This is a genomic window from Sorangium sp. So ce834 (assembly GCF_051521425.1).
GTDB lineage: Bacteria > Myxococcota_A > Polyangia > Polyangiales > Polyangiaceae > Sorangium > Sorangium cellulosum_D.
The window spans coordinates 6,675,858-6,791,200 of record NZ_CP150351.1 but is presented as its reverse complement, the minus strand read 5'-3'; the positions used below and the strand labels follow the sequence as shown (position 1 = coordinate 6,791,200).

The 115,343-nt window shown below is 68.7% G+C and carries 59 protein-coding genes and 2 pseudogenes (2 of these 61 cut by a window edge); 43 read left to right on the top strand and 18 right to left on the bottom strand.

Annotated features, from left to right (window positions below):
• From WMF20_RS24385 to WMF20_RS24370, 4 genes are all read left to right on the top strand, one after another.
• A protein-coding gene (locus WMF20_RS24385; RefSeq protein ID WP_437616999.1) for a methyltransferase crosses the window boundary here: on the top strand, positions 1 to 823 show its 3' portion. The gene continues 332 nt to the left of window position 1, outside the view; the window shows 823 of its 1,155 coding nt (coding positions 333-1,155); its start codon lies beyond the left edge, outside the window; the stop codon is at positions 821 to 823.
• Positions 824 to 1,013: 190 nt separating this feature from the next.
• Positions 1,014 to 1,952, top strand: a complete 939-nt coding sequence (locus WMF20_RS24380) for a phytanoyl-CoA dioxygenase family protein (protein ID WP_437616998.1) — start codon at positions 1,014 to 1,016, stop codon at positions 1,950 to 1,952.
• Positions 1,953 to 1,979: 27 nt separating this feature from the next.
• Positions 1,980 to 3,500, top strand: a complete 1,521-nt coding sequence (locus WMF20_RS24375; RefSeq protein WP_437616997.1) for a tryptophan 7-halogenase — start codon at positions 1,980 to 1,982, stop codon at positions 3,498 to 3,500.
• A 32-nt stretch (positions 3,501 to 3,532) separates the two neighbouring features.
• Entirely contained in the window at positions 3,533 to 4,654 is a 1,122-nt protein-coding gene (locus tag WMF20_RS24370) for a cupin-like domain-containing protein (protein ID WP_437616996.1), read from the top strand.
• Between the two features lie 105 nt (positions 4,655 to 4,759).
• On the opposite strand, the gene WMF20_RS24365 is transcribed toward WMF20_RS24370, so the two are convergent.
• Complete coding sequence (locus WMF20_RS24365; protein WP_437616995.1) at positions 4,760 to 6,232, bottom strand: DUF6896 domain-containing protein; 1,473 nt, start codon at positions 6,230 to 6,232, stop codon at positions 4,760 to 4,762.
• Between the two features lie 306 nt (positions 6,233 to 6,538).
• Between WMF20_RS24365 and WMF20_RS24360 the strand changes: the two genes are divergently transcribed.
• Both WMF20_RS24360 and WMF20_RS24355 read left to right on the top strand, forming a co-directional pair.
• Positions 6,539 to 7,066, top strand: a complete 528-nt coding sequence (locus WMF20_RS24360) for an MOSC domain-containing protein (RefSeq protein WP_437616994.1) — start codon at positions 6,539 to 6,541, stop codon at positions 7,064 to 7,066.
• A gap of 312 nt (positions 7,067 to 7,378) precedes the next feature.
• Complete coding sequence (locus WMF20_RS24355) at positions 7,379 to 7,999, top strand: hypothetical protein (protein ID WP_437616993.1); 621 nt, start codon at positions 7,379 to 7,381, stop codon at positions 7,997 to 7,999.
• Positions 8,000 to 8,086: 87 nt separating this feature from the next.
• Here the strand turns inward: WMF20_RS24355 and WMF20_RS24350 are convergent, their stop codons facing one another.
• Together WMF20_RS24350 and WMF20_RS24345 are read right to left on the bottom strand one after the other, a co-directional pair.
• Entirely contained in the window at positions 8,087 to 8,518 is a 432-nt protein-coding gene (locus tag WMF20_RS24350) for a DUF6184 family natural product biosynthesis lipoprotein (RefSeq protein ID WP_437616992.1), read from the bottom strand.
• 434 nt (positions 8,519 to 8,952) lie between these two features.
• Positions 8,953 to 9,333, bottom strand: coding sequence for a sensory rhodopsin transducer (locus WMF20_RS24345; protein WP_437616991.1), 381 nt, complete (start codon positions 9,331 to 9,333; stop codon positions 8,953 to 8,955).
• A 437-nt stretch (positions 9,334 to 9,770) separates the two neighbouring features.
• On the opposite strand from WMF20_RS24345, the gene WMF20_RS24340 reads away from it, so the two are divergent.
• The 15 genes from WMF20_RS24340 to WMF20_RS24270 all read left to right on the top strand — a co-directional run bounded on the left by WMF20_RS24340 (position 9,771) and on the right by WMF20_RS24270 (position 24,941).
• Positions 9,771 to 10,220 (top strand): hypothetical protein, encoded by a 450-nt coding sequence (locus tag WMF20_RS24340; RefSeq protein ID WP_437616990.1) that lies wholly within the window; start codon positions 9,771 to 9,773, stop codon positions 10,218 to 10,220.
• 207 nt (positions 10,221 to 10,427) lie between these two features.
• A complete protein-coding gene (locus WMF20_RS24335) occupies positions 10,428 to 11,345 on the top strand; it encodes a cation diffusion facilitator family transporter (protein ID WP_437616989.1) in 918 nt (305 codons plus the stop codon).
• A gap of 232 nt (positions 11,346 to 11,577) precedes the next feature.
• The gene (locus tag WMF20_RS24330) at positions 11,578 to 12,144 is read left to right on the top strand and encodes a vitamin K epoxide reductase family protein (protein WP_437616988.1); all 567 of its coding nucleotides are present in this window, start codon (positions 11,578 to 11,580) and stop codon (positions 12,142 to 12,144) included.
• 237 nt (positions 12,145 to 12,381) lie between these two features.
• The gene (locus WMF20_RS24325) at positions 12,382 to 13,032 is read left to right on the top strand and encodes a cytochrome c3 family protein (protein ID WP_437616987.1); all 651 of its coding nucleotides are present in this window, start codon (positions 12,382 to 12,384) and stop codon (positions 13,030 to 13,032) included.
• A 20-nt stretch (positions 13,033 to 13,052) separates the two neighbouring features.
• A complete protein-coding gene (locus WMF20_RS24320) occupies positions 13,053 to 16,064 on the top strand; it encodes a 4Fe-4S dicluster domain-containing protein (protein ID WP_437616986.1) in 3,012 nt (1,003 codons plus the stop codon).
• 3 nt (positions 16,065 to 16,067) lie between these two features.
• On the top strand, positions 16,068 to 17,429 hold the full coding sequence (gene nrfD, locus WMF20_RS24315) for an NrfD/PsrC family molybdoenzyme membrane anchor subunit (RefSeq protein ID WP_437616985.1): 1,362 nt from the start codon (positions 16,068 to 16,070) through the stop codon (positions 17,427 to 17,429).
• Complete coding sequence (locus WMF20_RS24310) at positions 17,429 to 17,965, top strand: DUF3341 domain-containing protein (protein ID WP_437616984.1); 537 nt, start codon at positions 17,429 to 17,431, stop codon at positions 17,963 to 17,965. The genes nrfD and WMF20_RS24310 overlap by 1 nt, the downstream gene beginning before the upstream one ends.
• Positions 17,962 to 18,588: a c-type cytochrome gene (locus WMF20_RS24305; protein WP_437616983.1), complete on the top strand. Its 627-nt coding sequence runs from the start codon at positions 17,962 to 17,964 to the stop codon at positions 18,586 to 18,588. The genes WMF20_RS24310 and WMF20_RS24305 overlap by 4 nt, the downstream gene beginning before the upstream one ends.
• Complete coding sequence (locus WMF20_RS24300; protein ID WP_437616982.1) at positions 18,585 to 19,766, top strand: hypothetical protein; 1,182 nt, start codon at positions 18,585 to 18,587, stop codon at positions 19,764 to 19,766. The genes WMF20_RS24305 and WMF20_RS24300 overlap by 4 nt, the downstream gene beginning before the upstream one ends.
• The gene (locus tag WMF20_RS24295) at positions 19,763 to 20,134 is read left to right on the top strand and encodes a hypothetical protein (RefSeq protein WP_437616981.1); all 372 of its coding nucleotides are present in this window, start codon (positions 19,763 to 19,765) and stop codon (positions 20,132 to 20,134) included. Before WMF20_RS24300 ends, WMF20_RS24295 begins: the two co-directional genes overlap by 4 nt.
• The gene (locus WMF20_RS24290) at positions 20,131 to 21,084 is read left to right on the top strand and encodes an SCO family protein (protein WP_437616980.1); all 954 of its coding nucleotides are present in this window, start codon (positions 20,131 to 20,133) and stop codon (positions 21,082 to 21,084) included. Before WMF20_RS24295 ends, WMF20_RS24290 begins: the two co-directional genes overlap by 4 nt.
• Positions 21,081 to 22,244 (top strand): cytochrome c oxidase subunit II, encoded by a 1,164-nt coding sequence (coxB, locus tag WMF20_RS24285; protein ID WP_437616979.1) that lies wholly within the window; start codon positions 21,081 to 21,083, stop codon positions 22,242 to 22,244. Before WMF20_RS24290 ends, coxB begins: the two co-directional genes overlap by 4 nt.
• Positions 22,241 to 23,905 (top strand): cytochrome c oxidase subunit I, encoded by a 1,665-nt coding sequence (locus WMF20_RS24280; protein WP_437616978.1) that lies wholly within the window; start codon positions 22,241 to 22,243, stop codon positions 23,903 to 23,905. Before coxB ends, WMF20_RS24280 begins: the two co-directional genes overlap by 4 nt.
• Positions 23,880 to 24,518, top strand: a complete 639-nt coding sequence (locus WMF20_RS24275) for a cytochrome c oxidase subunit 3 family protein (RefSeq protein ID WP_061622245.1) — start codon at positions 23,880 to 23,882, stop codon at positions 24,516 to 24,518. Before WMF20_RS24280 ends, WMF20_RS24275 begins: the two co-directional genes overlap by 26 nt.
• Before the next feature lie 21 nt (positions 24,519 to 24,539).
• Positions 24,540 to 24,941 carry a cytochrome C oxidase subunit IV family protein gene (locus WMF20_RS24270; protein WP_437616977.1) on the top strand — a complete coding sequence of 134 codons (402 nt, stop codon included), beginning with the start codon at positions 24,540 to 24,542 and terminating at the stop codon, positions 24,939 to 24,941.
• A 32-nt stretch (positions 24,942 to 24,973) separates the two neighbouring features.
• On the opposite strand, the gene WMF20_RS24265 is transcribed toward WMF20_RS24270, so the two are convergent.
• Positions 24,974 to 25,303, bottom strand: a complete 330-nt coding sequence (locus WMF20_RS24265) for an SPW repeat domain-containing protein (RefSeq protein WP_129576561.1) — start codon at positions 25,301 to 25,303, stop codon at positions 24,974 to 24,976.
• Between the two features lie 299 nt (positions 25,304 to 25,602).
• Here WMF20_RS24265 and WMF20_RS24260 point away from each other — a divergent pair, with 299 nt between their 5' ends.
• Complete coding sequence (locus tag WMF20_RS24260; RefSeq protein ID WP_437616976.1) at positions 25,603 to 26,016, top strand: hypothetical protein; 414 nt, start codon at positions 25,603 to 25,605, stop codon at positions 26,014 to 26,016.
• Between the two features lie 75 nt (positions 26,017 to 26,091).
• Here the strand turns inward: WMF20_RS24260 and WMF20_RS24255 are convergent, their stop codons facing one another.
• Complete coding sequence (locus WMF20_RS24255; RefSeq protein WP_437616975.1) at positions 26,092 to 26,316, bottom strand: hypothetical protein; 225 nt, start codon at positions 26,314 to 26,316, stop codon at positions 26,092 to 26,094.
• 445 nt (positions 26,317 to 26,761) lie between these two features.
• Between WMF20_RS24255 and WMF20_RS24250 the strand changes: the two genes are divergently transcribed.
• On the top strand, positions 26,762 to 28,120 hold the full coding sequence (locus WMF20_RS24250; RefSeq protein ID WP_437616974.1) for a cation:dicarboxylate symporter family transporter: 1,359 nt from the start codon (positions 26,762 to 26,764) through the stop codon (positions 28,118 to 28,120).
• 32 nt (positions 28,121 to 28,152) lie between these two features.
• Here WMF20_RS24250 and WMF20_RS24245 read toward each other — a convergent pair whose 3' ends face one another.
• Both WMF20_RS24245 and WMF20_RS24240 read right to left on the bottom strand, forming a co-directional pair.
• A complete protein-coding gene (locus WMF20_RS24245) occupies positions 28,153 to 28,434 on the bottom strand; it encodes a hypothetical protein (RefSeq protein ID WP_437616973.1) in 282 nt (93 codons plus the stop codon).
• 55 nt (positions 28,435 to 28,489) lie between these two features.
• Complete coding sequence (locus tag WMF20_RS24240) at positions 28,490 to 28,909, bottom strand: FAD-binding oxidoreductase (RefSeq protein ID WP_437616972.1); 420 nt, start codon at positions 28,907 to 28,909, stop codon at positions 28,490 to 28,492.
• Between WMF20_RS24240 and WMF20_RS24235 the strand changes: the two genes are divergently transcribed.
• Positions 28,894 to 29,292 (top strand): phage holin family protein, encoded by a 399-nt coding sequence (locus WMF20_RS24235; RefSeq protein ID WP_437616971.1) that lies wholly within the window; start codon positions 28,894 to 28,896, stop codon positions 29,290 to 29,292. The genes WMF20_RS24240 and WMF20_RS24235 overlap by 16 nt on opposite strands.
• Before the next feature lie 30 nt (positions 29,293 to 29,322).
• Here the strand turns inward: WMF20_RS24235 and WMF20_RS24230 are convergent, their stop codons facing one another.
• The 6 genes and pseudogenes from WMF20_RS24230 to WMF20_RS24205 all read right to left on the bottom strand — a co-directional run.
• Positions 29,323 to 29,934 (bottom strand): hypothetical protein, encoded by a 612-nt coding sequence (locus tag WMF20_RS24230; protein WP_437616970.1) that lies wholly within the window; start codon positions 29,932 to 29,934, stop codon positions 29,323 to 29,325.
• 187 nt (positions 29,935 to 30,121) lie between these two features.
• Positions 30,122 to 31,159 carry an SDR family oxidoreductase gene (locus WMF20_RS24225; protein WP_437616969.1) on the bottom strand — a complete coding sequence of 346 codons (1,038 nt, stop codon included), beginning with the start codon at positions 31,157 to 31,159 and terminating at the stop codon, positions 30,122 to 30,124.
• Between the two features lie 58 nt (positions 31,160 to 31,217).
• Complete coding sequence (locus WMF20_RS24220) at positions 31,218 to 33,500, bottom strand: amylo-alpha-1,6-glucosidase (RefSeq protein ID WP_437616968.1); 2,283 nt, start codon at positions 33,498 to 33,500, stop codon at positions 31,218 to 31,220.
• Positions 33,501 to 33,608: 108 nt separating this feature from the next.
• Complete coding sequence (locus tag WMF20_RS24215) at positions 33,609 to 35,528, bottom strand: chloride channel protein (RefSeq protein ID WP_437616967.1); 1,920 nt, start codon at positions 35,526 to 35,528, stop codon at positions 33,609 to 33,611.
• Between the two features lie 196 nt (positions 35,529 to 35,724).
• Positions 35,725 to 38,394: a leucine--tRNA ligase gene (gene leuS, locus WMF20_RS24210; RefSeq protein WP_437616966.1), complete on the bottom strand. Its 2,670-nt coding sequence runs from the start codon at positions 38,392 to 38,394 to the stop codon at positions 35,725 to 35,727.
• A 196-nt stretch (positions 38,395 to 38,590) separates the two neighbouring features.
• Positions 38,591 to 38,842, bottom strand: a pseudogene (locus WMF20_RS24205) (Uma2 family endonuclease); the annotation flags it as partial.
• Positions 38,843 to 39,673: 831 nt separating this feature from the next.
• On the opposite strand from WMF20_RS24205, the gene WMF20_RS24200 reads away from it, so the two are divergent.
• From WMF20_RS24200 to WMF20_RS24130, 15 genes and pseudogenes are all read left to right on the top strand, one after another.
• Positions 39,674 to 40,450, top strand: a complete 777-nt coding sequence (locus WMF20_RS24200; RefSeq protein ID WP_165374161.1) for a class I SAM-dependent methyltransferase — start codon at positions 39,674 to 39,676, stop codon at positions 40,448 to 40,450.
• 918 nt (positions 40,451 to 41,368) lie between these two features.
• Entirely contained in the window at positions 41,369 to 48,208 is a 6,840-nt protein-coding gene (locus tag WMF20_RS24195) for an SDR family NAD(P)-dependent oxidoreductase (RefSeq protein WP_437616965.1), read from the top strand.
• Between the two features lie 140 nt (positions 48,209 to 48,348).
• Positions 48,349 to 51,996: pseudogene (locus WMF20_RS24190) on the top strand (type I polyketide synthase); the annotation flags it as partial.
• Between the two features lie 6 nt (positions 51,997 to 52,002).
• Positions 52,003 to 56,862: a MupA/Atu3671 family FMN-dependent luciferase-like monooxygenase gene (locus WMF20_RS24185; RefSeq protein WP_437616964.1), complete on the top strand. Its 4,860-nt coding sequence runs from the start codon at positions 52,003 to 52,005 to the stop codon at positions 56,860 to 56,862.
• Positions 56,863 to 56,873: 11 nt separating this feature from the next.
• Positions 56,874 to 58,280: a PfaD family polyunsaturated fatty acid/polyketide biosynthesis protein gene (locus tag WMF20_RS24180; protein WP_437616963.1), complete on the top strand. Its 1,407-nt coding sequence runs from the start codon at positions 56,874 to 56,876 to the stop codon at positions 58,278 to 58,280.
• Positions 58,277 to 59,263 (top strand): acyltransferase domain-containing protein, encoded by a 987-nt coding sequence (locus WMF20_RS24175; RefSeq protein ID WP_437616962.1) that lies wholly within the window; start codon positions 58,277 to 58,279, stop codon positions 59,261 to 59,263. The genes WMF20_RS24180 and WMF20_RS24175 overlap by 4 nt, the downstream gene beginning before the upstream one ends.
• A gap of 229 nt (positions 59,264 to 59,492) precedes the next feature.
• Complete coding sequence (gene fabD, locus WMF20_RS24170; RefSeq protein ID WP_437616961.1) at positions 59,493 to 60,347, top strand: ACP S-malonyltransferase; 855 nt, start codon at positions 59,493 to 59,495, stop codon at positions 60,345 to 60,347.
• Between the two features lie 84 nt (positions 60,348 to 60,431).
• On the top strand, positions 60,432 to 74,951 hold the full coding sequence (locus WMF20_RS24165) for an SDR family NAD(P)-dependent oxidoreductase (protein ID WP_437616960.1): 14,520 nt from the start codon (positions 60,432 to 60,434) through the stop codon (positions 74,949 to 74,951).
• Positions 74,952 to 75,074: 123 nt separating this feature from the next.
• A complete protein-coding gene (locus WMF20_RS24160; protein ID WP_437616959.1) occupies positions 75,075 to 83,219 on the top strand; it encodes an SDR family NAD(P)-dependent oxidoreductase in 8,145 nt (2,714 codons plus the stop codon).
• Between the two features lie 60 nt (positions 83,220 to 83,279).
• Entirely contained in the window at positions 83,280 to 91,388 is an 8,109-nt protein-coding gene (locus WMF20_RS24155; RefSeq protein WP_437616958.1) for an SDR family NAD(P)-dependent oxidoreductase, read from the top strand.
• A gap of 62 nt (positions 91,389 to 91,450) precedes the next feature.
• Entirely contained in the window at positions 91,451 to 92,335 is an 885-nt protein-coding gene (locus tag WMF20_RS24150) for an alpha/beta hydrolase (RefSeq protein ID WP_437616957.1), read from the top strand.
• A 60-nt stretch (positions 92,336 to 92,395) separates the two neighbouring features.
• Positions 92,396 to 93,211 carry a class I SAM-dependent methyltransferase gene (locus WMF20_RS24145; protein ID WP_129576540.1) on the top strand — a complete coding sequence of 272 codons (816 nt, stop codon included), beginning with the start codon at positions 92,396 to 92,398 and terminating at the stop codon, positions 93,209 to 93,211.
• Positions 93,212 to 93,593: 382 nt separating this feature from the next.
• Positions 93,594 to 94,091, top strand: coding sequence for a hypothetical protein (locus WMF20_RS24140; RefSeq protein ID WP_437616956.1), 498 nt, complete (start codon positions 93,594 to 93,596; stop codon positions 94,089 to 94,091).
• Positions 94,092 to 94,690: 599 nt separating this feature from the next.
• The gene (locus tag WMF20_RS24135) at positions 94,691 to 96,097 is read left to right on the top strand and encodes an MFS transporter (protein WP_437616955.1); all 1,407 of its coding nucleotides are present in this window, start codon (positions 94,691 to 94,693) and stop codon (positions 96,095 to 96,097) included.
• A 39-nt stretch (positions 96,098 to 96,136) separates the two neighbouring features.
• Positions 96,137 to 97,456, top strand: a complete 1,320-nt coding sequence (locus WMF20_RS24130) for a hypothetical protein (protein ID WP_437616954.1) — start codon at positions 96,137 to 96,139, stop codon at positions 97,454 to 97,456.
• Between the two features lie 91 nt (positions 97,457 to 97,547).
• Here WMF20_RS24130 and WMF20_RS24125 read toward each other — a convergent pair whose 3' ends face one another.
• The 5 genes from WMF20_RS24125 to WMF20_RS24105 form a co-directional block, all read right to left on the bottom strand.
• On the bottom strand, positions 97,548 to 100,685 hold the full coding sequence (locus WMF20_RS24125) for a multidrug efflux RND transporter permease subunit (protein WP_437616953.1): 3,138 nt from the start codon (positions 100,683 to 100,685) through the stop codon (positions 97,548 to 97,550).
• Between the two features lie 26 nt (positions 100,686 to 100,711).
• Positions 100,712 to 101,896 (bottom strand): efflux RND transporter periplasmic adaptor subunit, encoded by a 1,185-nt coding sequence (locus tag WMF20_RS24120; protein ID WP_437616952.1) that lies wholly within the window; start codon positions 101,894 to 101,896, stop codon positions 100,712 to 100,714.
• A 73-nt stretch (positions 101,897 to 101,969) separates the two neighbouring features.
• Positions 101,970 to 103,172 carry a hypothetical protein gene (locus WMF20_RS24115; protein ID WP_437616951.1) on the bottom strand — a complete coding sequence of 401 codons (1,203 nt, stop codon included), beginning with the start codon at positions 103,170 to 103,172 and terminating at the stop codon, positions 101,970 to 101,972.
• A gap of 21 nt (positions 103,173 to 103,193) precedes the next feature.
• The gene (locus tag WMF20_RS24110; RefSeq protein ID WP_129576533.1) at positions 103,194 to 103,385 is read right to left on the bottom strand and encodes a peptidoglycan-binding domain-containing protein; all 192 of its coding nucleotides are present in this window, start codon (positions 103,383 to 103,385) and stop codon (positions 103,194 to 103,196) included.
• Between the two features lie 209 nt (positions 103,386 to 103,594).
• Positions 103,595 to 103,780: a hypothetical protein gene (locus WMF20_RS24105; RefSeq protein WP_437616950.1), complete on the bottom strand. Its 186-nt coding sequence runs from the start codon at positions 103,778 to 103,780 to the stop codon at positions 103,595 to 103,597.
• Between the two features lie 676 nt (positions 103,781 to 104,456).
• On the opposite strand from WMF20_RS24105, the gene WMF20_RS24100 reads away from it, so the two are divergent.
• The 4 genes from WMF20_RS24100 to WMF20_RS24085 form a co-directional block, all read left to right on the top strand.
• On the top strand, positions 104,457 to 104,708 hold the full coding sequence (locus WMF20_RS24100; protein WP_437616949.1) for a hypothetical protein: 252 nt from the start codon (positions 104,457 to 104,459) through the stop codon (positions 104,706 to 104,708).
• A gap of 544 nt (positions 104,709 to 105,252) precedes the next feature.
• Positions 105,253 to 106,386: an alpha/beta hydrolase family esterase gene (locus tag WMF20_RS24095; protein WP_437616948.1), complete on the top strand. Its 1,134-nt coding sequence runs from the start codon at positions 105,253 to 105,255 to the stop codon at positions 106,384 to 106,386.
• A 308-nt stretch (positions 106,387 to 106,694) separates the two neighbouring features.
• Positions 106,695 to 107,504: a response regulator transcription factor gene (locus WMF20_RS24090; protein ID WP_437616947.1), complete on the top strand. Its 810-nt coding sequence runs from the start codon at positions 106,695 to 106,697 to the stop codon at positions 107,502 to 107,504.
• Positions 107,505 to 108,131: 627 nt separating this feature from the next.
• Positions 108,132 to 115,343 carry the 5' portion of an amino acid adenylation domain-containing protein gene (locus tag WMF20_RS24085; protein WP_437616946.1) on the top strand. The gene runs 3,939 nt beyond the window's last position, so the window shows 7,212 of its 11,151 coding nt (coding positions 1-7,212); it begins with the start codon at positions 108,132 to 108,134; its stop codon lies beyond the right edge, outside the window.

Below are 115,343 nucleotides of genomic sequence, written 5' to 3'. Positions count from 1 at the left end.
GGTGCGCGCGTGGGTCGAGCTCCTGGCTGCCGCGGGAGTCCTCGAGGGCCGCGACCATGGTCTGGCGCTCACCGAGGCCGCGCGGTTCTACCTCTATCCCGATAGCCCGTTCTTCGACAGCTCGCTGCCCGCCGCGTCGATCAGCCGCTCGCTCCTCCACACGCTGCGCTCGGGCAGCGCCGGCGGCTCCAAGGCGAAGTGGTCGGAAGGCAGCGCGCACCACGCCGCGCTGTGGGGACCGGCCATGCACCGCTTCTCGTTTCCGCTCGGCTTCGCGCTCGATGCCTCGGGTCTGCTCGCGGGCCGGCGTGCGATCCTCGATGTCGCCGGCGGCATCGGCTCGATGTGCGTCGCGCTCGCGCTCCGCGACCTCAGCCGGCAGCTCACGCTGCTCGAGCTGCCGGGGAGCGTGGACCTGGCGCGACAGCTGACCGACCGCTACGGCGTGGCCGATCGCGTGCGCTGCGTCGGCGGCGACATGTTCCAGGTCGCGTGGCCCGGCGGCTTCGACGCCGTCCTGTTCACCAACATCTTCCACGACTGGAACGACGAGCGCTGTCTCGAGCTGGCGCGGCGCGCCTACGCCAGCCTGAAGCCGGGTGGTCTTGTGCTCGTGCAAGAGGCGCTGCTCGACGAGGATAGGCCCGGGCCGCTGTGGACCGCCCACTTCTCGCTCATGATGGCGCTCGACATGGAGGCGCGTCAGTTTCGCCCCTCGCAGCTGCGCGACCTGCTTGCCGAGGCCGGCTTCGTCGATCTCCGCGTCATGCCGCTGCTCGGATACAACAGCTCGGTGGTCGGTGCCCGGCCAGTCACCGGCTGAGCCGTTCAGTCACGCGCGCTCTGAGGCAACAGGCTTGACGATCGGGAGTGTTGGCTTTATGCTGTCTCAGGCAGTCCGCATGCTAGCTGTTCTCCAATGGCAGCCCGGCGCGTGACTCGTCGCATCGCGATCGGCCGATCACCGGCATATGCGTGACGAGGCGCGTGCAGTGCGGACATGGACATGAAGAATGCTCGCCCACGACGTCCCGACCCATGCTCGCCTCGAAGACCTGGACTCCACCGGCTATGTGGTGGTGCGCTCGTTTCTGAACGACGCAGAAATCGCTCGGTTCGAAGCCGACTACGCGGCGAGTGCTGGGGTCGACACGTCGTACGGAGTCCGGCAAGTCTCTGCCGACGCACGAAGCGCAATCGACGACAAGCTGGCGGTCATGGCGCGCGCCGTCGCGGGCGCCAGCAGCGTGCGGGTCGACATCGCGTCGGTCTGCGCGTTCGGCAGCGCCTACTTCACGACCGAAGGCGAGATCGGGACGGCGTGGCACCAAGACGCGGTGTCGTACTTCGCCTACCAGAACCACCACGACTATCTGAATTTCTACGTGCCCATCGTGAAACCGGCGCGCGAACGGTCCAACCTTTGCGTGATTCCGTTCGATGCCTTTGCGGCGCGTAGCCCGGAGCTCGCCGCCCGGCTCCGCGGGCGCGGCGCGACGCGCTTCGTCGTGAAGGATGGCGCGACGATCGTCCACGACAACGACGCCGGCGGTACTCACGGCGTCCTGCCTTATGCGCTCGACGAGCTGGCCGTGACTCCGCAGCTCGGCCGCGGCGATCTTCTGCTGCTGCGAGGCGACGTGATCCACCGCACCGAGGACAAGGACACGCGCCGGGTGGCAGTTTCGATCCGGATGATGAACCGAGAGACCCGGGTCCGCCGCGCCGAGCTCGTCCGCGGCGGCTTCCTGAAGGCGATCGTGATGACCCATGGACGGCGCGACTTCAGGCGGCTCTTCGACTGCTTCGATGCCGCGGGGAAGGACGAGCTGACGATCGGAGAAATAGCGGGTTTCGAGGCCAGCGCGCGTCCGGCGCGAGCGACCTCGTTCGTCAGCTTCATGGCGTTCCTGATGTGGAACCGGATGCGCGAGCGCCTGGGGCTGTTCTAGCACCGCGTTCGACGAGAGGACTGGGCGATGACACAAGCGACAGTGCAACAAGACGAGCAATTCGACGTGATCGTTCTAGGCGGGGGGCCCGGTGGGTCGTCCGTCGCCTCGTTCGTCGCGATGCAGGGCCACAGCGTGCTCCTGCTCGAAAAGGAGAAGTTCCCGCGCCATCAGATTGGCGAGTCCCTCTTGCCCGCCACCACCTACGGTATCTGCGGCCTGCTCGGGATCAGGGACCGGATCGAGCGGGCCGGCTTCACGCGCAAGCAAGGCGGCACGTTTCGCTGGGGCAAGAGCCCCGAGCCGTGGACCTTCCGGTTCGCCGAGAATCCCCGCGTCCCCGGCGGCTATGCATTCCAGGTCGAGCGCAGCGTGTTCGACAAGATGCTGCTCGACGCCGCGCGCGAGAAGGGCGTCGATGTTCGCGAGGAGCATCCCGTGGTGCGCGTGGAACAGGAAGACGGTCGGTTCTCACGTGTGCGGTTCCGCGACGACCGTGGCAGCGAGCGAACCGCGACCGCGAAGTACATCGTCGACTCGGAGGGGCACCGCGGCCAGACCTACGCGCTGGTCGGAGAGCGAGTGTTCTCGCAGTTCTTCCAGAACGTGGCGCTCTACGGCTACTTCCACGATGGCAAGCGTTTGCCCGCGCCGAGCAGCGGCAACATCCTGTGCGCCGCGTTTCGCGACGGCTGGTTCTGGTACATCCCGCTGTCCGACCGGCTCACCAGCGTCGGCGCGGTCGTGTCCCGCGAGGCCGCGCAGCGGATCCAGGATGGGCCCGAGCAGGCGTTCCAGAGCTTCGTGGATTCCTGCCCGATCATCGCAGAGTACCTCGCGCCCGCCACGCGCGTGACCGAGGGCGTGTACGGCGAATTTCGTGTCCGCAAGGATTACTCGTACTGCAACACGCGATTCTGGAAGCCCGGCCTGGTTCTGATCGGAGATGCCGCCTGCTTCATCGATCCGGTGTTCTCGTCAGGCGTTCACCTGGCGACTTACTCGGCGCTCCTGGCGGCGCGGTCGATCAACAGCTGCCTCGCGGGTGACATCGACGAGCACGAGGCGTTCGAAGAGTTCGAGTTCCGCTACCGGCGAGAGTTCGGAAACTTCTACCAGTTCTTGCTGTCGTTCTACGACATGCATCAGGAAGCGGACTCGTACTTCTGGCAGGCGCGCAAAGTGCTCAACACCGGCGAGAGGGCCAACGACGCCTTCATCCGGTTGGTCGCGGGAGCATCGAGCGTCGACGAGCCGGTGTTCAACCACGCCGAGGACTATTTTCGCTCCCGGCAGGGCATGGGCGAGTGGTTCGAGGGCATGCTGAGCAACCAGCTTGCGATGCAGGTCGACGGCCTGCCCGGCCAGAGCGCGCCAGCGACGCTCGAGGCCGGTCTGAGCGCCGAGCACTTCATGGAAGGCTTCACGGCGGAGGTGCGCCAGATCCAGACGCAAGCGATGTTCGGCCACCGCCGAGCACGCGAGAGCTCGGTGCGACCCCAGGGCCTGATCCCTTCGACCGATGGCTTCGCCTGGCAACGCGGATAGCCGAGGCCCGCTGGTTCGACACGAGGCCACGCATGCAATCTCAACTACACACGAACCTGCACGACATCGTCCGTACGCTGCTGCCGTCGGTCGCCGACGAAAAGCCACAGACCGTCGTCCAGTTCACCGTTCGAGACCAGCGGCTGAGTGCTTATGTGGTCGTCGACCGGACCGAGCACGGCGAGACGCTTCGTGTCGAGGACGGTAAGCACGGTCGTCCCGATGCGAGCATCTTCCTGTCCACGGCGGACCTCGCCGACATCGCGAGCCTGGGCTGCGTCCGCGGCCCGGTCTCGATGACCGGCAGTCCGCCGCTGCTCAGCTCGTTCCGCGATCGGTTCATGTCGATCTCGCCCGCGGGCAAGGCACAGATCGAGGAGATCACCCGGAGCCAGGTCAGCGCGGAGGTCGACCGCATCAGCATCGCGGCGATCTCGCCGGCGGACTTCATCCAGCGCTACGCGATGGCAAGCCGCCCTGCCGTGATCGTCGACGCCATGCCCAAGCGGGACGCCTCTCCCTGGACGATCGAACGGATCCGCTCCGAGCTCGGCGATGCGTCGGTCGAGGTGCGCACCGGCAACTATGTCGCGGACATCTACAAGGAGACGATGCAGACCAAGGAGCTGCGCCTGGCCGAGTATCTGGCGTCCCACGGCGATGGCCTGGCTGACTCCGCGCAGGCCACCCCTCGTCCTTATGCCGCGAGCAATGGGGTTCCCTGGGACTGGCACCTCTGGCTCGATTATCCACCGTTCGTTCCAGAGGGCTTGTGTCAGTATGCAAAGTTCTGGATCGGCCCCGCCGGGACCACAACGCCCCTGCATCGCGATTGGCTCGACAACTTCCTATCGCAGCTGGTCGGCACCAAGCGGATCGCGCTCGTCTCGCCCCACCACGCCCCTCTGCTGTCACCGAGGGTCATTCATGCCGGGCTCGACTCGTGCAACACGGTCGATCCCTTCGAGCCACAGCATCAGGTCACCTCTACGTGTGATCCTGTGTTCGTCACGTTGAACGCCGGTGAGATGCTGTTCTTGCCTGCGGGGTGGTTCCACGACGTCCGGTCGACGTCGTTTTCGTTCTCGGTGAACTTCTTTCTGATGCGAATCCCCTACGCCGTTTGCCCGCCGGACTGGACGACCTTGCTGTAGCGGCGCGCGCAAGAACGTCGCGCGGGCATGTCAATCCTGGTTGTTCCTGGTTCGGGCAGCTCGATCAGTAGCAGAAGCAGGAGTGAACGAGGATTCCGCCCTGCGCTACCGCCGAGCGGCGGCCACGCGGCCGAGGGACGCGTACCGCCGGCGCAGCTCCTCCAGGCATGACGCCATCCACGAGGGCAGGTTCGTCTCGAGGATGTCCTCCATGGTGTAGACGCGCCGCCGCTCACCCCGCCAGTCGATCCACGCCTCGCGCGGCTCCGGATGGGGCTCCGGCGCGTTGCCTTCCACGGCGCGCAGGATGATCCGGGCCTCTCGGGATGAGGATCCCCCGAGGATCTCCAGGGCCTCCTCGGTCCCCAGGAGCGCGAGGCCTGCCGCGGCCTCCTGGCGGGCCAAGGGGATGTCCGAGCTCAGGACTTCGGCGAGGCGCTGCAGCCCTCGGCCGGGATCGAGCAGCGCCAGCATGTACGCGCTCTCGCCGGCTGCATGGCCGGCCGTCGTCGCGAGGAGCGTTGTCAGACGGCTGCGCAAGCTGCTGGACAGGGCGACCTCGACGGCGCTCTGGAGGGCCAGCCGGCAGGCCGTGGCGCGCACGTGAGGCTCGGGGGGGACCTCGCCGGTCGCGCGTTCGGCGACGTCGAGCAGAGGCTCGACGAAGCGAGGATCGCTCCAGTCCTCGATGATGTCGAGCGCGGCGCTCGTGACGCTGTCCAGTGGAGAGCGATTGAGCTGCGCGAGGACCGCTCCCTCTGCGTGCTGTCGACCCAGCCGGGCGAGGGCTCGCAGATCTGCCGCGTTGCCGGGCTCGTAGGGGCCGGAGAGCCGTGATATGCGCTCGGACACCTGCGCCTGCGCGGCTGCCCGGAGGCTCGCCGGCACCGCTAGCGACGCCAGCTCATGGGATGCCCGGACGAAATCTCCGAGGAGGACCGCCAGCCACGCACGCCGGAGCGGCGACTCGGACCGTGCGAGCTCTTCGAGGAGCGGCGCGAGGGCACCCGCGAGCGTCTGGCCGGAAGCGGTGAGCACGACGCGGCGCTCGCCCGTGATGAGCTTCAGCGCCTTGAGCGTGCGAAGGTCAGCCATCCACCAGGCCGCCGTACCTCCGGCGCCCTTCAACGGAGCCTCGATCCCCTCGGGCTCCGGGAGCGAATCGAGGTAGCTCTGGTAGAACCAGGGGTCGATCGAGTCCGCGCCGTTCTCGTCGATATCGACGTCGATCGCGGTGCCGTCGTCGTGTGTCAGGCAACAGCCGATCCCATGGAAGAAGTAGCTCCAGCCGTCCAGACCGGGGACCGGTCCCGCTTGGGGTCGGTCCATCGGAGCTCCGAGCGCGCCGTCGGTCGCGAGCCTCGCGAGGTCTCCATTCAGCTGCTGCTCCACGATCCGACCGACCCAGCGCTGGCGCGGGACGTGGCGATGTAGGGCGACGAGGAGCCACCTCGCCCACGGATCTCCGGGTAGCTCGACGCTGATATCGAGAGCAGCCCTAGCGATGCGCTCTGCGCTCTCCGGCTGCGCCTGCGCGGCCTGCGCGAGCGTCCGGCCGAGGGTATTCAGGCGGAGCATGGTGCGCGCAATCCTATCGCACTCCGCTGGATGGCGGCAAGCGCCGGTGTCCAGGCGCGCCTCATCCCGGTGTCGATCAGCAGCGATTACATCGTCGACGAGACCTGCTGGCGAGAGGGGGCCGAAACCCAGCTGGACGAGTCCCCGCCAGCCACTTCAGGGAAAGTGGATCGGGGGCGAGTGTTCGCCCTGTGTCGCCACTACCCGGGCGTTGTGCCCGAGAGCCTCTATCGCCCCGGGAGCGCCGTGGTCTATGCTCCTGGGAGCCGTGCCGGGCCCCGGGCCGCGCGTGGCATGCTCTCGCCCATGGCGCCGAAGGACACGTCGTCGATGACCCTGCGCGAGCGGCTCGCTCACGTGCCGCAGACGGGCCGCCTGGTCTGGATCGGCGTTCGCCCCGCGTATGGCGCGCCGATGATCGTGCTCCCCGAGGTCGAGCTCGTCGAAGGGCGCGGCGTCGCGGGCGATCGCGCGGCCGGCTCGGCCAGGGCGGGCGGCAAGCGGCAGGTCACGCTGATCCAGCACGAGCACCTGCCGGTCGTCGCGTCGCTCGTGGGGCGCGACGCAGTCACGCCCGAGCTCGTCCGGCGTAACCTCGTGGTCGCGGGGATCAACCTCGTCGCGTTGAAGGGGCTCCGCTTCGCGATCGGCGATGAGGTGGTGCTCGAGGGGACCGGGCCGTGCGAGCCGTGCTCGAAGATGGATGAGGCGCTCGGCGAGGGCGGGTTCCAGGCGATGCGCGGGCACGGCGGGATCACGGCGCGCGTGCTGCGCGCGGGGCGAGCGCGGGTGGGGGATGCGGTGCGCGTGGTCGCGGAAGACGAGGTCGCCTGAGAGCGATTGGCGGCGCGTCGAGTGTGCGGCGGCGGTGCAGGTAGATGCCGCACGATGGGGCGGCAACGCTACTGGGCTTCCGGGTCTCCGAGCGCTCCTTCTCCGGATTCGGGACCGAGTAGCTCCACCTCGCTCCAGAGCGCGTCGAGATCGAGTGAGAGTCCCTCTAGCCCGGACACACTGCCGACGATTCCGTCGGCTGCCGAGCGCGCTGACCGTACCTTTCGCGTCCTGCTCGTCGGTTCGGTTGGCCGGGGTGTTCGCCGGACGCGCGCCGGGGCCGCTGGTGCAGCGCATGCAGGGCGCGTTCACGTGGGATCTCGACGCCTCGCCGCGACGCTCTGCGCAAGCCTGAGCCTCGGCGCCTGCTCGTACACCTCGCCGGTGCTCGCTCCACCCGCGGACATCCGGCCGCCCGCCGCGGCCCAGCTCGAGCCGGACTCGCCGGAGGACGAGGCCGACGAGGCGCTCCGCCCGTTCCGCGACGCGATCGCCGCGTACTCGGAGGCCGTGCGGTGGGCGGAGGCGGCGCAGCGGCCGCGGCTGGAGAGCCTCGTGCGACTCGCGATCGTGCGGCTGGGCAAGGCGCTCGACAAGGTCCCTTTCGCGCACACGACGGCCGGCGTCTCCCAGATCGCCGGCAGACTCCAGAACGATGCGGTCTGGTTCGATGTCGCCGCCCGGTACGCGAGCTTCCGCGCGGCGACGGAGCACGCGCTCCGCGACGCGGCGTCGGGCATGGAGGCGCTCGCGGCCGGCCCGTACCGCGGATCGAGCAGCGTGTCCGCTGCCGTAGGGGAGTTTCGGGGGGAGGCGGCGCGCCTTCACCCCGCGGACCGTGTACCCGCGTCCGACCAGCAGATCCTGACCGCGCTGCGCGCAGCCGAGCGGGCGCTCATCGCGCTCTACACTGCGTTCGCCCGTGAGGAGTGAGCCTCTCTCGGGCGCAGCCGAGCGGCGGCGTGCCGGTGGTTCCCTCTTCGCAACCATGACCGGAGCCGCGCCCGGTCCGCGCAGCGGCTAGCGCGCGTCGCGGCAGAGATCGCTGGAGCGACAGGCGACGACCCGCCCGAGGGTGTCGAACGGATTGCCGCAGCCCTCATTGCGGATCCCCTCCAGACACTCGTTCAGCTGCTTGGCGTCGATGCCGCCTGGGCACTCGCCGAAGGTCAGCTCGTCGCGCCACTCGGATCGGATCTTGTTCGAGCACGCGTCCTTGCTCGAATACTCTCGGTCTTGTCCGATGTTGTTGCACCGCGCCTCGCGGTCGCACCGCGCCGCCACGATGCTATCGACGGCGCTGCCGACTGGCACCGGCGCCTCGCCTTGCGCGCCACCCGGGGTTTGCGCCTCCCCGCCTGACCGCTTTTCGCCGCCGCACGCCGCCGCGAGCAGGCTCATTCCCGACACCGAGATCAGGCCCACGACCAGTTTCCCAGCAATCTTTTGCATGGCTTCCCCTCCCTCACGACACGTCACATCAGAGATTCTCCGCTCGGCTCGTCGGTTCGACAGCCGGCGACGGCCACGAGCAGAACCGTCCCCGACCAGAACAGCCGCATGCGGGTTTCTCGCAACATGCCACGACATCCTTGCGACTAGCGTGCCTCCGCTCGTGCCGAGATCGGCTGTCCTGTGCGACGGCAATGTCCTGCGATCGGCCGGGCAGGATCGACCGACACGGGCGCCGGGCTGGAGGTGCCGCCACGGGCTCGAAATGCGCTGTGGCAGGCGCCTCCATGCCCGCTGCTGGGAACGCAGCGCCCGGCCAGCCTCGGGGCGACGCTGCGAACGGGAGATGCTCCCGGAGAGGCGCCGGGCACAGCCGAGCGCCGTCACCACCGTGCGCACTCGTGAGCTCCAGCTCCTCGGCATAGAAGACACCGTCACTCCCGGTCCGTGTAGGCGATCGTGCTGATCAGCGCGTTCTCCGCCTGACGCGAGTCGAGCCGGGTATGCTGCACGACGATGGGCACGTCCGATTCGATCACGCTGGCATAGTCCGTATCGCGCGGGATCGGCTCGGGGTCGGTCAGATCGTTGAACCGGACGTGCCGGGTGCGCCTCGCTGGAACGGTCACCCGGTACGGCCCGGCGGGGTCGCGGTCGCTGAAGTAGACGGTGATGGCGACCTGCGCGTCCCGGTCCGACGCATTCAACAGGCAGGCCGTCTCATGGCTCGTCATCTGCGGCTCAGGTCCGTTGCTCCGGCCTGGGATGTAGCCCTCTGCGATTGCCCAGCGCGTCCGCCCGATCGGCTTGTCCATGTGTCCTCCCTCCTGGCTCCTCTTTGGCAGCCTCCCTCTGCTGTCCAGGAGCGACGGCCTCTTCGCTCGACGCGCTCGGGGATCCATGGCTGAGAGTCCTCGCCGAGCGCTCCTCGCCGACCGGCGCGCTGAGCGCCGACGGGCTTTGAAAGCACGCGACCGGACACGGGATGCCGGCGCGACGAGGCCGCCCCGCGTCTGATCCCGATCGTGGCATCACGACGTCCGCCGACGCCTCGGCAGGCCGGCGTGAGCGCTGCGCGGTCATGGTCGTCCTCGCGTCACCGCCACCCGCCGATTCACATCCCACCGCGGCACGACGCTTGCTCAAACCGCGACGACACGGCCGGGCGGCTGTGGTACCGGCCAGCCCGGACGCGAGGCCCGAGAGGGACAGTGGGTCCGCCGTGAAGCAGAGAGGCGATCGAGGTGGTGAGATGAAACACGTTGACACGGGCCGACGAGTCGGCCGCCGGATAGGGCTCACGCTCGGTCTTCTCGCGAGCATGGCGCTCGCCGGCTGTGGCGGCCCGAGCGAGAAGACCGTGCAGGGCACGCGGCTCGCGCCCGGCGCCGATGCGCACGTCACCGCCGACGTCGACGCCGACGCCGCGACCACGCGGCTGGCGGTGGACGTCGTTCACCTCTCGCCGCCCGAGCGGATCGAGGCCGGCAGCGAGCGGTTCGTCGTCTGGCAGCGTCCGAGCTCCGAGTCCCCGTGGCTACGGGTCGGAGTGCTCGACTACAACGCTGCCAGCCGAAGAGGCAAGCTGGCCGAGACGACCGTGCCGCATGCCAACTTCGAGCTCCTCATCACCGTCGAGAAGCAGAGCAGCCCTCAGTCGCCATCGTCTGCCGCCGTCATCGGGCCGACGTCCGTCGGGTAACATCGCGCTATCAGCAGCGCTGAGCCCGCCAGCATGCCCCAGAGCCCTGCCTCGATCGCCTTCCCCATCATCCCTGCGCACTCCTCCAGCGACGGCCGCGTCTAGCGACGGTCGCGTCAAAGCAACCGCCGTGCCGGCGCGGCTCTACGTGCGCGACAGGAGAGCGTCCTGGCGCGGCCTGCGCATCGCTGGAAGGATCGGCGGAGCATGGCGAAAGAATCGAGGATCGCGATCTACGGCGCCATCGCGGCCAACGTGGCGATCGCGGCGGTCAAGTTCATCGCCGCCGCCGTGACCGGCAGCTCGGCGATGCTCTCCGAGGGCGTGCACTCCCTCGTCGATACCGCAGACGGGCTCCTCCTCCTGCTCGGCAAGCACCGGAGCGCCCGCCCGCCCGACGACGAGCATCCGTTCGGCCACGGCAAGGAGCTCTATTTCTGGACGCTGATCGTCGCCATCATGATCTTCGCCGCGGGCGGCGGCGTCTCGATCTACGAAGGGATCTTGCACCTCTTGCACCCGCGCCCGATCGAGGATCCGACGTGGAACTACGTTGTCCTCGGCGCAGCGGCCGTCTTCGAGGGGACGTCGCTCGCCATCTCGATCCACGAGTTCAAGAAGAAAGATGGACAGGGCTACGTCGCGGCGATGCGGTCCAGCAAGGACCCGACGACGTTCACGATCGTCCTGGAGGATTCCGCGGCGCTCGCCGGGCTCGCCATCGCCTTCCTCGGCGTCTGGCTCGGGCACCGCCTGGGAAACCCCTACCTCGACGGCGCGGCGTCGATCGGCATCGGCCTCGTGCTCGCCGCGGTCGCGGTCTTCCTCGCCAGCCAGAGCCGTGGACTCCTCGTAGGGGAGAGCGCGGACAGGGAGCTCCTCGCCGCGATCCGCGCGCTCGCCAGCGCAGATCCTGGCGTGTCGGCGGTGGGGCGGCCCCTGACGATGCACTTCGGTCCGCACGAAGTCCTGGTCGTGCTGCGCATCGAGTTCGACGCCGCGCTCACGGCGTCCGGGGTCGCGGAGGCGATCGAGCGCATCGAGACCCGGATACGGAGCGAGCGACCCGACGTGAAGCACATCTACGTCGAGGCCAGGTCGCTCCACCAGCGCGCGAGGGCGTGACGCGCCGTGGAGAGACCGCTCGCGGCCTCCGCCATCCTCCGCGGCGCCCGGGCTCGGGTAGCCCTCGCAGCAGGGCGCGCCTGGCGGGCAAACCGTGCAGACGTCGTCCTTCGACGCGAGGTACGCTGGTTGCAAGTTGTCACGCCGTATCGCGAGGTCCGGCAGCGCCGGAGCCCGGGCGGGCCGGGCGCACGAAGGCGCGGCGAGCGCGGGCTTCGAGGGGGGCGATGTCATGAGGAAGGGCAGGGCGCATGGGGCGATGCTCGGCGGGCGAGAGGACGGCTGGCGTCGCGGTCTCCCCGGCGCCGGCGCGCTGCGCGCCGCGCTCCAGCGCGGTCGCTCGCGCGATCTCGCCCGGCGCCGGCTCATCGCCGCCCTGTCCCTCACCGGCGGCGCCAGCATGGCGGTCGTCTCGCTGTTCCAGCTCGGGATCATCGAGCACCTGCCCGATCCTCCGCTTCCAGGGTTCGATTCGGCCAAGGTGACGAGCTCCGATATCGCGTTCGGGCTCACGATGCCGGACGCGCCGCTCGCGCTCACCAGCTTCGCGTCCAACCTGGCGCTGGCTGGCTGGGGAGGCGCCGAGCGCGCCAGGAACACCCCCTGGATCCCCGTCGCCGTGGCGGCCAAGGCGGCCGTCGAGGCGGCCGTGTCCGGATGGCTCCTCGTCCAGATGCGACGGCGGGAGAGGGCCTGGTGCGCGTACTGCCTGGTCGCCATGGCGGCCAACATGGCCGTGTTCGCGCTCTCGCTCCCGGAAGGGTGGGCGGCGCTGAGGAAGGCGCGAGCGCGCTCGTAACAGGGCCGTGCGGGCGCCGCGGCCATCGGTGGCCGGCGTGCACCCGCTCCGTCACGCCCCGGCCCGCGCCGCGGTGAGCTGCCGCGGACAGGGCGCGTACCGTGGACCCCGCACGCGCCGCGTCGACGGACATCCCCGGCGGCTCGCGCGGCGCGGCCGGCGCAACTCCGGCCCGCCGCCGGGCATCGACATCTCCCGCGAGCAAGGGCACTCCGCTCCTGCCCGCGTCCGCGAACGATGGCTGCGCTGTTTCCACCCTGGAGCAACTCCGTTTACCGCGTGGCGCTCGTCGGGCTCATCGCCTCGGCGGGCGGCGCCATCCTCGCGCTCATGATCTACGTCCGCACGCCGTGGAAGCGATACCAGTTCGAGCCCGTCGATCAGCCGGTGCAGTTCGATCACCGCCATCACGTGCAGGACGATGGCATCGATTGCGTCTACTGCCACACCACGGTGACCCGCTCGCCGACGGCGGGGATGCCGCCGACGGCCACGTGCATGGGGTGCCACAGCCAGATCTGGAATCAGAGCGTCATGCTCGAGCCCGTGCGGCGGAGCTGGTTCTCCGGCATGCCGATCCCGTGGAACCGGGTGAACTCCGTGCCCGACTTCGTTTATTTCAACCACGCGATTCACGTGAACAAGGGCGTGGGCTGCGTGAGCTGCCACGGGCGCGTGGACGAGATGGCGGCCGTCTACAAGGTGGCGCCGATGACGATGGGCTGGTGCCTGGAGTGCCATCGCCTGCCGGAGCCGCACCTGCGCCCGCTCTCCGCGATCACCGACATGCGCTGGGACCCGGGGGAGCGGAGGGACGAGCTCGGGGCGCAGCTCGCGAAGGAGTACGGGGTCCGGCGGCTCACGCACTGCACAGCGTGCCATCGATGAACGATGAACAGGGGATCTCCTTGAAAGACGCAGATGAGATGAAGGAATGGTGGCTAGAGGCGCTCGGGCCGGCGGGAGAGCGCGCGTCCTACAGGCTGCTGGCGCCGCTCATCGAGAGCCCGGAGCTCCGCGCGCTCGCCGCGGGCGAACCGCCCCGGGGCGTGGACGAGCCGGCGGGCGTCAGCCGCCGCGCGCTGCTCAAGCTGCTCGGCGCGAGCATGGCGCTCGCCGGCGTCGCGGGCTGCACCCCGCATGAGCCCGAGAAGATCCTGCCGTACAACGAGACCCCGCCCGGCGTCGTGCCGGGTCTCTCCCAGTCCTACGCGACGAGCATGGTGCTCGACGGGTATGCCATGGGCCTCCTCGCCAAGAGCTACGCGGGGCGGCCCATCAAGATCGAGGGCAACCCCGCGCACCCGGCGAGCCTCGGCGCGACCGGCGTCCACGAGCAGGCCTCGATCCTCTCGCTGTACGACCCGTACCGCGCGCGCGCGCCGACGCGCGGCGGCCAGGTCGCGTCGTGGGAGGCGCTCTCCGCGCGCTTCGGCGGCGACCGCGAGGACGGCGGCGCTGGCCTCCGCTTCGTCCTCCAGCCCACGAGCTCGCCCCTCATCGCCGCGCTGATCGAGCGCGTCCGGCGCAGGTTCCCCGGCGCGCGGTTCACCTTCTGGTCGCCCGTCCACGCCGAGCACGCGCTCGAAGGCGCGCGGGCGGCGCTCGGCCTCAGGCTCTTGCCTCAGCTCGACGTCGACCAGGCCGAGGTGATCCTCGCGCTGGACGCGGACTTCCTCGCGGACATGCCGTTCAGCGTGCGCTATGCGCGCGACTTCGCCTCGCGCCGCCGCCCCGCGAGCCCGGCGGCGGCCATGAGCCGCCTCTACGTCGCGGAGGCGATGTTCACGCCCACGGGGACGCTCGCCGACCACCGGCTCCGCGTGCGGCCCGCCGAGGTCGCGCGCGTCGCGGCCGGCGTCGCGGCGGAGCTCGTGCACGGCCTCGGCCTGCGCCCGCGCGGGATCACGGACGCCGACGCCGCCGCGCTGCGCGCGCTCCGCCCCCCGGACGGCGAGGGGCACGGCGCCTTCGTCCGGGCGCTCGCGCGCGATCTCGCGCGCGCGGGGGGCGCCGGCGTCGCCGTCGTCGGCGACGGCCAGCCACCCATCGTCCACGCCCTCGGGCACGTCATCAACGCCGCGCTCCGCAGCCGGGCGGCCTGGATGGTCGATCCTGTGCTGATCGACGCGGGCCCCTCCACGCAGAGCTTCTCCGAGCTCGTCGGCGAGCTCGGGCGCGGCGCGGTCGACACCTTGATCCTCCTCGACGTGAACCCCGTGTACGCCGCGCCGGCCGACGTCGATTTCGCGGGCCTCCTCGCGCGCGTGCCCACGAGCTTGAAGGCCGGGCTCTACGACGACGAGACCGCCCGCGCTTGCACGTGGTTCGTGCCGACCCGGCATTACCTCGAGTCGTGGGGGGACGCGCGGGCGTACGACGGGACGGTCTCGTTCGTGCAACCCCTCGTCCGGCCGCTGTTCGACGGCCGGGCGGTGCCCGAGCTGCTCGCCGTCTTCGCGGGGGACGAGCGCCCGGATCCCCGGCTGCTGCTGCGCGAGCACTGGCGCGGCGAGCGCGGAGAGGCGGATTTCGAGGCCTTCTGGGGCGAGGCATTGAAGCGCGGCTTCCTCCCTGACAGCGCCCGGCCGAGGCAGACACCGGATCTCGCGCCGGCCGATCTCGCCCAGGAGCTCGCGCGGCTCGCCGCCGCGCCGCGGCCGGCCGGCGGCGCGCTCGACGTGGCGTTCCTCAAATCGCCGTCGCTCCACGACGGCAGGTTCGCCAACAACCCCTGGCTGCAAGAGCTCCCGCGGCCGATCACCAGGCTCACCTGGGGCAACGCCGCCATGATGAGCGCGGCGACCGCGGCGCGGCTCGGCGTCGAGCGCGGCGATGTCGTCGAGCTCGCGCTGCGCGGCCGCACGATCGAGATCCCGGCCGTCGTCGTCCGCGGGCACGCCGACGACGTGATCAGCGTCGACCTCGGCTACGGGCGCGACGCCGGCGAGGAGGTCGCGCGCGGGGTGGGCGTGTCGGCGTATCGGATCCGCCCGTCCGACGCGCGGTGGTTCGCGGGGGGCCTCTCCGTGAGGAAGACCGGCGCCTCGGCCGCGCTCGCGCTGGCTCAGATCGAGCTGTCCCAGCACGACCGTCCCATCGCGCTCAGGAGGACGCTGCCGCAGTACCGTGAACAGCCCGGTTTCGCGGAGGAGCACAAGGGGCCGGTCCGCTCGATCCTGCCGGAGGTCCAGTACACCGGCGCGCAATGGGCGATGTCCATCGACATGTCGATCTGCACCGGGTGCTCCTCGTGCGTCGTGGCCTGTCAGGCCGAGAACAACGTCCTCGTCGTCGGCAAGGAGGAGGTGATGCACGGCCGCGAGATGCAGTGGTTGCGGATCGATCAGTACTTCGAGGGTGGAGGCGACGAGGTGAGCGTCGTCAACCAGCCGATGCTCTGCCAGCACTGCGAGAAGGCGCCGTGCGAGTACGTCTGTCCGGTGAACGCGACGGTCCACAGCCCCGACGGCCTCAACGAGATGATCTACAACCGATGCATCGGGACGCGCTTTTGCTCCAACAACTGCCCGTACAAGATCCGGCGGTTCAATTTCTTCGACTACAATGCCCACGTCCCGTACAACGCCGGCCTCCGCAGGCTCCAGCGCAACCCGGACGTCACCGTCCGCGCCCGCGGCGTCATGGAGAAATGCACGTACTGCGTGCAGCGGATCCGAGAGGCGGATATCCGCGCGCAGATCGAGCGGCGGCCGCTCCGGCCGGGCGAGGTGGTCACCGCCTGCCAGCAGGCCTGTCCGACCGGCGCGATCCAGTTCGGGTCGCTGGATCACGCGGATACCAAGATGGTCGCGTGGCGCAGGGAGCCGCGCGCGTACGCCGTGCTCCACGACCTCGGCACCCGGCCGCGGACGGAGTACCTCGCCAAGATCGAGAACCCGAACCCCGAGATTGAATGAGCCATGGCGGGCCCGCTCATCCTGGACGCACCGACCGACGATCAGCTGTCGAAGCAGCTCCTCGAGCCGGTATGGAAGCCGCGCTCCCGGCTCGGCTGGATGCTCGCGTTCGGGCTCGCGCTCGGCGGCACGGGCCTGCTCTTCCTCGCGATCACCTACACCGTCCTCACCGGGATCGGCGTGTGGGGCAACAACATCCCGGTCGCGTGGGCCTTCGCGATCACCAACTTCGTCTGGTGGATCGGGATCGGCCACGCCGGGACGTTCATCTCCGCGATCCTCCTCCTGCTCGAGCAGAAGTGGCGGACGAGCATCAACCGCTTCGCCGAGGCGATGACGCTCTTCGCGGTCGTCCAGGCCGGCCTCTTTCCGGTCCTCCACCTCGGCCGCCCCTGGTTCGCCTACTGGATCTTCCCGTACCCCGCGACGATGCAGGTGTGGCCGCAGTTCCGGAGCGCGCTGCCGTGGGACGCCGCCGCGATCGCGACCTACTTCACGGTGTCGCTCCTGTTCTGGTACATGGGCCTCGTCCCGGATCTGGCGGCGCTGCGCGATCACGCCCCGGGCCGCGTCCGGCGGGTGATCTACGGGCTCATGTCGTTCGGCTGGCACGGCGCGGCCGACCACTTCCGGCATTACAGGGTGCTGTACGGGCTGCTCGCGGGGCTCGCGACGCCCCTCGTCGTCTCGGTGCACTCGATCGTGAGCAGCGATTTCGCGATCGCCCTGGTCCCCGGCTGGCACTCGACGCTCTTTCCGCCGTTCTTCGTCGCGGGCGCGATCTTCTCCGGGTTCGCGATGGTGCTCACGCTGCTCATCCCGGTGCGGCGGATCTACGGGCTCCATAACGTCGTGACCGCGCGCCACCTCGACGATCTCGCGAAGATGACGCTCGTGACCGGCTGGATCGTCATCCTCTCGTACATCATCGAGAACTTCCTCGCCTGGTACAGCGGCTCGGCGTACGAGATGCATCAGTTTTTCCAGACGCGCCTGCGCGGCCCGAACAGCGCCGCCTACTGGGCCCAGCACGTCTGCAACGTGCTCGTCATCCAGCTCCTCTGGAGCGAGCGGATCCGGACGAGCCCCGTCGCGCTCTGGCTCATCTCCATCCTGGTCAACGTCGGGATGTGGAGCGAGCGGTTCACGCTCATCGTGATGTCGCTCGAGGAAGAATTCCTCCCGTCCAAGTGGCACGGCTATCGCCCGACCTGGGTGGACTGGAGCCTCTTCATCGGGTCAGGCGGCTTCTTCATGCTCCTGTTCCTGAGCTTTTTGCGCGTCTTTCCGTTCATCCCCGTCGCGGAGGTCAAGGAGCTCAACCATGAAGAGCTGGAGAAGGCTCGGGGCAAGGGGGGGCGCTGATGGAGACCGGAATGCTCGGCGAGTTCGATGACCCGGAGGCGATGCTCCATGCGATCCGAGAGCTCAAGCGGCGCGGCTACCGCCGGGTGGAAGCGTTCACGCCCTATCCGGTGAAGGGGCTCGACGAGGCGCTCGACCTCCCGCGCTCGAACCTCAACCGGATGGTGCTGCCCTTCGCGATCCTGGGGGTCGTGGGCGGCTACTTCGTCCAGTGGTTCTGCAACGCTTTCCACTATCCGCTGAACGTGGGCGGGCGCCCGCTGAACTCGGCGCCGGCGTTCATCCCGATCACGTTCGAGATGGGGGTGCTCTCCACCTCGATCTTCGGCGTGCTCATCGGCTTTTACCTGACGAGGCTGCCGAGGCTCTACCTCCCGCTCTTCGACGCCCCGGGCTTCGAGCGCGTCACGCTGGATCGGTTTCTGGTCGGGCTCGACGACACGGAACCTTCCTTCTCGAGCGCCCAGGCGGAGCGCGACCTCCTCGCGCTCGGCGCCCGGCGCGTCGTCGTCGCGAGGAGGCGCGAGGAGCCATGAGGGCCGGCGCCCCGGCTCGCCCCCTCGGGCGCGCGCTCGCGCCGTTCGCCCTCGTCCTGCTCGCCGGGTGCCGCGAGAAGGTGCTGCCCGAGCCGGACTTCGAGCGGATGATCCGCCAGGAGAAATACGGACTCTGGGAGCCGTGCGAGCACTTCGACGACGGCCGCGCGATGCAGCACCCGCCCGAGGGGACCGTCGCGCGCGGGCGCGTCACCGGGCCGCCCGGCTATCTCCAGGGCGTCCTCGACGGGGCGTACGTCACGGAGGTGCCGCTCTCGCTGACGGTCGATCTCGTGCAGCGCGGCCGGCAGCGCTTCGAGACCTTCTGCGCGCCGTGCCACGGGATCCTCGGCGACGGCAGCTCGCGCGTGGCGACGAACATGACGCTGCGCCCGCCGCCGTCGCTCGTCGGACCCGAGGCGCGGAGCTTCCCGCCGGGCAGGATCTACCAGGTCATCATCGAGGGCTACGGCCTGATGCCGCGCTACTCGGACGATCTGCCCGACATCGAAGAGCGCTGGGCCGTGGTCGCCTACGTGAAGGCGCTTCAGCTGAGCCGCGGAGTGGCCGCGGGCGCCCTCCCGCCCGCGCTCCGCGGCCGGGCAGAGCAGGAGCTGCGATGAACAGGGATGCCATCGAGTACAAGGGCGGCGCGACGATCGCGGCCTCGCTCGCGATCGCGGCGCTCGGCGCGGTCGCCGCGATCGTCGGCGGCTTCGTCGATCTCCGCCGGTTCTTCTTCTCGTACCTCGCCGCGTGGTCGTTCGCGGTGTTCCTGTCCGTGGGCGCGCTCGTCACGCTCCTCACCTGCAACGCCATGCGCGCGGGGTGGCCCACGGCGGTGCGCCGGCTCCTCGAGACGATGGTGGCGCCGCTGCCTCTGCTCGCGGCGCTCTCCGTGCCGATCCTGGTCGGCCTGGACACGCTGTACCCGTGGATGCACCCCGAGCGGATCGCCGGCGAGCACGCGCGGCGCATCCTCGAGCACAGGGCGCCCTACTTCAATCCAGGCTTCTTCGTCGTGCGCTCGGCGATCTACTTCGCGATCTGGATCGCCATCGCCCTCGTGCTCCGCCGGCGATCGTTCGCGCAGGACCGTGAGCCGAGGGCCGACGTCAAGGACGCGATGTATGGCCTGAGCGGCGCCACGCTGCCCGTCGTGGCGATCACGATCGTCTTCTCGTCGTTCGACTGGCTCATGTCCCTCGACGCGACCTGGTACTCGACGATGTTCCCGGTCTACGTGTTCGCGAGCGCCTTCGTGACCGCCGTCGGCGCGCTCACGGTCCTCTCGTATGCCGCGCAGACGTCCGGCTACCTCGCGAGGCTGAACGACTCGCACTATTACGCGCTCGGGCGGCTGCTCCTCGCGTTCACGATATTCTGGGCCTATGCGGCCTATTTCCAGTTCATGTTGATCTGGATCGCGAACAAGCCCGATGAGGTCGCCTTCTTCCTCGACCGCTGGGAAGGGCCCTGGCGGCCGACCTCCGTGCTCGTCGTCCTCACGCGGTTCGTCGTCCCGTTCCTGATCCTGATGTCGTACGCGATCAAGCGGCGCCCGCGCCAGCTCTCGTGGATGGCGCTCTGGGTCGTCGTCTCCGGCTATATCGACTTTCACTGGCTCGTGGTGCCGGCGACAGGGCGCCACGGGTTCGCCTATCACTGGCTCGACCTCGCGACCCTGTGCGTCGTGGGCGGCCTCTCGACCGCGTTCGCCGCGTGGCGGCTGCGAGGGCGGCCGGTGGTCCCGGTCCACGACCCGCGGCTCGAAGAGGCCTTTGCGTACCGGAGCCTATGATGTTCCGGCGCCGCCACATCGAGGTTCGCCAGGAGGAGGACACGCTCCCCTGGGGGCGCGTGATCCTCGCGTTCGCCGTCGTGCTCGCGATCGGCGGCGCGCTGACGCTCTGGGCCTGGCTCGCGATGCGGGCCCGCGAGGCGGATCTGCGGCCCTCCCTCGCGTTCCCCGAGAAGGATCTCGGGCCGCGGCGCGAGGTCAGCATGGTCCAGCAGTCGCTGTTCGACGAGGCGCGCCTGGGCCAGCAGCTCGTCGACGCGCAGCGCGCGGAGCTCCGCCGCTTCGGCGTCGTCGATCGGGAGAGGGGCATCGTGAGCATCCCGATCGACGACGCGATCGAGCTCATGGTGGCGGGGGGCGCGCGATGAGCCGGGCCGTCGCCGTGGCCCTCCTGCTGGCAGCCGGCCTCGTGTCGCGCCCGGGCGCCGCGTCCGAGCCCGAGCGCGCGCGCCCCGCGCTGGGCCCGTCCGCGGCCGACGCCGCGCCGGCGAGCGACGGCTCCGGCGCGGAGGAGCCGCCCGAAGGCGCCTTCCTGGAGCCCACGCGCGGGGTGGACATCGAGGAGCGCCTCGGCCGCCCGGTGGACCGCGAGCTCGCCTTCACCGACATGGACGGGCGGCGGGTGCGCCTCGGCGACTACTTCGCCGACGGCAAGCCCCTCCTCCTCGTCCTCGCGTACTACCGGTGCCCCGCGCTGTGCGGCCTCGTGCTGCGCGGCGCCGTCGAGGGGCTGAAGCTCCTCCCGTACCGGCTCGGCGAGCAGTTCCACGCGCTCACGGTCAGCTTCGACCCGCGCGAGCGCCCGGCGGCCGCCTCGCAGAAGCGCGCGGTCACGCTGTCCGAGCTCGGCGCGGACGCGCGGGCGCCGGAGTGGCCATTCCTCGTCGGCGACGAGGCGGCGACCCGCGCGCTCGCCGCGGACCTCGGGTTCCGCTACGCCTACGATCCGACGACCGATCAGTACGCCCACCCGGCGGCCATCTTCGTCCTGACGCCGGACGGGCGGATCTCCCGGTACCTGTACGGGACGGAGTTCTCGGCGCGCGATCTCCGGCTCGCGCTCCTGGAGGCGAGCCGCGGCGGTATCGGCACGATCGTCGATCGGGTGATCATGACCTGCTATCGCTTCGACCCGGCGAGCCGGAGATACGGTCCGTTCCTCCTCGGCTTCCTCCGGCTCGGAGCGGCGGCGATCCTGATCACGGTCGGCGGGCTGCTCGCCGTCCTGTGGCGGCGCGAGCGCCGGCGGCCAGGCGCTCGCACGAGCGCCGCGGTCGGCCGCGACGCCGCGGCCGACCGCCAGGGGAGGTCACCATGATCAACGAGCTCCTGCGCAAGCTCCTCTTTCTGCCCGGCCAGTGGTCGACGATCGCGTTCGACATCGACAAGCTGCATTACTTCGTGATCTCGGTGACGATGGCCGGCGCGACGCTCGTCGCCCTGTTCGCGGCCTACCTGATGATCCGGTACCGCAGGCGCCAGCGGGATGTTGAAGGCCCGTTCCCCGGAGCGACCGCGAGGCCTCCGCTCCTCCTCGAGGTCGGCATGGTGCTGGGCCTCATCGTCCTGTTCCTCGTCTGGTGGGTCATTGGAATGCGGCAGTATGCAGAGCTCCGCGTCGCCCCTGCGGACCCGGTCGTGGTGTACGTGACCGGGAAGCAGTGGATGTGGAAGTTCGCCTACCCGGAGGGCCCGAGCTCGGTGGCGACGCTGTATGTGCCGGCGCGTCGGCCGGTGAAGCTCGTCATGACGTCCCGGGACGTGATCCACAGCTTCTTCGTCCCCGATTTTCGCATCAAGTACGATGTCGTCCCCGGCCGCTACACCACGCTGTGGTTCGAGGCGACCGCGCCGGGCGCCTATCAGATCCTGTGCACCGAGTACTGCGGGACGAACCACTCCACCATGCGCGGCGAGGTGATCGCGCTCGAGCCCTCCGATTTCGCGCGGTGGCTCTCCGAGCGCGGGCGGGGCGCCGGTATCGCCGGACAGGAGTACACGCCGCCGTCGACGCCGGGCGAGGGGATCCCGCGCGAGCCGCTCAGCCTCGTCCGGCTGGGCGAGAACATCGCGGCCGAGGAGGGCTGCCTGCGCTGCCACACACCGGACGGGACACCGCACATCGGGCCGACCTGGGCCGGCCTCTACATGTCGGTCGTCCCGCTGGAGAGCGGCGGCGCCGCGGTCGCCGACGACGCGTACATCACCGAGTCGATGATGGATCCGCTCGCCCGGATCCACCGCGGCTACCAGCGGGTCATGCCCTCGTTCCTCGGCCGGCTCCAGCCGGCGCAGGTCGCCGCCATCGTCGAGTACATCCGGTCGTTGAGGGGCGTCGCGCCGGAGCCGGGCGCGCGGACGCCGCTGCCCGAAGGCCCGCCCTTCCTGCGCTCCGGCCCGGAGCGCCCCGCCCCGCTCCGCGGGGGGGCGCCGGTCGGCCCGATCGAGGGCGGCAAGCCCGGAGAGGAGCTCCGATGAGCACGGAAGCGTACGAATCTCTGCCCGACGCGCCGGCCGAGAGGTCCGAGCCCGACTACCTCCATGTCGACCGCGGGGTGACGGAGTGGCTCACGACCACGGATCACAAGCGGATCGGCCTCATGTTCTACGCCGTCATCGTCGTGATGCTCTTCCTCGGAGGCATATTCGCCCTCATCCTGCGGACCGAGCTCCTCACGCCCGAGCGGACCATCATCGACGCGGCGACCTACAACCGGATGTTCACGCTGCACGGCGTGATCATGGTCTGGCTGTTCATGATCCCGTCGATCCCCAACGCGTTCGGCAACTTCGTCCTGCCGATCATGCTCGGCGCCAAGGACCTCGCGTTCCCCCGGATCAACCTCGCGAGCTTCTACATCTACCTCCTCGGGGCGGCGATCGCGATGGGCGGCATGATCGCGGGCGGCACGGACACCGGCTGGACGTTCTACCCGACGTACAGCCTGAAGACGCCGATGACGCTGTTCCCGGTCGTCTTCGGCATCTTCATCGTCGGCGTCTCGTCCATCATGACGGCGGTCAACTTCATCGTGACCACGCACACGATGCGCGCCGAGGGGCTCACGTGGAGCCGCCTGCCGCTCTTCGTCTGGAGCACGTACGCGACGAGCATCATCCTGCTCTTCGCGACCCCGGTCCTCGGGCTCTCGATCCTGCTCATCGGCATCGACCACGTGACCGCGCTCGGGATGTTCGACCCCCGGTTCGGCGGCGATCCGGTCCTCTTCCAGCACCTCTTCTGGTTCTACTCCCACCCCGCCGTCTACATCATGATCCTGCCGGCGTTCGGCGTGGTGAGCGAGGTCGTCTGCACGTTCGCGCACAAGCGCCCCGCGTCCTACTGGGCGATCGCCATCTCGTCGCTCGGGATCGCGTTCGTGGGGTTCTGGACGTGGGGCCACCACATGTTCGTGGCGGGGATGAGCGAGTACGCCGCGGACGTCTTCGGCGTGCTCTCGATGTTCGTGGCCATCTTCTCGGCCATCAAGGTCTACACGTGGGTCGCGACGCTGTACAGGGGCTCGATCCACTTCAACACGCCGCTGCTCTACTTCATCGCCTTCCTCTTCCTGTTCGTCTTCGGGGGGATGACGGGCGTGGCCGTCGCCACGCAGTCGCTGGACGTGCACTGGCACGACACGTACTTCGTGGTGGCGCACTTCCACTTCATCATGGTGGGCGGGACGCTCACCATGTTCCTCGCGGCGGCGCACTACTGGTTTCCGAAGATGTTCGGGCGCCTCTACTCGGAGCGCGTCGGGCTCCTCTCGGCCGCGTCGGTGTTCCTCGGCTTCTTCTTGACCTTCTTCCCGCAGTTCCTCCTCGGGAACATGGGGATGCCCCGCCGCTATTACAGCTACCCGCCGCGCTACCAGTGGCTCCACGTGCTCTCGACCGGCGGCGCCTACCTGCTCGCCGCGGCGCTCGTGATCTCGCTCCTGAACCTCGTCATCGCGCTCAAGTGGGGCCGGAAGGCCGGGAGGAACCCCTGGGGCGGGCGCACGCTCGAGTGGATGACCGGCGAGCCCTTGCCGCCCAAGCACAACTTCCCGGTCGCGCCGCTCGTCCGCCGCGGCCCGTACGAGTTCCAGCTCTCCGAGGAGGACGCCCGTGCGACAACCACGCCCGCTGCGTGAGCAGTTCGAAGATCTCGAGAAGCAGACGCACGCGGCCCGCCTCGGGATGTGGTTGTTCCTCGGGAGCGAGGTGCTCCTCTTCACCGGGCTCTTCGCGCTGTACGCGGCGTACCGCGAGCTCTACCCGCGCGATTTCGCCGAGGCCATCGCGCACAACAACGTCGCGATCGGCACCACCATGACGCTCATCCTGATCGGCAGCAGCTTCACCGTCGCCATGGCGGTGCACGCCGTCCGCGCCTCCCACCCGCGGCGCGCCGCGCTGTTCCTCGCGGTGAGCGTGGCGATCGGGATCGTGTTCCTCGTGCTGAAAGGGATCGAGTACGCGCAGCACTTCCGCGAGGGCATCTTCCCGGCCGGCGCCTACCGCTTCGCGGAACTCCCGACGTTCGGCGCGCAGATGGCGTTCACGCTGTACTTCGCCATGACGGCGCTCCACGCCCTGCACGTCGTGGGCGGGGCCGGCCTCCTCACGGGGGTCGCGTGGGGGTGCTGGAAGGGCCGGTACTGGGCGTACGACCAGACGCCGGTGGAGCTCAGCGGCCTCTACTGGCACCTCGTGGACATCATGTGGATCTTCATCTGGCCGCTCCTCTACCTGACGCGCAAGTGACGGCACAGCCCGGAGACGACCATGCCGCAAGAGCACGTCGCGGAAAGCACGCCCTGGACCCGCTATCTCTGGACGCTGATGGCCCTCGTCGCCCTCACGCTCCTGTCGTTCGCGCTCTCGTTCCTGCGCACGGGGGCGTGGGAGATACCGATCGCGCTGCTCATCGCCGTGGTGAAGAGCCTGCTCGTGTTGCTCTTCTTCATGCACCTCGTGGAGCAGAAGTTCATCAACGCCTTCGCGATCATCGTGGCGGTGAGCTTCCTGGCGTTGCTCCTGTCGCTCGTGGTCGCCGACGTCGCGACGCGGCGCACGTTCCCGCCCGCGCCGCTGCCGGCCCTGTCGCCGCCGGCGCCGGCGCTGAGCCCGCCGGCGCCGGGCGGCTCCGCGGGGCCGCCGCCGGAGCCGCTGCCGGGCGGCCGGTGATCGATCCGCGCGGGCGCGGCGCCTCGGGCTTCCTACCCCCTCGCGCGGGTGGGGATGTGGCCGGGGATGAGGGAGGCGATGAAGATCGCGATCGCCACGAGCGCGTTGTTCCAGATCGTCCCCAGGCTGACCGTCGGGAGCGCCCAGCACGAGATGAAGAGCCACACCGCGAGGACCGTGTTGAGGTACCGCACCGCAGGGGCGAGCATGGCGGTGATCGCGAAGATCATGCAGAGCAGCCCGAGCACCCATGTGTTCGTCCGCTGCGCGTGGCTGTGCGGCCAGATGACGGCCGAGATGAGGAGCCAGAACCCGAGGACGACGTTCACGATGCGCGCCATGAGATTGCCAGCTCGAACCATGCTCCCTCCCACCTCCGATCATGGGACCGATCGGGTCGCCACGGATCGATAACGGGCGTCAGGAGACCGTCAATCGGCGAGCTCGTGAGCCAGGGCGACAGCCCGCCGACCGCGCCGGCGGGTCTCTGGCCTGCTGGTCGCCCTGCCGGCGGCGGCGATGGGCTTGCCTCCGCTCGGGCCGCGCGGGCGCGCGGCGCTCCGTGCGAAGCTGGAGACGCGGGACATCGCTCCATCGCCCCGCGCCCGGACGAGCGGCGCGAGCCACTTCTCGACGGCCGAGCGGGCACTAAGCTTCCGTCATGAGGCTCGGCGCACGGCTCACCACGCACACGTTCTCGGCCGGCGCCGCCGGCATCAGCTTCGTCGTCCAGCCGGTCCCGGGCTCGGACCAGCTGTTCGTCATTCCGATCCAGTACCTGCTCGCGGCGTCGCTCGCGAAGGAGCGAGGCGCGCCTCTCTCGAAGGCGGCGTGGTCCCAGGTCCACCAGCTCATCTGGGGCGGCGGCGCCCTTCGCCTCATGCTCGGCTTGACCCTGGGGCTGATCCCGCTGGCCGGCGCGTTCACGAACGCGATGACGGCGTTCCTCACGACCGAATATCTCGGGTACTACGTGGATAGAGCCCTCGACAACCCGGACAATCCGCCTCCGGCCCTGTCGATCCAGGATGTCTTGGACGCCATCACCTCCTTTTTCACCGGGCGAGCTCGGTAGGCAAGCGGTCCCTGGGTCGAGCCCACCCTGCGGCTCTCGGAGCCGAAGGGCGAGCTCCTCGGGAGCGACGCGGCGTCACCACCAGATTCGACGGCGCTTGCGGCCGGAGCGTATCGCGACCGCCGCCACCGCCCCCACGGCGAGCACGGTGACCGCGGCGGCCGCCGCGATGGCGACGCTCCGGGCCGTGTGCTCTGCCTCGCCCTTGATGCCGCCCCACCTCGCCTTGACCGTGACCAGGTCGCGCGCGAGCCGCTCCTTGCTGTGCTCGATCTGCTCGGCAGGCCCCGCGGGTACCACGGAACCTGCGCCGGCGCTGACGTGACCTCGCTCGCTGAGGGGACGGGCGACCCTCTCCGTGTCGAACCGGATTGCGCTGGATGGATCCATATGTCCCGCGCTGCAATCGCTGTTCCCCGCCGGCACATCGGCGTGCTCGCCGGCTCGCGCGGCGGCGCCGACGCTGTACTTCCATCGGATAGCCCACCCCATCGGACAGGCCGCCTCCTGACGGCGGGCGCCGTCGGCTCGCCGCACGGGTACGAGGCGCGCGCCGCGGACGGCTCGGCCGCGCTGGCGCTCCGGCGCGCTCGGCTGCTGGCGTCGGATGTGCAATGAGGCGCCCGCACGAAGCGAATGTCCCGATACGCGAGAATCTATGGATCGGCGTTTTCGTTTGGGGCGTCGTCCGGGCGTCCGCCGATCTCCGAGGCGACGCGCGCGCGGCATTCCCTGGGAGGGAATCATGACGATCCTCGCTCCGTTGGCTGACCCGCCCCGCGCAGATCGATTGCGGGAGCGGCTCAGGGCCTTGCTGCCCGTCGCGACGCTCCTCGCTCTCGCGCTCGGCCTGCTCGTGTCCGGCCGAGAGACCAGCGTCACGCGGTGGTCGACCCGCGCCATGGACGGTCTCCTGCGTTGGTACACCACGCTGGCGCCGGTCGTGATCTTCGTCGTCCTCGTGCCGACCTTCGTGAGCCTGCACCGGCAAGGGCGCCCGGGGCGGCTGCTCGCGTACATCATGGGCTGGCTCGCCCTCAAGCGTCTGGCAGCGTGCCTGTTCGGGGTCGTCGTCACCTGGCTCGTGTTCGGGCTCCCGCTGCTCCCCAGCCACAGCACGGGCGCGCCGTTCGAGGCCGCGCGCACCCTCTATAGCGCCTCGGGCCTGGTCATCTCGAGCCCGTGCTTCCTCGCCCTCTACGCCGGCATCGTGACGTCGTTCGCGGCCGTACGCGCGCCGCGGGTCGCCCGCGCGCTGGAGCGCGCCGCGGACGCCCTGGAGCGCGCTGGAGGCGCCGTGCAGTGCCTGGTCCCGCTCTTCATGTTCGGGCTCGGCGCCTATCTCCGCGGGCTGCCCGCGCAGCTCGCCGCGCAGGTGCACGAGGGGCCCCTCGCGCGCGCCTCGGCGGGGGCGCCCTCGCTCGGCGCCGGAGACCTCATGCTCTCCTACCTGCTCGTGTCCGGGGTCGTCGGCGCTGCCTGCCTCGTCTTCCATGCGGCGAGCCTGCTGAGGATGAAGGCCGCCGCCCCGGAGTTCTCGCTGCGCGACTATTTCGTCAACTACTGGCTCAAGGTCTATCCGCTGCTGTGGGCCTCGTGCAGCGAGGCGCTGGCGACGCCGCTCAACCTGCACCTCGTCCGCAAATGTTATCCGGCGGTGCCGCAGGAGCTCAGGCTCTTCGTGGTGGGACTCGGCGGTTGGCTCAACGTCAACGGCACGTTGATCTGCGTGTTCGTCATCGCGGGCGCTGCCGCCCGCGCGGTCGGTCATGAGATCTCGCTGCTCGAGCTCACGCTCGTGGTGCCGATCGTGTTTCTGCTCGGGTATGTCGTGCCCGGCATGCCGGGCGAGCTCGTCCTGTTCGCGACGCCGATCGGCGCCGCGCTGCACATCCCCGCGCGCCTGCTCCCGTCGTTCATCGCGCTCTACATCGGGTTCAACTTCGGCCTCCCGGACTCCTTCCGGTCGGGCCAGAACTCGACCGACAGCTGCGTGAGCGCCCTCCAGCTGCTCCGCACGCTGACGCGCCGCCGCGCGCGGGCCGCAGGATTGAGCGGCGCCCGCCCGCCCGGCGTTGTCGTGAAGGCAGCCGCGGGGCGCTGACCCCGGAGCGCGCGCCGACGTTGCCGGTGCCGCTAGGTCGCCCCCGCTTGCCGCGCCTGCTTCCGGTGGCGGAGGGCGATCCAGAGCCCGACGCCGTTGTTGATCACCAACGCAGCGTTCAGGGCGGTGAACACCCAGTTCTTCACGAGCAGGCTGTAGATGAAGTTCCCGGCCGTCCCGGCGATCGCGGCGACGAAGAAGATCAGCGTGTACTTCTCCGATTTGCCCTCCTCGCCCTTCCACTGCTTGTACGTCTGTGACCCGAAGGTCACGTGGAGCAGCAGCGAGCTGATCCAGCCCACGACATGCTTCATCGGCGCTTCCCCATCGGTTACCTGGCGAGCCCCGATCGGCGCGGTGCCGGCGCCCTCACGCGCCGCGCCGACGCTCGCCGCCGCGCGCCCGCGCGCTCCGCCCGAGCAGGCCGGCCGCCGTGAGCGCCGCCGCGGCCACGCCCGCCGCCGGGAGCCACCGGCCGCGCCGCGCGGGATCCCAGGCGGCCTTGAACCGGCGGAACGCCTCGATGAGCTCCTCGCCGTACATCTTCGGCAGGAACTGCGCGCGCGCCTGGCCGTCGCCGCGCTCGCCGGAGAACGAGCCGCCGTCGCGGACCCGCCGTGCGACATCCGTGCCGCACGCCGCGCCGCGCGCAGCGCGCGGCGTGCGCGGTACGTGCCACGGCTGCGCGTGCGAGCGGCCGGTGCCCGCGCGGGCGCAGGCGATGCATTCATGGGCGCGCCGGGCGCGCGCTCGCGCCGGCAGGGGGCGCTCGAATGCAATACCAGGCATCCACGGATCCATCACAGGCCGATCGCAGCTCGCAGGACCTCGCCGCCGATGCGATCCACGAGGCGAAGGAGCTCCTCGCCGCGGAGATCGCGCTCGCCAAGCGCGATCTCCGCCGGACGGCCGCGGCCCTCTCGCGCTCGGCGATCGCGTTCGGGGTCGCGGGCGTCGCGGCGCTCGCCGGCATCGACGCGCTGATGGTGTCGCTCGCCGTGGGGCAGCGCCGCAATCACCCGGCGCGCGGGGCGGCCGTGGGGCTCGGGCTGCTCGCGCTCGCGGCCGGCGCGGCGCTCGTCGGGCGGTCGGCGCTGCCCCGCAGCCCGCTGCCGATCGCCGAGCGCGTCGCGTCGGACATCGAGGATGTCGCCCGGCGCGTGGTGGGGTGAGGGATCTCGTGGGGGCGAGCGTCGCCCGGCTCAGCGCCGGAGCGCCGCCGCCGCCCGCCCCGAGACGGCGGAGCCGCTCACGACGACGACCGACCCCAGCGCGAGGAGGGCGACGAACGTGAGCACCAGGGGATAGATGCCGACCAGCGCGAGGATGCCGAGCACGATCGCGCCGGCGCCGACGAGCGACTGCAAGCCGGCCGCGGCCATCGACGCCTGACGAGCGAGGTGGGCGAGGTGCTGGTGCGCGCCGTGCGTGTCGAGCGCGCCCAGGTCCGCCGTCGCGCCGCCGCCGAGCAGCAGCGCGCCGCCGAAGACGATCACCGCGATCGAGGTCAGCGTCGCGGGGGCGAGGCCGAGGAGCGCGAGGATGCCGAGCACGACGCCGGCCGCGCCGCAGACGAGCTCGGCGCCCATGCCGCCGCCGAGCTCGGTGCGCGTGTCCCACTCGACGGGCGGCGCGGCGCGGCTCAGCGCGCCGAAGCGCGAGGCGATCGCGCCGCCCTGCGCGATCAGCGCGGCGCCGAAGACGATCGTGGCGATCGAGGTGAGCTCTCCTGGCAAGATCCCCGTCAGCCCGAGGATGGCGAGGACGATCGTCGCCGCGCCGCACAGCACCTCGGCGAGCGAGCCGCCGAGCACGACCTTCGGCGTCGTCTCCTCCTCTGGTCTGCGTCGCGCGCCCGACAGCGGCGTTATGTGGCTCTCCGGCTGTGCAAACCGTTCACGTTCTTCAGGTCCTGGTGTCTGCATCTGCATGATTCCCCCGTCCTGTGGTGAGGTCTCGTCGCGCTCACGCGCGCTCCGACTTGCATGTGCTGCGCCGGGCTCACGCGAGGAGGCGACGCCAGGGAGGGCTGCGCCGGGCCGCTGCGCGCCGCGCGGAGGCCCCGGCGAGGGCCGCCGCGCACAGCGCCACGGCGCCGAGCGACCAGCGGTGGAGGTCGAACCAGAGCTCCAGGCTCGAGGCCTTGGAGCGCCGGTCGAACGGGCCGTGCGCGCCGAAGTCCCGCGGCACGGGCGCCCACAGGTTGTCGACGCGATTCGGGTCCACGGGCTCATCGGTCATCTGCCGCGTGTACCCGACCTTCGCGAGCCAGTGATCGAGCAGCCCCGGGATGACGCGGTTCCCCCAGATCGCCTTGACCGTCGGGAAGCCGACCTTGATGTCGCGGCGGTCGTGGTGCGCGGCCCAGTAGAGCGCGTCGGCCGCCACCTCGGGCTGGAAGATCGGCGGGACCGGCTGTGGACTGTACGGGAGGCGCGACTTCGACCAGAGGAACTGCGGCGTGTTCATCGCCGGCAGGTGCACCATGCTCAGGCGCACGCGGCTCCCGTCGTGGATCAGCTCGCTCCGCAGCGACTCGGTGAAGCCCACGATGGCGTGCTTGGACGCGCAGTAGGCCGACTGCAGGGGGATGCTCCGGTAGGCCAGCGCGGAGCTCGCCTGCACGATGATCCCGCGGTCGCGGGGGAGCATCCGCGCGAGCGCCGCGAGCGTTCCGTGCACATACCCGAGGAAGTTGACCTTGAGAACGCGCTCGTACTCTTCGGGCCGCATCTCCTTCACGGGCGAGAAGACCGAGGTCATCGCGACGTTGATCCAGGCGTCGATCGGGCCGAAGCGCTGCTCGACCGCCGCGGCCGCGGCCTCGACCTGCGCGGGATCGGCGACGTCGGTCGGCAGGACGAGCGCGCTCGCCCCGGCGTCCTCCGCCTCGCGCCGCGCCTCCTCGAGCCCGTCGCGCCCGCGCGCGACCAGCCCGATGCGGGCGCCTTCGCGCGCGAACCGCCGCACCGTCGCGCGCCCCACGCCCGCTGACGCCCCCGTGATCACCACGACCTCCGGCCGCCTGGAATCGCCCATGCCCGTCGCCTCCCGCCTCGCCCGCGGCGTCAAGCAACGTGAATGCCACCTGGGCGTGTCACTTCCTCAAGCTCGACAGCACGTCCTTGATCCGCTCGGCCGGACCCGCCGTGAGCGACCAGGGGCTCGGCTGCCGCACGACGTGCAGGTCGCCTCGACGCTCGAGCACCTCGAACCGCGTCGTTCCCTGCTCGGTCCGGACGAACCGAAGCGCCACCACGGCCGTGCCCACATGGAGGTTCGAGAGGGTGATCTCGGGCAGCCACACCGGCAGCGCCGGGTCGACCAGCAGGAGGTCGAGCGGCGCGAACGGGTACAGCCCGAGCATCGCCTGGAGCATCGCGAACACGCTCGAGCAGGACCAGGCCTGCGGCCAGTTGGCCTTCGGGTACAGCGCGGGGAACGGGTGCTCCGCGTCGCGCGGGTGACCGCTCCAGCACTCGGGCAGCCGGTGGTGCTCGAACAGCGCCGCCGCCTCGAACACGGCGCGGCACAGGAGCGCCACGTGCCCGTGCAGGCCGTACCGCGCGAGCCCGAGCGCGATCGCGCCCTGATCGACGGGCCAGACCGTCCCCCGGTGATAGCTGTACGGATCGAACGCGGGGTGATCGGCCGAGAGCGTGCGGATACCCCAGCCGGAGAACATGTCCGCCGCGAACATGCGGATGGCGGTGGGCTCGGCGAGGGCCTTGTCCACGATCCCCGTCGCGAGGCAGAGCCCCGGATCCGAGCCGACCGAGCGGATCTGGCGCTTGTCCGGGCCGAGGCCCATCGCGAAGGTGCGCGCGTCGGGCATCCAGAAGGCGTCGTTGAACCGCCTCTGCAGCTCGAGCGCCTCGGCGAACAGCCGCCGCGCGTCGTCCTTGCGGCCGAACCAGAAGAGCAGCTCGGAGAGGCGCAGCTTCGACAGGAACACGAAGCCCTGCATCTCGCACGTCCCGATCGGCGGCCGCACCTGAGAGCCGTCGGCGTGGACGATGGCGTCGTCGGAGTCCTTCCAACCCTGGTTCTGGATCGACGCGCTCGAGCGGGGCTCGTACTCGTAGAACCCGTCGCCGTCGAGATCGCCCTCCTCGTCGATCCAGCGCATGGCCCTGAGCGCAGGCTCGATCAGGCGGCCGACGCGCTCGCGATCGCCGGTCCAGTGCCAGAGCTCCGAGGCGGCCACCGCGTAGAACATCGTCGAGGTCGCCGACGCGTACGTGCGCCCCAGCGGGTCGTAGTTGAGCTCCGAGAGCGCTCCGTCCCTGGCCTGATGCAGCATCCGATCGGGCTGCTCGTCGCGCCAGTCGTCGACGACGCGCCCCTGCCAGCGCGGGAGCACGAGCGCGGTGCCCGCGAGGATGTCGGTCGTCAGCGCGGCGGCCTGCGTGCCCGCGGCGAGCGGGTCGCGGCCGAAGAGCCCGATGTAGATCGGCAGTCCGGCGGCCACCGTCCACGAGCGCTCGTCCTGGTCGAACTCGTACATGCGGAGCGCGATGAGATCGCGCTTGGCTCGCTCGAGCACGGAGAAGACCGTATGCGAGAGCGTGTCGGCGCCCGGGACCGAGAAGGACGTCGCGCGGTGGTGGAAGGTGCCGCGCGCCACGTCGCGCGCGCTTCGCGTGCCGAAGAACGAGCGGCAGCCGGCGAGCAGCGGCAGCGGTTCGCCGCGGACCAGGGCGATCACGTCGACGCAACCGCGCCAGGTGCCATGGGGCTCGAGCTCGATCGAGAACCGGATCTCGCGGCCAGCGCAGGACGGGGGCGAGCCCGCGCTCCGGGCGCGTACGACGATCCCGGCGTCGAAGCGCGCGACGCCGGATTCTCCGGGGTGTTCATAGCGGTGCTCGGCGCGGTAGTCGCAGCGCAGCGCGCATCCGTGCTCGGCGGGCTCGAGCGCCCACCGGGCGTCGCCGCGCTGGAGGCGCGGGCCGTCCGTCTCCTCCGCGTCGGCGAAGTCGGCGTCGATCTCGAGCGCCAGCGTGAAGCGCACGCGCTCCTGCGTGAAGCTCGCGACGTCGATGTCCTCGTGGAAGCCGTCCCCCACGAAGCGCGACAGCCGCAGCTCGACGGTCCGCGGCGCCGCGCCGCCGCCCTCGGGCGGCGGGGCGATGTAGTAGCCGAGCCAGCTGTCCGGCTCGACGGCGGAGAGCGCGACGGGCGCCGGCGGCCTGCCGTCGATCAGGTGGCGGTAGAGGGAGAGGAGGCGGGTGTTGCGCACGAACAGGCCGATGTGCGGCTCGGGGGCGATCGAGCCGTCCGGACGCATGCACAGGACCGTCCGGTTCTGGCTGATGTACAGGGAGCCGGCGCGGGGCCTCAGCGTGGCCAGCGAGCCGAAGGGTCTCTCGAGCGACATGGTCACCTCCAGGCGAGCCCGGGGTGAGGACTGCCAGGGGCGTGCCAACCACGTGGACGCGCTCACGCCCAGCCGCTGGGCGGGCGCGGCGGCTCCTGCACCCGAGGCTCAGCCGAGCGCGATCGGTGTTTCGTCGGCGCGAGCGGGCCTCGTCGTCGCCTCCAGGTAGGCCTTTCCGATGTCGGCCTCGTCCACGAACCCGACGATCGCGCCCTCGCCGTCGACGACGGGGAGCTCGCGGACGCCGTGCGCCACCATCGCCTCGGTCGCCGTCCGCAGATCGTCGGTGACCGTCACGGCCACCGGCGGCTGCATCGCGTCGGCGGCCACGGTCATCCGCTCGAGGTCGTGCTCCACCGCGATGATCCGGAGCGACTCGGCGGTGATCATGCCGACCATCTTGCGCGACGGTTCGAGCACCGGGAACACCTCCTGCCAGCTCGCGTCGGCCGCCCGCCGGAGCATCTCGCGGGCCGGCGTCCCCGGCGCGAACGTCACGAGCGCGCGCCCGTCGATCATGATCTGCCGCACGCGGATGGTCTTGAGCACGTCGAGCGTCGGCATCGGGTGCGCGGGAGACTCGCGCTGGGTGGGGAGCTGCGCGTGGTAGAGCGAGTGCTTCCGCAGCGCGACGAAGGCGACGCCCTCGGCGAGCATCAGCGGGACCAGGAGGTCGTAGCTGCCGGCGAGCTCGCACACCATCACGAGGGAGCTCACCGGCACGTGCGCGACGCCGCCGTAGAAGGTGCCCATGCCCACGAGCGCGAAGGCGCCCGGGTCGATGCGCGGATCGCCGAGCAGGAGCGCCGCCGCGCGCCCGAACGCGCCGCCGAAGAGCCCGCCGATGACGAGCGACGGCGCGAAGTCGCCGGCGCACCCGCCGCTGCCGAGCGTGAGCGACGAGGCGACGATCTTGGCGGCGCAGAGCAGGAGCAGGAGCTCCACGCCGCGCCAGCCCGGGTGGAGCCACGTGGCGCCGGTGATCGCGACCTGGACGGCGCCGTACCCGCCGCCGAGCAGCCCGAGCCCTTGCCCGGGGCTCTCGATCCTGCGGCCGACGAACCAGAGGACGGGCACGCAGAAGAGGCCCAGCGCGAGCCCGCCGAGCCCCGGGCGCGCCCAGTGGGCGATGGGCAGGCGCGCCGCGATCGCCTTCACGCCGCCGAGGCACTTCAGGAAGCCGATCGCGACGAAGGCCAGGAGCAGCGCGAGCAGCGCGTAGAGCGGGAGGTGCGACGGGACGAACGCATACTTCGGCGCGTGCGCGAAGAGCGTCGACTCGCCGTAGAACGAGATGAAGACCGAGTAGGAGACCACGCTGGCGAGCAGCGCCGGGATCAGCGCCTCCGCCTCGAAGTCGTCGCGGTAGAGCACCTCGACGGCGAGCAGGGCGGCGCCGAGCGGCGTGCGGAAGATGGCGGACATCCCGGCCGCGACCCCCGCGAGCATCAGGATGCGGTGCTCGCGCCGGCCGACCGCGAGCCCGCGCCCCACGAGCGAGCCGAGCGCTCCTCCGACCTGCATGGTCGGCCCCTCGCGACCGCCGGCGCCGCCCGAGCCGAGCGTGAGGATCGACGCGAGCGCCTTGACCCACGCGACCCGCTTGCGCATCCGGCCGCCGTGGTGGTGGAAGGCCTGGATCATCGCGTCGCCGCCGCCGCCCGCGGCCTCGGGGGCGACGCGCCAGGTGAGGATGCCCCCGGCCAGCGCTCCGAGCGCCGGGATCAGCAGCAGCAGCCAGAGCCGGACGCTCCGGTGCTCGGGGCCGTCGCCGCCGAAGATCGCCTCGCCGTGGGCTCGAAGCCGCGCGTAGCCGGCGAGGCGGCCGAGGAGCAGCTCCTCGACGAGCTCGAGGGCGCCGAAGAAGAGCACCGCGACGAGGCCCGCGATGGCCCCGACGAGCACGGCATGCAGGATCGTGCGCCCGACGAGCCGGAGATCGAGGGGTGCGACCTCCGAGATGAGCGCGGAGAACGGGCGCCGCCGTCGCACCACGCCGGCGCGCTCTGCTGGGAATGGTTCCGTCACGGCGATGGTCATGATCGCGTCCGGGCGCGGGCGCAACGAGGTTGAGGCAGTCCGGTGCACGCTGAGCGCGCCGCTCAGCCCGCCGCTCTGCCGGACGCGGTGAGTTGCGGGTCCTTATGCTCGCCCGCAGCTGACGTCGCTCGGCGGGGCGGTGAAGCCGCGCTCCGTGGAAGATGTGCTGCGGTCGGTGACCTCCTCACACGATGAAGTTGAGGATCCGTCCCGCGACATACACCACCTTCTTCGGCGTCTTCTCCGCGAGCTGGTTCGCGATCGCCGCGTCCGAGCGCGCCGCGTCCAGCGCGGTGGCCTCGTCCGCCGTCCTCGCAATACGGATTCGCCCCCGGACCTTGCCGTTGATCTGCACGGCGATCTCGACGTCGTCCTCCCGCGTCGCGACAGCATCGAACGCCGGCCAGGGGCGCGACAGCAGAAACCCGCGTCCCCCCAGGGTCGCCCAGAGCTCGTCGGCGAGGTGGGGCGCGAACGGGGAGAGCAGGTGGACCAAGAGCTCCGCCGACTCGCGCAGCGCCGCGAGGACGCCCGGCGCCGCGGGGCGCTCGGCCGCCGCGGCCGTGGCGGGGACGAGCTCGTTGACGAGCTCCATCATCGCGGCGACGGCGGTATTGAACTGGCGCCGCTCCTCGAGGTCGTGCGTCACCCGCTGCACGGTCTGATGGAGCTTGCGCCGGAGCGCCGCCGCGTCGGGAGACGTGCCCGGCTCGCCCGCCGGCAGCGACGCGATGTCCCGGACCAGCCGGAAGACGCGGGCGAGGAACCTATGCACCCCCTCGATGCCCGTATCCGACCAGGCGAGCTCCATCTCGGGAGGCGAGGCGAAGAGCATGAAGACGCGCACCGTGTCCGCGCCGTATTTGGCGACCATCGCGTCCGGATCGACGACGTTCTTCTTCGACTTCGACATCTTCTCGACGCGCCCGGTCTCGACCGTCATCCCCTCGCAGCCCGGCGCGAGGCACTTGCCGTCGGCGCCGACCTCCTCGGGGAAGAGCCACACGGACGCGCCCTTCGCGTCCCTGATGAAGCGGGTCTGCATCGTGACCATTCCCTGCGTGAGCAACCGCTTGAACGGCTCGCGCGGGGTATGCTCGGGGAGGAAGCCAAGGTCGATGAGCACCTTGTGGAAGAACCGGGCATAGAGCAGGTGCATGACCGCATGCTCCACGCCGCCGATGTACTGGTCGACAGGCATCCACTCGGCGGCCACCCGCGGATCGACCGGCCCGCGGTCGTAGCGCGGCGACGTGTAGCGGAGGAAGTACCAGCTCGACTCCCAGAACGTGTCGAACGTGTCGGTCTCGCGCCGCGCCGGCTTCGAGGGATCGCGCGGGTCGCGGGCGCTCACGAACGCTTCGTGGCGCGCGAGCGGCGAGCCGCCCTCGCCCGTGAAGCTCACGTCGCGCGGCAAGACGACCGGCAGCTCGCCCTCGGGCACGGCCAACACCGCGCCGTCCTGTCCGTAGACGACGGGGATCGGACAGCCCCAATAGCGCTGGCGGGAGATGAGCCAGTCGCGGAGGCGATAGCTGACGGTCTCCTCTCCGAGGCCTGCCGCGGCGAGCTTCGCCACGACCTTCGCCTTGCCCTCCTCGCTCGGCGTCCCGGAGAGATCGCCGGAGGCAACCATCGTCCCGGCCCCGGTGTACGCGTCCTTCATCGTGGCTGGGTCGAGCGGCGGCTCGCCGTCGGGCTGGATGACCACGGCGATCGGCAGCCCGTGGAGGCGCGCAAACGCGAAGTCGCGCGTGTCGTGCGCCGGCACCGCCATCACCGCGCCCGTCCCGTACCCCATGAGCACGAACGAGCCAGTCCAGATAGGGACGCGCGCGCCCGTGAGCGGGTGCACGGCGTAAAAGCCGGTGAACACGCCCTCCTTCGACGCCACGTCCGAGCCGCGCTCGCGCTCGGCCAAGCGGGCGGCCTCTTCGACGAACGCGGCCACCTTCGCGTCGCGCTTCCCCGCTTCGCGCGCGATCGGGTGCTCCGGCGCGACCGTCAGGAACGTCACGCCGTTGAGCGTGTCAGGCCGGGTCGTGAACACATCGACGTGCGCGAGCGCGCCCGCGCCTCCCTCGATCGTGAACCTCACGCGCGCGCCGACGCTCTTGCCGATCCAGTCCTTCTGCATCTTGAGGACTTTGTCGGGCCACCCGCCCACGAGCGACTCGATGCCCTTGAGGAGCTCGTCGGCGTACGAGGTGATCCGCAAGAACCACTGATCGAGCTCGCGCTGAGCGACCCCGGTCCCGCACCGCCAGCAGCCGCCGTCCTCGACCTGCTCGTTGGCGAGCACCGTCTCGCACCGAGGGCACCAGTTGGCGACCGCCGACTTCTTGTAAGCGAGGCCCGCCTGGAGCATCCGCGTGAAGACGAGCTGCTCCCAGCGGTAATAGTCGGGCTCGCACGTCGCGACCTCGCGGGACCAGTCGTACGAAAAGCCGAGCGGCTGCAGCTGCGCCTTCATCGTCGCGATGTTCTGAAGCGTCCAGTCGGCGGGGTGCTTGCCCCGCTCGATCGCGGCGTTCTCCGCCGGCATGCCGAACGCATCCCACCCCATCGGGTGCAGGACGTGATAGCCGCGCATCCGATGGAAGCGGGCGAGTACGTCGCCGATGGAGTAGTTGCGGACGTGCCCCATGTGAATGCGCCCGCTCGGGTACGGGAGCATCTCGAGCACGTAGTACTTCTTCGAGGCCCGGTCGCCCGGATCGGCGACCTCGAACAGCTTCTCGGCGTCCCAGCGCGCGCGCCACCCGGGCTCGATCCGCGAGGGCTCGTAGCGGGCGCGTCGGTCGCCGTCCGCCGGCGCGAGGGCAGTGAACGATGAGGAGCTCGGCGCTGTCATGGCGGGCGACCTTATCACGCCGGACGGGGCGACCGCAGCTGCGAACCGAGCGCGGCGCGTGCGCGCGCGGCGCCCCCTTTTTCACAGCCTCAGCCGTCACCAACGACGAATGGCACCAGGTGGGCCAGGTCAAGCTGGGTAACGTCCGCGAAGCGCAGGCTGGTGAACCGGACGAACCTCGCAGCACGCAATACCAGCGCACCCCGAAGGACGTGTACTCGTGGAGCTTCTCGACACGGTCCCGTCGTGCGTCCAGCGGGGTAGGAGAGACCACCTCGACCATGATGCCGGGCGGAGCGTTGATCGTCCCGCGCCGATGCCGCTTGCGACTCCGAGGCATGTACGCCGAGGCGTCGGGCTTCCGGCCAGAGACCGCGCTCACGGCGTACTTCGCTTCGGAGCCCAGCACGAGCCCGCCCTGCGGGATGAGCCAGCTCTCGCTGATCACGTCATCACGGCAGCACTGGCCACCGGCCGCGACAAACCGTCGTCTAGGCCTCGGATGCGGAGAATCGCGTCTGCGGCGATTCGACGGACGAGCATCGACATCCGCGGCCGCTTCCCGAGCAAGCTGGCGTAGGCGCTCGATCTCCGCCGGGCGGTCGAGGTGCGCCACGCCCAGCGCGGTCCGATCCCCGCGGCGCCCGGGGTCGAATCCCCCGCACGCGCCGCAGCGCGGGTGGCCCCGGGTACGGCGGCTCGACCTCGAGCTGCGCCGGCCGCGGGAAGGCAGAAGCGAAGCTGTGCCCGATGGAGACGTTGACGTGACGGCCTGTCGCGACGGGCTGCAGCGGGAGCTCGTAGCCCTGACGACAGAAACCCTGCTCCCAGCCTCCACCGGAGGATAGTCCACGTAGGGACATTTGATGTATCAGTAATTTTACACCAATGACGGCCAGTTGAAATATCGCCCAAGAGCGATCCACCGCTCCGCCTACAAAAACCAACAAATCCAACGCGATTGCTCGGTTGTGTGACATTACCTACGTCACGCTGCGTAAGGTGTCGAGCGGCAGCTGCGGCTCGACTGAGACGAGCCTTTCCCTCCGGTCAGGAATTCGTGGTGGACAGAACCTGGCATTTCTCGCCAAGATGGCGAGCGTCAATCCGTGCCGCGAATGTCGCCCGAGGGCACCGGGGATCTGCTGTGCGTCTGGTTCGTTCATCTCCCCTCGTGAGCCGGAGGACCCTGGTGTGATGAGGCATCGCGCCTCGTACGAAAGACTGGAAGATGAGAACAGTCAGATATCCATTTTTGACGAATCCGTTCGGCTTTCCGATGACCTCGATCGACGAGGAGGATATCGATCCAGCTTACGCGGAATTCTTGGACCGTGAGCTCCCGCGCCTTCACGCCAAGGAAATCGACCGCCCGGTGCTCGATTTCGTGCTGGACAGCGTCGCGCGTCCGGAGGGGCTGGTGATGGAGTTCGGTGTGTTCTCCGGCACGACCGTAAATAGGATCGCCGACGCCTGTCCGGACGAGAGAGTGTTTGGTTTCGACAGCTTCGAGGGCTTTCCAGAGGCGTGGGGCATCATCAGCAAGGAAGCGTCGAAGCAGTTCTTCAGTAGGCGTCCTCCCGAGGTGCGAAAAAACGTCACGCTCGTCGAGGGCTGGTTCGATCGAACGCTCCCGGAATTCCTGAAAGAGCATCCTCAGCAATGCTCGCTCGTTCACATCGACTGTGACCTGTATGTGTCGACTGCCACCGTCCTCGAGTCGCTCCGCTCGCGAATCGTACCGGGGACCGTTCTCGTCTTCGACGAGATGGTCAACATGGGGGCCCAAAGCGCGCTTCACGAAATGAAGGCATGGTGGGAGTTCGTTCGAGACTCGAAGATTCAATTCGAATGGCTCTGCCTCGGCTACGACTGCGGCGTCGTCTTTCAGTCGGATGCACGCGACACAGAGGATGCTCCCGAGGAACTCGCGTCCGCCGCGGGCCAGGCGCAGGGGGCGGGCGTCCAAGCGTTCGTCGAGACCTTGCATCGCACTCGCCGGCGATTCAATTTACCCCGCGGGCTCAAGGTCGCTGGGGCTGTGAAGGTTCACTGACGGCGAAGGGGTGCGTCTGCCGGCGCGAGCCGGCGTGCGATCGCGTCAACTTGATGCCACAGCGCCTGAGTGGCCACCATCCAGCCGATGGCGATGCATGATGCGCTCCTGTCGCGCCAGGAGCAGGTGATCGAGATGCTTGTTCGACGCGACTTTGATCGCGAAATCGAGATGGTGGCGTCCGCCGCGAATCGACGCGAGCGGCCGCCATCGCCTCGGCCGGCGGCTACATCGGCGACTTCTACACTCTGAAGTGACGGCATTCACGGCTCGCCTACATGAGCCCGATCCAGCTCGAAGCGAAGACCTACGTCCCCGCGCTCGCGGCAAAGTGAGACTGTCCGCGCAAGCGGGGGAGGACCATGGACCATTTCTTGCGAGCACGGGTGCGTCATTCTTGGCGCGCGCCGAAGCATTGGCACGGAAGGGGGAGGTGATGGTGCACTTTTTGATAGCTGCTGCACCAGTTCGTCCCTCTTGACTGCCGGACGTTCCCTGGTAAAGTGGCCTACCAACGACGAAGGCGACCATCTAGCGATGGCCGCCTGCATGGTCTGGATGACTTAAGGAAGTCACGTGATCGTTGCGCGTTTGAAAAATATCTAGGCTGGTCGGGCTTGTGCGCTTGCCGGTGCCGCTTGCCGGTGCCGCATGGCGCGGAGGGCAGGGCACATGAGGAGTGTACCAAAGCCCGGCCAGCGCCCGCCCTGACATTACGGCGTCGCGCAGGCGTGCAACTCATCGGACTTATTGGGTTGTTGGTCACTGTGGCATGGATTGCAAGATGTGAGCAAAATCGCGCACTTGCGCGATGCGCGTGACGCACGTGGTGCTAAATCGACGTCGATGAGGCTTTCCGAATCATGCGAAGGCTGGGGGTCGACGTAGCATCTACATCGACCAGAGGGGGCAGACTTCGTGGGCAAGTCTTCTCATTTATCGTGCCAGACCGGTTCCTCAGATGACCCATCATTCCTGGGAGCGGCGGCGTCCCGCGTTCATGAGCTCATGGCTGAGCGGCACGCCCCCCCGGATCTCACGGCTTCTGTCGAAAAACGGCTCTCCGGGCTGAACGCCCTCGCAGAGCTTGCACTGCTCGAATACCTGAAAGGCTGTGGAATACTGCTGTCCGCCGGAGAGGAGCATCAGATGGGCTCGCTCTGGCGTACTCTCGGGATCATCGATAAATATCATCGACTCTTCGAAGCCTCGCTGCACATGCTTCGTCGCAGGGGGTGGATCCACCTCGACGAGGGGCGGATCCAGACGACCGCGAGGTTGCCGCCGGGTGACGCCCGGGCGGTCGCGCGGCTGCTGGCGGAGAAGAAGAGCGATCTTCTTCGAGGGTTCCCCGAGCTCAAGCCCCACGTCCAGCTCCTCGATCAGAGCGGGGCCTCCTGTTCCAGGCTCTTCGGCGGAGAGATCTCCGCCACCGAGGTGCTCTTTCCGGGCTCGTCGCTCGCGCTCCTCGAGCCAGTCTACGCCGAGTCGCCTGGGGCGTCGCATTTCAACCGCGTCCTTCTCGTGGCGCTCAGAGCTGGCGTCGAGCTGTGGTGCAATCGTAACAGAGGACAGAAGATCAGGATCTTGGAGCTCGGCGCCGGGACAGGCGCGACGAGCGCCATGCTCGTCGAGGGGCTCGAGGAGCTCGCAGATGTCGTCGAGTACACCTACACCGACGTATCCCTCGCGTTCCTGGATCACGGGCGGAAGCGGCTCTCCGCTCGCTACCCGTTCGTCAAGTTCGAGCTCCTGGACATAGACAAGGACTTCCTGCGACAGGGCCTCGCGCGTCACAGCTTTCATGTGGTGATCGCCTCGAACGTCCTCCACGTCTGCTTGAAGCTCAAGGAGACGCTGCGGCGCATCAGGGGCGTTCTGGTCCCGGGCGGATGCCTGATGCTGAATGAAGCCACTCAATTCAGCGCCTTCCTGACCATGACATTCGGCTTCCTGGATGGCTGGTGGCGGTACCAGGATCCGGAGGTCCGGCTGCCGCACGCTCCGCTGTTGAGCCCATCGATGTGGCGCTCCCTGCTGGACGGGGAGGGCTTCCCCTGCTGCATGAGCTTCGGTCTCCCCGGTCAGGAAGACGAGGCCAGCCTCCCGCAGGCGGTCCTCATCGCGGAGCGTGACGCGCGTGCCGACCGGGCGGAGGAGGGGCCCATCGCCGAAGATTCGGTATGCGGCGGCGGCGACGAGAGCTCGGCCTCGGGGCCGGCGCGACCTGGCGATCGAGCACGGCCTACGGCGGCCAAGAGGGCGCGCGTCGCCGCGCTGGAAGCGCTGCTCCGCCGGCGGACCGCGGAGGTGCTCCACATGGATCCCTCGGAGCTCGCCGCAGATCAGGCGTTCGCCGAGGCCGGCGTGGACTCGATCATTGCGATCGAGCTGGTGAACAACGTCAACTCGGAGCTCGAGGTCGAGCTGAAGGCGATCGATCTGTTCGACTACGGCTCGATCTCCAGGCTTGCTGAGCATATTGCGATCTCATGGCCCGAGCCGGGCTCGAGCGACGGCGAGAAAGAAGACGGGCGGGGGGCCCCGCCACCGCCGGTGGACTCGAGAGCGCCGTTCGGCGGCTCGCCCGTGGCGGCAGAGGCGCCCGCGAAGGCGGGCCAGAGGGCCGCGCTCGAGGCCTCAGAGCCGCGCCCCGAGCTGGGCGTATTCAACGGTTCGGCGCCCGCGGCGGCGGAGGCGCCCGCGAAGGCCGGCCGAGAGACCGCGCCTCGGACGCGGGAGCCGCATGCTCGTGTAGACCTGGGAGCGCTCGTCGGCTCAGCGGCCAGAGCGGCAGAGGTGCCCGCGGCGAGCCGGGAGGCCGCGCCCCCCGCCCGGGCGCGGCGTGTGGATCCGAGCGCGCTGTTCGGCGGCCCGGCTTGCGCAGCGCAGGCGAACGCGGCCACGAGCCAGGTGGCAGCGTTCCGGAGCCCCTCGCGACCTGACGGGGACAGAGCGACCGAGGCGGACTCTCCCGCGGCCGCGGGCGCCGTCGCGATCATCGGGATGTCTTGCCGCTTTCCGGGCGCCGACGACCCGGGGGCGTTTTGGGACAACCTCGCGCGGGGGGCGGACTCGATCCGAGCGCTTCCGGCGGAGAGGAGGACGCTGCAGCAGTGGCCGAGCGACGACCGGGACCTGCGCAGCGCCGGCATCGGCTATTGCGGTGGCTTCCTGAGCGGCATCGATGAGTTCGATCCATCGTTCTTCAACATCTCCCCCCTCGAGGCGCAGCTGATGGACCCGCAGCAGCGTCTGCTGCTGCAAGAAGCCTGGAAGGCCCTGGAGAACGCAGGATACGACCCTGAGGACCTCGCCGGCGGACGCTGCGGCGTCTTCGTCGGCGCCAAGGCAGGGGGCTACCTGGACCCGCTCCGGGCCGCGCGAGAGGAGGCCGGGACCTTCCTGCTGTCGGGAAACGCCGTTGGCATGCTCGCCGCCCGGATCTCGTATTTCTTGGACCTGAAGGGGCCCTGCCTGGTGGTGGACACCGAGTGTTCCTCGTCCCTCGTGGCGCTGCATCTGGCCCGCGAGAGCATCCTCCGGGGAGAGTGCGAGCTCGCCGTCGCCGCAGGCGCCTACCTGCTCGGTGGGCCCCAGTCGCACCTGGTGCTCGACGCGGCGCAGATCCTCTCTCCCAGCGGCCGCTGCAGGACCTTCGACGACTCCGCGGATGGTGCCGCGGTAGGAGAGGGCGTCGGGGTCGTTGTTCTCAAGCCGCTGGACAGGGCGGTTGCCGACGGCGACCACATCTATGCCGTCATCCTCGGCTCGGCGATCAATCACGACGGGCGGTCGAACGGGATTACGGCGCCTGCCAGCACCTCGCAGACAGCCCTGCAGGCAGAGGTGTACCGCCAGGCCAAGGCGAACCCGCAGACGATAACCTACGTCGAGGCCCATGGCACGGGGACGAAGCTGGGTGACCCTATCGAGATCCAGTCGCTGACCAGGTCCTTCAGGATGTGGACCGAGGCGAGGCAGTTCTGCGCGATTGGCTCCGTCAAGACCAACATCGGGCATACCATGACCGCGGCCGGGATCGCCGGGGTCATCAAGGTCTCGCTCGCCTTCGAGCATCGGCAGATCCCTCCCTCGCTGCACTTCACGCGCGAGAACAGGTTCCTGAGCTTGACGGAGACCCCGTTTTACGTGCAGACGAGCCTCGCCGACTGGGCGACGCCTCCAGGCGTTCGCCGCCGCGCCGCCATCAACTCGTTCGGCGCGAGCGGGACCAACGCCCACCTGCTCCTCGAGGAGGCGCCGCCGTCGACCGCGGCGCCGAGGAAGCCGAGGGAGCCGTGGTCGATCATCCCGCTGTCCGCCAAGACCCGAGAGGCGCTGCAGCGTCGATGCGAGGGTCTCCTGCGCTGGCTAGAACACGAGGAAGGGCGGCACGATCTGCACGATATCGGCTATACGCTCTCCGTCGGCCGGAGCCATTTCAACGTGAGGGAGGCGCTCGTCGCGCAGGACGTCGCAGATCTGGCCGCGCAGCTGCGCGGCCTCCTGCGCCAGCAGCGCGTCTCCGGCGACCGCCCGCTGCCCGGCGTGGGGCCCGAGTCGCGCTCCGCGGGCGAGGCTCGGGCAGAGGAGCTCACCCGCGCCCTGCGCGCCGAGGCGCCCGGCGCGGGAATGCCGCGCCGGGAAGGGTTGCTCGAGCTGGCGGAGCTCTACGCGCAGGGGGTCGACATCGACTGGCGGCAGATGTACGGACGAGGAGGGGGGCGACGTCTCGCGCTGCCCAGCTATCCATTCGCCAGCGAGCGCTACTGGCACGAGCTCAGACCTCGCCCTGAGGAGCGCCGTGCTATCGCCGACGCTGCGCCGGTGCAATCCTTCCTGGGTCAAGGAGCGCCGGGAGGCGGGGGCCTGTCCTTCACGAGGGTGATCGACGCGGACGACCCCGCGCTCGCCGACCACGTCATCCATGCGCGGAAGGTGCTGCCCGGCGTCATCCTGATCGAGATGGCCCGCGCCGCCGGCGCCGCCTCGCTGGGCGCGACAAGCCCGCTCACGATCCAGAACTTCGTCTGGAGCCGCCCGGTCCTCGTGGGCTCCTCGCCGCGACCGCTGAAGATAACCACCTCCGGAGATCGCCGCGCCGTCAATGTCGAGATCCGCTCCGAGGGCGATGAGGAGCCGGTGCTTCACGCGTCAGGGACCTTGGCGCCCTCGCGTCTCCAGGAGCCGGTGGAGGAGCCGTTGCAGCTCGATCAGATCCGGCGTCGCTGCACGCGCCGGATGGGTGGCGAGGAGCTCTATCGCCTGCTCGAGGAGAAGAGCTTCCACTACGGTCCCCGCTTCCGGGTCATCGCCGAGCTCTTCTACGGTGACCGGGAGGTCCTAGCGAGCATCGATGCATCCGAGGTGAGCTGGCCGTCACTCCCCGCGGGCGCCATCCATCCATCCATCGTGGAGGGGGCCCTCCAGGCGGCAGCGTGCTTGACCTCCAGCGAGAGCGCGGGGTCGTTGGGGGCTTACCTGCCGTGGACGCTGAGGGAAATGCGGGTCCTCGCGGTACCTCACGGCCGCTGTTACGCGTACGCGCGCGCGCTGGAGCCCTCTTCCGACATGCGGACGAGGAGGTTTGACGTCCTGATCGCCGATCCCGAAGGGCGACCGTTCGTGATCCTGCGTGAGTTCTGCGTCATGGCTGCGCGGCTCGACGAGCGTGAGACGGACGACCAAGGCGCCGGGCGTGCGCCGCGGCCGGGGAGCGCAGCGGCCCTGTCGTACCATCGCTCCGCGTGGGTCGCGACCGCACTACCCTCCGGCGACGCGCAGGTGCTGGCGGGCGGCGCGGTCGTGCTGGATAGCCATGCCCGGCGCTGGAGCACGCTCCGGAGGATCCTGGGGAGCAGCGCGGCCGTACCCGGAGGAGGGCTCGTCCTGGTGCTCCCCGGCGAGCGGTTCCGGGCGCTCGGGGACATGAGGTTCGAGATCGATCCTACGAGCTTCGACGACTACGGCGCCCTGCTGACGGAGCTGGAGAGGCTCGGGATCCGACCCAGGCACTTCCTACACCTGTGGAGCTGGGACGCGCCGCCGCTCGATTACCAGTCCGGCGCGCAGCTCGCTCATCAGCCGGGCGAGCTCCAGCGGCAGCTCTCCACCGGGCTGTACAGCCTCTTCTATCTCAGCAAGGCGCTCATCGCGCGACGCCCAGTCGAGGTGACCAGCCTGCTGACATTGTATCGATGCAGCGAAGAGGAGGTCCCGCCGCACCTCGCCGCGATCACGGGGTTCTTGCGGAGCTTGCGCCATGAACATCCGTTGATCCGCGGCAAGCTGGTCGAGGTCGCGCGGCGCAGCGACGGTGTATCGCCGGACCTCCTGGAGATCCTCGGGAACGAACACCTCCAGGGCGCCGAGCAAGACACCGAGGTCCGGTACGACGCGCGCGGTGAGCGGTGGGGCCGCAGACAGCAGAGGATCGAGCCACCGGACGAGAGCGCTGCGCGCGCTCAGACGGCGAGCGGCGCCCTCAGGCGGGGAGGCGTCTATCTCGTCGTGGGAGGGACGGGGGGCCTGGGGTACGCCCTGAGCCGTCACCTGGCTCGCAACTATCATGCCAAGCTCGTTCTCGTCGGCCGCTCTGCTCCCGGGGAGGCGTCGCGGCGAGCCGTCGAGGCGCTGCGTGCTCTCGGAGGCCAGGCGCTCTACGTACAGGCCGATGTCGCGAGCTACCCGGCGGTCCAGCGGGCAGTGGAGCAGGCGCGCGCCCGCTTCCACGGGATCAGCGGGGTCATCCACGCAGCCGGGGTGATCCGGGACAATTACATCGTGCGGAAGAGCGCCGAGGAGATCGACGCCGTGCTGGCACCGAAGGTGCTGGGGGCCATCCACCTCGACGCCGCGACGGCCCAGGATCAACTGGACCTGTTCGTGATGTTCTCGTCGATAGCGTCCTTCTTCGGGAGCCCTGGTCAGAGCGACTACGCGGCTGCCAACGCGTTCATGGATTCCTACGCCGCGATGCGCGCCCACTGGGTACGCCAGGGCACGCGGCGCGGCCAGACGGTGTCAATCAACTGGCCCCTGTGGGAGGCCGGGGGGATGGGGCTCTCGCCCGAGGTTCGCGAGCATATCATCCAGACGACCGGTCTGGCAGCGCTTCCAACCGAACAGGGCTTGGAGGCCTTCGAGGCAGTCCTCCGCACCGGCCTGTCGCAGGCGGCCGTGCTCTTCGGGGACGATGCGCAGGCAGCGCCGGCCAATCCGCCCACGACCGCGGGCGATGGAGCCGTCGGTGCGCCGGTCCGCAGCGCGACTGTCGAGCTGCGAACGCACGTCGAGGAGTATCTGAAGGAGATCATCGCGCGCACGACCAAGCTGCCCACCCACCGAATCGACGCACGCGACACCATGGAGCGATTCGGCCTGGACTCGATCTTGACCCTGAAAGTCATCGCCGAGGTCGAGCGCGATTTCGGGGAGCAGCCGAAGACGCTGCTGTTCGAGCACCCGACGATCGCGTCGCTCGCGAGCTACCTCATGGACGTCCAGGGGGCCCGGGCCCGGGAGCTCGCCGCACGGCGCGCCGGGGAGCGCCTAGGCGAGGGCCCGAGGGCCGAAGCAGAGCTCCGGAAGGGCAGGTCCGAAGCGGACGGCGACCGCTCCCCGAGCGTCGCGCAGCTCCTCGACCACCTGCGCGGGCACCGGCGCGACTTGCGGCGCCACGTCGAGGGCCTGCCCGAGGCCGTGATCGACGAGCTCCTCCAGCACCTGCTCCTCGACAGCATCGCAGTCCAATAGGCCGCCTGCGTGCGGCGATGTCATCGAACGCCTCCTCTGAGGCAGACGGTAGCTGCGGATCCAAATCGATGAAGAACATGTCCTTGGAGCAAAAGCGGGAACTCCTCCTTCGCCTCATTCAAGGGGAGAACGCTGCGACTCCGGCGAAGCCGAGCGGGCCCGACGATGTCGCGATCATCGGCCTGAGCGGCCGCTATCCGATGGCGGACGACATCGACGCGTTCTGGAAGAACCTCCGCGCCGGACGCGACTGCATCACGGAGATCCCCCGCGGACGCTGGGATCACGCTCTGTATTACGACGCCGAACCAGGTAAACCGCGGAAGGCCTACGCGAAGTGGGGAGGCTTCATCGACGACGTCGACAAGTTCGATCCGCTGTTGTTCAACATCCCTCCCAAGGACGCCGGCCTGATCGACCCGCAGGAGCGCCTCTTCCTGGAGATCGTCTGGGAAGCCTTCGAGGACGCCGGGATCACCCGTGCCTCCCTTCACGAGCGCGGAGCCGCGCCGCCGGTCGGCGTCTTCGTGGGCGTGATGTACAGCGAGTACCATCTCCTGCCAGGGGGCTCGGATGGCTCCCGGGAGAGCGTGCTCACGCCGTCCTACGCGTCGATCGCGAACCGTGTGTCCTATTTCTTCGGCCTCGGCGGGCCTTCCATCGCCCTCGATACCATGTGCTCCTCCTCGTTGACCGCGATCCACCTGGCCTGCGAGAGCCTGAGATCGGGAGGGTGTGAGCTCGCGGTCGCCGGGGGAGTCAACCTCTCGCTCCACCCGAACAAGTATCTCTCCCTCTGCGAGTACCGGTTTGCATCGAGCGACGGCAGGTGCCGGAGCTTCGGCGACGGCGGCGACGGCTACGTGCCGGGTGAGGGCGTGGGCGCTGTCCTGCTGAAGCCGCTGAGCGCGGCCGTGCGGGACGGCGATCCGATCTACGGAGTCATCAAGGGGACAGGAGTCAATCATGGCGGCAGAACGCAAGGGTACACCGTCCCCAATCCGCTGGCCCAAGCGTCTCTGATCTCCGGGGTGCTCGACGCGGCGGATGTGGACCCGCGGACGATCTCCTACGTCGAGGCTCACGGGACGGGGACTTCCCTCGGGGATCCCATCGAGATCGCCGGGCTGTCCCGGGTGTTCTCCGGGGTCGATCCCGAGCGGCAGGTGCGCATTGGCTCCGTCAAGTCGAACGTCGGCCACCTCGAGGCGGCAGCCGGCATCGCGGCGATGACGAAGGTGCTCTTGCTCTTTAAGAACAAGCAGCTCGTCCCGTCGCTTCACTCCGACGTGCTGAACCCGAACCTCGCTCTGGCGAATACGCCCTTCCGAGTGCAGCAGCACCTCGAGCCCTGGCCTCAGCCGCAGGTGGTCGACGGCGGGGTCGTCAAGACGTACCCACGCCGCGCCGGCATCAGCTCGTTCGGCGCTGGCGGCGCGAACGCGTTCCTGCTCGTGGAGGAGTGTCTCCCGGCGCAAGGGACGGAGCCGAGCCCGGACGGCGAGGACGATGGACCCGAAATCGTGGTGCTCTCTGCCAGGAACGAGGAGCGTCTCAACGCCAGCGTGCGCCGGCTGAAGAACTTTTTGGAGACCGGAGGGGCGGAGGCGCCCCGGACGAGCTCGGGCGCCAGAGCGGCGGATGCCGCGCTCCGTCTGCGCGACGTCGCCCACACGCTGCAGGTCGGCAGGGAGGCCATGGAGGTCCGGCTCGCGTGCGTCGTGAGGAGCCTTGAGGAGCTGACGAGGAAGCTGGGGCAGTTCCTCGATGGTGCGGGCGAGCGGAGCGTTGAGGAGGTCTATTTCCGTGACGCGCGCCGGGATGGTGAGGGCGCGCCGCGGCCCCTCCGGCACGACGAGCAAGCACCGTTCGCCGCATGGGCACGGAACGGCGATTTCAGGAGCTTGGCACACAGCTGGGTCGCCGGCGCCGAGATCGACTGGCGCCGGGTGTGGGACCGGCCGCGAGGACGGCGCATCTCCCTGCCGAAGTATCCATTCGAGAGGAGGCGCTGCTGGCTGACCGCCCCCCCGCCAGCGCCGCCGGAGAGGGACGCGCCCCAGCCTGCCGCGGAGCCGCGCAGCGAGCGGTCCACGGCGCGGGCGATGTTCGTCCGGCAGACATGGCTGGAGCAAGTGCACGCGCCTGGTTCCGGTCGCAGCGACGCGCTCGGCGAGCTCCTCGGCCGGGAGCGCAGCGCCCTGCTGCTCTTCGGCCGGGCTCCTTCCGAGCTCGACGCGCTCAAAGCGTGGTTGTCTGCGTCGGGAATAGAGAGCAGGGCGGCCATCCTCCTCATCCTACCGGGTACACGCTACCGCGAGCTCTCCCCTGAAATGGTCGAGATCGACCCGGACAGCCCGCAGGACTACGAGAGGCTCGCGGGAGGGCTCTCCGATCGGGGGGCCGCTCCGACGGTCGTCGCCTTCCTCTGGGGCCTGTCTCTCGGACACGCAGACGTGCCCGACGAACGAGGCGCCGTTGCATCGAAGCTGGCGGACGCGCTGCGTTACGGCGTGAGATCCGTCTTCTTCATGGCCAGGGCCATCTTCGCCCGCTATCCGAGCGAGCCGGTCAGGATGGCCTACTGCTCCCCGGGAGGCGGGGAGATGCTCGACGTCGTCTCGTCCCATCACCAGGCGGTGGGGGCGTTCTTGCGCTCCGCGGCCCAGGAGCATCCCAGGCTCGTCTTCAGGTCGATCTGGATGGGGGACGACCCGAGCGATGCCCGCGCGGCCATCGGCGCCGCGATGACGGAGCTCGCGTCCTCCGAGCCGGCGGCGTCTGCAGAGGTGCTCCTCAAGGGCGGTCGGCGCTGGCTTCGGGCTCTAGTGCGGCAGCCGGACGAGCGCGTGGACGCGGCCGGAGCGGCGCCCGGTGCCACCGTGTTCAAACGCGGCAGCAACTATCTCCTGTCCGGAGGCCTGGGGGCGCTCGGGCCAGCATTCGTCAGGCACCTCGTCGAGCGCTACGACGCTCGGGTGTTCCTGCTCGGGAGGAGGTCCCTCGGCGCGGCCGACCTCGAGCGGCTCCTCGGCCCGATCTCCCGGTCGCCCAGCGTCGAGTACCATCGCGTCGATATCAACGACTTCGCCGCGCTGCGGAGGTGCTTCGCCGAGATCCGCGAGCAGCGCGGTCCGTTGCGCGGCGTGCTTCATCTGGCGAGATCAGTCGAAGACAGGATGATCTTCATGAAGGATCCGGCCTCGTTCGAGAGGGTGATCGAGGCGAAGCTCTTCGGTACCATCAATCTGGACCAGGTCACCAAGGCGGAGAACCTGGATTTCTTCGTCATGTTCTCGTCGATGGCCTCCATCACCGGACTCGGAGGTGCCTCCGATTACGCCTTCTCTTGCGCCTTCCAGAACGGATTTGCAGAGATGAGGAGCCGCCTTGTCGAGCGTGGGATCCGCTCCGGCGTGTCGCTCGCGCTGTCGTGGCCGCAGTGGGAGCAGGACGCCTTCCTCGACCCCGCGAAGCAGGCGCGGCTCAGGGCGGCGGGCTTCGAGCTGCTGGACGCCGAGCGCGGCATCGCCGTGCTCGAGAGGGCGCTTGCCTCGGGCCGCCCCTCCGTGAGCGTTGCCTACGGGGACGAGGAGAAGCTCTCGCATCTGCTCGGCGTTGCAGAAGAAAATCGAGTCGAGGCGAGCGGCGCCGACCGTCAGATCAGCGCCTCGAAGGCTCCTCGCGCGCCGAGCAGAGAAGAGATGCAGGGCTGGTCCGATGCGCAGCTGGACAGTTACCTGAAACGCTTGCTTGCCGAAGCCGCTTACGAGAGCCACGCGAGGTGATCGGTGATGAGAGCGGATGACGTCACAGGTCGAGAGATCCGAGAGAAGATCCGCGCCGCCTTCGGCGAGCTTCTGGCGATCGAGGCATCGTCCATCGATGCCTATGACGACTTCGCCAAGTTCGGCATGAGCTCGCTCGACGCCCTCAAGATCGCCGAGCGGCTGCAGTCCGATCTCGGCGCGCGCGTCGCTCCCAAGATGTTCTTCGATCATCCCAACATCGCCGAACTCGCGCGGGTCATCTCCCGGGAGGCGAATGTGCCGAGCGCGCCGCGACCGCCGGACGACCCCGGGGGCGCGGTCGAGGGGCGCGACGCCAAAATCGAGGCCATACTCCGGCTGATCGAGGCGCGAAAGCGACCGGGGCCGCCCGACGCTCCTCCTCCCGGCGATCAGGTGAGCCTCGCTGCCAGGATGAGGTTCAGCCTGCTGTTCTTCTCCGACAGGGGCAGCGCGCACCGAGACGCGAAGTACGATCTGATCACGTCGGCGGCGAAGTTCGCAGACCGGCACGGGTTCGAGGCCATCTGGATGCCTGAGAGGCACTTCCACCCTTTCGGCGGGATCTACCCGAACCCGTCGGTGCTGGCCGCCCACCTGGCGGGCATCACCGAGAACGTCCGCCTCCGCGCGGGTAGCGTCGTCCTCCCGCTGGAGCACCCGGCGCGGGTCGTCGAGGCATGGTCGATGGTGGACAACCTCTCCCGCGGCCGCGTCGATCTCGCCGTCGCGAGCGGTTGGAACCCGAACGATTTCGTCCTGTCCCCCCAGACGTTCAAGGATCGACGCGACATCTGGCTGGAGAGGATATCCGTCGTCCAGAAGCTCTGGCGCGGCGAGCCGGTGAGCTTCCCGAACGGGAGCGGCGTGCCGACGGAGATCGTCACCTATCCGAGGCCGATCCAGAGCGATCTGAACATCTGGCTCACGGCCACCAGCAAGCCGGAGTCCTTCTTGGCCGCGGGCAGGGCCGGCCTGCACGTCCTCACGATGCTCCAGGGCTCGACACCGGAAGAGCTGGCCGAGAAGGTACGCGCCTATCGGAAAGCCAGGCAGGAGGCGGGGTACGACCCGAGCAGCGGGATCGTGACCTTGATGCTGCACACATTCATTCACGAGGACGCAGAGTACGTACGTCGGAAGGTACAGGCTCCGTTCGTCGACTACATCCTCAGCGCCATCGACGCGCACACGCGCACCTTGGCGCGCCCTGAAGAGGTTACGCAATCACAGCGCGAGCAGCTCGCACAGTACTCCTACGAGCGTTACTCCAGGGTCGCTTCCTTGCTGGGCACACCGGCAGAGTGCCTGGACAGGTTGGAGAAGTTTGAGTCGATCGGCGTAAACGAGGTGGCGTGCCTCGTCGACTTCGGCGTGGAACCGGACGCTGTCCTCGATGGCCTACCCCATATCGCCGAGCTCAGGAGGAGCTATATGGATCGGCGCGGCCGGACCGGGGAGCGCGCGCCGCCGACGCTCGATTCGTCCCGGCGGCCCGCCGGCCTCGCTCCGGAGCCGCGGGGCGGCGCGGCGACGCAGCAACGGGAGGCGGGCGGCTGTCGCGGTGCGGAGCCGTCGGCCGGGGAGCCTAGGTCGAGCCCTGCGGCCGCCACCTCGCCCACTGAGGCATCGCGCAGGGCCTCAACGACCGCGAGGTCGCGCGGCGCCCTGCCTGGCGCCTCTCCTGAGCAGGTCGCATCGCCGACGGCCGGTGAGCCGATCGCCATCATCGGGGTCGCTGGACGCTTCCCGGGCTCTCCCATGCTTCAGGACTTCTGGCACAACCTCCGCCAAGGGAGAGAGCTGACCTCCTATGCTCCCGGCGACAGGCTGATCGGCCGGCGCGGATGGCCAAACCAGCGGGTCGGGTACCTCTCCGATGTGATGTGCTTCGATCCTCTCGCGTTCGGTATCTCGCCGCGAGAGGCGGAATACATGGACCCGCATCACCGCGTCTTCCTGGAGACGGCCTGGGCGGCCGTCGAGGATGCTGGGTATGATCCGTCCGCGCTCTCGGGGAGCTCGACCGGCGTCTTCGTCGCCGTCTACAATCATGATTATATGGAGGCGCTCCTGGACAGCGGGGGCGACCTGGAGGCCCACGGCGTCGTCGGCGTGGTCCACTCGATGCTTCCAAATCGCATCTCGTACCTCCTCAACCTCTCCGGGCCGAGCGAGGTGGTCGACACTGCCTGCTCGAGCTCTCTGGTGGCCATCCACCGCGCGGTGAGGGCGCTGCGCTCTGGGGAGTGCGACATGGCGATCGCGGGAGGGGTCAGCCTGCTGCTCACCCCCTCTCGGCTCGCGGGCCTCGCGAAGCTCGGGATCCTCGCCGAGGACGGGCGGTGCAGAGCGTTCGACAGGTCCGCCACGGGGCAGGTCATGGGCGAGGGCGCCGGAGCCGTCCTGCTCAAGCCCCTGGCCAAGGCTCGGCGCGACGGAGACGCCGTCTACGGCGTCCTGCGTGGCTCAGCCGTGAACCATCACGGGCGGCTCTCGGGATCGCTGATGACCCCGAGCGCGGAGGCTCAGGCCGACGTCATCGCGAGGGCGCTCCGAGACGCTGGCATCCCTCGCGACTCAATCACTTACATCGAGGCGCACGGGGCCGGAGGCGTGGGCGACCTCGCCGAGCTCAGCGCGTTCAGCCGGGTGTTTTGCGGGACACCCGAAGGGGGCGCGCGCCGCGCGCCATGCGCCGTGGGCTCGCTGAAGCCGAACATCGGGTTTCTCGAGGCGGCGGGAGGGATCGCCAGCCTCATCAAGGTCCTCCTCTGCTTCGCGCACCGAACCATCCCGCCTCTGATCAACTTCGATGAGTGTCCGCCAGGGGTTGATCTCGCCAGCGGACCGCTGTTCATGCCGAGGAGCGCCCAGCCGTGGGGCGGAGCGAGCGGCGGACAGGGGCTGGACCCTCCTCGAAGGGCATGCGTCCATGCCTATGGTCTGGGCGGCGTGAACGCACACCTCGTCCTCGAGGAGCCTCCGCCTGTTGAGGTTGAGGTCGGACATGCCGCGAAGGACGGGGAGGAGCGCAGCGAGCTCATCGTGCTTTCTGCCAGGACAGACGAGCGGTTACTGGCTTACGTACAGCGGCTGCTGAGCCATCTCGAGGCCGCGACGGGACCCGAGGCCCCCGCCCCGTGCCCGTCGCTGGGGGACATCGCCTATACGCTTCAGGTGGGTCGGCCGGCGTTCGAGGTCCGCCTGGCGTTGATAGCGGACAGCGTCTCCGAGCTGAAGAGCACGCTCAAGGCGGTGCTCGATGGAGGGGAGAGCGGCCGTGTCCTTCGGGGCTACGTCCGAGGCCCTCAGACACGGTTCACCGGTCTGGGGGACCATCCGAAATTCAGAGAGCTCGTCAGGTCGCTCAAGGCAGACGGCGAGCTGGACGAGCTCGCGCGCCTGTGGGTCGAGGGGTTCGCCATCGCCTGGAGCGAGCTCCACCAGGGCCGACATCGGAGGCGCACTCGATTGCCCACCTACCCGTTCGCTCGGCACCGATATGGCATCCCTGTGGTCCGCTCGCTGGGCGACACCCCGCCGGGGCAGAGCGACGGACGAGATATCTCGACCGAGCGTGAGACCCAGCTCTCCAATGGATCAACGCACACGCCGGGGTGCCTCGAGGAGCCCGTCTCTCAGGTTGAGGCGGAGGTCATGGCCATCCTCACGGATGTCCTCAAGATCTCGCCCCACGATCTCGAGCCCGATCGGCAGCTCAGCGAGTATGGCATCGACTCCATGCTTGGTCTCGAGGTGATGAAGCGCATCCAGGACGCATTCGGCCCCCAGATGCCGACCACGGCGATCGTGGAGCATGCGACGGGCGCGAGCCTGATCAAATACATCGCCCGCGAGGCCGCACCCAGGCCCCGCGTCCGCCGCCCTCACGAGGCTGTTCCAGCGACCCCGGCGGTTCTGGGCGATGGCGTCGCACCTCCTGCGCTGGCGAGCGTGCAGGCGGCCGTATCGGCGATGGCTCCCGGCGCGAAATCGCTCCTGACCGCCGTTCGCTCGACCGGGGCGCGGCGGCGGTCGTTCTGGATCCACGGCTCACCGGGCATCGTCGCGTGGGTCAACAGCTTGGCGCATGCGCTGGGGGAGGATTACCCGGTCTATGCCCTCCAGGCGAGCGGCCTCAGAGAGGGGGAGGCGCCGCTCGCCACGGTGCCTGAGCTCGCTTCCCGCTACATCGACGAGATCCGTCGGGTGCAGCGATCAGGTCCATACATCCTAGGGGGATACTCCTTTGGAGGCATGGTGGCCTTCGAGATGGCGCATCAGATGCTCGAGCGGGGCGAAGCTGTCTCGCACCTCATTCTGCTGGACTCCTACGCCCCGGGGTCGAAGATCCTCGACGCCGCCCTCGCGACGATGGACGCTCCACGCAGGCTCCTTCTGTGCGGGAGCATCCTCTGCGCGCTCTGCGGCTGTCAGGCGCTCCCTTCGTTCGAAAGTCTCATGGCGGAAGGATCCGGCGATGCGGTGGCCGGTGCTGTCGCTCATATGCTCCGGAGCGGACAATCCCAGCTGGCGCCGGGTGAGCTGCGGGTGCTGCTCGAGAGGATGGCAAACGTGCTCGATGTGCACCTGAAGGCCGAACGGCAATACAGAGCGCGGTGCTATTTAGATCCGGACATCAAGGTGGCGCTCTTCCGTGCTCGAGAGCCGCTCAGCGCAAGCGAGAGCCCCTTCGCATCGCCAGGGGCACACCTGCCGGACGCCGATCACGCGGAGGTCTGGTCACGGCTGTTCACAGGGGGCCTCACGCTCTTCAACAGCAACTGCGATCATTTATCCCTGATGCAGAGGCCGTACATCGATGATGTGGTCGCGCATCTATCGAGGTGGATCGATGGCTAGCGTCACCGCTCATGAACGTTGAGAGCTCCCGGATGACGACGGAACATCGGAGGCCTTCGGCTCGGATTACCCCGGAGCGGCTGGGAGATCCGGGATTCCAGAAGACGTACCGAGTGAAGTATAGCTATACGGCAGGCGCAATGTACAAGGGCATCTCGTCCGTCGCGCTCGTCGTGCGGATGGGGAAGAGTATGCTCCTCAGCTTCTTCGGGACAGGGGGTCTGAGCCTCCAGGAGACCGAGGCAGGGATACTGAGAATACAAAGCGAGCTGAGCGATGGCCAGCCCTATGGAATGAATTTTCTGGCAGATCCGGATGATCCGGAGCGTGAGATCGCGAGGGCGAACCTGTACCTGAAGCACGGTGTACGGAACATCGAGGCCTCCGCATTCACGCAGATATCGCCCGGCCTGGTGCGGTACCGCGTCTCAACCCTCGCGGAGAATCCGGATTCCAGCATCCATGTCCCGAACAGGATCATCGCGAAGCTCTCCCATCCCAAGGTCGCGGAGGCCTTCCTCAGCCCACCGCCGGAGAAGCTCCTCGCCCAGCTCGTCTCGGCGTCGCTCATCACCGACCAGCACGCGTCGATGGCCAGGAGAATCCCCATGGCGGACGACATATGCGTGGAGGCGGATTCGGGAGGGCACACCGACAAGGGCGTCGGCTGGGTGTTGCTGCCTGCGATCATGCACCAGCGAGATGAAGCTCGCGCGAAGCACGGCTACCAGAGCCGGGTTCGCGTGGGGCTCGCGGGCGGTATAGGCACGCCGCAGGCGGCCGCCGGCGCGTTCGCCCTCGGCGCAGACTTCATCGGCACCGGCTCGATCAATCAGTGTACGGTGGAGGCGGGGACGAGCGATCTCGTGAAGGAACTGCTGCAGGATATGGACATCCATGATACCGCGATGATCCCTGCTGGTGATATGTTTGAGCTCGGTGCGAGGGCGCAGGTCCTCCGGAAGGGGCTGCTGTTCCCGGGCCGTGCGAACCGGCTGTACGACCTGTGGCGCCATCATCAGAGCCTCGACGAGCTGGATGAGAGGACGAGGGCAGAGCTCGAAAAAAACTATTTCAAGCGGAGCCTGGAGCAGGTCTACGAGGACGTGAAAGCGTACCACCTCCAGAGGCGACCCGAGGAGATCCACCGGGCCGAGCGGGACCCGAAGCACAAGATGGCGCTGGTGTTCAAGTGGTACTTCGCCCACACCTCGAACCTGGCTCTGCGCGGCGTCGCGGAGCGCAAGGTGGACTTCCAGATTCACTGTGGCCCAGCCCTCGGCTCGTTCAACAGGTGGGTCAGAGGAACTCGGCATGAGAGCTGGCGCAACCGCCACGTCGACGATCTCGCCGAGATGCTGATGCAGCAGGCGGCCGCCGCGCTCGAGCAACGCCTCTACGCGTGCTCGGTGGAGTGACGCACGTGGAGGCGCGGAGGTCGCTGGTGCTCATGGCCGGCGGGCAGGGCTGCCAGTACTATCACATGGCTGCCGAGCTCTACCAGAAGCACAGCACGTTCAGGAGGGCGATGCAGGAGGGCGACCGCATCGCGCACCGGATGCTCCGGACCTCCATTTTGGACGTGATCTACGACGAGCGCAGGAGTCGCCTCGACACCTTCGACGATATCCAGTTCACGCACCCGGCGATACTCATTGTGCAGCACAGCTTCGGTCGGATGATCCTAGATTGGGGCGTACGACCGGCTCATGTCCTGGGATATAGCCTGGGTGAGCTCGTGGTGAATAGCCTCGCCGGCGCGGTGTCCCTGGAAGACGCCATCTTCGCGGCCGTCATCCAGGCCGAGCTGGTGGCGAAGCGGTGTCCTGTGGGCGGGATGATGGCCGTGCTGGGATCACCGCGGCTCCTCGAGGCGCACGACGAGGTGTTCTCTGGCTGTAGCCTTGCCTGTATCAACTTCGACGGCCACTTTGTGGTCGCTGGACGCAAGCGAGAGCTACATCGGGCGGCTGACCTCCTCGCCACGATGTCGATCTCTACCCAGGTGCTGCCGGTGAATTATGCGTTCCATACCTCGATGATGACGCCGGCGCGAGAGGACCTCGAGCTGCTGTTCGATGCGATACGCTACGCTCGACCCGCGACCTCCGTGATCTCGTCGAATCTCGCCGGTCCAGCGCCGGGGATAGGCGGAGAGCACTTCTGGCAGGTAGCTCGGGGACCGGTGATGTTCGGCAAGACCATCGACTGGTTGGAGTCGAGAGGGCCCCACCTCTACGTTGACCTGAGCCCCAGCGGTACGCTCGCCGCGTTCGCGAAGCGCATCCTCGGCGACAGCGCCAGTGAGTCGGCCGTCCTTCCGTCCCTGACGATGTATGGGCGAGATTGCGATCGAGTCAGAGAGCTCATGAGCGCATTGAAGGAGCTTGGAGCGGCATGAGCTCAAGCAGAGACAGCTGCTTTAGTGGGAACACACGTCGGACGATGGATGCAGATTGAGAGAGGGGCGTGTCGCCAATGTTCACCGACAGTAAGAAGGCAGTCGAAGGCACCGGCCGCAGAGCACGCAAGGGCGGTCGGGCGTCCGAGGCGAGCCGCGCGGCGCGGTCGCCTGCAAGGCCGTCCATCCTCGCTGCAAGCGGTCGTGCGCCGTCGACCGGGGGGGAAGCATGACGACCATCTACGTTTTCCCCGGGCAAGGCTCGCAGCGGGTCGGGATGGCGGCCGACCTGTTTCCGGAGTTCCCAGAGCTGGTCAGGGAGGCGGATACGGAGCTTGGGTACTCCATCGTGGAGCTTTGCACGAAGAACCCAGATCGCCGCCTCGGAAAGACCCAGTACACCCAGCCGGCGATATATGTGGCGAACGCCCTCCATTATTTCAAGCTGCTGAGAGAGACGCGGGAGCGACCACATTATGTCGCTGGGCATAGCGTCGGCGAGTACAACGCGCTGCTCGCCGCGAACGTCTTCGACTTCCGCACAGGGCTTCGGCTCATCAAGGAGCGCGGTGAATTGATGTCTCAGGTCGTGGGCGGATCCATGGCGGCGGTCGTAGGCCTGACGCTGCCGAAGGTCGAGGCGGTCCTGCGGGAGTCCGGATACAAGGGCATCGACGTAGCGAACATCAACGCGACGGATCAGATCGTGATCGCTGGACCACGCTCGGAGATCGAGTGCGCTGAGCGCGTGTTCCTCGACGCCGGAGCTGCTCGGTTCTTGATCCTGAACGTGAGCGGTGCGTTCCACTCGCGATACATGAAACGGGTCAAGGATGGGTTTCAGGCGTTTCTCGACGGATTTCGCTTCTCGTGCCCGCAGATCCCCGTCGTGGCAAACACGACCGCTGTACCGTATCCCGAGCGAGACGTGGAGATCAAGAGCAGCCTCGCGATGCAGGTCGTCAGCTCCGTCCGCTGGAAAGAGACCATCGAGTACTTCCTGGCGTTGCCGAAGCCCGAGTTCCGCGAGGTGGGCGCAAGCCTGGTCCTGACGAAGCTCATCCAGCAGATGCAGCGCAACTAGGAAGAGCCTTGGCGCGCGCAGCGATCTCATCGGCGGTCCCGCGCGGCTGAACATCGACGCCTACATTGATGTCGCAGGGTTATCATGAACAGCCACAGTGAAGCCGCGGTCGGTCAGCAGCAATCGAGTGTAGCACGTGGAGAGCTGAGAGGCTTCCTCCTCTCGGGGGTCCAGGAGATCCTGTCGCACAAGCTCGGTCGAGATTCGTTGAGCATCGGCGCAGACACGACTTTCCTGGAGCTCGGCGTCGACTCGTCGCTCAGCGTCGACTTCCTGGCGGCGCTCAATGAGAGGTTCGGTCTCTCGCTCGGCGTGGAGGCGATCTTCGACTACATACGAGTGATGGATTTCGTCGAGCACGTCGTCGACTCGTGCGGCGACGTGCTCGGCCTGCGCCAACGCGCCGGCGGCCAGGGTGCGTCAGGGCGGAAGGCGAGCGCGCTGGAGAGGGCGATCCACGACGCGCCGCCCGCGTCCCAGGGCATCGAGGGCGTGAAGGCACCTGGCCTGGCGCGCGATGCCGAGGACGCGGCCGCGGGGGAGGCGGTCGACGATCTCGCGATCGTTGGCCTGAGCGTGAGGTTTCCCGGGTCAGAGGGCGCGAACGAGTTCTGGAGCAACCTGTACGGCGGCCGCTGCTGCGTCCGCGAGGTCGCGGACGCGGAGCATCGCGCCCAGGATCTGGCCCGCGGCGCTGCCTCATTCCCGAAGGCGATGGCGCTCCTCGAGGGGATCGATCTCTTCGACGCCGAGTTCTTCGGCATTTCGCCGGACGAGGCGTCGGCCATGGATCCTCAGCAGAGGATCGTGCTGGAGGAGGCGTGGCGCACGATCGAGGACGCCGGCTACGCGCCCGAAGCGCTCGCCGGTCGCTCCGGCGGGGTCTTCATAGGGGTGATGGGACAGGATTACAGCGAGCTGCAGGGGCCGGAGGCGACCGAGCGCAGCCTGGTCGGAAACGCGGCGTCGTTCATCGCTGGAAGGGTCGCCGACTTCCTCGACCTCAAGGGAACCAGCCTATCGATCGACGCGGCGTGCTCGTCGACGCTCGTCGCGCTCCACCAGGCATGCTCCGCTGTCAGGAGCGGAGATCTCGATTTCGCCCTCGTCGGCGGGGTCTCGCTCTGCCTGACCGAGCGGTCTTATCTCGCCATGCAGCGAGCTGCCATGCTGTCCGCCTCGGGGCAGTGCCGTCCGTTCGACGACCGCGCTGACGGGTTCGTCCCGGGGGAAGGCGCCGGGATGATCATGGTGAAGCGGCTCACCGCGGCGATCGCGGACCGGGACAACATCTACGCCGTGATCAAAGGAATTGGAGTTGGCCAGACAGGGCGCACGAACGGGGTCACGGCGCCCAGCTCGCGCTCGCAGGCGGCCCTCCAGAAGCGGGTACACGAGGCGGCGAGGATCGACCCTGCGACCATCTCCTACGTCGAAGCTCATGGCAGCGGGACGAGGATCGGCGACGCCATCGAGCTGGCGGCGCTCACGGAGACGTTCCGTGGCGATACGAAGGGATCTGGCTCCTGTGCGATCGGCTCAGTGAAGGCGAACATCGGGCACCTGTCCGGTGCGGCGGGGATGGCGTCCCTGGCTAAGGTCCTGCTGTGCATGAGGAGAGCGAGCCTCGTCCCGAGCCTCAACTTTTCCCGGCTCAACGGGCTCATCGACCTGGAGAGCGGTCCGTTCTACGTGAACACGAGCGCGAGAGAGTGGTCGACGACGAACGGCGTGCCGCGGAGAGCTGCAATCAACTCGTTCGGCTTCAGCGGCACGAATTGCTACGCGGTGCTCGAGGAGTATTCGCCGACGCGAGAGAGCGCACAGCATCAGCCTGCGGGCAACCACATCATCACTGTGTCGGCAAGGAGCGAGCCAGCGCTTCACCGAGCGCTGGCCCGGCTCCGGGACTGGTTGAGGATTGCGCCCGCGCACGTCTGCCTGGCAGACGTTGCGTACACGCTGAACTGCGGGCGCAAGCACTTCCCATGTCGCCGAAGCTTTGTGGCCGATGGAGCCGTCGACCTCCTGACCCAAGTCGACTCGGCTCTGGCGCAGGGTCATGACGATCGCGGGCCGGCAGCGGGCGCGATGCCAACGCCGAGCGAGCGTCACGCAGCCATGGACGAAGCCGCGCGGCGGATCCTGGAGGACCTCGCGGCGGCCGGGGGCGCTGCCAGCGCGTCCAAGCAGAAGCTCGTGGCGCTCGCGGAGGCCTACGACGCCGGGGCGAGCGTCGACTGGCATCGCCTCTATCGAGATCAGAAGGTAAAGAAAGTATCTCTTCCCACATATCCGTTCATCCGGTCACGCTTCTGGCACGGGCGCGCCGCATGGCCAGAGATCAGGGCCGCTTTGCGCGCCGAGGCTGGCGATGGCCGAGGTGGCTGCGGGGGCGAGCTCGTCGAGACGCACGCCGCCTTCATGGAGCTCGAGCGTCACGCTCGTGACCTCCTGCTCTGGTCCTTTCAGCAGAAGCGCCTATTGCTAAAAGCAGGCGAGCGCCACACGAAGGCGGAGCTGCAGCGCGTGTTGCGCATTCGTGCGGGCTATGAGCGGCTATATGAGGCGCTTCTGGAGATCCTGCTGCGAGAGCGGTGGATCAGCCTGAGCCAGGACGAGATCGTGGCCACGGCGGCCGTGGAGGACACTGCGCTGAGACGACGGTTGCGCGACGTCTCCGTGGCAGCGCCTGAGCTGCTGCGATCGAGCCCGGGTACCGCCCCTTACGTCGCCCTGCTGCGCGGTTGCCTGGGTAGGCTCTGGGAGATCATGTCAGGTGAGGACGACGTTATGAGCGTCTTGTTCCCGGACGGGTCTCTGGCGCTCCTCACAGCGGCATACGCGGCTAACCGACTCGCCATCTACTCCAATGAACAGCTCGCCGAGGAGGTGGGCGCGGCGGTAGAAGAGCGTTTGCTGTCGCGCCCCGGTACGCAGAAGCTCCGGATCCTCGAGATTGGCGCAGGGACCGGGGCCACATCGCGACACGTCCTCGATAGGTTGGCGCGTCATCGGGATTCGGTCGAATTTTGGTACACTGACGTCTCACCCTTCTTCACACGGCAGGGGGCTGGCGCCTTCGGGGATCAGTTTCAGTTCGTGACCTTCAGGGAGCTCGATATCGAGAGGGACATCGCCGCACAAGGGCTCGATCGGCATTACTTCGATATCGTGATCGCGACGAACGTCTTGCACGCCACGGCGCTGATCCACCGCACGCTCGACCAGGTCCATGAGCTGCTGAAGCCCGGCGGCTTGCTCGCCCTCTGTGAGCTCACGAAGCGCGCCGACTTCTTGACCTTGATCTTCGGCTTGACGAGCGGCTGGTGGTCGTTCGAGGACGGTGAGCACAGGATCGAGCATAGCCCCCTCCTTGAAGCAGCTTCCTGGGCAGCGATCCTGCGTGAGTGCGGATTTGGGCGGGTCACGGAGCTCGGCCGTCCGCCGGGTGACGGCGAGCGCGTGTTCTCGCAGACCGTCATGCTAGCGAGCGCGACCGTGATCCAGGACAGGCGGGGAGCACCGGCGGAGTTGACCGCGAGGTCGAGGGCGGAGCCGGAGGGAGCGCGTCGATGGCCGGCCGCGGCCGGAGACCTGTACGATGCCGTGGTGGAGCGAATCGTATCGCATGTCGCGAGCGCGACGATGGTGCCGAGAGAGCGCATCGATCCGCAGAGGAGGTTCGCGGACTACGGTCTGAAGTCCAAGACGGGCATCCTCATGGTAGAGAGGCTCGCGAGGGAGCTTCAGGTTCCGCTCAAAGCGATCGATCTGTTCAACTATCCCGCGATCGGCGACCTGGCTCGCTACATCAGCTCGGAGCACAGCGACAGGATTCTTGCGCGTGGCGCCCTGCCGGAGTCCGCCGGCCACTCCGCCTCCACGCTGGGGGCGGCCGTGCGGGCCGCTCGCGCCGACCCGAGAGACGCGAACCCGGGCTCGCGCGACGCGCGAGGGGCCCTGGACATGGCCGTGATAGGCATGTCAGGCAGGTTCCCCGGGGCGAACAACGTACGAGAGCTCTGGAGCAACCTCGCGGCTGGGCGCAGCTGTATCACCACGTTCCCAGACGCCCGGCGCTACAAGAGCAGCCTCTGCGTCGGTGATGGCGAGGGCGGAGTCCCGGACCGTGGTGGATACCTGGACGACGTGAGCCTCTTTGATCCCTTGTTCTTTCATATGTCCGGGGTCGAGGCCGAGCTGACGGACCCTCAGCACAGGCTATTCCTGGAAGAGTGCTGGAAAGCGATCGAAGATGCTGGGTACAATCCGCGCGATTTCTCCGAGCGGAAGCTCGGCGTCTTTGTCGGTGCAGGTGCGGGAGACTACCGAGAGCGGCTGCGGGAAAATGGGCTCCACAGCGAGTCCCATGCGCTCGTCGGCAATGAAGCGTCGATCCTGGCGTCTAGGATCGCATATTTCCTGAACGCGAAGGGGCCGTGCCTGGCCGTCGATACGGCCTGTTCGTCGTCGCTGGTCGCGGTCCACCTGGCCTGCCAGAGCCTGGCTTCGGGCGAGAGCGAGGTTGCCATCGCAGGCGGTGCGTTCATCATGACGACGCTGAGCTACCATGCCAGCTGGGCGAAGGCTGGCATGCTCGCGCGCGACGGCCGGTGCAAGGCGTTCGACGACAGCGCGGACGGGTTCGTCCCGGGCGAGGCGGTAGCGGCGATCGTCCTGAAGCCCCTGGCCAGGGCGGTGGATGACGGGGACTTCATCTACGGGGTGATCAAGGCGTCGGGAGTGAACCAGGACGGCAAGACCAACGGCATCACTGCGCCGAGCGGGCTGTCGCAGGCAGCGCTGATCAACGATGTTTACGAGCGAGCGTCGATCGCCGCTGACAGCATCAACTACATCGAGGCACATGGCACCGGAACGAGGCTCGGCGACCCGATCGAGGTGGACGCTCTCTCGAGTGTCTTCCGGAAGCAAACGTCGGAGAGCCGGTACTGCGGCATCGGATCCGTGAAGACCAATGTGGGGCATACGATATTCGCAGCGGGCCTCGTGGGCGTCATCAAGGTCTTGCTGGCGCTCAGGCACGGCAAGATCCCCCCGAGCCTCAATATTGCACGAGAAAACACGGAGATCGACTTCGCACAGTCTCCGTTCTACGTGGCTCGTGAACTGTCGGATTGGGCCCCGCGCGGTGGCTCCCCGAGACGGGCGGCTGTTAGCTCGTTCGGTATCAGCGGTACCAACGCTCATCTCGTCGTGGAGGAGGCGCCGCCGGCGGCGGCCACGAGCGCCGGCGAACGCCGTGGCTGGTTTCTCGTCGCGCTCTCAGGGAAGACCGATGACGCTCTCCGGGCGCGGCGCGACGAGCTGGTCGCGTGGCTGGACGAGAACGGCCGGATCGCCGGCATCGAGGACGTGAGCTATACATTGAACGTAGGCCGCAGCCACTTCTCGAGGCGCGAGGCATACGTCGCGGTCAGCCTCGAGGATCTCGCTGAGCAGCTCCGGTCCGCGTCCAGGCTGCCGGAGCGCGGCCCAGGTCGCGGCGAAGCGCCCGGCCGGGGCCACGAGCGAGAACGAGAGCTCGACGAGAGGGCCGCGGGCATCGTCGATGAGCTGAGGCGAATGGACCCCGGAGCGGCGGACGCGCGCAAAGAGCAGCTGTCGGCGCTCGCCGAGCTCTATGTCACAGGCGCCTCGATCTCATGGCAGGCTCTCTATGCTGGTGGCCCGCACCGGAGGCTACAGCTGCCCGGATACCCATTCGCTCGGGAGAGCTACTGGGTTCCTGAGCGGCGGAACGTAAATACTGCTGACCGCAATCCGGCAGTGTGGCCCGAGCTGGCTGCGCCGGCGGGGGACGAACGAACCCGCCCGCGGCCGCCAAGGAGGAACAGCTTCGAGGTCGGAGGCATGGGCGCGGCACAGACGAAGTACTACAGGCCCGTATGGATCGAGGCGCCTGTTTCAGATCGGGACCTCGAGCTGGGTCTAGGGTCGGTCGTGATCTTCGATCGCACCCGCGCGCGATTCGATCTGCTGAAGAAGCAGCTGCGCGGGCAGGAGCGGGTCAAAGTCATCTGGATACGCCCGGGCGAACGATTTCGCGATCTTGGAGATGGCGTTTACGAAGTCAACCCGCGAGAAGGCCAAGATTTCGAAGTGCTTCTCCGTGCTCTGTCGGTAGATGTCCCATCCGTGCACACGGTATTGCATTGCTGGAACACGGACGTCCAGTCGACGAGCTGGGAGCGCGTTGAGGACCCGCTTGCCATAGCCAAGGCGGTGGACGAGGAGCTGGAGACCGGCGCTTACACGATACTCCGTCTGACGAGGGCCCTGCTGGCTCAGAAACGGCGTGGCAAGACGCACATCATCAGCCTGTACCAGTGCGATAATGCATCCTCCCGGCCGCACGAAGCGGCCATGGCGGCGTTCGCCAAGAGCCTGCGTGTGGAGGAAAGCTTGATGACTCACAAGGTCGTTGCCATTGAGCGCGACGGTGAGGACAGCGCTGACAGGGACGTTCGCGTGCTCCTGAGCGAGATCGGCGCCGGTGATGAGACAGATGTCATCTACCGAAGGGGCTCGCGGTGGACGCGCAGCTTCGAGGAGATCGATCGCGCTTTCGTCGCTGGCCGCGCCGCGGCTGACGGCATCCGGCTGAAGAGGGGCGGAGTCTGTATAATCACGGGTGGAGCGGGTGAGCTCGGCCTGCTCGTGGGCGAATACCTGATGAGGAGGTTCGAGGCGCGTCTCGTCCTGGTCGGACGCTCGCATGTCTCGCAGCTGTCGCTCGATAAGCGGAGGAGGCTGAGCGAGCTCGATAGACTGGGAACTGTGGTCTACCAGAGGGCAGACGTGAGGCGGCTCGACGAGCTGTGCGGGGTCGTCGAGGAGGCTCGCCGTCGCTTTGGTCATGTCGACGGCGTCATCCATGCAGCAGGGGTTCTGCGCGACGGCCTCGTCGCAATGAAGCAGGACGACGTGTTCAAAGAGGTGGTCGAGACGAAGCTGAAGGGAGCGCTGTTCCTGGATGCCCTCACGGCGAGGGACGAGCTCGATGTGTTCATCATGTTCTCATCGCTGGCGTCGATCGTCGGAAACGAGGGGCAGAGCGATCACGGCGTCGCGAACGCCTTCCTGGATCGATTTGCCGAGCTGAGGGCGGATCTCGTCCGAGCTCGGCACAGATTCGGTCAGACCTTGTCCGCGAGCTGGCCTCTGTGGGCCGAGGGCGGGACTGTCCTATCCGCGGAGCAGCTGAAGTTCCTCTTCACGCAGATGGGCATGGTCCCCATGCCCAGTCAGGACGGCCTTGGTGCGTTGGCGGACGTCCTCCGCCTCGGCCGCGAGTCCGTCGCTGTGTTTCACGGTGATGCGGCCCCGTTTGAACGCCTCCTTCGATCCACGGACGCCGCATGTCCCCCGAGAGCCGCTGGGGCAGACAATGGAGATAAAATGCTGGAGAGCACCATTGATTACGTCAAGAAGCTCATCTGCGGGGAGCTCCGGCTGCCGCCGCAGACCGTGAGCCACCGCGAGGTTCTCGAGACCTACGGCGTGGACTCCCTCGTCATCAGGAAGCTGACCGCAGCTCTCGAGAAGGCTTTCGGGCCGCTGCCGAAGAGCTTGCTGTTCGAATACAAGACAATTGAGGATCTGTCGGCGTATCTCGTGACGAATTGCGAATCGGAGCTGAAGCGGCTGTTGTTGATCCAGGAGCCGGCTGTAGCGAGGACGCCCGACCATAAGCCCGAGCGGACGAGCGAGGCTTCAGCTATGGCGCAAGATCCAGGGCGGAGCGTCGCGCCGTCCGTCCTCTGTCCGAAGCTTCATAGCGATGGGAGCGGCGCGAACGAGGGCGCTCGATATCCGATCGCGATCGTCGGTATCAGCGGCCGGTTCCCGATGGCCGATAACCTCGACGCCTTCTGGAAGAATCTGGCGGAAGGCAAGGACTGCGTCACCAGGGTTCCCAGGGAGCGCTGGGACAGCGAGCAGGTCTACGATGCCACGGGTGCCCGCGACGACAGGACCGACTGTAACTTCGGCGGCTTTCTGGACGGCTACGACGAGTTCGATCCTCTGCTGTTCAACGTATCGCCATCCGAGGCGCGGACGATGGATCCACAGGAGCGCCTGCTACTGCAGGCGGTCTGGTCAGCGCTCGAGGATGCCGGCTACACGAGGGAGCGGCTGAATCTCAAGGTCAAGAGCCATGGACACAAGGGCGTTGGCACCTACATCGGAGTCACATCGGGGACGTACCAGCTGGTCGGCCTCGACGCGTGGCGTAGCCAATCTGGCGGCATGGTGCTCCCCGAGGGAGCGTACTGGACCGTAGCGAACCGCGTGTCGTATACGCTCGGATTCACGGGGCCGAGCATGCCCGTGGACACGGCGTGCTCGTCGTCCCTCGTGGCGATGCACCTCGCCTGCGAGGCGATTCGCAGCGGTGAGTGTGGCGCGGCCGTGGTGGGAGGTGTGAACCTCTATTTACATCCATATCGGTACGTCGTGCTGAGCCAGCGGCGGTTGCTCTCGAGGAGCGGCCGGTGCTGTAGCTTCGGCGACGGGGCTGACGGCTTCGTCCCCGGTGAGGCTGTCGGAGCGGTATTGCTCAAACCGCTGCGCGACGCGATCGCGGACGGCGATCACATCTATGGCGTCGTCAAGGCGACGGCGGTCGGTTACGCTGGCAGGACGAACGGGTACGCCGCGCCGGACCCGCAGGCGTATGCGAGGGTGGCGAGCGAGGCAATCGCGAGGGCCGGTATAGACCCGAGGACCATCAGCTATATCGAGGCCCAGGCCGTAGGGTCCGATCTGGGCGATTCGATAGAGGTCGCAGGTCTGACCGCGGCGTTCCGGCGTTCCACGGATGACGTCGGCTTCTGCGCGATCGGGTCGCTCAAGCCGAACATCGGACACGCTGAGTCCGCGGCGGACATCGCGAAGCTCGCAAAGGTGCTGCTGCAACTGAAGCACGGCACCCTTGCGCCGACCATCGTGCCGCCGAACTTGAGCTCGTCTATCGACTTTGCAACTACGCCGTTCGTCGTTCAGGGCAAGCTGAGCCCATGGTCCAGCTCGGGCGTCGATGCGGAGAGGACCGCGCCTCGACATCCGAGGAGGGCGGCGATAAGCTCGCTTGGAGGAGGCGGCGCGCTGGCGCACCTCATCGTCGAGGAGTGGGTCGGTGAGGACGAGCCCGGCTCACGCGGTGAGCGAGCGCCTGCAGGCGCGCAGCTGATCGTCCTCTCTGCACGGACTCCAGAGGCGCTCAGGCAGGCAGCCGAGAACCTCGCCGCGTTTCTGGAGGAGGACCTCCCTCGCGAGAGGGACGGGGGCGACGGCGCCACGCTGCGCGACATCTCCTACACCTTGATGGTGGGGCGCGAGGCGATGAGCGAGCGCCTGGCCGTCGTCGCGAGCACCAAGAGAGAGCTCGCCGACTCGCTGCGCGCCTTCCTCCACGGATCGAGCGACAGGTCGAATTACGTCCGCGGCAAGGCCGATGCGAGGATCCGGAACGGTGAGCCGCCGGTGCGCCCGAGCGGGGACCTGAGGCCGCTCGCGGCGTGGTGGTGTCTCGGCGGGGAGGTGGAATGGGACGCGATGATCAGCGGTGGCAACGTCAAGCGGATATCGCTGCCCACGTACCCGTTCGCGAAGGAGCGCTACTGGCTCGTCGATCGGGTCGGAGAGCATGACCGGGGCCTCCCGCTGGCAGGCGGCTCGGAGGTCGTGGCCGATTACTACAATACGGCGACGCACATCTTTCGAGCTCAGGACCGCTATCTGAGATACATCACCCTAGCTCCGCTCCCGGCGGTCATCGATGACTTCTCCTGGCTCGTGACGTTCTCTCGGCCTGAGTCGCGGCCCGAGTACCTGAAGATGGTCGTCGAAAAACAGGAGGAGCTGAGGCGAACTCTGTTCTGGAACGTCGACTTCAGCAAGGTGCATTCGTTCCTCGACATCGGTTGCGGCCTCGGCACAGATCTGGTGGAAATCGCCGAGAGCTATGTTCATGTGCGAGGCGATGGTTATACGATCGCTCGAAGGCAGTTCGATTTTGCCAGTCAGGACATAAGGGATCGTGGGTTGTCGGATCGTGTCCATGTTCATCTCCGCGACAGCTCCCAAGATCCGTTTCCGGGGCAGTATGATCTGATATACGGAATCGAGGTCTGCCATCATGTCAAGAACAAGGAAGGGCTCTACTCGAACATCGCGAGTCACCTGAGGCTGGGCGGCCTTCTGAACCTGGCGGACACCATCGCGCGCACGTCAGGGGATATCAATAGCGAGGAGGTTGGCTCCTATTCACCCACGGAAATCCGGTATAGTCGGCTCCTGGCGACGAACGCGCTCGAGGTCATCGAGTGCATCGACGTGAGCGAGGAGATCGCCAACTTCCTGGAGGACGCCAGGTTCGAGGAGAACCTGGCGCTCCTCGGCGCCGATCACACTCATCGCGGCTCGGCCGGCGCTGCGGAGCACCGTGCATGGAACAACTACGGGAAGGCGCTGCGGATGGGCCTGGTCGCGTATGTGCTGCTCAGCGCGCGAAAGGTGGATCCGAGGTCCAATCTCGATGCGGTCTACGAGAGAAATCTCCGCAAAATCCAGGCGCCCCGTCGCTATGCGGATACCCCGAAAGGCGCGCCGTACCTGCGATCGACCTCGGCGCCCCGCACGGCAGCCGATCTGCCGGACTCCGCCGGTCGTCCGAATGGGGCCGACCAGCGGCCGCATCAGCACGCCGCGCCTCATGGAGAGGCCGCGGAGCGCCGAGGCGATCAGCGGCGGGAGGGCGGCGACGAACGGTCGAACCAGCGGGCGCGCTGCGAGCGTCTGGAGCAGCGGATCAGCAGCATCGTGTCGGAGGTGCTCGAGCTACGCATCCAGGAGATCGAGCCCGAGGCGCGGTTCGCCGACTATGGCGTTGATTCACTGCGCGGCCTCCGCCTCGTAGAGGTGGTGAACCGGAGATTCGGTCTGCACCTGCCGATGGAGGTCATCTTCGACCACTCCAGCATCAGAGACCTGTCTGCGTACCTCCTGTCTCAGCACCAGATAGAGATGTCCGACGTCCGGCAGGAGGGGCCGGCGCCGTCAGAGCGAGCGCGAGCCGGGGCAAGCTCGCACGGGGTGGGCGAGGCAAAGCAGCCCACCGCGGCGGCGCATGCAGCGCCGCCGCGCGCCGAAGGCGCCCAGGCTGGCGCGTCGGGCGGAGTCGCGGTGATCGGGATCGCGTGCCGGTTTCCTGGGGCTCGGAGCAGGAGCGAGTTCTGGACGAACCTGACCGCCGGCGTCGATGCTGCCAGGGAGGTCCCCGCGGACCGCTGGGACCCGGACAGCATCTATGATCCGGATCCCAATGCGCCCGGGAAGAGCTACAGCAAGTGGGGGTGCTTTCTGGACGGTGCGTTCGAGTTCGACTCCCTCTTCTTCAACATCTCGCCGAAAGAAGCGACGCTCATGGACCCCCAACAAAGACTGCTGCTCCAGCAGTGCTGGCACGCGCTCGAGGACGCCGGATACAGCGGCGAGTCGACCAGGGGGCTCAAGTGCGGGGTCTTCGTCGGCGTGGCCGGCAATCCGTATCATCCCCTGTCCGAGTCAAACGAGAGCGCGCTGAGCGATGGCCACGAGCTGCTGGGTCACTCTCCAGCGATCCTGGCGTCCAGGATCTCGTACTTCCTGGACCTCAAGGGGCCGGCGATCGCGGTGGATACGGCGTGCTCTTCATCGCTGGTCGCCCTCCACCTGGCTCAGGAACAGATCCGCTCTGGCCAGATGAAGATGGCGCTCGTCGGGGGCGTCACGCTCTACCTTGACCCTCGGACCTTCATCTCCTTGAGCAAGCTCGGGCTGCTGTCTTCGACCGGCAAGTGCAGGCCCTTCGACGAGCAGGCCGATGGCGTCGTGGTAGGCGAAGGGGTCGGCGTGATCTTGATCAAGGACCTGGCGCAAGCGCTGGCTGACGGTGACTCGATCTATGGAGTGATCAAGGGCTCCGCGATCAACCAGGACGGCAGGACGAACGGCATCACTGCGCCGAGTAAGGCGTCCCAGGTCGAGCTGGAGCTGGAGACCTACCGCGCCTGCGGCATCTCTCCCGAGACCATCAGCTACGTCGAGGCGCATGGAACCGGGACCCGGCTCGGGGATCCAATCGAGGTCAACGCCCTGATCGACTCGTTTCGCTCGTTCACCGACAAGAGGCAATTCTGCGCGCTCGGCTCGGTGAAGGGGAACATCGGCCATACCACGGCCGCCGCGGGCATGGCTGGGCTGATCAAGATCCTCTCGTCGTTCGAGCACCGACAGATCCCTCCGAGCCTCAACTTTGATTCATTGAACCGCCACATTGATCTCGCCGCGAGCCCGTTCTTCGTCAACACGGAGCTGCGAGACTGGATCGCTCCGGCAGGCTCGCCGCGGCGGGCCGCCTTGAGCTCCTTCGGATGGAGCGGAACGAACGCACATGTGGTGGTCGAGGAGGTCCCTACGCGCGCCGCGGCGGTGCGGCGCCGCGATGTTGGGCGCTTCCTGATCGTCGTGTCGGGGAAGACCAAGACGGCGGCGCTCTGCAGGATCGCCGAGCTCAAGGGCTGGCTCACGAAGGGGGACCCAGGCGTCGATCTGGGCGATGTTGCGTACACCCTCAGCGTCGGGCGGAGCCATTTCCGTTATAGGGTCGGCATCGTAGTGAAGGACATCGACGAGCTGGCGTCGAAGGTGTCGGAGCTCCGCGCGGGCCAGGTCCCTGGCGGCTGCGTCACCAACCTCGACTCGGAGAGCCAACGAGGTGCGGATCCAGAGCTCAGGCAGCTCGCTCATCAGATGATTGCAGACCTGGCCGCGGCCGGAGCGACCTCGCAGCCGAACTACGCCGACCGCCTGCTCGCCCTGGCCGACCTGTACGTGAAGGGCTACGAGATCGACTGGCTTTCACTGTACGCAGGGCGAGGCTATCGCAGGGTTCACCTCCCCGGCTACCCGTTCGCGAGAGACGTCTATCACATCCCGACGGACGGCAGGGCCGTCAAGGAGGCCGGCTTCGATCCTCATCGTCTCGACCAGATGATCGATGAGGCCACCGTCCGGCGACGGGAGCTGATCCTCAAAAAGAAGATCGGTGCGCAGGACTCGTTGGCCCGGGACCACGTCGTGAGCGGCAGGATGGTACTGCCGATCTCGGTCGGCTGGTCGATGGCGATGGCCGCGGATCGACGGGAGCGGCCTGGTGTGCGAGGAGGCGTGGGGCGCCTGCGCGGCGTCACGTTCTTGGCGCCGCTCGTGGTCGAGAGGGACGGCGTCGAGGTGGAGATGAGCATCGACGCCGTCGACGGCTGGTCACGCTACGAGATCAGGGGCACGTCTGGAGTGGCGCCGGTCGTGCATTCGCGAGGTGAGCTGTACCTGGGTGGAGGCGAGCAAGAGGTACACGCGGACACTGTGGATCTGAACGGGCTGCTCTCCGAGTCTGGAACCATGCTGCGCGCGAGCGATGCCTACGCGGCGTTCGAGGGGATGGGCCTGACGTACGGAGGCTCCTATCGGCTCGTCGAGTGGGTCAGGTTGTACGAGTGGGGCGCCCTCGGGCGACTCGCGACCGAGCACGACGCGCGGCGAGGGAGCGGGAGTTCGGCGCTCGAATCCAGGATCGTGGACGCGGCGCTTCAGGTCGCGATGCTGATGAGGCGTGACACCGGGCACGAACAGCACCTGATCCAGCCGTTCTCGGTCGACGGCGTGGAGATCAGCGCGAGCTTGCAGGCCGCGCGCTACGTCTGCGCCAGGATCGTGAGCGACGATGGGCGCGGGTTCAAGGTCGACGTGATCGCCGTCGACGAGTCCGGCAAGGCGCTGTTGCGGGTGTCAGGGCTCCGGGCGCTGAAGGTCGGCGCCGCCGAACGCGGCGACCCGCGCACCAACGGCATGAGAGCGAGGAGCGCGACAGGGGCGCGGTCCGAGGCTCGATCGAGCGCCCCGTCGTCGCCGCCGCCCGCGGAACCGGCGGCGCGCGCGACGCACGACGCAGAGGACGAGCAGCTCGCGGCCCCTCCTCGTCGGGATCCAGACGTCGGCGCAGCGCCGACGCCCGAGGCCGCGTCCCGCGCGCGGATGCTCGTCTTGGTCCAAGATGAGATCCGCAAGCACCTCGGAGACTGCATCGGCGTCGATCCGCTGCAACTGCACCTCGATGAGGCGTTCTCGGACTATGGAGTTGACTCGATCGTCGCGATGGACCTCGTCAAGCGGATCAATGACGCCATGGGCATCCAGCTCAAAGTGACCTCTATCTTCGATTATTCCGAGATTGGCGATCTGGCGAGGCATATCCTGGCGTCCTACGAGGTGGAGCTCTCCCGCGGCCTCGGGAGGGGCGGGGCCACCGAGGGGCGAGCGGCAGGGAGCGCGTCGAGGTCGGGCCGGGCTGCCCCGCTCGACCAAGGGCGCACGGAGAGCGGCGCCGAGCTGACGCCGCGCGACGCGACCGGCTCCTGCGCGCTCAAGAGGTCGAGCTCGCCCGACGCAGATCTGCTGAGCCTGCTCGATCGCGTTGAGTCGAGGGAGCTGAGCGTCGACGACGCGATAGCGCGATTGGAGTTGCTGAGCTGACGGCCAACGGGTCCAGGCACGCTGAGCGGCGATCCAGTCGGCTCGTGGGCCTGGGGTCGGACCGGCTGAGAGAGCGATTTCGGTTGTCAACCGGGGCGGACCGGGCCGAGGAGAAATGAGATCATGAGGAACGTCATCGCCGAGCAAGCGCGCAGGGAGACACTCGAGAAGCTGGCGAGGCGTGAGATCGACGCCGCGCAGGCGCTGTCGATGCTCCAGGCGTTGCGGCGAGGAGAGCAAGGGACGGGCGCCCATGAAGCATCGGGCATCCCCGGGGATCGTATCGCCATCATCGGCATGTCGAGCAGGTTTCCAGGGGCGAATGACTACAACGAGTTCTGGCAGAACCTCGCCCAGGGACGGAGCTCCATCGGGGAGGTGCCAGCGGACCGCTGGCGTGTAGATGAACACTTCGGTGACCATGTCGATGAGGCGAAGCGGGTCCGCAGCAAGTGGGGTGGATTCTTGTCGGATGTCGACAAGTTTGACCCGCTGTTCTTCAGAATGTCCGGCAGAGAGGCGGAGCGCAGCGACCCGCAGCACAGGCTCTTCCTCGAGGAGTGCTGGAAGGCCATCGAGGACGCGGGTTACAATCCAGAGGTCCTCTCGGCGAGGAGGGTCGGAGTCTTCGCTGGAGCGAATTCGGGTGATTATATACATAGAATCCTGGAGAGTGAGCTCGGACTGGATGCATTGAGCTCGGTCGGGAATACCGCGTCTCTGCTGTCTTCGCGTATCGCCTACTACCTGAACCTGAAGGGCCCGAGCGTCACGGTCGATACCGCGTGCTCCTCATCCCTCGTCGCCGTCCACCTCGGTTGCCAGAGCATCCTCACGGGCGAAAACGAGCTCGTCCTTGCGGGAGGAGTTTTTGTCAGCACGACGGCGCTATTCTACATCATGTGTAGCAGGACGGGGATGCTGTCTCCCAAGGGGCGCTGCAGTGCCTTTGACGCAAGCGCCGACGGATTCGTGCTCGGCGAAGGCGTGGGCGTGGTCCTGCTCAAGCGGCTCGATGCCGCTGTGCGAGACGGGGATCACATCTATGGCGTCATCAGAGCTTCCGGGATAAACCAGGACGGGAAGACGAACGGGATCACCGCGCCATGCACCCTTTCGCAGACCGAGCTGGAGCTGGACGTCTACCGGAAGGCAGGCATCAGCGCGGCCGACATCACCTATGTCGAGGCTCACGGTACGGGGACGAAGCTCGGCGATCCCATCGAGATCGAGGCGCTCACGAACGCGTTCCGCGCGCACACCGACAAGGTCTCGTACTGTGCCGTCGGATCCGTGAAGACGAACGTGGGACACGGTGCGTTCTCCGCTGGAATGGCCGGCCTCGTCAAGGTTCTCCTGTGCCTGAAGCATAAGCAGCTCGTGCCGAGCCTGAATTTTCACGTTCTCAATCCGCATATTGGGCTCGAACATAGCCCGTTTTTCGTGAACACGGAGCTCAGGGCGTGGGAGACAGCCGGCAGGCGACCCCGCCTCGCGGCCTTGAGCTCTTTCGGATGGAGCGGCACGAACGCCCACCTCGTCGTGGAAGAGTGGCCGGACTCGGGTGTCCCCGCAGCAGTAGCGGAGGCTCCAGCGCCGTGCTTGATCGTCGTGTCTGCTGCGAGCAGATCGGCCTTGATGAGCCGCTGCCGCGACCTCGCGAAACACTGCCGAGGGGACGGGGCCCGGCTCTCGCTCAGAGATGTCGCGTACACGCTCGCCGTCGGGCGTGCTCATCACGCATGGCGGGTCGCTCTTGTCGTGACGACACGAGAGGAGCTGATCGATGAGCTGGAGGGCATTCTGAGGGCAGACGGTCGAACGTCGCCCGGGAGGATCTCGGCGGACGCATCGCCTGCGGCGGTGTCGTCGGCCAGCGAGCTCATACGAGCGCTGAAGCAGGGCGCGACCGCCGCGCCGGAGCTCCGCGATCGGTTGCTGCGGCTCGCCGAGCTGTACACCTCGGGGTGCAGCGTTGAGTGGAGCGCGCTCTACCGAGGAGAGGCGCGGCGACGCGTGCCGCTGCCGGCGTATCCGTTCGCGAGGGAGAGCTACTGGCTGCCGGTCGCCGGAGGTGGCCGCCGGACGGATGCAGCGGTCGAGACGACCTCGGGGAGGCACGCGCTGCTCGAGAGAACCGCCGTGAACGAGCGCGGGGGGGAGTTCAGCGCGGTCCTGCTGCCGAGCACCGATCTGGTGCGGGACCATGTGGTCTCGGGCCAGCGTCTGCTTCCAGCGGCGGGGGCCATCGAGATGGTGGTGGCCGCCGCTGCACCCGTCAGGAGGAGCGCCCCGGGCTATAAAATCAGGCGCGTCACGTGGCTCGTCCCGATGGCGGTCGGCGAAGCTGGCCTGAAGATACGAGGCACGATCTCCGCGGCGTCGGAGGGCTATCGTTACGAGCTCTCCAGCGAGAGCAACGGTGAGCGCGCCGTACACTCGCGCGGAGAGCTGTGCGTATCCGGGATGAACGGCGCGGGGGCGCACGAGCGAGTGAACCTGTCGGAGGTGCGCTCGCGGTGTCAGAGGAGCCTTTCAAAGGTCGATATTTACGCCGCGTACAGGAGCCGTGGCGTCGAGTACGGCGCGCAGCTACAGGTCCTGGACGCCGTCTGGGTGGGCGATGGCGAGGCCCTGGGGAGGCTCGCGCCGGTGGAGCCGACCGCTGCCGGGTACCACCTGGATCCTCGGATGGTGGACGGGGCGTTGCAAACCGCGGGCATGAGCGTGGATTGGGGGGAGGACGGGAGGGTGATGGTGCCGTTCTCCGCCGAGGAGGTGGAGATCGCGGCGCCGCTGGAGGCGAGCGCGTACGTCTACGTGCAATGCCGAGAAGGCAGCCGAGAGAGTCAGACGGCGCGCTTCGACGTCACGGTCCTCGACGAAGAAGGGGGCGCGCTCCTGAAGATCAATGATGTGTGTGCAAGGGCGCTCTCCACCGGGCGCAGCCACCGGGAATCCTCGGAGGCGAAGCCGGAGAGGCGACTGATGGACGAGCTGACGTACTATCGCCCTGTATGGCGGAAGGCCGCGCTGCGGGGCGGCCAGCAGGATGGATCGAGCGACGGCAGCGTGCTCGTCTGCCATCATGGCTTCGACCTGGGGCTCCCCGCTCGGCTGGCGGAGCGCCATCGCGGAGCGGAGTGCGTCCGTGTTCTTCTGGGCAAATCGTTCAGAGAGCTCGCCGGGCAGGGGTTCGAGATCGACCACAGGGCGAGGATCGACTACGAAGGGCTGCTCGCGAGGCTGGGGCGGATCTCGACGATCTACTTCCTCGGTGGACTCCAGGACGCGTCCGCTTCCCCGATGAGCCTGGAAGCTCTGGAGTCGATGCAGCAGCTCGGCGTCATGTCTCTGCTCCGCCTCACGCAGGCGTTGGGCGGAAGGGGTGAGATGGGCCGGGGGTTGTCCTTGAAGGTCGTCACGAACGACGTGTACCGTGTCGTATCGTCCGACGAGGCGCAGCCCATCCAGAGCTCCGTGCTCGCTCTGGCCAGGGTTGTCTCGCGCGAGTACCCGAGGGCCCGCGTGAGCGCGATCGACCTGTGCGCCCGCGAGCTCGAGGGCACGTCGCCAACCAAGGGCGAGCTCGTGCGCTGGCTGTCCGACGAGCGACCGGAGGCGCCGGCCTCGCTGGTCGCCTATAGGCGGGGACGTCGCTACCGGCAAGGGATCGAGCGCATCGAGATCCGACCGACCAGGCTCGAGGATGTGCCGCTGCGACATCGCGGGGTTTACGTGATCATCGGCGGTGCCGGGGGGATCGGGCGGGTCGTGAGCCAGTACCTCGCAGAGACGGTTCGGGCCCGCGTGGCGATCATCGGCAGGAGCGAGCTCGACCGCGAGAGGCAGGAGCAGCTCGATCGCATCGTGCAAGCAGGGGGCGAGGCGATGTACCTGCAGGCGGACGCGACCGAGCTCCGCTCCATGGACGCCGCAGTCGCCGAGGTGAAGGAGCGATGGGGGAGCATGCACGGAGTGATCTACTCTGCGCTCGTGCTCCGGGACAGCTCGATCGCGCGGATGGAGGAGTCGTCGTTCCGAGCTGCGTTGGATCCGAAGGTGAAGGCCAGCGTCATCTTGGGACGGCTGCTGCAACATGAGCCTCTGGACTGGTTGACCTTCTTCTCGTCCGGGAACTCGCTCACCTGCAGCGCTGGGCAGTCCAATTACGTAGCTGGTTGTGCGTTTCAGGACGCCTTTGCCGAGCACTTGAGAGACCTGGTGCGGTGGCCGGTGAAGGTAATCAACTGGGGCTACTGGGGGCAGGTCGGCGTCGTTGCGTCGGCCAGGTACGCGAAGGAGATGACGAGGATGGGCGTCGGCTCGATCTCCTGCGAGGAGGGGCTGGACGCCCTCGGCCGCGTCCTCCATGGCCGGGTCAATCAGGTGATGCCGATCAAGGCTGCAGCAAGCCTCCTTGAGAGCCTTGGCGTGAATCTCGCGGAGACGGCGCTTTGCTTGCCGGAGTCGGCGTCGGTCATCGGCGACGTGGTCGGGCGGCTCCGGGCTCACGTGAGCTCGTTGATGGGCGGGGCGGACGGGCGCCTGGAAGGGCTCGAGGAGGTGGAGGCGTGGGGGCGCGACACCCTCTTGGTCGCGCTCCAGGGGATGGGAGCCTTGAAGAGGGCGCATGAGGTATATGACGAGCGGGATTTTGCGCGGAAGATCGGCGCCGTCGAGCCTCACGAGAAGCTCTGTGGCGTGCTGTGCGCCATGCTGGAGCGGCACGGCGTGATCTCGCGGGTGGACGGACAGATCAGGTCGTCGGCCATCCTCGACGACGAGACGTTCGTGCGACGGCTTCACAGCCTGCCAGAGAGACGCAGGCAGCTCGAGGAGAGATATCGCGAGCTGGTGCCTCATCTGGCGCTCCTCTCGAGCTGCCTGAGCTCCTATGGCGACGTCCTGCGAGGAGAGAAGCCGCCCACCGATGTTCTTTTCCCGGGCTCGTCATTGCATCTGGTGGAGAGCGTGTACAAGGGTAATCGACGCGCAGATTACTTCAACGATCTCACCGCAGAGGCCGTCGAACAGCTCATGCGGGCGAAGCTGAGCAAGGGGGAGCCGGCCCGCGGGGAGCGGATCAAGATCCTCGAGATTGGCTCCGGGACCGGCGGGACGAGCGCACCGGTCCTGAAGAAGCTGGCGCGATACCGCGAGCTCGTCCAGTACTACTACACGGATATTTCCCTGGCTTTCACGAGGCACGGAGAGCGCGTTTATGGACGTCTTTACGACTTCGTGAAGTTCAAGACCCTGAACATCGAGAAGGACATCGAAGCGCAGGGCTACGCCGTGGGCGAGTTCGACGTCATCGTCGCCGCGAACGTGATCCACGCCACGCAGCGGATGGATGCCACGCTGGAACGGGTGAAGAAGCTCATGAAGGCGAACGGCGTGCTCGTGCTGAACGAAGGGACGCTGGAGCAGGACTTCGCTACGCTCACGTTCGGCCTGACGCCGGGGTGGTGGGCCTACGAAGACGCGGAGGAACGGTCGGGATCCGGGCCGCTGATCACCGTCGAAAAGTGGCGACGGCTGCTCGAGGAAGGAGGCTTTCGGCGGTTCGCCGCGTTCGGTACGCCGAGCGCGAGGGGCGAACAGGAGGACGCGCAGCACGTGATGCTGGCCGAGAGCGACGGCGTCGTGATCCGCCGCGCGTCGAGCGGCGGAGACAGCGCATCGGCGGGGCAGGGCGGCGCGGAGCGACGCCCCTCCGGCGAGGGCGCCGCGCCGGCGCCTGCGCAGCCGCCGGACGCGAGCGCTGCGTCGAGGCCGAGCCCGCCGCGAGCTGCGGAGCCGGAGCGCCGGCCGACCTCGGCGGCGGCTGCACCCGTGGCTCTGGAGCCAGGGACCGGCTCACCCCGAGGGCGGGAGCTCCACGACGCCGCGCGCCGGTACCTTCAGCGGGTCTTCTCCGAGGTGCTCCGGGTGCAGTACTCGGACATTGACCCAGAGCAGCCCTTCGAGAGGTACGGTGTCGACTCGCTCGTGGCGATGTCGGTTGTCGAGCGCTTGCAGGCGGACTTCGGCCCCCTGCCTGCGACAGTCCTGTTCGAGTTCCTGTCGCTCGACGCGCTCGCTGATTACCTGATCCAGACTCGTCGAGAGAACCTCGTCGCCTGCCTGGGGGCGAGCGGGCTGCCACCCGCCGCCGCGGCGTCGGAGGAATCAGGTAGCCGGGAGGTCAGGCCTGGTCGCTCGCCCGCCAGCGCCGTGGAGGGCGGGCGTAGGCTCGTGTCGGACCCGGCTCGTCAGGACATCGCCGTCGTCGGGATGGCTTGCCGCTACCCCGGAGCCGAGGATCACGAGGAGTTCTGGAGGAACATCAGAGGGGGAAGGGACTGCATCACGGACGTGCCCCCGCGGCGCAGGCCGCTCGGGTTCGGAGGCGCGGAGCGCGGGGAGTGGGGCGGCTTCATCGACGGCATCGACTCGTTCGACCCCACATTCTTCAACATCTCGCCCCTCGAAGCGGAGCTGATGGATCCCCAGGAGCGCATTTTTCTGGAGACGGCGTGGCGGACGATCGAGGATGCAGGGTACAGCAGGAGGAGCCTGGTCGCCGCGGGGGATGATATCGGCGTGTTCGTCGGCGTCATGTACGGCGAATACCAGTGCCTCGGGGCCAAAGAGTGGGCGCGCGGCAACGAGGTCGAGGCGAGATCGGCCTACTGGTCGATCGCGAACCGCGTCTCGTATCACTTCGGCTTTCAGGGGCCGAGCATGGCCGTCGACACGGCTTGCTCCTCGTCGCTGACGGCGATCCATCTGGCCTGCGAGAGCATCAGAAGGGGCGAGTGCGTCGCGGCGGTCGCGGGCGGGATTAACCTGATCATGCAATCCGAGCACTACGAGTTCCTTCGGCGAGCGCAGATGCTGGCGCCCGACGGACGGTGCCGGTCGTTCGGCGAGCATGCTCAGGGGCTCGTGCCGGGCGAAGGGGTCGGAGCCGTACTGCTCAGGCCGCTGGACCTCGCGCGCCAGCACGGCGATCACATCTATGGCGTGATCAGGGGCACCGCGGTCAACCACGGCGGCAAGACGAGCGGGTACACGGTGCCCAACCCGAACGCTCACGCACGGCTGATCTCGAAGGCGTTGAGGTCGGCAGGCGTGCATCCCAGAACGATCACGTATCTGGAGGCGCACGGAACGGGGACGGCGCTCGGAGATCCCATCGAGATCGCGGGGCTGTCGAAGGCGTTTGCACAGCTCACGCTGGAGCGTCAATTTTGCGCGATCGGCTCTGTGAAGTCCAACATCGGGCACCTCGAGGCCGCCGCTGGCATCGCGGGCGTGTCGAAAATCTTGATGCAGATGAAGTACGGCGAGCTGGCTCCCTCGTTGCATGCAGGACGGGGCAACGCCGGGATCGATTTCTCCAGCACTCCCTTCAAGCTCCAGCGCGAGCTGGGGGAGTGGCAGAGGCCACGCGCGCAGGTCGATGGTCGGGAGGAGGTCCATGCTCGGCGGGCTGGAATCAGCTCCTTCGGCGCCGGTGGCGCGAACGCCCACGCGATCCTGGAGGAGTACGACGACGAGGATCCGGTGGATGACTCGATCCGGGAGCGCTGCGATCCGGAGCTCGTCATCCTGTCCGCGCGCACCAGGCCGGCGCTCCAAACGAGAGCAGCGCAGCTCAAGGACTACCTGGAGCGCCACGCGGACGCCGCGGGTGCGGGGCAGCCGCCGGGGAGGAGGCCCGCGAGGCTTCGGGACGTGGCTCATACCCTGCGCGTTGGAAGGGAGGCCATGGAGTTTCGCCTGGCCGTCGTCGCGCGCGACAAGGCGGACCTGCTTCGCAAGCTGATCGGATATCTGGGCGGCATCGATGAAAACTCCGGCATCTACTATGGACAAGCTCAGGCGAGGAATCGGCGCGGCACGCGCGACGCCGAGGATCGGCCGAGCTTGGCCCGCCACCTGCTCGACGAGGGGAGGCTCGAGGAGCTGGCCAAGCTCTGGGTCAGTGGGATCGAGCTCGACTGGGACGCCGTGTATCCGAGGGGCAATAGGCGGCGGGTTTCCCTGCCCGCCTACCCGTTCGCTGGAAAGTGCTACTGGATCCAAGCCCGAGGTGAGGGCGCTCCGCGTGGTCTAAAGGCGCGCGACGGACAGCGGCGGAGCGAGCCGCCGTGCGGCACCGAAGCGAGGGGTGGGGCCGGGGACGGTGACGGAGCGTTGGAAGAAGTCCTCAGCAGGCTCGCCGAAGGCGAGCTGACCATGGACGAGGTGGCTCGTCGGCTGCAGGTCGAGGCGTGACGTCCTGTCGGTGGCTCAGCGGAAAGATCATCCTTTGCGAGGCGGCGTAGAGCAATGGACATGAAAAGCATACTTCTCGCGGTGAAGACTGGGAAGCTCAGCCCTCGCGAGGCGGCCGCGTTCATCAAGCGATTTCGATCGCAGGCCGCGGACGAGCGCGCGCCGGGCGGAGGCTCGTCGCCGCCGCGCCAGGCGGCGTCGTCCGGGAGAGGCGACGCTCAGCCCTCCAGGGCGCTGTCGCCGCTCGACCCGGCGGGTGCGCAGCACGCAGCGCGAGCCCGCCTCCAGCGGATCGTCAGGGACGTGCTTCGGCTCGACGAGGACGTGGATCCCGATCGGCCATTCTCCGAGCTGGGCGTGGACTCCATCATCGCGATGCAGGTCGCTAGCGAGGTCAACGCCCAGCTGTCCACGAAGCTCAGGGCGACCGATCTCTATAGCTACCCCAGCGTCGGCGAGCTCGCCTCCCTCGTTCTGGAGAAATTCCGAGACGAGGTGCTGGAGAGGTGCCTGGGGAGTGAAGACCCAGCGGCTCCCCCGACGGTGGATCGGAGCGCCTCCGACGCAGAGGGGGCCGCGCTGCGGCACGTCGACCGGGTGCCGGGTAGCGGGCGCGGGGGCGCAGCGCGCGCGGCGTCCGGCGCCGCGGCCGACGCGCCGCCAGCCGGGATCGCCGTCATCGGCATCTCCGGCCGGTTCCCCGGCGCCGCGGATCTCGACCAGTTCTGGGACGTCCTCGCGAAGGGAGTCGACTGCATCCAGGACGTGCCGGTCGTTCGCTCCACCTTGACCACGGGCAAGGCGCCGAGCGGCGGCGCCGGGGGCTCTGACAGACCACGCTGGGGCGGGATCCTGTCGGACGTGGACATGTTCGACCCCCTCTTCTTCAACATCTCACCCCGCGAGGCAGAGCTGATGGATCCTCAGCAGAGGATCTTCCTCGAGGAGGCGTGGAGAGCGATCGAGGACGCCGGTTACTCCGACAGATCGATCGATAAGCGGTGCGGGGTGTTCGTCGGAGTGGCTCCCTCCTACTACCTGCCGGCGCCGGCGAGCAGCATGGAGGTGATGGGCAGCTCCAACGCGATCCTGCCTGCCAGGCTCTCCTACTTTCTGGATCTCAAGGGACCGGCCGTCGCGGTCGACACCGCCTGCTCTTCCTCCCTGGTGGCGATGCATCTCGCCTGCCAGAGCATCTTGAGCGGCGAGTCGAAGATGGCCATCGCCGGTGGCGTCTCGTGTACGCTGATCAGGCCGCAGGCCCACTCCTTCCTGGTGGACGCTGGGATGCTCTCGCCGAGCGGCAAGTGCCACGTCTTCGATCGCAAGGCGGACGGGTTCGTACCTGCCGAGGGCGTCGGGGTGATTGTGCTGAAGCGCTTGGACGACGCGCTCCGAGATGGCGACCATATCTACGGCGTCATCAAGGGATCGGCGCTGAATGAAGACGGCAGGACCAACGGCATCACCGCTCCCAGCGGCCGCTCGCAGTCAGCCCTGGAGTGCGAGGTATACGCGCGAAGCGCCATCGATCCGAGCACGATCACCTATGTGGAAGCTCACGGTACGGGGACGAGGCTCGGGGATCCGATCGAGGTCGAGGCGCTCACGGACGCGTTCCGCAAGTTCACCGACGAGAAGCAATTTTGCGCCCTGGGCTCCGTCAAGAGCAACATCGGCCATGCGCTCGCAGCGGCCGGCGTGGCTGGCGTGCTGAAGGTGCTGCTCGCTCTCGACAGGAAGCAGATCCCGCCGAGCCTGCATTTCGACGAGGCGAACGAGAACATCGACCTCTCGAACACGCCGTTCTTCGTGTGCCAAGAGCTCCGAGAGTGGCGGGTCGAGCGTGGCGGCGCCCGGAGGGCCGCCGTGAGCTCCTTCGGCTTCAGCGGCACGAACGCGCACCTCGTCGTCGAGGAGGCGCCGTCCATGCAGCACGAGGCCACGAGACGGCAGAGGGTACCTTGCTTCCTGATCACGCTGTCCGCGAAGCGCGAAGAGGCGCTGCGCAGGCGCTGCGCGGAGCTCAGGCGGTGGATCGAGGGGACAGGCACGGGTGAAGACGTCTTCGACGTGAGCTTCACGCTGAACGCCGGGCGCAGCCATTTCCCCTTGAGGCGGGCGTTCGTCGTGGAGGACACCACGGAGCTGGTGGAGGCGCTCCGGCGGGGCGAGGCGGAGCGAGCCCCGGCGCCCGGGGGCTCGCAGGTCGCGCAGGAGGACCTCGCTCCGCCGGCGATGGCAGCGCTCGGCCGACGCCTCCTGGATGAGCTCCACGGAGCCGCGCTCGACCGGGAGTCCTACAAGGAAAAGCTGAAGGCGCTCGCCGACCTGTATGTCGCGGGGTACGACGTCGACTGGGACCGGTTCTACGCAGGGCAACGTGGGCGCCGCGTGAGGATGCCTACCTACCCGTTCGCTGCAGAGCGCTTCTGGCACGAGGCCCCGGGCGACCTCGAGCGGGGTGGCCGCGGACGCGGCGCGGCGAGCGGTGGACAGGGGCTACACCCGCTGCTCGACCGCAACGAGTCGACCTTCGAGGAGCAGGTCTTCAAGAAGACCTTCGACGGGAGCGAGCTCGTCCTGGAGCACCACGTCGTGGCCGGCGACAAGGTGCTACCGGGGGCCGCCTACCTGGAGATGGCGAGGGCCGCCGCGGCGGCCTCGGACCCGGGACGGCCGGTGAGCCGGATCAAGAACTTCGTCTGGAGCAGGCCCATCGTCGTCAAGGACGCGAACGTCAATGTCGATATCAGGCTGAAGCGGAGAGCGGCGGGGATCGACGTGCAGATCTCCGCGGATGGGCCCAGGACCAGCCTGGCCAACGGCCAGGGAGTGGTGGTATATCAGACGGCGGGCGAGCATGACGGGAGGGCTGAATCGCCGCGCGTCGACATCGCGCCGATCAAGTCTCGCTGCGACGTTCACGAGGAGGAGGCTCGGATCTACTCCGAGCTCAAGCGCGCGGGCTTCGCGTATGGCGAAGGGTTCCGTGGCATCCGGGAGTGGTGGAGCAACGAGGCCGAGGCGCTCTCGAGGATCGAGCTGTCGGACGACGTATGGCGCTGCTTCCCGCCGGAGGCGCTGCATCCGGCGATCCTGGACTGTGCCGTGCAGACGGTCGCCGCGCTGGGTCGCCGCAGCGGGGTGAACGAACAGCACTTGCCCTTCTCGGTCGCAGAGCTCCGTCTCGTCGGGCCGCTGGGGCGCCGCGTCTACGCCCACGTCAAGCGCTGCGAGGGAGGGGAGCAGCGGAGCGGCCAGCGGTACGACGTCTGGATCCTCGATGAGCAAGGCCGCTTGCTGGTGGAGCTGCGAGAGTTCCTGCTCCGCTCGGTGTCCCGCGGCGGGGAGAGGAGCACGAAGCCGCTCGCCAGGGCGGCGGCGAGCTCCGCGAGCTGGGAGCGCATCTACTATCGTCCGATCTGGTCGGAGTCACTCCTGAGGGAGGGGAGCGGTCAGCGAGGGCGCTTCGATCCGTCTGGGTCGCTGCTCCTCCTCGCGGACGGTAAGGAGGGCGCGGGCGAGCTGTCGACTGCAGCGCGAGCGCTCCTTGGGACCTCTTGCCGGGTCATCGTCGTGAACCACGGAGACCGATTCCAGCGCTGCCGGGAGGACGTATACGAGATCGACCCCCGGGCGCCGCGGGAGTACGATCTACTCGTCCAAGACCTGAGCAAGCAGGGGGCTCCGCCGCGCGGCGCCGTTCACCTCTGGGGTTGGGGGGCCGCTCCCCTGGATGTGCATTCCGCCGCCGATGCCGCGATCCTGGAGGAGTCGCTGGACGAGCAGCTACGCCTCGGGATATTGGCGATCTTCGGCCTCGGCAAGGCGCTCATGCGCCTCGGCGGTGACGCGGTGCGGCTGGTCAGCGTCTATCCAGGCGGCAGAGGCGCGGTGCCTATCCTGTCCATGCTGGGTGGGTTCGCTCGCAGCGTGAAGAGGGAGAACTCGAAGCATTCCTACAGGGCCGTCGAGGTCGACGACGCGCGGGTCGATCTGAGAGGGGCGCTGGAGATCGGCGTGGAGGAGCTCATGGTTCCAGAGGACGGCGACGTCGAGATCCGCCGTCGCGCTGGCCGGAGGGAGGTGCGGCGCTTCGAGGAGGTGCGCGACGAGCGAGGCAAAGACATCGCCCGCAGCACGCAGACGCCGTTCAAGCCGCGGGGGGGCGTCTACCTGATCAGCGGCGGAGGCGGCGGGATCGGGCGGATCGTCGCTAGGCACCTCGCGGAGGCCTACAGCGCCCGGCTGGTCCTCGTGGGCCGGTCGGCGCCGACCCGGGACATGCACGCCGAGATCGAAGCGCTGCGGCGCCTGGGGGGAGACGCGTGCTACCTGCAGGGCGACGTCGCGGTCCGCGCGCAGATGGCGGAGGTCGTCGCGCAGGCGCGCAGGCGCTTCGGCGAGATCAACGGCGTGCTCCACGCGGCAGGCGTCGTGAAGGACGCGCTCGTGGCCGAAAAGACGTGGGGCTCCATGCAGGAAGTCCTGCGGGCAAAGGTCCTCGGCACGATCAACCTCGACGCCGTGACCAGCGCCGAGCCGCTCGACTTCTTCACGATGTTCTCCTCCCTCTCATCCGTCATCGGGAACACCGGCCAGGCTGACTATGCGGCCGGCAACAGCTTCATGGACCATTTCGCCGCCGCGAGGAGCGCGTGGGTTGCGGCGGGCCTCCGGCGCGGGAGCACCGTGTCGGTCAACTGGCCGCTCTGGGAGAGCGGGGGCATGCGGCCGCCCGAGGAGCTGTTGCGGAGCTGGGGTATCCGGCCCCTCACCGCGGAGGAGGGCGTGGACGTCCTCGCGGACGCGCTCCGTCGGGGAGAGGCGCAGGTCATCGTCGTCCAAGGGGAGCGGACCAAGATCGCGCGCGAGCTGGGGAGGACCCCGGGGCCCGCGGACGACAGCCTGAGAGCCGCAGATGGAGAGCGCGCGAGCGATGGCGAGGCTCGGGCGCGCGTCCAGGAGACGTTGCTGGTGGCCGTGAAGGACATCCTGAAGGTCAGAGAAGGGGATGTGTCCATGGACCAGCATATGAGCGAGTACGGCTTCGACTCCATCTCGCTCACGGCGTTCGCGAGTCGCATCAACGACGTGTACGATGTCAAGCTGACGCCGGCTGTCCTGTTCGGGCACAGGTCGCTCGGGAGCGTCCTCGATCATATGTGGAAAGAGTACGGAGAGCGGCTCAGGAGCTACCACGAGGAGCTCGGTCTGCCTCCGCCCCCGGGCGAGGGTGGGGAGGATGGGAGCGCGAGCGCGCCTCATGAGGATCGAGCCGGACACCTGGTGACCACAGGCGGGGACGAGCGCCAGCGCTCACGTAGACAGGCCGAATCCGCACCGGACGATGATGACATCGCGATCATCGGGCTCAGCGCCGTCCTCCCTCAGTCGCCCGATCTCGAGAGGTTCTGGAGCAACCTGGAGAAGGGACGGGATCTGGTGACGGAGATCCCTCCGACCCGCTTCGACTGGAAGAGGTGCTACGGGGATCTCGACGCAGCGGGCAACATCACCTGGTCGAGGTGGGCGGGCCTGATGTCGGACATCGACAGGTTCGATGCCGGATTCTTCAACATCTCGCCCCGCGAGTCCGAGCTCATGGACCCGCAGCAGCGGATCTTCCTGGAGGCGGTCTGGGGGACCATCGAGAATGCGGGCTACGCGCCGTCCAGCCTCTCTGGCTCGAGCGTGGGGGTGTTCGTGGGGACGTCGACCAACGACTACGGTCAGCTGCTGGCCGAGTTCGCGGACGGCGGAGGGCATGCCCTCACAGGCATCGCGCCCTGCATGATCGCAAACAGAATCTCGTACATGCTCAACCTCCGCGGGCCGAGCGAGGCGATCGATACAGCCTGCTCCAGCTCCCTCGCAGCCCTCCACCATGCCATCAGAGCCATCCGTCTGGGCGAGTGTGACGCGGCGCTCGCTGGAGGAGTCAACGTCATACTCAGACCGATGCCCTTCGTCGCCTTCAGCAAGGCGGGGATGCTGTCACCGGACGGCAGGTGCAAGGTGCTCGACAGGAAGGCCAACGGGTACGTTCGCGGGGAAGGGGCGGGCGTCGTCCTGCTGAAGCCGCTCCGCAAGGCCCTCGCGGACGATGATACCATCCACGCCGTCATCAAGAGCACGGCGCTGAACCACGGTGGTCGGGCCAACCAGCTCACCGCGCCCAACCCTGGCGCACAGGCGGACGTCATCGTCGCGGCGCACGAGCGAGCCAAGGTGGATCCGAGGACGGTCGGCTACATCGAGCTCCACGGGACGGGCACCTCGATCGGAGATCCGATCGAGATCAACGGCCTCAAGGAGGCGTTCAGGCTGCTCGCGGCGCGGTCCGGCGGCAGCGCGCCATGGAGCACGGGGGCGCCTTTCTGCGGGCTGGGCTCCGTCAAGAGCAACATCGGTCACCTGGAGCCCGCAGCCGGGATCGCAGGCCTGATGAAGGTGGTGCTCGCGCTGAAGAACAAGCGGATCCCCGCGACGATCCACTTCGAAGAGCTGAATCCCTACATCGAGCTCGACGGCTCTCCCTTCTATGTCGTGGACCGGACCACGGACTGGCAGCCGCCCCGCGGGGACGCAGGCGAACCTCTGCCTCGGCGCGCGGGGATCAGCTCGTTCGGCTTCGGCGGCGTCAATGTCCACGCCGTCGTCGAGGAGGCACCCCGTCGAGGGGACGCGCCCCGACCCGAGAGCGGTCCGGAGGCCGTGATCCTGTCCGCAAAGAGCCAAGATCGGCTCCTGGAATACGCACGCCGACTGCTCGAGTTCCTGACGCGACGCGAGGAGTCCGGCGAGCAGCAGCCGTCGCTGGGAGACATCGCGTACACCTACCAGGTCGGTCGGGACTCGATGGAGTTCCGCTTGGCGCTGGTGGTGAGCTCTCGGCGCGAGCTCATCGACAAGCTGAGGCATCTGGTCGTGGATGCGCAGCGCGAGAGCGGCGTCTACCTCGGCGGTGGGCGTGGCGGCGACAAGCCGGCGAACCGTGGCTCGATGGACGGGTCGACGCTCCGGGAGTTGGTCGGGAGCGGCGAGCTGGCACGCGTGGCCGAGCTCTGGGCGCAGGGGTTGGACGTCGATTGGCGCCTGCTCTTCCCGGGCAGGCGCCGGATCCGGGTGCCCCTCCCAGGCAACCCGTTCATGGGACGGCGGCATTGGTACTCGGCGACGAGCGCGTCGACGGAAGCTGCTGGGGGAAGCCTGGAGCGTGGCTGGACGCGCGAGGAGGCCGCTCCTGGCACAGGCAAGGTCGTGCTCTCCAGACCAGCGGAGGCGGCGCTCCAGCCCGCCGCGGGCCAGCTCCAGGCTCGGAGATCGCCGGCCGTCGATTCCATGGCGCTGCTCGGCGATGTCGCCTCGGCGTGGAGGGAGCTCGACGCGCGAGGCGAGCTCAAGCGGATACGCAACGTCACCTGGTGGACCCCGCGCGATGCCGCCGAGGTGGACAAGGAGCTGATCGAGATCGAGATGTCTGCGTCGGGCGCGATCTGCACCCTCTGTACGGAGCGCGGCGGGAAGTCCGCCGTCCATCTGACGGCCGAGCTGCTCCACGGGCACGGAGGCGAGGGCGACACACCCTACGTCGACGTCTCGCTCGCCGAGGCCCGCTGCGTTCGGCGGCTGAGCGGCGACGATATCTACGCTGGGCTGCGAGCCGCGCTGGAGCATGGAGCTCGGCCTCGCTTGCTGCAGCAGATCTCCGCGGGCGAGGACGAGGCTGTTGGAACGCTCGCCGTGACGACGCAACAGGGATCTACCGCAGGCCTGAGCGCCCTGCAGGCGGTGCTCCATGCCGCCCAGGCGGTGTGGCTCGGCGAGGAGGGGACGTTCCTTCCTCGAGAGCTCGCCGAGCTGGAGATCTTGAGCGATGAGGGGCGAGCCTGCTACGTGTATCTGCTCCGGAAAGCGAGCGAGGGGGCCGATGACGCCGGGTACAACTTCGCCATCATGGACGAGTCCGGCGGCGTGATGCTGAAGGGGATCGGGCTGCGGGTCGGGCGGGCGCGCGGGGAGGCGTCGCTGGCACCGGAGCGCGGCGCGACGAGCGGCCCATGGACCTATCCCGTGACCGCGAGCCCAGCGGCGCGCGTCGCGTCGAGGGGCGGCGCCGCTGCGCGCGCTGCACGCGGGCCGCTCCAGGTCGAGCAGGACTGAGCGGAGAGCACGCCGCGATCGAGTTCACCGGGGATCAGCAGCACAGGGCCGAAGAGCAGCGAATGAGCATCCAGCGGACACTCATCACGTCGGTCTCAAGCGGCTCCGGCGCCTCGATGCTGGAGATTTTGACGCAGTCGCCCGAGCCGCCGGAGCGGAGGCCTCCGCTGCTCTTCGTACACGGGTCGTTTCACGGGGCGTGGTGCTGGTCCGAGCGCTTCATGCCGTATTTCGCGGAGCGGGGGTACAGGACGTTCGCCCTCAGCCTGCGCGGCCATGGCGGGAGCGAAGGGAGCGGCGACCTCGACGCCTATGCCCTCGAGGACTATGTCGACGATGTCGGTGCAGCGGCAGCGAGCCTCGAGGAGCCCCCTGTCCTCGTGGGGCACTCGCTGGGGGGCGCGATCGTGCAGAAGTACATGACCAGATCGGATCGGCGCTGTCGGGGCGCTGTCCTCATGGCATCCCCGCCGCCGCAGGGCGCCTCGACCGCCGCCGTGCTCTGCGCGCTGGCCCATCCGCTCGTCTACGGCAGGCTGGTCGCCTTCAATGCAGGGTGGAGCGCCCGCGCTCCGAGGGATCTCTTCTTCTCGAAGCGCATGGATCGCGCGAAGGCAGACGCCTGCATCGGGCGCTTCCGGCGCCAGTCACGCCGCGTCTTTGCAGATTTCAAATATTTTCATATCGACGCCCCCGGCGAGCCCAGCCTGCCCATGTTGGTCGTGTGCGCCAGAGGAGACAAGTTCCTGAGCCTGACGAGCGCGCACGAGACGGCTCGTTTCTACGGGGGAGCCATCAGGGTGATCTCCGGGCCCGCGCACGACATGATGCTCGATGACGGGTGGCAGCTTGCGGCGGGGGAAATAGCAAGCTGGTTGAGCGCCGTCGAGGAGCGCGGAGGCTTCGACCCCGGGCCGCGGCGCGCGGACGGGGGACAGCCGGGCTAGACGGCAGGCGAGAGGGGGCATGCCTGTAGACCGCTGTGAGAAACGAGAGAGCACTTACCTATGACACTGTCGGGTTCATACCAGGTCAACCAGGTTTCGGTCCATGTCGACGTGGAGCTTCAGCGCTTGCGCGCGCAGGTCGACCTATTCTGGGCGAAGGAGCTTCAGCGTTACATCGCGCACGGGCTCCGGGATGGAATGTCCATCGTCGATGCCGGGAGCGGCCCCGGCTATTTCACCTCGAAGCTGCTGCACCGGTTCCCGGGATCTCACGTGACGGCGATCGAGCAGGACCCGGTGATGACCGAGCGGGCGACGGCGTACTGGAAGGAGCAGGGCCTGGCGCGCGCCGTGATGGTCGAGCGATCGATCCTGGACACCGGGCTCCCGGAGAGCTCATTCGATTTCTCGATTGCGCGGTTGCTCCTCGAGCACCTGGAGAGCCCGGCGATGGGCGCCAGGGAAGTCCTTAGAATACTAAAGCCTGGTGGGAAGGCGATATTTGTCGATAATGACTTCGATCTATACACAAGGACCTACCCGCCGGTGAAGTCGCTGAAGACGCTCTTTGAGGCCTACTGTGCGTGCCGCGAGTCGCAGGGCGGACATCCGAGGCTGGGTCGCAGGCTGCCGGTCGTCTTGAAGGAGGCTGGGTACCGTAACGTGGATCTGGATGTCGTGGTGGCCCACAACACGCTGATGGGCGACAAGGCATTCCTGGAATCCGAAGGGATGAGCATCCCGCTGAGGCTGGTCAAAGAGGGATTCCTGTCGAGCAACGACCTGGCCGAGCTGGTGAAGGAGTGGCGAAGCTTTCTGCAGAACGAGGAGCACGTGATCGTCCGGCAGCTGTTCGTGTGCGCGGGCGAGAAGTAGCCCGTTCGAGTCTCTTGCCGCAGTCCAGGTCGTCATGACGAAGACCGCCGAGTGAGGGCCGCCTGGCACCGCCCGTCGAGCTCGCACCGGAGGGCCGCGCCCTGCGGGAAGTCAGGGATGCGGGTTCTCCCATTTTTGGCTCCTCCGCAGGACCTGTGGGCGCATGAGCCGAGCAAGGGCAGAACGACTTGCGGGCATCCGCGGGGCGCCCTGCCGCATCGCATGGCTGGGCGACGCGTTGCGGGATCTGTGGGATGCGTCGCCTGCTCGCAGACCGTGGTCGCAGAGGCGGTGCATGGGCGTGTCTACTCGTAGCGGGAGGCCGGAGAATTTAACGCCAAGGCGCCAAGGCGCAAAAAAGCAAGAGAGAGGAAGGTCATCCTTGCAGTCCATTGACGACGCGATGGATGCCCTGCCTCACCTTCACTTCGCCGAAGTTGATAACAATCGCGAGCTTGAGATCGGACAGCCGCAGCTAGGTGAGGGCCTGCGCCTCGAACACTCTGTTGTACGCGGCCGCCGCCTTGCACTCAAAGCGTATGGGTTTCGGACCTACGAACACGCGGAGATCGCCCTCTACCACGCGCTCGGGAACCTGCCGGAGACCGAATGGCTCACCCACAAATTTTTTCTTAGGAGGCTGCTTTTTCTCCGGTTCTCCGGCAACTTCACCGGAGAGACCGTGGCCTATCCGGACGCGAGCGATAGCTGCACCACGCTGCCGTTTACGGCGCACGCCGTCTTCAACGCCACCGACAAGGGGATCGACCTTTACACAGACGCGGACTGCAACGACTTCATCCTGCACGAGCCGGCGAACAACTTCCACAGCTTTTTGACGCGGGACGTTCGTAGCTACCGCGCGTCGACCGGCGACTGACCCCTCGCGCGGCGCCCAGCCCGACGGGGGGCGCGTGACGACGCCCCAGGCCAGAGGACGATAGAGAGGAACGGCCGAGGCCTCCGAGCGGGAGCCTCACCGACGCTGTCCGGCAGGCCGGGGCGGGAGCCGGCGGCCTCCCGCCCCGGCGTTCTGCCCGCGAAAGCTCGCGGCCGCCGCGACCGGCGCGCGAAGCTCCGGCTGCTCGTGTCTGCGCGCCGGGAAGCAGAGACAGAAGCAAACTACCTTCATGATGAACGCCGCGAGCGCGCCCTGACCGCCCCGCGGAGAGGTCGCGCCCGATCGTCTGGTCGGAGATGCACGCGAGGCCCCGCGCACGCGAGCGCGCCGAGCTCTCGCCGCGGGAGGAGCCGATGCGCGTCGGCCGGGGGATCTCGACGCTGGACGAGAACGTTGCGCCGCTGTTCCGGTCTCGTCTCCGCCGGGTAGGTCAGGGAACGAGGTTGGGCGCACTTGTTGGCAGTCAGAAGGATAGGTAGTATGGGTCTCGTCATCATCCGGTCCCGCTGGAAAGTTCTTGGTGTGCTGAAGTCTCTCTGCGCGGACCATCCTCTCGGGAGATCCAAATGAGTACCAACATGACAAGTGGCGTAGTCCAAGGCGACGCCGACGCAGCCATCGAGGATGCCGGGACGATCCGTCGCGTGATCACCGCGTCGTCGCTCGGAACGTTGTTCGAGTGGTACGATTTCTACCTTTACGGCAGCCTCGCCGTGTTCTTTGGCGGGCTGTTCTTTCCTTCGGGCAACGAGACTGCGCAGCTGCTCGCGAGCCTCGCGACCTTCGGAGCAGGGTTCGGCGTGCGCCCGCTCGGCGCCGTCGTGTTCGGGCACATCGGCGACCTGATCGGCCGCAAATACACGTTCCTCGTCACCATGGCCACCATGGGCATCTCCACCGCGCTGACGGGCCTCCTGCCCACGTACGAGCAGATCGGCATCGCCTCGACCGTCCTGCTCGTGCTCTTGCGCCTCTTGCAGGGCCTCGCGCTCGGCGGTGAGTACGGCGGCGCCGCCACCTACGTGGCCGAGCACGTCCCGGACCAGAAGCGCGGCTATTACACGAGCTACATCCAGACCACGGCCACGCTCGGCTTCTTCGTGAGCATGGCGGTCATCGGGTCCACCCGCTCGCTGTTCGGCGAGGCGGACTTCAAGTCGTTCGGCTGGCGCGTGCCGTTCCTGCTCTCCTTCCTGCTCCTCGCCATCTCGCTCTACATCCGCGTGAAGATGAAGGAGTCGCCGCTCTTCTCGAAGCTCAAGTCGACCGGTAAGGTCTCGAAGAACCCGATCAAGGAGACCTTCTCTCACCCGCTCAACCGCAAGTACGTGCTCCTCGCCCTCTTCGGGGTGACCGCGGGCCAGGGCGTCGTCTGGTACACGGGCCAGTTCTATGCGCTCACGTTCATGCAGAGCGTGCTGAAGATCCAGTGGCAGACGGCCTACACCATCATGTCGGTCGCGCTCGCGCTCACCACGCCGCTGTTCCTGGTGTTCGGCGGCCTGTCCGACCGCATCGGCCGCAAGAAGGTCATGATGGCCGGCTGCGCGCTCGGCGCGATCTCCTACGTCCCGATCTACATGGCCATGAAGCACTTCTCGAACCCGAGCGGCCTGCCCGTGGCGAACCCGGACGAGGTCAACGTGCCCATGATGATCCTGCTCATCGGCCTCCAGATGGTCTACGTGACCATGGTGTACGGGCCGATCGCGGCGTTCCTCGTGGAGCTCTTCCCCACGAAGATCCGCTACACCTCGATGTCCATCCCTTACCACCTGGGTAACGGCTGGTTCGGCGGCTTCTTGCCCCTGATCGCCACGGCCGTCACCGCGTCGGCCTGGGCCAAGGAGACGTTCGGGGCCGGCGCCATCTACACGGGCCTGATTTATCCCATCGCTGTCTGCGCGGTGACGTTGATCGTGGGCGGCCTCTTCATCCACGAGACCAAGGATCACCGCATCGACGCCGACGTCCACGGGGCCTGACCAGCGCCGAACCCGCGCACCCGATTCAGAGGAGAACTCATGATCATTTGGAAGACGCCTAGCGCAGCGCTCGCCGCCTCTCTCTCGCTGGCCGGAGTCGCCGCGCCCGCCACGGGCAGAGCGCAAACGGCGGAGCCGCAGCAGCCCGCGCCGGCCGAGGCCGCGGTGGAGCCTCGCCCCGCTCCTCCGCCGCCGGTCGAGCCGAAGAAGCCCGAAGACAAGCCTCTCGTGCGCGTCTACGGCATCGTCAAGCCCACCGTCGTCGTCGGGAACGGCCTCGAGTCCTTCGGAAACCCGAACTACTCCGCGCCCACGGCCGCGGCGAACCCGGTGTTCCTCGCCGATCCGGACGCCGTCGGCCTGAGCTTCCAGGCGGCGCAGACGCGCTTCGGCGTGACCGCCGGGGAGGGCACGCCCGTGAAGGGGCAGTTCGAGGTCGACTTCATCGATTTCGGCAAGTCGTCGCCGGCTCAGGGGATGAGCCTCCGCGTGCGGCAGGCGTTCGTGGAGTGGTCTCCCGCCGAAGGACACAAGCTCACGCTCGGTCAGCTCTGGGACCTGTTCTCGCCGCTGAACACGCACACGTACAACCTCGTGGGCGCGCTCTTCCAGTCCGGCAACTCGGGCTTCGTGCGTCACCAGCTCAGCTACGTCGCCACCCTCGGCAGCGTCGAGGTGGGCGCCGCGCTCGGTCTGGTCAGCCAGAACGTCACGGCCATCCTCAACAACGTCGAGTACTCGCGCACGCCCACCTTCGCGCTGCGCGCGGGCTACCGCGCCGAGAAGGCCGCATGGGTCGGCGCGTCGGTGATCGCCACGTCGCTCGCCTTCGACGCGAACCTGCCGACGGAAGAGAGGAAGCTGGCGATCGGCGGCAACCTGTTCGCCGAGGTCACGTCCGGTCCGCTGAACCTGCGGGCCGAGGCTTACGGCGGCCAGAACCTCGCCAACCTGGGGCTCCTGACGCTCGGGCAAGGCAACCGCACGACGGATGTCGCCGAGGTGGGCGGCTGGGTGTCGGGGAAGCTGACGTTCGACAAGCACGCCCTGCATCTCATCGCGGGGGCCGCGATGGTGCCGAGCGCCGACGACATGCTGCTCGGCTACACGCCCGGAACACCGGCGACAGAAGGCGCGCCGGCCACGCCTGCCGCGCGCGTGGGCGGCAATGGTCCCGGCATCGAGCGCAACGTGACGGTGCGCGCGGGCTACGCCTTCTCGCCCATGAAGGGGCTCTCGCTCGTGCTCGAGCCCTCTCTGATGCTCACGCGCCACAAGCTCGATCCGGCCGCCGAGGCGGATAAAGGGGCCGACCGCGTGGGCTGGGCCGTCGAGGCGGGCGGTCTCTACCAGTTCTGACGGCCCGCGCGCCGGAGCGCGCTGGCGCTGACCGCGACGGCCCCGCCGCCGCCCGCCAGCGCGCAAAGCGCGCTCCCTCCGCCCGCGCCGGCTAGCCGCTCACCGCGCGCTCGCCGGCCCCCGCTTGCGGGTCGCCGGCCGCCCCCCCGCGCCGCCGGCGGCTGACCACCATGAAGAACAGCGGCGCGAAGAAGATGCTGAACAGCGTCGCGGTGAGCATGCCGCCGAACACGCCCGTCCCGATGGCGTGCTGCGTGGCCGAGCCCGCGTTCCGCGCGAACACGAGCGGCACCACGCCCAGGATGAACGCCAGCGACGTCATCAGGATCGGCCGGAAGCGCAGGCGCGCCGCCTCGATCGCCGCGTCTCGCACGCTCTTGCCCTGCTCGCGCAGGCTCTTCGCGAACTCGATGATCAGGATCGCGTTCTTCGCCGAAAGCCCCATGATGGTGATGAGCCCGACCTTGAAGAACACGTCGTTCGGCAGGCCGCGCACCGTCATGGCCAGCACCGCGCCCAGCACCCCGAGCGGCACCACGAGGATCACCGAGAGCGGGATCGCGAAGCTCTCGTAGAGCGCCGCCAGCACCAGGAACACAACGACCAGCGACAGCGCGAGCAGCGCCGGCGCCTCGGCCCCCGACAGCCGCTCCTGGTACGACTGCCCCGTCCACTCCACCCCGAACCCCGGCGGCAGCTGCGCGGCCAGGCGCTCGATCTCCGACATCGCCTCGCCGCTGCTCCGCCCGGGCGCCGGCGCGCCGCTGATCCCGGTCGCCGGAAACCCGTTGAAGCGCGCGAGCTGGAGCGGGCCGCGCTCCCACGCCGCCGTCGCGAACGCGGAGAGCGGCACCATCTGACCGGCGCCGTTGGGCACGGACAGCCGCAGCACGTCCTCGACCTGCATCCGGCTCGCCTCGTTCGCCTGCACGATGACCTGCTGCAGCCGACCCTGGTTGGGGAAATCGTTCACGTAGGTCGGGCTCAGCGCGGTCGACAGCACCCCGGCCGCGCGCTCGAAGCTCACGCCGAGCGCGCTTGCCTTCTGGCGGTCGATCCGCAGCCGGATCTGCGCGGCGTCGGGCTGCGCCTCGGCGCGCACCTGCGCGAGGACGGGGCTCCCCGCGGCGAGCTCGATCAGCCGCTGCTGCGCCGCCAGGAGCGCCGCGTTCCCGCGCCCGCCCCGGTCCTGCAGCTTCAGGCTGAAGCCCGAGGTGCTGCTGAGCTCCATGATCGGCGGCGGCACCAGGCTGTACACCACGCCGTCGCGGATGTGGCCGAGCTTCTCGTTCGCCTGCGCGGCCTCGGACTGGGCCGTCGCGCCGTCCGGGCGCTCGCTCCAGTCCTTCATCGTCAGGAAGATCATCGCCACGTTCTGTCCCGAGCCCGAGAAGCCGAAGCCCGGGAAGGCCGCGACGCTGCGGATGGCGGGGCGGCCGAGGTAGTGCGCCTCCACCTGCTCGACCGCCTTCAGCGTGCGGTGCTGCGTGGCCTCCGGCGGGAGCTGCACGTCGACGATCACGAGCCCCTGATCCTCCTCCGGCAAGAAGGCGGTCGGCAGCCGGACGTAGAGCAGGCCGAGCGTCGCGACGAGGATCGTGAACCCGAGGAGCATCCGGCGGCGCCTGTCGAGCGAGCCCGCGACCCAGCGCCGGTACCCGGAGGTGAGCCGCTCGAAGCCGGCGTTGAACCAGCCGAGCGGGCCGCGGCGCCGCGCGTGGCCGGCGGGGACGGGCCTCAGCAAGACCACGCAGAGCGCCGGCGTGAGCGTCAGCGCCAGGAACGCCGAGAACAGGATCGAGACCGCCATCGACATCGAGAACTGCCGGTAGATCGCGCCCACCGAGCCCGACGCGAACGCCATCGGCACGAACACCGCCGAGAGCACGAGCGTGATGCCGACGACGGCGCCCGAGATCTCCGCCATGGCCTTCCGCGTCGCCTCGCGCGGGGACAGCCCCTCCTCGGCCATCAGCCGCTCGACGTTCTCGACCACGACGATCGCGTCGTCGACGATGATGCCGATCGCGAGCACCATGCCGAACAGGCTCAGCATGTTGATCGACGCGCCGGCGAGGAGCATCACCGCGCACGTGCCGAGCAGCGCGAGCGGCACCACGATCGCCGGGATGAGGGTGTAGCGGATGTTCTGCAGGAACAGGAACATCACGACGAACACGAGCACCATGGCCTCCACCAGGGTCTCGAGCACCTTGTGCACCGAGGTCCTGACGAAGGGCGCCGTGTCGTAAGGCACGCTGTAGGTCACGTTGGGCGGCAGGCCCCGCGAGAGCTCCTCCATGCGGGCGCGCACGAGATCGGAGGTCTTCATCGCGTTCGCGCCGTTCGCGAGCTGGATGCCGATCGCGGCGTCGGGCTTGCCGTTGCTCCGCGACGACGACGCCACGTTCTGCGCGCCGATCTCGATCGTCGCGACGTCGCGGAGGAGCACGCGCGACCCGTCGGGCTTCGCGCGGAGGACGATCGCGCCGAAATCCTCGGGCGTCGTGAGCTGCCCCTCGGCGATGAGCGTGGCGCTGATCTGCTGCGTCGGCGGGCTCGGCAGGTCGCCGATGCGGCCCGACGCGAACTGGACGTTCTGCGCGGCGATGGCGGCCGACACGTCGGCGGGCGAGAGCGCGAGCGCCGCGAGCTTGGTCGGATCGATCCAGATCCGCATCGCGCGCTCGCTGGTCCAGAGCTGCACGCGGCCGACGCCCGGGACGCGCTTGACCTCGTCGATGATGGAGCGGGCGAGGATGTCGCCGAGCGCGGTGGGGCTCAGGCTGCCGTCGCGCGACGACAGGCTGACGATCATCAGAAAGCTCGACGTCGAGGCCTCGACGAAGAGGCCGGATTGCCTCACGGCCGCGGGCAGGCGGGGCTCGACCGCCTTGAGCCGGTTCTGGACGTCGATCTGCGCGAGATCCGGGTCGGTGCCGGGCAGGAAGGTCGCGGTGATCTGGGCCCCCCCGGAGGCGTCGCTCGACGACTGGAAGTAGAGCAGGCGCTTGGTGCTGCTCAGCTCGCGCTCGATGAGGCTGACGACGCTCTGGTCGAGCGTCTCCGGCGTCGCGCCAGGGTAGCTCGCATAGATGGAGACGGTCGGCGGCGCGACCGACGGGTACTGCGTCACGGGGAGCCGCGGCAGCGCGATCGCCCCGAGGAGCGCGATGAACATCGCGATGACGACCGCGAAGACGGGCCGGTCGATGAAGAAGCGCGACATGCTGGCCTCGATCTGCTCCGCGCGCGTCAGCGCGTCGCCGACGCCGCGGGCGCGGGCGCGGCGGCCGAGCCCGCGGGCGTCGGCGTGAAGGGGACGGCGCGGACCTCGGCGCCCGGGGCGACCTTCTGGTGGCCCTCGACCACGACCTTGTCGCCGGCGTTCAGGCCGGAGGTGACGATGTAGCGGTCGTGATCGACGCCGCCCGTCTGGACCTGGCGCACGGCCGTCTTGCCGTCGGGCTGGACGACGAGCACCGTCGCGTTGCCGCCGCCGTCGCGCCCGACCGCCTGCTGCGGCACGGTGAGGGCCGCCTGGTCGACGCGCTTGGCGAGCTTCACGCGCACGAACATGCCGGGCAGGAGCAGGCGGCTCGGGTTCGGGAAGCGCGCGCGCAGCGTCACCTCGCCGGTGCCGGGATCGACGCTGATGCCCGAGAAGAGCAGCTCGCCCTTCTCGGGGTGCTCGACCCCATCGTCGAGCACCAGGATCGCGGCGTGCTGGCCCGCCTCGCCCCCGGGCGCGCCGTCCAGCGCGGCGCGGCGCAGGCGCGTGAGCTGCGAGGCGGGCTGCTTGATGTCGACGTAGACCGTGTCGATCTGCTGGATGACGGCGAGCGGCGTCGCCTCGGCCTGGCCGACGAGCGCGCCTTCGGTGACGAGCGCGCCGCCGATCCTGCCGCTGATCGGGGCCGTCACGGTCGCGTAGCCGAGGTTCAGGCGGGCGAGCGAGAGCGCCGAGCGCGCCTGGGCGATCTCGGCGTGGGCCATGGCCTGGGCGGCCAGCGCGTCGTCGTACGCCTCGCGGCTGACCAGCCCCTCCTGCACGAGCGCGGTGGCGCGCTTCGCGCGCGCCTCGGCCTGGCCGAGGTTGGCCTGCCCCTTGGCGAGGGCGGCGGCGGCGCTGTCGACGGCGGCCTTGAGGGGCGCGGGGTCGATCACGAAGAGCGTCTGCCCCTCCTTGACCTCGCTCCCTTCGGTGAAGCTGCGCTTCAGGACGACGCCCGCGACGCGCGCGCGCACCTCCGCCAGGCGGAGGGGGGCGACGCGGCCGGGGAGCTCGTCGCGGAGGGTGACGGGCTCCATCTGGACCTCGATGACGCTGACCTCGGGCGGGGGCGGCGCCGGCGGGGCGTCGGCCGCGGCGCGGCACGCGCCGAGGCCGAGGAGGAGGGCGGCTGGGAGGAGCCCGCCGAGCTTGCGGAGGTGGGTCATACGTCGATGCAGCCTGGCGCGAGGGAGATCGTCCCCTGGGTTCGCCTTGGCGTAGTGCATGGCGGGGGGGCTTTCAACCCGCGGGGCCGCGGGCGCCGCAGGCGGAGGGCCCGGCCCTTCTGGCCGAGGAGGCCGCGCTCGAGGCGCGGGAGGAGGCCGCGCTCGAGGCGCGGATCGACGCTCGGACGGCGGAGGGGGAGGTCCTCGAGGCGGAGATCGCCTCGGTGGAGGAGGCGCGGGGGGCGTCGGTCTGGGCTTCGGCGCGGCCCTGTCTTCGATCCTCTTCTCGCCGCTTCACTTGGCCACTGGGCTCGCCGACGTCGCCATGAACACGCAGGGCCGTACGCAGCTCGTTCGTTCTCTCTCGCAACCTGCTGTGCAGTCTTGGACGTCGACGCGACCCCGGATCTGCCCGCGTCCACGGCTCACGAACGCGCGGGTGAAGTATCCGCCCCGGCGCCGGCAGCGCGGCGCGCGTCGTCGCCCTCGCCGGGCCGGGCGGCGCGGCGGCCCGCAGCGCCCGCTCCCGGTCGAACCAGCCGCGCGCACCCGCGTAGCGCGCGCTCCTGCGGAGGCGGACGAGGATCCAGGCGCCGTCGGCGAGCTCCCGCCCGTCGTGCAGCGGGTAGGTGAGCGCGCCGGAGGCGCCCACCGCGAGCCGCGCGGGGTCGAGCGGGGTCCCTCGATGGAACAGCACATACGTCATCGGGCCGCGCACCTGCTCGGGGGAGAGCGTCACCTCGAGGCCGCCCTGGCCGAGCAGGTGCTCGGCGCCGCCGGGCGCGCTCGTGAGCAGCTGCGACACCCCGCCGACGAGCGAGGCCCCCGCCGCGCCGAGCACGAGCTGCGGTCCGGCCAGGCTCGCCGTCTCCACCATGCCGGCCACGATCCCGAGGCTCGCCGACGCGGCGCCCTTGAGCAGGCCCGCGAGCGCGGTGTCGCGGCGGAGCGCGAACAGCGAGACGCACAGGGTGATCGGGCCGCCGCGGTAGTTGCGATCGGGCAGCACGGGGCGATCGAACACGGGCGCCGTCCTCGCGCTGCCTTGCAGCTCGAACGCGCCGAGCGCCGCCTGGTAGCGCTCGAGGCCCCCGACCAGGGAGATCTCGAGCGTGCCCGAGGCGGTCCATTTGGAGAACCAACCATCCTCCCGGTTCAGGAACCACGCCACCGCGTCGACCCCGAGATAATGCTGATTGGGCAGGAGCGGCCCATCGTCGCCGCCTGGCAGGATCGTGTAGTACCGGTATTCTCCCTCGCCCGCCTTCGCCGCCATCCTGGTCTCCTCTCGACCTGATCAGCCCCTGACCGCGCCGAGCCTCGCGTCGAGCGCCTTCAAGGTGATTTGCCCCGCGACCCCGTCCACGAGGAGCCCGCGCTCGGCCTGGAACGCCTTTACGGCTTCCTCCACGCGATCGCCGAAGACGCCGTCGACGCCGCCTCGGACCTGGATCCCGCGCTCGAACGAGGTGGAGCAGCAATCGGGCATCGAGCGTCTGTTCGTTGTCCGTGCGCGCCGCGCGCGGGGGCGACGGAGACGAGTACCGTCATCGGCTCCCGAGCTGCGAGAGCGACCGGCGGCGCGCGAGCTTTTGGGTGGATGTAAGTTTCTGTCCCGGCCGGCGCCGCCGCCAGTCGCCACGAGCTCCGCCGCGGCGCCGTGGTCGACGTGAGCGGGCGCGCTGGGCGAAACCAGGGCTAAAATCCACTGCGCAGCAGCGCCCCGCCGCCGCCTGGCAGGACCGCGGGCGTGAGGGCGACGGTCGCGCCCTGCTGAGGTGACGTCAGGAGGAGCACCAGGCCAGCGCCGATGCCGGCGAAGCCAATGGCGCCGAGCACGGTGCCCGTGGCGGTGAGCGTCTGACCTTGAGACTGAGCGTTCATGTCGTCCGCGTTACAATGCGATGGATTCGGGCATTCTTCCTCGAGATCCAACTTCGCTTTGAGCGCGAGCCCGCCCGCGGCGCGGCGACCGCCGGAGTCGGCGCGGCTTCGATTGGAGGCGGCGCGAGACGCAAGATTTTGCGCGCGCTCTCCGTGATGATCACTGGCGCTTCGGTCTGCCTGCCGTCGGTCCATTGCGCGACGACGGCGTGGGTTCCGGGGTCGAGCGGGAGCTCGCTGCCAAGGCTGGCTTGCGGAAGCGCGGCTCCGTCGAGGAGTACCTCCGAGGGTGCTGGCGTGCCCTGGTCGAGCTCGATCACGAGCTTAGGAACGCGCGGCTCGAGCTGCTCGAGGATACCGTTGACGCCGCGTACGTGGGGAGCCACAGCGCAACGCTCCTGGTGTGCAACCAGGTCGTGCTGTGGGTCGACTCTGAAATGCTGAGCGCCACGACGTCGCGCATCCAGCTTTACGAGGCCGAGGTTCGCGTCACCGACATCGAGGGCAACCCCATGACGGATGGGTACGTCGTCCCGATCACGGGCCTGGTCGACCGTGGGGCGTCCAGTGACGCTGGCTACACCTGCACCGACGTCCTCCTGATCGACGGTGCCACGATGGACAGCCTACGCGGGCAGCCGCGCGTCTCGGCCGCGACGTCGAGGTGTTGGCGACGGTGGTGTTGCGAGGCAGGACGCTTGGCGGCCAGGAGGTCGAGACCGCCGAGTGGACCTACCCTGTCCGGGTCTGCTTCGCCTGCAGCCGGTGCGAAGACACGTACCCGCCGACCTGCTGCGCCAGGGCCGCGAGCGAGGAGTGCCGGGACCTCGACGAGATCAAGAGCTTCTGCTCCGGCCAGCGGGCCCCGCAGGACTGCCGCAACTTCGGTCAAACCTGCGCCGAGTACATCGCGGGCTTCGGGTTGTAGAACGCACGCGGAGCTCGGTGCCCATCCGTGCAACTGGGCGGATGATCGAGTCCGATACTGACCCGGATCGTCCAGTCCACCGGCGTGGGAGCGACGTCTCGCAGCGAGGCATAGGCCAGTTTGCCTATGCCTCGCTGGAGAGGTCTCGGCTATGAGCTCGTTGCAGGCACCTGCATCGGGTGACGCGGCGACGGACGACGATCTGGGAGCAGGGAAGCTTGGACACGTTTCACACCCTCGGCAAGACCGATCCCAGAGGTCATCGCGTTCGCGGCTCCGCGGCGCTGGTCTGCTCCAGCCAGGGAGATGTGACGACCGACGCACGGCCGCCGAGCACCCCCGACCCCTCAAGCCGGAGCTTCCTTCGGCAGCTCCGGTGCCCAGCCGCCTGGGCGCGCCCCGCCGGCCGCCTGCGACGACCCATGGGCAGCGATCCCTATCGACCTGGGCCGGTGCCTCAAACCTTCAAGGACGCGACCCGAACACCGGATACCGTCCCCGTATCCACCGCAAACGAAGGTGCTGATCAATGATGAACCGGCGAATGAATTCACCACGGCTGATTCTGCTATCAGGAGCGCTCGGCATCGCCCTCTTGGGCTGCGGCAGCGACGGCGACGGGACCACCACCGGCGGCGGCGACGGCGGCGGCACCAACGGCTCGACCAGCTCGGGCGTCACCTCCGGTAGCGGCGGCAGCGCCGCGTCCGGGGACACGACGACCACGTCGTCTGCGGGCACGACGGGCTCCGCCGGCGGCACCGGCACCGGCGGGGGCGGCGCCGGCGACGCGGGCACCGGCGGCGCAGGCACCGGCGGCGCGGGCGCCGGGGACGCGGTCACCAGCAGCGGCAGCGGCACGGGCGGCGGCGGAACCATCACCTGCCCGTCGCCCGCGTTGAGCGCTGGCGACACGAACAAGACGGTGATGGTGGGCTCCCGGAGCCGCAGCTACGTCTTGCATGTCCCTGCCACGTACGACGGCAGCAAGCCGGTGCCTCTCGTGGTCGACTTCCACCCGCTCGGCGGCTCTGGCCCGTCGGAGCGGTCGGGCTCGCCCTATCCGGCGCAGACCGACCCGGAAGGCGTGATCATGGCCTTCCCGAGCGGGCTGTCCGGCCCCTCGGGCGGCGCCTGGAACGTGGGGCCCTGCTGCGTGGCCGACACCGACGACGTGGCGTTCGCCAGGGCGCTGGTGGCGCAGATCCAGGAGAGCGCCTGCATCGACCCCAAGCGCATCTACGCGGTCGGCTTCTCCATGGGCGGCGGGATGTCCCACTACCTCGCTTGCCACGCCGCCGACGTGTTCGCGGCCGTGGCGCCCGCCGCCTTCGATCTCCTGCAGGAGAACGTCGGCGGCTGCGAGCCGTCGCGTCCCATCAGCGTGATCTCGTTCCGAGGCACGTCGGATCCCGTCGTGCCCTACGCCGGTGGAGGCTCCTCGGTGGTGCGCGGCATGCCCGTCACGTTCCTCGGCGCGAAGTCGACCTTCGCGAAGTGGGCCGACATCAATGGGTGCACCGGCTCGCCGTCGGCCGAGAATGGCCAGGGCTGCTCGACCTACTCCAATTGTCAGGACGGCGTCGAGGTGACGCTCTGCACCAAGCAGGGAGGCAGCCACGAGCCCGGCAACGCCACGGTCGGCTGGCCCGCGCTGAAGCGGCACGTCATGCCGTAGCCCACCCCAGCCGTTCTATGTTCCTCGGGACATCGTGCGGCCTCTGCAGCACAGGCTGGGAGAGCGAGCGGAAGAACTTCGAATAGGGCGACGGCGCGTCGCCCGACGCGCGGAGCGTTTGGTGTGCATCGTCATTGAAATAATCTTCTGCTGATATATCCGTCGCACCGTGAGAGCGCCGCCACATGGCGAGCGAGCTCGCGTGTTGACCGCTGACACCCCGATCGGCCATACTGGCAGGCGATCCTTTGCCTTCCTGCGTCCTGCGCGGCCTCGTCGCTCAGGGACAGGAGCCGATCGGCTGTTCCATGAAGGTCAGCGGAACCACAATCCTGACGCGGAAGACCTTGGTGAGCCGGAGGTTCGGCTCGGAGGCGTGGCGCGGCTTCTTTCGTGAAGTGGCGGTGGCCAACCCCTGGTTCAAGCGGCCGATCACCGCCAGCAGCTTCGTCCCGCTGCCCGAGTTCCTCGCGTTCCACGACGAGCTCGTCCGGCGGTTCTACGCGGACGGCAAGGACGCGCTCTTCGAGCTCGGGGCCGAATCGGCGCGCTGGGCGCTCGTCGACGGTCCGCTGCAGCGCTTCGTCCAGGATCCCGACATCTCGTCGCTGGTCGCGACCACCCAGAACATCTGGCACCGGTACTTCGCCGAGACGGACAGCCGCTCCGAGGCGACGCTGAGGGACTCCGGCATCGAATTTCGAGTGCGTGACCTCCCCGCATGGCACCCGTATTTCGAGTACTTTGTGGTCGGGTACACGAAGGAAATGCTGGAGATCTATTGCGCCAACCCGATCTGGACGCATCGCCTCACGGGGGGACACGGCACGACGTACGGCTACCTGCTCGCCACAGATCCTGTGCCGTCCGCTCCTCCGAGCAGCGAGCGCGGCGCCCGGTGCGGTCGGCTCCTCCGGCCGCGAAAGGCGCTCACGGGGCGCGAGCTGGAGGTCCTGCGGCTCGTCGGTGCCGGCAAGACCAACCGCGAGATCGCCTTCGTCCTTGCCATCTCGGAGAAGACCGTGCAGCACCACGTCGCCCACGCCTACGACAAGCTCGGCATCTACAGCCGCGCCGGCGCGACGCTGTGGCTGGCCGAGCGGGGGCTCCTGGGCTGACCGGCGTCGACGGGCTCCGGTTCGTGCTCAGCGCCGGCATCGCCGGCGAGGGCCTCTCGCACGCGCCGGGCTGAGCCTGGACATCCCGCCCGCCCGGCGCGCGGCCGCGGTGGATGCATCCCCACCGTCCCGCGCGCCCTGTCCCGAATACGATCCGACGCCGCCGCGCGAGCAAGGTTCGGACGCGATGCGCTGGAATCGACCCGGAAGGTGGGGAAGGGGACCAAGGCAGGGTGCGTCGGCAGCTGGCTTGGTGTATCCGCCCACAAGGGCATGAGTCGAGGCTGTGATCTCGAGCTCGGATACGCGTCGTCCAATCGCCGGTGGTCGGGCTGGTTCAAATACAGGCTGGCATCGCGGTGTCCCTACTGCATACTGCGCAGCGTCCGCTTCGCGCCACGCCGCGATGCGGCCGACAGCGCGACTTACGAGCTTGAGGTCCGCTTGGCGCCGGCTTCTTCTGGCCAGAAGCTGACCAGCGGCCGTGATGCCTGGCGAGCGTACGACAGATCAGCAAGCACGGTGTGCGTGGAGGTGCGTGCGCGTCAAACGTATCGACGCGGCGTAACGTAGGTCCACGCGCGCCGATGCTACCGACCCCTACCAGCAACAGGGAGGTCATCCGCGATGAACGAAATGGGTTATTGGCCGCTCTCTCTGGAGCAAGAATGCGCCTTTCGGCTCGACCGGGGCCGCGGCGCCGCGCCGGGCCCGGTGGAGCGGGGCGCGGCGTGGCTGGACGGCGAGCTGGACGTGCCCAGGCTGGTCCACGCCATCGAGGGGCTGGCGGCGCGCCAGTCGATCCTGAGGACGTCCTTCGCAGAGCGCGATGGACAGCCGGTGCAGGTCGTCTCGCCGCGGGCGGAGATCGCCTTTCGCGAGGTGGATCTCGGCGCCGAGGGGCAGCCGGCCTCGGATGCGTCGGCGCTCGCGATGGCTCGCCGGGAGACCTCGCTGCCGCTCGATCTGGAGCGCGGTCCCCTCTGGCGCGTGAGCCTCATCCGCGTCCATTCGCAACGTCACCTCCTCGCGCTGGCCATGCACCCGATCCTCTCGGACGGCGAGCCGAGCGCAGCGCTGTTTTTCGCGGAGCTGTTCGACGGCTACCACGGAATCGAGCGGCCGGCGCCGCCGATAGGTTATCAGGACCACGCGCGTCGACAGCGGGAGCACAGGACCGCGGAGCGCCTCGACGCGCAGCTCGCGCACGTTCGTCGCGAGCTCGCGGGGGCGCCGGAAGCGCTGGAGATCCGGACGGATCGGCCGCGGCCCGCGGCGCGGACCTTCGCCGGAGGCTCGGTGGCGCGCGCGCTCGATCCGGAGCTCGTGGGCGCGCTCCGCGCCCTGGCGCGGGAGGAAGACGCGGCGCTGTCCACGGTCTTGCTCGCGGGAATGCACGCCGTGCTCCACCGGTATACAGGTCAGGACGACGTCCTCATCGGCGTGGCGCTGTCCGGGCGAGACGAGGAGACCCAGGGCCTCATCGGTCCGTTCGGCAACCTCGTGGTCGTGCGGGGCAGGCTGGGCGCGGATCCGAGCTTTCGAGCGCTCCTGCGCCAGGTGCGCCGCTCCCTCGAGGAGGCGGTGGAGAACGGCGATCTCCCCTTCGCTTCCCTGGTCGAGCGGCTCGCGCTGCCGCGCGATCCGAGCCGCGCCCCGCTCGTCCAGGCCACCTTCTCCAGCGCGCGCGGCGCGATCGAGCCGAGGAGAGGCGCTCTGCTCACGCTGACGCCGGCGGCGCTCGAGGCGACCGAGGTGGCGTTCGAGCTCGCCATCCGCGTCGAGGAGACCGGCGCGGGCGTGAGCGCGCGCATCGATTATAACCGCGATCTCTTCGAAGAAGCGACGGTGGAGCGGCTGCTCGGGCACTGGGCGGCGCTGCTGGGCGGCGCCGCGGGCGACCCCGCGCAACCCGTCTCGGCGCTGCCGATCCTGACCGAGGAGGAGCGGCGCACGCTCCTGTTCGGGTGGAACAGCGGCGGGGAGTTCGATCCGCCGCGCGATCGGCTGCACGAGCGGGTCGAGGCGCACGCCCGGCGCGCCCCGTCCGCCGTGGCGGTGGCCTTCGAGGGGCGCCGCCTCACCTACGCCGAGCTGGATCGACGGAGCAACCAGATCGCCCACCTCCTCCGGGCGAGCGGCGCGGGGCCCGACGTCCCGATCGGCGTTTGCCTGGAACGCTCGCTCGAGATGATCGTCGCGCTGCTCGGCGTCCTCAAGTCCGGCGCCGCCTACGTCCCGCTCGACCCGTCGTACCCCGAGGAGCGACTCGCCTTCTTGCTGGAGGATACCCGCGTCCCCGTGATCCTCACCGAGGAGCGCTTCGCCTCACGGCTGAGGAGCGGGAGCGCCAGGGTCGTGTGCCTCGACGCGGATCGGGCCGTGATCGAGCGACAGCCCGAGGACGCGGTGGCGCCCGTGCCGGGCGAGGGCCCGGAGAACCTCGCGTACATCATCTATACCTCGGGGTCGACCGGGAAGCCCAAGGGGGTGATGGTCACCCACGCCAACGTGGTCCGCCTCTTCGACCACACCGCCGGCGAGGTGGGTTATGGCGATCGCGACGTCTGGACCCTATTCCATTCCTATGCCTTCGATTTCTCCGTCCTGGAGATCTGGGGCGCGCTCTGCCACGGCGGGCGGCTGGTCGTGGTGCCGTTCCTCACGAGCCGCACGCCGGACGCGTTCTACAGGCTCCTCGGCGGCGAGGGGGTGACCGTCGTCTGCCAGACGCCCTCGGCGCTCCGCCAGCTCATCGACGCCGACACCGCGGCCGATCCATCGCTGCGCGACCGCCTGCAGCTGCGCCTCGTGATCTGCGGCGGCGAGGCGCTCGACGTGGCCGCGCTCAAGCCGTGGTGGGACCGCCGCGGGGACGAGCGGCCCGCGATCCTCAACATCTACGGGCCCACCGAGACGACCGTGTTCGCCACCCGCCGCCCGATGGGCATCCCGGACCTCGAGCACCCATGGTCGAGCTCGATCGGCCGCGCGTGCGGCGACGTCCAGGTGCTGCTGCTCGATCGCCGCCGCGCGCCGGTCCCCGTCGGCGTCGCCGGCGAGATCTACATCGGCGGCCCCGGCGTGGCCCGCGGCTACCTGAACCGCCCCGACCTCACGCGGGAGCGGTTCGTCGAGAACCCCTTCCGGCCCGGGCCGGGCGCACGGCTGTACCGGACAGGCGATCTCGCGCGGTACCTCCCGTCGGGCGAGATCGAGTTTCTCGGCCGGATCGACGATCAGGTGAAGATCCACGGCCACCGCATCGAGCTCGGTGAGATCGCGGCGGCGCTGGGCCAGCACCCCGGCGTGCGCGAGGTCGCGGTCGTGGCGCGCGAGGACGCGCCGGGCGACCGGCGGCTCGTGGCGTATGTCGTCCCGCGCCCGGTCGAGGACGCCTCCGCCGAGGGCGAGCAGGCGCTCGTCCACGCGCTGCGCGCCCTCGCGCAGCGCCATTTGCCGAGCTACATGGTCCCGTCCGCCTTCGTGTCGCTCGACGCGCTCCCCACCTCGCCGAACGGCAAGGTCGACCGCAGGGCGCTCCCTGCGCCCGGCGGCGCCCGGACGGGGCTCGGGACCGCCTTCGTGGCGCCGCGCTCCGAGCTGGAGGAGGCGCTCGCCGGCCTCTGGAAGGAGCTCCTGCGCGTCGAGCGCGTGGGCGTCCACGACAGCTTCTTCGAGCTGGGCGGCAGCTCGCTGCACGCCGTCCAGCTGTTCTCGCGCCTCCGCGGCGCCTTCGGGCTCGACATCGGCTTTCAGGAGCTCTTCGCGCACCCGACCGTCGCCGGGCTCGCCGCGCTGGCGAAGGGGGGCGGCCGCGCGGCCCCCCGGGCGGAGCATGCCATTCCGAGGGGCGCCCGGACGGGGCCCGTCCCCCTCTCGTTCGCCCAGGAGCGCATGTGGTTCCTCCACCGGCTCGCGCCGGAGAGCAGGGCCTACAACTGCCTTTGTCCCTTCCGCCTCACCGGGGAGCTCCACGCCCCGGCGCTCGACCGGAGCCTCCGTGAGCTCCTCCGCCGCCACGAGATCCTGCGCACGGTCTATACCGAGATCGACGGCATGCCCGTCCAGATCGTCGCCGAAGACGCCGCGTTCCGGCTCGAGGTCGCGGACCTCCAGCACCTCCCCGAGGGGGAGCGCGAGGCCCAGGCGGCGCGGCTCCTCGACGCGGAAGCCCAGCGGATCTTCGATCTGAAGCGCGGGCCCGTCTTCCGGGCGGGGCTGCTGCGGCTCGGGCCGCGGGATCACGTCCTCTGGCTGCACATCCACCACATCGCCGTCGACGGCTGGTCGCTCGAGGTGGCCTACCGCGAGCTCGCGGCGCTCTACGACGCCTTCCGTCGGGGCGCTCCCCCTCCGCTGCCGGAGGCGCCGCTCCAGTACGCCGATTTCGCCGCGTGGCAGCGAGAGCAGCTGACCGAAGAGAGCCTGTCGGCGCTGGTCGCCGGCTGGAAGCAGCGGCTCCTCGGCGCGCCGCCCCTGCTCGAGCTGCCGAGCGATCGCGTCCGGCCGCCGGTCCAGACGTTCCGCGGCGCGACGCTCCCGTTCCAGCTCGACCCGGAGGTCGCGAGGGCCATCCGCGACCTCGGCGCGCGAGAGGGCGTGACCGTCAACATGGTCCTCCTGGCCGCGTTCGCCGTCCTGCTCCACCGCGTCACGCAGCGCGACGACCTCCTGGTCGGGCTGCCGAGCGCGGGCCGCGATCACGCCGAGCTCGAGGCGGCGATCGGCTTCTTCGTCAACGTGGTCCCCATCCGGATCGACGTCTCCGGCGCGCCGTCGTTCGAGCAGCTGCTCCGCCGGGTGAGGGCGGTGTGCCTGGACGCGTATGCGCACGACAGGCTCCCGTTCGAGCGGCTCGTCCAGGAGCTCCAGCCGGAGCGCGACCCGAGCACCAGCCCGCTCGTGCAGATCGTGTTCGCGCCGCAGCCGCCCGCGGAGCGCGAGCTCCACCTCGCCGGGGTCGAGGCGCGCGCCATCGACACGGACACGAAGAAGACGATCTTCGACGCATCGCTCTATGCCTGGGAGACCGCCGGCGGCGTCGCCGGGATGCTGGAGTACAGCACCGATCTCTTCGAGCGGTCGACGATGGAGCGGACGCTCACGCACCTCTTCACGCTGCTCGCCGCCGCGACCTCGGATCCCGCGCGGTCCGTCGCGTCGATGCCGCTGCTCCCGGACCGCGAGCGGCGCCGGCTGCTCGTCGATTGGAACGACACCGGCGCCGATTTCCCGCGCGATCGGGGCGTCCTCGCGCTGTTCGAGGAGCAGGCGGCGGCCGCGCCGCGCGCCCCCGCGGTCGTGTCCGAGGGCGGCTCGCTCACCTATGGAGAGCTCGATCGCCGGGCGAACCAGCTCGCGCGCCGCCTGATCGAGCTGGGCGTCGCGCCCGACACGCGGGTCGCGATCTGCGCGGAGCGCTCGCCGGAGATGGTGGTCGGGATCCTTGGCGCCCTCAAGGCGGGCGCGGCGTACCTCCCCGTGGACGCCGCGATCGCGGGCGAGCGGCTCTCGTTCATCCTCGAGGACTCCGGCGCGCCGGTGCTCCTCACGCAGGCGCACCTCGCCGAGCGCCTCCCGCCGTTCGCGGGCGCGGTGATCCGCCTCGACGCGGACGCGCCGGCCCTGGCGGCGCGGGACGGCTCGCGCCCGCCGGCGTGCGCAGGCCCCCGGGACCTGGCGTATGCCATCTACACCTCGGGCTCGACCGGCCGCCCGAAGGGCGTGCTCGTGGAGCACCGGAGCCTCATGAACCTGGTGGCGTGGCACGTGCGGCGGTTCGCCGTCTCCCGCGACGATCGCGCGACCCTCGTCGCGAGCCCCGGCTTCGACGCGTCGGTCTGGGAGCTCTGGCCTTACCTGTGCTCGGGAGCGTGCCTGTTCATCCCCGGGGAGCCGCTCCGCCGCTCCCCGGACGAGCTCAAGGCGTGGCTCCTCGCGCGCGGGATCACCGTCTCGTTCCTGCCGACGCCGATGGCGGAGGAGCTCCTGCGCCTCGACTGGCCTGCTTCCGCCGCGCTCCGGTACCTGCTCACGGGAGGAGACAAGCTCCGCGTCTGGCCCGACGCGCGGCTCCCCTTCGAGGTCGTGAACAACTACGGTCCGACCGAGGGGACCGTCGTCGCCACCTCGTGCGTCGTGCCGAGGGCGCGGCCCGACGGCGGGGCCGCGGCGGCCGACCCCTCGATCGGCCGCCCGATCGACAACATGCGGGTGTACCTGCTCGATCCGCGCGGGGAGCTCGTCCCGGTGGGCGTCCCCGGCGAGCTGTACCTCGGGGGCGCCGGCATCGCCCGCGGGTACCTGAACCGGCCCGAGCTCGACGCAGCGCGGTTCCTCCCCGATCGGCTCTCGGACGAGCCGGGCGCGCGCATGTACCGCACCGGCGACCGCGCCCGGTGGCTCCCCGACGGGAACATCGAGTTTCTGGGGCGGGTCGACAACCAGGTGAAGATCCGCGGCTATCGCATCGAGCTCGGCGAGATCGAGGCCGTGCTGCGCGAGCACCCCGCGGTGGAAGAGGCCGTCGTTGTGGCGCGCGAAGAGTCGCCGGGCAACAAGCGGCTCGTCGCTTACGTCATCCCGCGCCTCGACGACGGCGGCGCCTCGGATCAGGTCCCGGCGCTCCAGGCGGAGCACGTCTCGGCGTGGCAGGCGCTGTACGACGGCACCTACGGGCAGGGCGGCGCCGGCGTGGATCCGGCCTTCGACATCACGGGCTGGAACAGCAGCTATACCGGAGAGCCCATCGACGCCGCCGCGATGCGCGCATGGCGGGACCACACGGTCGAGCGGATCCTCTCGTTCCAGCCGCGCCGGGCGTGGGAGATCGGCTGTGGGACGGGGCTCCTGCTCTTGCAGCTGGCCCCGCAGTGCGCCGCCTACCTCGGCACGGATTTCTCGGAGAAGGCGATCGCGCTCCTCCGCCCCGAGCTCGAGCGCGGCACGCTCTCGCACGTGTCGCTGCAGCGCCGGGAGGCGAACGACTTCCGCGGCATCGAGCCGGGCAGCTTCGACGTGGTGGTCTTGAACTCGATCGTCCAGTACTTCCCCAGCGCCGATTACCTGCGCGCGGTGATCGAGGGCGCCGTGCGCGCGACCGCGCCCGGAGGCGTCGTGTTCCTGGGCGACATTCGGAGCCTGCCCTTGCTGGAGGCGTTCCACACGTCGGTGCAGCTCCACCGCGCGCCCGCGGGCGCCACCGCGGCCGAGCTGCGGGCCCGGGTGGAGCGGGCGGTCTCCGGCGAGGAGGAGCTCGTCCTCGCGCCCGAGCTCTTTCACGCGCTGCGCGACCGGATCCCGGGCGTGGAGCACGTCGAGACCTGGCTCAAGCGAGGCCCCGGCGCCGACGAGATGACGCGCTTCCGCTACGACGTGGTCCTGCACGTCGGCGCGGCGCCCGAGCCGGCCGCGGTCGGCCGATCGCTGGACTGGGCTGCCGCGGAGGGCCTCGATGGCCTCGAGCGGGCGCTGCGCGACGCGGGCTCCCTCGGGATCGAGGTCCTGGGGATCCCGAACGCGCGCGTGCACGCCGACGTGATCGCGGCGCGCCGGCTGCGGGAGGCGGGCGGCGACGAGCCGGCCGGCGCCGCCGCGGCCGCGGGGGCGGCCGTGGCCGCGGTCGATCCGGAGGCGCTGTGGGCGCTCGCCGCGCGCCTCGGCCGTTCGGTCCGGATCACCGGGTCGAGCACCGCGGGCCCGGGCTGCATGGACGCGCTCTTCGAGCCCGCCGAGGGCGCGACGCGGCCGCGCGCCTGGGTCCAGTCGCGGCCCGGGGCGGCGTTGCCGGCGCGGGCGCTCGCGAACAGCCCGCTCCGGCGGCCGAAGGCGCGCGCG

Bases quoted from the DNA above. Each gene is read 5' to 3' on its own strand.
- WMF20_RS24380 (WP_437616998.1), top strand. From the start codon at position 1,014: ATGCTCGCCCACGACGTCCCGACCCATGCTCGCCTCGAAGACCTGGAC.
- WMF20_RS24375 (WP_437616997.1), top strand. From the start codon at position 1,980: ATGACACAAGCGACAGTGCAACAAGACGAGCAATTCGACGTGATCGTT.
- WMF20_RS24370 (WP_437616996.1), top strand. From the start codon at position 3,533: ATGCAATCTCAACTACACACGAACCTGCACGACATCGTCCGTACGCTG.
- WMF20_RS24365 (WP_437616995.1), bottom strand. From the start codon at position 6,232: ATGCTCCGCCTGAATACCCTCGGCCGGACGCTCGCGCAGGCCGCGCAG.
- WMF20_RS24360 (WP_437616994.1), top strand. From the start codon at position 6,539: ATGGCGCCGAAGGACACGTCGTCGATGACCCTGCGCGAGCGGCTCGCT.
- WMF20_RS24350 (WP_437616992.1), bottom strand. From the start codon at position 8,518: ATGCAAAAGATTGCTGGGAAACTGGTCGTGGGCCTGATCTCGGTGTCG.
- WMF20_RS24345 (WP_437616991.1), bottom strand. From the start codon at position 9,333: ATGGACAAGCCGATCGGGCGGACGCGCTGGGCAATCGCAGAGGGCTAC.
- WMF20_RS24340 (WP_437616990.1), top strand. From the start codon at position 9,771: ATGAAACACGTTGACACGGGCCGACGAGTCGGCCGCCGGATAGGGCTC.
- WMF20_RS24335 (WP_437616989.1), top strand. From the start codon at position 10,428: ATGGCGAAAGAATCGAGGATCGCGATCTACGGCGCCATCGCGGCCAAC.
- WMF20_RS24330 (WP_437616988.1), top strand. From the start codon at position 11,578: ATGAGGAAGGGCAGGGCGCATGGGGCGATGCTCGGCGGGCGAGAGGAC.
- WMF20_RS24325 (WP_437616987.1), top strand. From the start codon at position 12,382: ATGGCTGCGCTGTTTCCACCCTGGAGCAACTCCGTTTACCGCGTGGCG.
- nrfD (WP_437616985.1), top strand. From the start codon at position 16,068: ATGGCGGGCCCGCTCATCCTGGACGCACCGACCGACGATCAGCTGTCG.
- WMF20_RS24310 (WP_437616984.1), top strand. From the start codon at position 17,429: ATGGAGACCGGAATGCTCGGCGAGTTCGATGACCCGGAGGCGATGCTC.
- WMF20_RS24305 (WP_437616983.1), top strand. From the start codon at position 17,962: ATGAGGGCCGGCGCCCCGGCTCGCCCCCTCGGGCGCGCGCTCGCGCCG.
- WMF20_RS24300 (WP_437616982.1), top strand. From the start codon at position 18,585: ATGAACAGGGATGCCATCGAGTACAAGGGCGGCGCGACGATCGCGGCC.
- WMF20_RS24295 (WP_437616981.1), top strand. From the start codon at position 19,763: ATGATGTTCCGGCGCCGCCACATCGAGGTTCGCCAGGAGGAGGACACG.
- WMF20_RS24290 (WP_437616980.1), top strand. From the start codon at position 20,131: ATGAGCCGGGCCGTCGCCGTGGCCCTCCTGCTGGCAGCCGGCCTCGTG.
- coxB (WP_437616979.1), top strand. From the start codon at position 21,081: ATGATCAACGAGCTCCTGCGCAAGCTCCTCTTTCTGCCCGGCCAGTGG.
- WMF20_RS24280 (WP_437616978.1), top strand. From the start codon at position 22,241: ATGAGCACGGAAGCGTACGAATCTCTGCCCGACGCGCCGGCCGAGAGG.
- WMF20_RS24270 (WP_437616977.1), top strand. From the start codon at position 24,540: ATGCCGCAAGAGCACGTCGCGGAAAGCACGCCCTGGACCCGCTATCTC.
- WMF20_RS24265 (WP_129576561.1), bottom strand. From the start codon at position 25,303: ATGGTTCGAGCTGGCAATCTCATGGCGCGCATCGTGAACGTCGTCCTC.
- WMF20_RS24260 (WP_437616976.1), top strand. From the start codon at position 25,603: ATGAGGCTCGGCGCACGGCTCACCACGCACACGTTCTCGGCCGGCGCC.
- WMF20_RS24250 (WP_437616974.1), top strand. From the start codon at position 26,762: ATGACGATCCTCGCTCCGTTGGCTGACCCGCCCCGCGCAGATCGATTG.
- WMF20_RS24245 (WP_437616973.1), bottom strand. From the start codon at position 28,434: ATGAAGCATGTCGTGGGCTGGATCAGCTCGCTGCTGCTCCACGTGACC.
- WMF20_RS24235 (WP_437616971.1), top strand. From the start codon at position 28,894: ATGCAATACCAGGCATCCACGGATCCATCACAGGCCGATCGCAGCTCG.
- WMF20_RS24240 (WP_437616972.1), bottom strand. From the start codon at position 28,909: ATGCCTGGTATTGCATTCGAGCGCCCCCTGCCGGCGCGAGCGCGCGCC.
- WMF20_RS24225 (WP_437616969.1), bottom strand. From the start codon at position 31,159: ATGGGCGATTCCAGGCGGCCGGAGGTCGTGGTGATCACGGGGGCGTCA.
- WMF20_RS24220 (WP_437616968.1), bottom strand. From the start codon at position 33,500: ATGTCGCTCGAGAGACCCTTCGGCTCGCTGGCCACGCTGAGGCCCCGC.
- leuS (WP_437616966.1), bottom strand. From the start codon at position 38,394: ATGACAGCGCCGAGCTCCTCATCGTTCACTGCCCTCGCGCCGGCGGAC.
- WMF20_RS24200 (WP_165374161.1), top strand. From the start codon at position 39,674: ATGACCTCGATCGACGAGGAGGATATCGATCCAGCTTACGCGGAATTC.
- WMF20_RS24185 (WP_437616964.1), top strand. From the start codon at position 52,003: ATGAGAGCGGATGACGTCACAGGTCGAGAGATCCGAGAGAAGATCCGC.
- WMF20_RS24180 (WP_437616963.1), top strand. From the start codon at position 56,874: ATGAACGTTGAGAGCTCCCGGATGACGACGGAACATCGGAGGCCTTCG.
- fabD (WP_437616961.1), top strand. From the start codon at position 59,493: ATGACGACCATCTACGTTTTCCCCGGGCAAGGCTCGCAGCGGGTCGGG.
- WMF20_RS24165 (WP_437616960.1), top strand. From the start codon at position 60,432: ATGAACAGCCACAGTGAAGCCGCGGTCGGTCAGCAGCAATCGAGTGTA.
- WMF20_RS24160 (WP_437616959.1), top strand. From the start codon at position 75,075: ATGAGGAACGTCATCGCCGAGCAAGCGCGCAGGGAGACACTCGAGAAG.
- WMF20_RS24155 (WP_437616958.1), top strand. From the start codon at position 83,280: ATGAAAAGCATACTTCTCGCGGTGAAGACTGGGAAGCTCAGCCCTCGC.
- WMF20_RS24150 (WP_437616957.1), top strand. From the start codon at position 91,451: ATGAGCATCCAGCGGACACTCATCACGTCGGTCTCAAGCGGCTCCGGC.
- WMF20_RS24145 (WP_129576540.1), top strand. From the start codon at position 92,396: ATGACACTGTCGGGTTCATACCAGGTCAACCAGGTTTCGGTCCATGTC.
- WMF20_RS24135 (WP_437616955.1), top strand. From the start codon at position 94,691: ATGACAAGTGGCGTAGTCCAAGGCGACGCCGACGCAGCCATCGAGGAT.
- WMF20_RS24130 (WP_437616954.1), top strand. From the start codon at position 96,137: ATGATCATTTGGAAGACGCCTAGCGCAGCGCTCGCCGCCTCTCTCTCG.
- WMF20_RS24125 (WP_437616953.1), bottom strand. From the start codon at position 100,685: ATGTCGCGCTTCTTCATCGACCGGCCCGTCTTCGCGGTCGTCATCGCG.
- WMF20_RS24120 (WP_437616952.1), bottom strand. From the start codon at position 101,896: ATGACCCACCTCCGCAAGCTCGGCGGGCTCCTCCCAGCCGCCCTCCTC.
- WMF20_RS24115 (WP_437616951.1), bottom strand. From the start codon at position 103,172: ATGGCGGCGAAGGCGGGCGAGGGAGAATACCGGTACTACACGATCCTG.
- WMF20_RS24110 (WP_129576533.1), bottom strand. From the start codon at position 103,385: ATGCCCGATTGCTGCTCCACCTCGTTCGAGCGCGGGATCCAGGTCCGA.
- WMF20_RS24105 (WP_437616950.1), bottom strand. From the start codon at position 103,780: ATGAACGCTCAGTCTCAAGGTCAGACGCTCACCGCCACGGGCACCGTG.
- WMF20_RS24095 (WP_437616948.1), top strand. From the start codon at position 105,253: ATGAATTCACCACGGCTGATTCTGCTATCAGGAGCGCTCGGCATCGCC.
- WMF20_RS24090 (WP_437616947.1), top strand. From the start codon at position 106,695: ATGAAGGTCAGCGGAACCACAATCCTGACGCGGAAGACCTTGGTGAGC.